Source organism: Gammaproteobacteria bacterium (assembly GCA_019748175.1).
Lineage (GTDB): Bacteria > Pseudomonadota > Gammaproteobacteria > JAIEPX01 > JAIEPX01 > JAIEPX01.
Genome location: JAIEPX010000003.1, coordinates 1 through 115343, shown reverse-complemented (window position 1 = coordinate 115343; position 115343 = coordinate 1). Strand labels below are relative to the sequence as shown.

The window sequence follows — 115343 nt, the reverse complement described above, 5'->3', positions numbered from 1 at the left end:
GAATTCCCATAAGTAATCTTCTGGACGGTATTTATCTAGGTCAACAAGACTTAAAAGAGTGGCCAATTGTGCTGCCTTTTCAAAGGGATAAAGTGAAGAAAACTGCTTGATGTGACAGGGTTTAACTTTATTTGTTAATTGAGCTTCGAAAAGATTGATTGAATCTGGATATTTAACTAAGACCTCAATCATTTGATCCCTGACTTCGTCATCGACCTTAGGATGCTCAAAGATGAATTTCGCTAAATTAAATCCCCTTCGTTTTATTGCGTCTTCAAATATAGTAGAAAAATCTTCTTTTAATAATTCTAATCCCATGTCGAAAAGTAAGAAAGCTTTGTCTTCATCTAGCTCTTCACCGCGAGTGGCATCTTCGTAAGATCTTATCATTTGCTTTTTCCAGTCCATCGAAGAATAAGACTTTTCGACAGATTGGCCAATGAATGTTTCGATAAATCCTTTTATAAAAGCTAAATTTTGGTGCGTTAACTGTGATAATAAACTTTTATATACAGAGTTTCGAGACTCGTAGAATATGTGACCGCGCTGATTATCATTGTCATTAATTATAACCCTGAGGTTATCGGTATCTTGATTCTTTAAAAAAAGACTTGTTAAAAAGGGTATCAAGAATTCAGAATGAATATTCCAATCTGATTTCGCTAGCATATTTAAGTGGCCAATAATTATTTTAAAAGCGTCGTAAATATTTCGATTTTGTAAAGATAAGAATTCATACTTGTGACATAGTCGTAATAAGCGTTTTTCAGCAAGATCTGGGTTATTATCAGAAAGCGACGAGATCACCAAAAAACAGATCGCTTTTTTAACATTCTCAGAATCTGTGACGCACGCTAAATCACTATTCTTTTCGAAAAGCGCAATAGTTTCAGGATTTCCTATTTCATGGGCTAGTTCAAGCGCTACGAGAAAGCGAACAGGTGAAAACTCATCCTGTGATTTCCTTTCAAGTTCAATGAGATCAGGAATTAATTCTACAAGACCGTTAGTCAGCGCATAAAACAGAGAGCCGGATATTCTATGCCCCGATCTCTCATCTTCAGAATGATTCCTGATATTCAATTGCAGTAAAAATTTAGGCAATCGACTGTTTTTTCTTTTAATTGCATCGAAAAACGCATTTTCTAGTAACTGTTGATCAAGAAGAGAGTATGAGCTTTTGACCAATTCAATAATTTGGTCCCAGTTTCCAGTGTTTGTAGCGGTAGAAAGGTGCCTATTTAAGATTTCAGTTGATTTTGGTAGGGTTTGAACTAAGAATGCAGATGTGCAAAAGTCCAGGCTTTGTCCAGTAATTAATGACAGTTGTTTTAATGTGCTCTGGCTAATATTGGTGTTAGTAAATTCTTTGAGACACAATTTCACCGTAACCCACAATCCCCGTCTAGCCGCTTTTAAAATCATTGTTTCAAGATCAAAAAAAGCTATTTGTCGGGGAGTTCCTTTTTCAAGAACATGATTTTCTATGGCTAATAATTCTTTCTTAGAGCCAGTTGCAGTAATCAATCTATCTGCAAGATCAAATTGTTCGGCTAAAACAAGGCGCGAAATTATAGGATCATATTGACTAAATAAATATGGACGGTAGTTGATAAGTGCCTCAAACACCGTCACTCGTAATGAGGATTTGCAGGATGCTTCTTGAGTGGCTCTGGCTTGCGCTTTTGTTCTGAATAATCGCATGAGCATTCGGGTGTAGCCTTTTTCCAACATGATATAGGCCAACGGTTTTCCCATGCATTCATCTAGTAATATTTCAGGTGTAACCTCAGGCAACCCTAATAAAAATTCAAAATCATTTCTCTTATAATGTTCAACTCGTGAGACAGGATCATTGTATATACTGATGGCTTTGGCTTCATCTTTTTTCCGCATGTCATCGCTGTAGAGTTTTATAATATGCCTGTGAAAAGAGGTAGAATTTTGATTGGCGATATAAAATATGATAGGGATTCTAAAATTAGGATTTAGAGTTAAACCATTTTGTTCAGCATAAATTTTATAATGATCAAGGATTTCTTGGGCGAAATCATAAGCTAATAATCGTGCTTCTAATGTGTCGGCACAAATGCAAACAACGCTTCGGTACGGATTAAACCGAATGCGAGCTAAAACTTCGTTAGTGTATGGATTGCTTTTCCTTGCTTCTTGATTCGCTTTTCTAAATTCTTTAATTTGGCTGGGTGAATAACAACGTTCTTTTAACCATGTTATAGAAGCTTCTGCGGATTCTTTTGAATTAAAATCAAATATTCTTACGACTGTTCCGCTGTCATTGGTCAGTAAACGATTAAACAATGCATCATCGGTGTGCGTAATGATTCCGTATAGCTTGCTATTACGTAAATTTCGACTAAAACCAAAAGCTCTACTTAGTGCATGAGGATCTATAAGAGTGGTGGATTGTATTTGTGAAAATCCTTCTTTCTCTTTTGCTGTGTACATCGGTTTTTTATTCGATCTTGAGGTGATAGTGCCATCTGGTGTAATGGTGATAGTTTTACGTTGATTAGGGCGTAAATTTTGTAAGCGCCGTGCATTTTTTTCACCAGGGATAATGCCCAAAATGAAGTGATGACTAAAATCAAATTCATCAGCGCGTAATGTTTTTAACAAGCTATCGTCCAGAAATGAAGGATTTAATACACCACTTTCGGACATGACTAAACGTAAGAAGAAAAGGCTTTCTTCTTTTGTGAGGTGTACTGTTAGATGATCAAGTTTAGGAAAATCAGTATTTAATAAGGGCAATCTTTGCTTTATTTCATTAAAAAATGAAAGTGCAGTTTGTTCATCCTTAAATTCGAAAGTAATAATATTCGGGGCATATTTTCCGTTGAATCTACGGCTACTTTTGAAGAAATAGGTAAAAGGCCCTTCTTCTTTTATCGTTGGTGCTTTCATTGAAATTGCCTATTTCATTGTATTAAGGGACATTTATACCATAATTAATGGTATAAATCAAGGGTTTCCTGACTTTCATTGAGTACTTCTCTTTTGTGCTGGGCAGTTTATATAGTCCCGCTAAAGCCTCAGGTTGATTTGTGGCTTGTTGCAGGTCACAATCCACATTTAACTCGCTTTTAAGCAGGATTACAGGTATTGAATACGGGTATTGAGAGCAGGCTTATTGAGGGTCTTAAGGACCTTGGGATGCCTGTCATTCCTTCACAAACTGAGCAGTTGCTACGTTATCTAGCCTTACTTACCAAGTGGAATAAGGCCTACAATCTCACGGCTGTAAGAGACACTTTGCAGATGGTGACCCGCCACATTCTCGATAGCTTGGCTATCCTCCCCTATCTTCAAGGCAAGCGAGTCCTAGATGTTGGGACTGGAGCTGGATTGCCTGGGATTCCTCTCGCTATAGTCGATCCCGAACGTAGTTATTGTCTACTCGATAGTAATGGCAAAAAGATTCGGTTTTTACAACAGGCCAATCTGGAACTTAGACTGCCCAATGTCATTTTTGTCGAAGATCGAGCAGAAAACTTTGTCACAGAGCAGTGTTTTGATAGTATAGTGGCGCGAGCAGTGGGTAGTATTAGCGAGATTCTGGAGCATACTAACCATTTGCTGTGTCCCAATGGACAGTGGTTACTTATGAAGGGCCATTTTCCTCAGGAAGAACTCGAACACGTCGGTTTGGAAAGTGACATTATTTCCTATCGAGTCCCGGGTTTGGATGAACAACGTCATCTTGTGCGATTGAGTAAGAGGATTAAAGATTGAGTAAAGTCATCGCTGTTGCGAATCAAAAAGGAGGCGTAGGAAAAACCACCACAAGTGTGAATTTAACCGCATCTCTTGCTGCAACTAAACGTAATGTGCTTTTAATTGATTTAGATCCGCAAGGAAATGCGACAGTGGGTTGTGGAATTCATTCTGAAGATTTTAATTTTTCCACCAATGAAGTGCTGCTAGGCGAATGTGAAATCGCCAACACCATTTTAAAAACGCCGCATAGTTTCGACTTGCTTCCAGCGAATTCATCACTGACTGTTGCTGAAGTTAGATTATTGCAGCAAAACGCTCGAGAATATGCTTTGGCAAAAGCACTCGAACCTGTTCGTTCTCTCTATGATTTTATTATTATCGATTGCCCACCAACGTTGAATATGTTGACAGTGAATGCTTTAGTTGCTGCGGATTCAATTTTGATTCCGATGCAATGCGAATATTATGCATTAGAAGGTTTAAAAGCATTATTGAGTACAATTGAACGTTTAAAACAATCGGCAAATCCAAAATTACATCTAGAAGGCCTATTACGCACTATGTATGATGGCCGCAATCGATTAACGCAAGAAATTTCAGATCAATTAAATCAAGTATTGGGTGATAAATTATTCCAGACGGTAATTCCGCGTAATGTTCGATTAGCCGAAGCACCGAGTCATGGATTGCCAGTACTTGTTTATGATAGTCGCTCACAAGGCGCAGCCGCACATTTAGCATTAGCCGGAGAATTGTTAAGACGACAGGCGAATGAAACCATGGTTACACCTGCTCGAGAAACTGAGCAGATGGAATAACTTTTTAGGAGAAGGGAAAGATGGAAGTAAAAAAACGCGGATTAGGAAGAGGTCTTAACGATTTAGGACTAAACGAATTGCTCAGCAGTGTGAATAGCACACTGAGTACGACTGAATCTAAAGTGAATGACCAAACATTACGACGACTTCCGGTAGAATTTTTACAAACAGGAAAATATCAACCACGAAAAGACTTTGATCCTGAAGCCCTCGCAGAGTTAGCGGATTCGATTCGAGCACAAGGCATTATTCAGCCCATTGTTGTGCGTGCAATCGCTCACAATCGTTATGAAATTATTGCAGGGGAACGTCGCTGGCGTGCAGCGCAACTTGCGAATTTGAGCGAAGTTCCTGTGATTGTTCGTGAAATGTCAGACGAATCTGCAATTGCCATGGCGTTGATCGAAAATATTCAACGAGAAGATCTGAATTCGATTGAAGAGGCTGAAGCAATGCAGCGTCTTGTAGATGAATTTGGGTTAACCCATCAACAGCTCTCTACAGCGGTTGGAAAATCACGAGCAGCGGTTACCAATTCATTGCGATTACTGCAATTAAGCAGTGATGTTAAAACGATGATTGAGCGCGGTGATTTAGATATGGGACATGGCCGTGCTTTATTGGCTTTGGATCGAGAAGGACAAATTAAGGCAGCAAAAATTATTGTCACCAAAGGTTTTTCTGTTAGAGAAACAGAAAATTTTGTACGAAGAATGCAGCAATCCGATAGTCCAGAAATAATCAAAAAATTGGACCCAGACACCCAACGTTTGCAAAATACCCTGAGTGATAAATTATCTGCCGATGTGCAGATTCATCATCAGGCTTCTGGCAAAGGTAAGTTAGTCATTAAATATAATTCTCTGGATGAATTGGATGGTATTGTTCAGCGATTTACAAAAGATGACTAGTTTTTTTGAAGGATACTTTATTTAACTACGAGCGTGGTTTGGCGAACTAAACTCAAAGTTCCTTCGAATTCATCATCGTCTACAATTTCCACATCAGCCCGCTGTGTCGCGGGCCTTTTTTGAGGAACTGGTTTAGGTTTTTCTTTGCGTTTAAAATGATTAATCTCATGTAGGGGCTGTAAAACACGGTAGTAATCTCGCCCCTTCTTATCAGGGTCAAATTTAGTATTATCAGTACTTTTATTCGTTCGAAACAAGCACATTTTTCCATAAAACAAATTATTGGATTGTAAGCGGGGATCTAATAAATGATGTGTTTTGTCATGATGAGATAATTCGTCTAAAAACGCGTTATACGCGTCTCGCGAGATATTCATAGAAATTTCAGAAAGGATATCAGCGGGTTGCTTTATCGTCTCTTGATCAGCCGCGTGGTTGACGCGGTTGGGTGAATTTTTCGGAAAACGATGACGAAATAGGAAATAGAATGGCCGCATTAAACATTGTTCATATGTTGGTAGATTAATCGCTGCTTGAATAAGAAGAAGACTTTCATCAGGGGTAAATATCGGTCTCTGATCGGTGAAGAGTAATGCACCTCTCAGTTTAGCTAAAACATCAGTTTTTGCCTTATGAACCTTGGAATATGCGATTTTTCCTGTATAAATTAATTTTTTGTTTAGCCGTAGCCGAAAGTTACAAAAACCTTTCGAATTAATATCAGGGCAAAAATAAATCATATTTGTTTTTAGTTGGCCATCTTTTGGGAAGTCTTTCACAAAGTCAAATTGGAGTTTTTTAGGGTTTAGACGTGACTTTAAGCAAATTTTTTCACGCGCTTCTTCTAATTCTTGTTGACAGAGCATGCTAACTGGATTAACTCCGATGTTTTCAAAGTCATTTCTGATGCCAGAATTTCGATTATCTTTTGCGGGTAGAGGTTCCTCTTTACGTTTTATAGGCCCCCCTTTTTTAGTTGCAAAATAGGAGTTTAAATTGACAGGATCACTTTTAAGGTTATCAATAAAACGGGCGTTAAGTGGAGCAGGGTCAGTTAAGGATTTCTGCTCAGTGTGTCCAGGAAGTTTTCTGATATAGCTCACTAATTGTTCAGTATCGGATGGGATATTTCGCTGCATAACAAGTGTAGCGAGAATGTCTTCACTGAGTAAACCTATCTCACAAAAGTGTTGTGTCATATTCAAGAGATTGTCTTCGTTATGTAAAAAATGACCCGTATGATTATCATAGCCAATAACTTTTCCCTTTGCATCAGTTGCAAGTCGCCCAGCAAAAAAAGGATGTCGATCTAAGCTTGAGTGAAAAACACTTTTCCCCGGCTCTTTAGAATCAACTGTGCTGTCTGCGAAAAAATCACCCGAGGTGGTCGCAACAAAAATAGCTTCACCAACATGTGTGCCATGTGCAGACATTTTTTCAGTAGAAAATGGATAAACTTTGAAACAACGATCATCATCATTGCCTTGAAGTGTCAATTGATAAAAATGTTCTGCCATTGGCAGTAATCGCTTTCCTTCAAGTTCCTTGCCTCGGTAAATTTTGACTTGGCGTATTAAATCTGTTTCTTGATAAGCTTCAGTCGCGAGTTTGGTAGTTCCTTTAACGAGAAGATGTTTCAAAAGATGGGCAACACTAAAAATGATAAACATTCGCCGTTCACGGGTTAGTTGTTCAGAAATGATTTTGGGTTTAAATATTTTGGTGGTTTTTACTGTAGATGAGCGCATGACTTTTTCAAGTTTTTCACGCTTGATCTCGGGGTCCTGCTCATTATTCCAGTCGACTAAGTCCTCGAGTAATTGACGAAGTGGCGCTTTTGTTGGCGCATCGTGTACAAAATCGGGTTTAAAGGGGAGCCTTTTGTCTCGATGTTCAATTTTTTTTTGTAATTCTTGATCGATTAATTGCCGAAGAAGTGGTTTATCTAGCGTATGCTGTTTTTGATCCGTATGTAATAATTGCAACTCTGCATCAGTGGGGCCTCTAAAAATCAAGCGCATGATATCTCGACATTGATCATGTAGTTCTTCTATCGCAGGATTCCCAGTGAATTTTTTTAATGAATTAGTCAGCGTAATCAAGGCATCAAGGCGAGTTGACAAAGTATTAGCGTCATATACAGTAGATAATGAAGACAGAATGTTATCTGTGTCAGAATAAGACAACTGATGTTGATCAGCCAATGTTTTAAATTGATTGACTGACATCAGTTCCCACAGGGAATGCTCTGAGGCTCTTTTCATTTACAGTCTCTTTTAAAATTCAGATAAAATTCTTTTTTGATTATTTTGTAATCGAAAGGATGTTTCTTCACCAACTTCATGTATAAGCTGTTTCATGAATGACTCTTTGGGAGTAAATGATTTATATTGGTCGACTTTCAATTTGTTTAAAACATCTTCTAGGTCGGCAATACCATCTACGAGCCCTAAATCAACAGCTTCAGAGCCTGTCCAAAAATCACCCGAAAAAAGCTCGTTAACATCACCTTTAAGTTTTTTACCGCGTGTCGCTTTAACATCGTCGATAAAATGCGAGTGTACAATCGATAGAACCTGATGAATTTTCGTTTCATCTTCAGGTGCTAATGGTTTAAAGGGATCGAATCGATCTTTGTGTACACCCGCTGTAAATACACGACGTTCTATACCCACTTTTTTAATGGCATTAGAAAAATCAAAGCCCGAATTGAGCACACCAATAGATCCAGTGATAGTATTTTGGTTTACGTAAATAACATCTGCAGCAACGGCGACTAAATAAGCTGCTGAAGTGAGCATTTCTCCACCAACAGCGATGACCTCTGTTTTAGGGTGTAATTTTTTTTGTCGAAGAATTTCCTTGTAAATCTCTGAAGCGTTCACGGGAGTCCCGCCCGGTGAATCAATTAACAAAATGACCGCACGTGCCTCTTTGTCTTTAAATGCCTTTTGAATTTGAGGTATTGCTCGTCTTGCCGAAAAAGCAGCTTCAGGAAGTATTTCGCCATCCAACTTTACGAGTGCAACATAAGGTTTGCTATGGTCAAATCGATCATCATCAATATTGCTGGAAATGGCAAGACCAATAAAAGACAGTATCAATATTAGTGTAAAAACTAGCCCCAAACCAAAACGTAGATTACGCCAAAAACGCTCTCTTTTGCGATCTTGCAGTAAATCTTGAATTATACTATCAGTAGGTTGTTCATTCATTGTGGGCCCTCTCTAACGGCTTGTAATCAGGTCCCTGAGTCTAGCAGATTAGGTGTGCACTATCCAGGTTGGACTTTGGTTGCCAGCATCTCCCGGTTAAGGATTTTGGGATTTTAGATCACTCAATGCCCTGTATTTAGGGCTGTTGATTTTAAAATCCCTCATCGCGAAAGGAAAATCTTCTGACATCTTGTATTCTGTAATCCAAGGGAAAAGTGCTGTATAATGTTGCCTGTTTCATTATTACAACGTATGAGACAAGGTGAAAGTATGCTAAGTATAGGTCTAATGAGCGGCACATCGATGGATGGGATCGATGCTGCATTACTGGAAACTGACGGAACTCCAGCGCTCTTGATCGAAAGAGGGCACGCTACTCTCCCCTACTCCGATGAATTTAAATTACTGTTGAAAATGGCAGAATTTGTCATTCGAAAATATCAGGGAAATTTGACTGAATCAGGAACCTATTTTCAAGAATCAATAACAGAATTTTTAACGCACGAACTCAATATCACTTCGAAAAATAGTGATGACATGCTCAAAGATTTTGCAGCATATCTACATGGCGAAAAATCAAACCACCTTCCGATTACTCTCGATGCTATTATCAATTATTCAACGCAATTAAATGGTCATCTTGTTCATCAATTAATTGCTGAATTAGGATACGATTCAACTCAAATTGATGTTGTAGGATATCACGGACAATGTATGTTCCATCAACCAAAAAGAAAAGTATCGATTATTGTAGGTAATGGTCAACAATTGGCGAATCAAGTTAATATTACGGTGGTTAATGATTTTCGTCGATGTGATATTGCTGCGGGTGGATTAGGTGCCCCATTTGCACCGCTTTATCATCATGCATTGGCTGTGAGAGATAATAAAATGCCTATTGCTTTCGTCAATTGCGGTGGAATTTCTAATATCACTTTGATCAGTGGAAAAAATGAAAATGATTTGCTGGCTTTTGATACGGGCCCTGGAAACAATTTAATTGATCGTCTGGTAAGATTACGCACAAGCGGACAAGAAAATATGGACATCAATGGACAATATGGTTTGCGTGGAACAATTAATGAAAAAATGATCGAGTTATTGTACGCAAAATCCACTCATCAACAGAATCAGAATTATTTTTTATTGCAGCCTCCTAAATCATTGGATGTAGGTGAAATGCAACTCATTCCTGAATTGGAAGCTTTATCACTTGAAGATGCTTGCGCAACATTAGAAGCGTTCACGGCGAGAATGATTGTTAAAAGTCTTGATTTAGTACGAACACCATTGCCTTTTCAATGGATATTGGCAGGTGGTGGATGGAAGAATCCCGTTATTGTTAGGGAGTTTCAGCGGTCTTTAAAAAATAAATTGGGAGAGAGTGTTAGCATACAACACGCTGACGAAATGGGTTGGAACAGTCAAGCAATGGAAGCACAAATTTTCGCGTATTTTGCAGTGCGTAGTTTACAAAATAAACCATTAAGCGTATTCGGCACTACGCAAGTTCCCATACCCATGTCAGGAGGCCATGCCCATGTTCCATTAGTCGGATCAACGCCCGCAGTGAATAACCTTTTAAAGCTAAATTCGGCTGTGTTGCAGGGGTATCAAGTGAAGAGTGATGGCGTTAAACCTTCACTCTCAAGGCAGAATCTAGATTGACAGTAAACCAAACTTTCTCATATAAATTGACAAAGTCTAACCGTTGATTTAACCTGAACTTAACTTCCTAATCTAATATAAAGTGGAGTGGTAATGAAGTATTCCGCCAAAGCTTGGGAAAAAGTGGCCCCAATTTACAAAGCAGTAATTCAACATCCGTTTAATCAAGAATTGATGAAAGGAACATTGAGTCAAGAAAAGTTCATTTATTATATAGAACAGGATATCCTTTTTCTTAATGAGCTGTCAGGCTGCCTCGCGCTAATTGCTTCAAAAATCCAACCCGAACATTCGAACACCTTTTTGGAACTTGCACATAGCGTTTCTCTAGATTCTGAAGCAATTTCAAAACAATACCGTATTGATACAGAAGAATGTAAAAAAAATCATAAGCTATCTCGTGCCACGCTCAGTTATACGAGTTATTTATGGCGCACTTCTGCAGTGGATCCAGTTGAAGTAGCGGTGGCTGCCATTCTGCCCAGCTATTGGGTGTATTACGAGAGTAATGTTAATCTTTCTCAATCAGTATCCGCAAATAATCCTTATCTATCGTGGATTGAAAGATTCACGACAAAAGAATTTGATGCAGAAGTTAAAACTGTAATCGCTATTTTTGATGCCTTAGCAGAAAATACAACAGAAGAAAACCGCAAAAAAATGTTAGAAGCTTTTTGTAAAAGCGCAATGCTTGAGTGGCATTTTTGGAACGATGTATACGAAGCCATCATCTTCGAAAAAGTCTAGCTATTTACCTCTTGATGGAAACGTCCATATTATACCTAGATTGGGCGAAAAAATGGATTTTAAAATCATCGTTTATCAAGAGTAAACTCCGGTTTTAAAATCCATTTTTTCACCCAATCTGGACAAAATCTGAACGTTTTAGCCATTCAGGCAAAGGGTTCAAAGTTTAGCTAAATAATTTTTCTAAACTTGCGCTTCTTTTTCCATAGCTGCATTGTATTCGCCATTTGTTGCAGCGGAATTTAATTTCGCTCGCATCAAAAGTGCATTTTGACTCATCTGAATATTATCTGATTTTCCTTCCCAGCTGTTTAATGCGGGTTCTTGTAGTGCTCTACCATAAGAAAAACTGAGATGCCAGGGATGTGGGCCCAATTTATTCATAGCATCTAAATTGGCAGTGGCTTGTTGGGGTGTTTGGCCGCCTGATAAAAAATTAATGCTGGGCACTGCTGAAGGAACTGTTCGTTTTAGTACTGCCATAGTTTCATGTGCCACTTGTGCTGCGGTTGATTGTTGTGCGTGTTTATTTCCGGCTATAACCATGCTGGGTTTTAAAATAATATATTCAAGTTTTACACCATAGATAAACAGCGCATTAAAAACTTCGTAGAGTGCCCACTGAGTGACTTTAGAGCAGTGCTCAATTGAATGATCACCATCCATTAATAATTCTGGTTCAACAATTGGTACTATGCCGTTTTCTTGGCAAATAGCAGCATAACGAGCTAGGCCGTCAGCATTCGAATGAATGGCAACATAAGAAGGGCAGATGTCGCTAATAGTGTAAACAGCCCGCCATTTTGCAAAACGCGCGCCTTGCTTTTTATATTCTTGTAATCGTTCATGTAAATTATCCCAGCCTTGAGTAGTTTTTTCATTTTGACTGTTTGCCAATGGCACTAAGCCTTTATCGACTTTAATTCCGGGAACGATATTTTTTGAAGCTAATAATGCGGGCAGAGAGAGCCCGTTTGTTGATTGACCTAGTGTTTCCTCATATAAAATAACGCCACTGATGTAATTATTTAAATTGTCAGTGTTGAATAACATATGTCGATACGCTAATCGAGTATCTTCAGAGCACGGAATTTTTTTTGCGTCAAAACGTTTAGTGATTGTGCTGGTGCTTTCGTCGGCTGCTAAAATGCCTTTTCCAGGAAGAACTAAATCATTAATCGTTTTTTGTAACTCAGCTTGAATGGTCGTCATGTCAAAATTCCCTGAGAAGTAAGTGATGAAAACAAGAAGATCGCGTTAACATAGTGAAAACGCGATCCGCTAAATTAATTAATTTCCAACGATTTTTCGTCGCTGCTGATAGTGCAATTATGCTTTCGACTAATATTAGTAACGATAGCATTATGAAAAACACCGTTGCTATCATCAATCATATTTGCAGAGACCCAGCATACTGCTTTGACATCAGCAGTTTGATCAAAAATATCAGTTAAGCCGAATCCATCATCTTCAACAACAGCAACAGCGAGTTCTGATGGAGAGTTGACTGTGACAGTGCTTGACCAGCTTTGGCCTTTGCTCAATGGGGACATTCCAAAAACGGTGCCTGACAGATCTATTTTGGCATCAGAAATAACGCCGGTTAGCATTGCTTTATCAGAATGATTAGAGATGCTGAAGGGTTTCGCTGTTGATGCAATAGCAGGAATGGCAAAAGTAGAGCATAGGGCTATAGTGATTAATTGTTTTTTCATAGGATATTTCTCCAGTAAGTTGATCTATAAATATGACACATGCACAAATACGCTATGATTTTATACTGAATGACCAGGTGAAATCAATGAAAATGTCATATCTAGCCTCCACAATCCCCTCAGAACATTCTTGATCGTCATTCCTTTGCTCTGATACTATGCACCCCTATTAAAGCTGAGGGACGATTAGGTGTATTCAAAACAAGTATGGGAAAAAGTAAGTCCGGTCATCGATGCCATTATGGAGCATCCGTTCAACCAAGAATTGGCATTAGGGGCACTTAGCGAAGACAAATTCGCTTTTTATATTGAGCAAGACAGTCGATTCTTGCAAGATTTTGCAATGAGTCACGCTATCATTGCCACAAAGATTTCTGCAGAATTTATTCTGCCTTTTTTGCAATTTGCGAGTAATACAATCAAGGAAGAGCAAGAAATTGTGCATGAGTATTTTAGAAAAATATACAATTTTACAAGCACAGGAAAAATCACGCCGGCCACACTGAGTTACACCAGTTACCTTCTTCGAGTTTGCTCATTGGAACCCGTTGAAGTCGGGGTGGCAGCAGTATTGCCGTGTTTTTGGGTTTATCGTGAAGTGGGTTTGGCCATTGCAAAAAATTCAGCATCGAACAATCCTTATTCCCGCTGGATAGAAACCTACGCAAGCGATGGTTTTTCAAAGACAGTGAGCGAAGTTATCAGGATTTTCGATGCTTTAGCTACAAAAACAACTCCAGAGATTCGAGAAAGGATGTACGAAGCCTTTTATAACACAACAGTGCTAGAGTGGCATTTTTGGAATGACGCTTACTATCAAAACGTCTTCGATGAAATCGCCCTAAACACCGTCACTACGAGTTGAATCTCAATACTCATATCGCTATACTGCCGGACGTTTTATGAGTGAGGTTAGTAAGTGGAGTTACGGCACATAACAGATCATTATCAGCGGCAGGCCTATTACTTTATGGTCTTCCAGGTTGGGATAGCATTAGTATTTGGGCTCATAATTTGGCTTGTATGGGGATTTCGTTCAGGCGCTTCAGTGTGGGTTGGTGGATTGACTTGTGCCATCCCTCATCTGTATTTTGCGCATCGATTTTTCACGGCAACGGGGGCATTAGCTGCGAAGCAGATCGTTCGTGGCATGTACAGGGCTGAAATAGTCAAATTATTGTTGACTGTGTTCTTAATTGTGATAGTGTTCAAGACCCTGCCGGTTGACGTGTTAGCCTTCTTCATAGGCTTCATTTTGGCCCAGATAACGGCTTTTGTGATGATACAACGGTTTTTTCGAAATACGAGATCGGTTGAGTAAATATGACTGAACAACATACATTGACAGCATCTGAGTATATTCAGCATCATTTGACAAATTTGCAGTTCAACGTCAAAACTATGACTTTTGGTGAAGGCGGTGGATTTTGGACGCTGAATGTCGATACTTTCCTTATTTCTGTTACCCTTGGTCTAATTATGATTTTGCTATTTGGCAAAGTGGCAAAGTCTATGACATCAGGCGTACCAGGCAAGCTTCAAAATTTTATCGAAGTGATTTTCGGATTCGTTGACCAGCAAGTAAAAGACACTTTTCATGGTCGTAGCATATTGATTGCTCCACTGGCGTTGACGATTTTCACCTGGGTCTTTTTAATGAATTTGATGGATCTTATTCCCGTGGATGTCCTGCCTCGTGCGGCAGGCGCTGTAGGCGTTCAGCATCTACGTGTAGTGCCCACAACAGATTTATCCACGACATTCGGGATGTCGATCACTGTTTTCTTTCTGATTTTGTTCTACAGCTTTAAAGTAAAAGGACTCAAAGGCGTTTTCTTAGAGTTTTTCACAAAGCCCTTTGGGATATGGTTTTTTCCGGTGAATTTCATCATGCGTGTGGTCGAAGAACTGGCCAGACCGATTTCACTGGCTCTCCGGTTGTTTGGTAATATGTTTGCAGGCGAACTCATTTTCATTTTGATCGCCTTGCTTCCCTGGTATCTGCAATGGCCCCTTGCCCTGCCTTGGGCGCTGTTTCATATATTGATCATTACCTTACAAGCCTTTATTTTCATGGTATTGACAATTGTGTATCTGAGCTTAGCATGCGAAGATCATTAACATTTTTAAAAAGGAGCAACAATGGATAATTTAGTAGCACATTTACAAGGTATGACAGCAATCGCTGTGGGCATCATGATTGGTATGGGTGCGTTAGGTACCGCTATCGGATTTGGTTTATTAGGTGGTAAGTTTCTTGAAGGGTCTGCTCGTCAGCCTGAGATGGTTCCTATGCTCCAAGTGAAAATGTTCATCGTTGCGGGTCTTTTGGACGCGGTGTCAATGATTGGTATCGGTTTGGCGCTTTGGTTCACAGTAAAGAGCCCATTCCTTGCTACATTAATGGAATTCGCACCTAAAGCAGCCGGCGGTTAAGTTTACGCATCAGTTTGGAGTTTAAGCGGTGGATATAAACGTTACATTAATTGGCCAAATGATCGCATTTGCGATGTTTATCTTCGTAACAATGCGATATATCTGGCCTCCGATATTAAATGCTCTGGACGAGCGGCAAAAGCGAATTGCTGAAGGGTTACAGGCTGCTGAGCGAAGTGAAAATGAGCTCAAATTGTCGCAGAAAAACATTGCTGATCAATTGCGAGAGGCAAAACATCAAGCGACTGAAATTATTGAGCACGCTAATCAACGCGCTGTCAGAATTGTAGAAGAAGGTAAAGAGATCGCAGATAAAGAAGGTAAGCGATTACTTGAAATGGCTCAGAATGATATCGAACAAGAGCGGCTATCAGTACGTGATGTGTTAATGAAAGAGTTATCTGAAATTACAATTCAAGGTGTTGAGAAAATTCTTCAAAAAAATATTGATCATGCAACTCACTCTCGTTTAGTGGATCAGCTCATCGCTGAAATTCCAGGAGCTTAGGATGTCAGAAGCGCGCACAGTAGCTCGTCCTTATGCTGAAGCAGCATTGCATTTTGCAACTCAAAATGGCACAACACTGGAATGGTCGAATCAGTTGGCGCTTTTGTCTGCAATTTCTTCTAATGAGCTAGCCAAAGAATTAATCAAAGATCCTCGGATATCATTAGAGCAGCAAGTTGAATTATTTTCTGATGTGGCAGTTTCGGTACTGGATGAGAATGGACGAAATTTTGTTCAATTATTGGCAGAATATCGCCGCTTAATTTTACTGCCCGAAATATTTCAAGAATATCAACGATTGTTAGCAGAACAAGAACGCCAAATCACCGCTGAAGTTCGTACGGCACAACCATTGACCGATGAACAAATTGCGCAAATGTCAGCGGCATTAAAAAAACGTTTTGATTCTGCTGTGATTATAAAAGCAGTCATTGATGAATCACTTTTAGGTGGTGCATTGATTCAAATTGGTGATTTAGTAATTGATGGTTCGTTGCGTGGTCGTTTAACATCAATGGCCGCAGCTTTACGTAGCTGAATGTGAAACAGATATTATAGAGGAATACAGATATGCAAATTAATCCTTCTGAAATTAGTGATCTAATACGTCAACGTATTAGTCAATTCGATGTCACTGCTCAATTGCGAACAGAAGGGACTATTGTCAGCGTCAAAGACGGAATTTTACGCATTCACGGAATTCATTCTGTGATGGCGAGCGAAATGATCGAATTACCCGGTGGTTTATTTGGTATTGCACTCAATTTGGAAGAAGATTCTGTGGGTGCGGTTGTGATGGGTGATTACGAGGGTTTATCTGAAGGCGATACTGTAAAATGTACGGGTCGTATTCTTGAAGTTCCTGTAGGTGAAGGATTGCTAGGTCGTGTGGTTGATGCATTAGGAAATCCGTATGATGGTCTCGGTGAGATTCAAGCAACTGAAATGTCTGCGATCGAAAAAGTGGCGCCAGGTGTGATTGCTCGTCAATCAGTAAGCCAGCCCTTACAAACAGGACTAAAGGCAATCGATGCGCTCGTTCCGATTGGACGAGGTCAGCGTGAGCTAATTATTGGTGACCGTCAAACAGGTAAAACTGCCATTGCAATCGATACCATTATTAATCAAAAAAACACGGGCGTTAAATGTATTTATGTTGCGATTGGTCAAAAAGCCTCTTCTATCGCTAACGTAAAACGTAAATTAGAAGAACACGGTGCAATGGATTATACGATTATTGTTGCTGCACCTGCTGCTGATCCTGCTGCATTACAGTATCTTGCGCCGTACACCGGTTGTACAATGGGTGAATATTTCCGTGACAAGGGCGAAGACGCGTTAATTATTTATGATGACTTAACGAAACACGCGTGGGCGTATCGACAAATTTCATTGTTATTGCGTCGACCACCTGGACGTGAAGCGTATCCTGGTGATGTGTTTTATCTGCACTCCCGATTACTTGAGCGCGCATCGCGAGTAAATCCAGAATTTGTTGAAAAAATGACCAATGGAAAAGTCAAAGGACAAACAGGATCGTTAACTGCATTGCCGATTATTGAAACGCAAGCAGGTGACGTATCTGCATTCGTACCTACCAATGTTATTTCTATTACAGATGGTCAGATTTATCTTGAAACCGATTTGTTTAATTCAGGTATTCGTCCCGCAATGAATGCTGGTTTGTCAGTGTCTCGTGTTGGTGGTGCTGCACAAACGAAAATCGTCAAAAAATACGGTGGTGGTATGCGTATTGCCCAAGCGCAATATCGTGAATTAGCAGCGTTTGCTCAATTTGCTTCTGATCTAGACGAGACCACTCGTAAACAATTAGAGCGCGGACAACGCAGTACGCAAGTATTAAAACAAAAACAATATACTCCGCTATCTGTAGTTGAAATGGCGATGAGTTTATTCATTCTTGATCAAGGTTATTTGGATGATGTTCCGATTAATGAAGTGTGTGCGTTTGAGCATGCGTTGCATGTTTTTATGCGAGACAAATATCCTCAAGTGATTGAGCAAGTGAACAAAAATCCTGACACGAGCGAGGAAACATTGAGTAAGCTGAAAGAAATTGTTCTCGAATTCAAAAAAACGCAGACATGGTAGAATAATATGGGTGTCGGACGCGAAATTAAAACAAAGATTGCGAGCATAAAAAATACGCAAAAGATTACGGGCGCTATGGAAAAAGTAGCGGTCAGTAAAATGCGTAAAGCGCAAAATTTTATGCGTCGTTCTCGCCCGTATGCGAAAAAAATGTTGCAGGCCATTGGGCATATTGCGAAGAGTCGCAGTGAATATCGTCACCGTTATTTGATACAAAATGATGAGCCTAAAAAAATAGGCTATTTTGTCATTACATCAGATCGGGGATTGTGCGGTGGTTTGAATATTAATATGCTCAAATTGTTACTCAAAGAAATGAATGTGTGGCGGAAAAAAGGCTGTGAAATTGAGATCTGTACCATAGGCATTAAAGGTGAAGTTTTCTTCCGACGATTTGGAGGAAATGTGATTGGGCATGTTCGTCAATTAGGTGATGCTCCTTCAATTACTGATATTATTGGAATCGTTAAAGTGATGCTGGATCGTTTTGAAGCGGGTGATCTCGATCGGGTGTATGTGGCTAGCAATGAATTTGTGAATACCATGACACAACGACCATATATTGAACAGCTTGTTCCACTGGTGATGACAGACGATCAAAGCAAAGATCATGTATGGGATTATATTTACGAACCCGATGCAAAAGAATTGTTGGATACGCTTCTCTCCCGATACATCGAAACGGAAGTTCATCAGGCAGTGGTTGAAAACGTTGCGTGTGAACAAAGTGCGCGAATGATTGCGATGAAAAATGCTACAGAAAATGCGGGCGAATTAATTGGCGAATTACAACAGATGTATAATAAAGCGCGACAAGCATCGATTACGCAGGAAATTACCGAAATCGTTTCGGGTAGTGAAGCGGTTTAATTTTTTAAATGAAATAGAGTGAGATTGAGATATGACTATGACTGGAACCATTGAGCAAATTATCGGCGCAGTAGTTGACGTAAAATTTCCGCGCGAAAGTCTTCCTAAAATTTACGATGCACTGGAAGTGCCAAGTCATAACCTGACATTAGAAGTCCAGCAACAATTAGGTGATGGAAAAGTAAGAACCATTGCTATGGGGCCTACCGATGGTGTTAGTCGTGGATTAGAAGTTAAAAATACAGGCGCTCCGATTAGTGTTCCGGTTGGTCTAAAAACACTAGGTCGTATTATGGACGTTTTGGGTTCGCCAATCGACGAACGCGGACCTATAGGTGAAGAATCTCGTTTGCCTATTCATCGACCTGCACCAAAGATTGTTGATCAAGCAGCTTCAGCAGAATTGTTAGAGACAGGAATTAAAGTAATCGACTTATTATGCCCGTTTGCAAAAGGGGGTAAAGTCGGTTTGTTCGGGGGTGCTGGTGTAGGTAAAACCGTAAACATGATGGAGCTCATTCGTAATATTGCTATTGAGCACAGTGGTTACTCTGTATTTGCGGGTGTTGGTGAAAGAACACGTGAAGGTAACGATTTCTATCATGAAATGAAAGACTCTAACGTATTGGACAAAGTGGCGTTGGTGTACGGTCAGATGAATGAACCTCCAGGAAATCGTTTACGTGTTGCATTAACTGGATTGACGATTGCCGAGAATTTCCGTGATGAAGGTCGCGACGTATTATTATTCATCGATAATATTTATCGTTATACCTTAGCGGGTACCGAAGTATCAGCGTTGTTAGGACGTATGCCATCTGCGGTAGGTTATCAGCCCACGTTGGCAGCCGAAATGGGCGCGCTACAAGAACGAATTACTTCTACAAAAACAGGTTCTATTACGTCAATTCAAGCAGTGTATGTTCCTGCGGATGACTTAACGGATCCATCACCTGCCACAACGTTTGGTCACTTGGATGCAACTGTTGTGTTGTCACGACAAATTGCAGAATTGGGTATTTATCCAGCGATCGATCCTCTTGATTCAACCAGTCGTCAGTTAGATCCGCTTGTTATTGGGCAAGATCATTACGACACTGCGCGTGCTGTTCAAAGTACATTGCAACGCTACAAAGAATTGAAAGATATTATTGCAATTTTAGGTATGGATGAATTATCAGAAGAAGATAAATTAACCGTGCAACGCGCTCGAAAAATTCAGCGCTTTTTATCACAGCCTTTCTTCGTTGCGGAAGTATTCACGGGTTCACCTGGAAAATATGTTCCATTGAGCGAAACGATTCGAGGATTTAAGGCCATTATTGCCGGTGAATACGATCATATTCCTGAGCAAGCATTTTACATGGTCGGTACTATTGATGAAGTGACAAAGAAAGCTGAAGAGCTCTAAGGTGGGGTCGTGAGTATGTCAATTCATTTAGACATTGTGAGTGCTGAAAAAGAAATTTTTTCAGGCCTCGTACAGTCTGTTGTTGCCACAGGAGCTTTGGGTGAGCTCGGTGTGATGTTAGGTCACACTCCTTTGTTGACGAGCATACGTCCAGGAGAAGTTCGACTGGTAAAACTTAACGGTGACGTTGAAGTTATTTATATCTCCGGCGGTTTTCTCGAAGTGCAACCCGCTGTAGTGACAATATTAGCCGATGCTGCAGAGCGCGCTGAAGAATTAGATGAAGCCGCAGCACGCGAAGCTCAAAAAGTTGCCCAAAGTAGAATTGCTCAAAAAACATCTGAATTAGAATATTCCAAAGCATTAGCAGAATTAGCACAGGCTGCCGCACAATTACGAGCCATTGGAAAATTGCGCTCTAAGCACCGATAGTATTTTTTTGAAATTACATTTGTTGCAGTAAGTTTTAGTTCAGGTCATTTGGGAAAAGCTTTGAGATAATCCTTTTATTGCGCTTCGACAATTTTCCATATCTTCAAAGTTAGTAGTCTATAGAAGGAAACGCAGATGAATTTACATATCATTATTCTTGCCGCGGGCAAAGGCCAGCGCATGTTCTCCAAACTTCCCAAAGTATTACACCAATTAGCAGGGAAGCCATTGTTGCAACATGTGATTGAGACAGCACAAAAACTCAATCCAAAGCGTATTCATGTTGTGTACGGAAACGGCGGGACTCTAATTCCTGAACAATTTTCTCATTATGATGTTGAATGGATACATCAAGCCGAACAATTAGGCACTGCTGATGCTGTGCGTCATGCATTACCTTCATTGCCTGACATTGCAAAAGTATTAATATTATATGGTGACGTTCCGCTCATCAGCTTGTCAACATTGGAAGAAGTAGTTGACGCGAGCCAAGAAGGATTATGTCTTTTGATGGCAGAGGTTGATGATCCTACTGGACTCGGACGAATTATTCGAGATGCAAAAGACGAAGTTGTTGGAATTGTAGAAGAAAAAGACGCCACCCAAGAACAGCTTGAGATTGACGAAGTATATTCAGGTATACTGGCAACAACAGCAAATTATCTCAAAAAATGGTTGCCTCAAATCGAAAAAACAAATCAACAAAAAGAATTTTATCTCACCGATGTTGTGCGACTCGCAGTAAAAGATAAATTGCCCATTTTGGATTTTTGTCCGTATTATGAATGGGAAATTATGGGTATTAATAATCGTTCAGAATTAGCCGTCGCAGAACGCATTTTTCAAATTACACAAGCTGAACGACTAATGAAAAAAGGTGTTACAATTTTTGATCCCGAAAGATTTGATCTGCGTGGCCAATTAGAAGTCGGTCAAGATGTAACGATTGATGTGAATGTGATTATCGAAGGAAAAGTTAAAATTGGCAATGACTGTATTATAGAATCTGGGTGCGTTATTCGTAACGCAGAAATAGGTGATCGTGTTCATATAAAAGCATACAGTCACTTAGATGATGTTAAAATAGAAAATGAATGTCAAGTGGGGCCTTTTGCACGATTAAGACCTGGCACTCAATTAGCCACCGGAGCACGAATTGGTAATTTCGTTGAAGTAAAAAATACCAAATTGGGTGCAAATTCGAAAGCCAATCATCTCACTTATTTAGGTGATGCGACTATCGGAGATCATGTTAATATTGGCGCAGGCACAATCACCTGCAATTACGATGGCGCCAATAAATTCCCTACTATCATAGAGGATTATGCGTTCATTGGCTCAAACACCGAACTCGTTGCACCACTCACCATAGGTTCTTACGCCACCATCGGCGCAGGCTCCACTATCACAAAAGACGCCCCCCCGCACCAACTCACCTTAACGCGCGGTGTTCAGAAATCGATCGAAGGCTGGAAGCGGCCAGAGAAAAACTAACTAGCTGAGCTCTGTGATGATAGGTGAGTCGAGCTGATTTTGTATAATCGAGTTTTTTTGATAATATTACTGCGCTGTAGTAGGCTTAAAATAATGACCTTAAAGATATGGAAAAATTAAGATGGCTCTATTTTAGCGAGGTGAGCATCCATGAATGAAGAGAAAACCAAGGTAAATTCGCAACCCACATCAGCTATAATTCCACTCGAAGTTAGCTGGTATAAGTTGATTGTGAAGCTTTTTTTATACAAATGTTCAATGAGAGCTTGGGGTGTTATTAATATCGAAAAAAGTAGAAAAACCGATTTTATGTCATTCATGTTTGAAGGAAAAAAAGATCGAATCAGACAGATCTGCGGAGATAAGTTTTTAACGGATTGTAAGACTATACTTGATACTAATGAATTAATAAATGATAAGAAAAAGCTCACGAATTCAGAAAAAAAGCAATTTGTGAGAGCACTTGGAATTGATAAAAGTTACTTGAATGATTATCAAGTCCAATTCAGTAATAAGGTTAAGGAGGGCGAGTCTGAGGAATTATTAATTTCAATTGCTTTGGCTATTGCAAAATTCACAATCGCTGATGATGTTAATCAAAAAGTAACATTGATTTTTAAAGGCGCTGAGTATTATATTACTCCTCATATGATCATATCTTTCTTAGATCATCCTCCCCTTCAGGAGGAATTCGATCGTGAATATTCAAAATTGAACGATAATTCAAAAGTTATACAGTGTTGCGAATTTGAAGCCGTTTTCTACTCTCTAGTTCAAAGGTTTAGGCTCTTACAAAAAAATAGCCTTAAAAAACCACTCGATTTGAACCGCTCAGAAGCAGCGTGTGGGTTAGCGTTAGCTTCTTCTTTTCGTCAATATAAAGAGGATCAAGTCTATCGTTCAGCAGAAGTAAGAAATAATTCTTTAATTGATACAATTGCTCAGCCTAATGTTGATCAACCACCTTTGGATAGTTCTAATTTCCGTGACAATTTTTGTGAGAGCCAGGCTAAAAAAAATATTCAGTTATTACCATTGGCTGAATACTTAGGTATATCGCCGCATTGTGAGCATTCTAGAGATACTTCAAATCAAAAAGAGTTGGAAATGGTGTTATCTTTTGCAAAATTTAAGGATAAATACGATACATACCACAAGTTTTTTCTGACCGATGAAAATATTTCGAAATATGGAGAATTAATGCTCAAGACAGCTTGTTTTAACGGGCATGTAAAAGTGGTTCAGTATCTTTTGAAAGCAGGAGTAGATCCAAGTAAAAATGAAAAAAGTGACATTCCTATTTTGTTATGTGCGACTATGGGGGGCTCAATACTTATTTTTAAACTATTATTCGATTTAGGAATATCCATCAAAGAATCAACCTACAATAACTATAATATATACGATGTAAGTTTAATGGCTGAACAGTATGTTTTTGCAATATTTCTAGATAGACACTATCCTTACCAGAAGTATTTTACTGATTATCCGTTAGATATACTATTGATAGCTATGGTTTGTAATAACGAGAATGCAATAAGATCGTTAGTTGTTGATTATAAGCTTCAGCCTACAACTGACCAGATTAGATGGGCTCTAAATAATAAGCAGTTATCAACTTTTACACTATTGGTTAGTTATTCTTCTGATTTAAAATATCTGCAGGATTTAATGAGTTACTGTGTAGTCAATAATCTTGTCGAAGAGACGAGAATATTACTTCGCAAGGGTATTAGTGTTAATAAACCCACATCAGATGGCCATTCACTTTTAACTTTGTCAATAAATTTTGGCTTTACAAAGATGACGAAGTTATTGTTGGAATTTCATGGTGAGCCAGACCATATTGATAGCACCGGTATTCCGCTTTTAGTAAGGGCCACCCTTAATGGATCATCTGGGATAGTTTTAGCGCTGCTCAAAGCCAATGCCAACACCCGACTATTTTTCAATGATAAAAGCCTTATAGAAATAGCAATTGATAAAATGCATTATAAGCTTGTGGCATTATATATTAGCACAGGTGTCTTTTCACCGAATGACATGCTGAAAAATAAAAGAACTCTTTTTGAAAACATACTGGCGTATTTTCCTAGTTTATCACTAGTTAAAACTTGTTTGTGCCGTGATAGTTTAAATCTTATTACGTCTGATAAACAGCTTTTGCTTGGATTAGCATTATATGAACAGTGTGATATTTCTATTATAAGCGAATTAGTTAATATCAGCGGCCCCATCGATCATGACCTCATTTCATATAGAGATGAAGCTAAAGTGTATTTTTTTAAGGAATTAATTGATATTCATCCACAGTGTGAAGATCTTAGTGAATTATTTAAGATAAAAGATTTAGATAAAAATGCTGACCCAATGTCAAATGTGAATATTGGTTCACCTCATGTTATAGATTTGCGAAGTAAGATTCCGAGAAAAGACTGGTGTCGATTATTTTCTGCTAATACTGATGATTTTGACAACGTAGCCAAGGAATATGAAATCAAACGAAGATCCTTATTGGCCGAAGTAACCCAATTAATCGATGACGTTCTTAAAAAAGATAACAGTGATATGAATGAGTTAGTCGAGCATCGTCAATTTCTTCCAACATATCCTTTGCGCAGACTTGAAACCCTAAAAATCAAATTTTTAGGTATAACAACACCAATGCCAGTACTGCAACACAATCACGATCAGGTATTATTCGAATCTTCAATGAGTAAAGATGCAGCGATTGGCGTCGGGGAATATTTTGTTGATAAAATGTCCTATGATGATCTAATAGATCATTTAGGATTGATACTTGTTGAAAATGACAGTCGTTTTGCACTAGTTACTAAACAATTAGATACCTTGATTGATGGTTATACTGAAGAGAGATTAGCACCTTATTCTAACATTCTTAATAATCCTACCATTTGTGCTAGGTATGGACTTAAAGATATTCGTTCTCGTGATGTATCCGCTGTAGTGAAAATTGATGGTAATCCTTTAATTCTATCTGTTCCATTTTATCTTAAAGACCGGAGTAAAAATCGTATTTTAGTTGCACAATTACCATCCAATAATCAAGGAACTGTTTTACTGTTGCCTGTAAAATGGTTAAAGAATGGATTTCATGACGGTCGCTACAATAATATTTCTCTATTTAACGGTGGTTCTATATCTACCAAAGATCCTAGCCCTGCGCCAAGGTAAAAGGTGTCGCCTCTTTAGTTGTGAGAGGTTCGGTAAAATCGTTGTTAAATAATACTGAAATACATCCAAATAACATTAACATGGCCGGGATGCTATAATTAAGGTGTCTAGTATTGGAGCGACAGATATATGGTGCAGTTCAAAGATAAGTGGGCTTTAATTACGGGCGCATCGTCTGGGCTTGGGAAGGTGTTTGCAGAAAAACTTGCGGCTGCAGGTGCTAAGCTGGTGCTAGTAGCGCGAAGTGAAGAGGTTTTAAAAGGCCTCGCGTCTTTGCTTAAGCAAGATCATAATACTGAATCAATTATTATCGTCAAAGATTTATCCAAACCAAATGCGGCTCAGGAAGTATTTGCCGAAGTAAAAAATGCAGGCACCACAATTGATATATTAATTAATGATGCCGGGTTTGGCATTTATGGTCATTTTCACACCACAGACTTCAATCGTAATGAACAAATGTTAATGGTTAATATGCTTGCACTAACGGAATTAACCCATTTATTTTTGCCTGATATGGTTTCTAAAAAATCAGGTATAATTATTAATATTTCAAGCATAGCAGCCTTTGTTCCCATGCCTAACTTTGCAGTCTACTCTGCTTCAAAAGCCTACGTTCGTTTGTTTACTGAGATTCTTTGGAATGAATATCAGAATGAGGGTGTTCAATTTCTCTGTGTATGCCCAGGATCTACCGATACCAATTTTTTTAAAAATGCCAAAATGAAACCCAGCCAACCTATACTCGCAAGTCCAGATAAAGTGGTTGATCAGGCACTAAAAGCATTAGATAAAAACAAAATGTATGTAGTTTGCGGGCCATTCTCTAATAAAATATTCGTTCAACTCAGGCGATTCTTTCCACGAAAATTCCTGGCTAAAATAGTAACAGCAAAAACGAAAAGAAAATAATCAAGCGCCGTTCAAGCGACCTAAATTATTTACTGATATTAAGAACCCCATTTGAAATCGACATATGCCCACCTTTTTTAATATGCTAACACTTCGTATATGGCTGTATTGATATAAGTATAGGTAGCTATTGTAATGGTGAAACATTATTCATACCCACTATAGGCAAAGAGGTGGTTGATGGCTGACCTGCAAGCAAACTAAGGGGGTTGAGGACATAGACTCTTCTCAAGCTGACGACATTGAATTATCAGCTTGGACACTGAATATTCAACGTTTTTTCTTGGCTAGCACTGATTTTTCAGTAAACCAGATAATCATGATGCGCGCCACTTAAAGAAATTTATTCAAGAGTATCAATGTGAATACGCATTTATTGTTTGTCAAACTCCAAGAAGATTTGTAGTTGATGAGAAAATCATCGCTCTTCCTTGGCAAGAAATAAAAGATACATTTACACAATTAATGTCTGATTCAAAGGGTTAGTATAGCAATTATTATGCGAAGAGTAGACGTTATTAAAATACTAAATGACATCACAAATTGATGTGAATTGATTTATCTAAAATATCAAAATTACAAAACCTATCACAACTCAAAATGCGACGCTTTTAATCGTTATTATTTACCGTAATGATTCTTGGGAGGTGTGGGGTCGTTGTTTTGGTCTTGTGCTGGTGTGTTGAGAGTGTCTGTTGTTGTCAATTTTGAAGCATGAAACCCTCTTTCTCTTGCGGCTGCGTATGAAAGGGATGAATTTTCGGTAGCTTGTACACGCTTCGATTGAGATTCATCACCCGCAACAATTATTCCTGGAGCATTAGGAACTGATTTTACGCGTTTTGAACTATATTGGTCAATTGCAGCTGATTCTGTATCCTCTAATTCTGACTCATCACCGGTATATATTATTAATGAAGGATTAGAATCAGTACGCTCAAGTTCAATCTCGGATTTTCTCTTAACAGGTTTTGTTTTAGAAATTTTCGAAGAAGAGCTATCAGTGAATGTGAACAGTGTTTTAATTGCAAGTACGAAAGTATCGAAGAGGTCTGCAATGAATTTCAGTGCAGAGATAAATAATTGTGCAAAGAATCCCTGTTCAATTTCTTCGGGAGCGATCGGTGGAGTGACTGCACGTTCAAGATTTCTTTCGGTTTCACGAACCTCTGCTTTGACTTCAGAGACTTCACGTTTTGCGATGCCAAGATGCGATTCAGCGGCAAGCTGATCTGCTTCAGCCGCCAATTCATGGGCTTCTTTAGATAATCTTTTAGCGTTTTTGACGATTGCTAAAGTTTCCACTGAAGGTTGTTCGGTATCATCTAAGCTAATTTGGGCTATTACATGTTGGGCTTCTTCTGCTTTTTCCTTTGCTTCAGCGGCTTTAATCACGGCATCTTGTGCTTTTTGTGCGTTTTCGATCAGCGTATTTTGATGGTCCTGAATCACAGCCATTCTGTAACCCTTTGTAGCATTAAAGTCGTCTATAGCTTTTTGTGCGTTAGCCAATTTCTTTTGTTGATAGATATAACGAACATTGATTTGAGCACGAAGCGTGTCATATAGTTTAACTTCTCTATTATGGCCAGCTTCTAAATTGCTGTAATTTTGAATTAAGGTTTCAACGATAGAAGAAAATTCTTCAATTGTTTTTTCGTCGCCCAGTAAGTCAATATTACGTTGAACTGATTTCAATAAATTAAGACGTGACAAAGATGTATTTGCGCCAGTTAGTACATTATACCATTTTGAAAGAATAGGTAATTGTTTTGATAGCTGTTGTTCTATTTCTTTTTGATTCTTTTCGAGCTCTGCTAATTCTGCTTTACTCTCTTCCAAGAATTGATTTCTTTCTTCATTGCGCATATCAAGGAATGCATTGTCTGTGTCAGTTGTAGTTTCTATACCAAGATTTTCGTGCTGAGCTTGATAAATATCAACGACAGATTGAAGGTGGTTGGTGAGTACGCCTTGATGCAGGCCAATAGCCTGTTCGTATCGGTCACCTTGTTTCATTAAATCTATGAGCAGTGGATTAATTTTATCATCCACATAGCGTTGAGCAGTTTTAATAAGTTGAGCTCGTAGCCCACTGAGTTGAGCGTGAGTGCTGGTTAAGTCAAGTTCATTCAATGATGTGACGAATGTACTGATACTATTTACTGCAGTGGGTAAGTCAAAGTAAGACCTTTGCAAATAATTATTGACGTCATCAGTGGAAATTGTCATATGATGAAGTGAATTGAGCATCGTTTTAGCGTCTCTAACGATAGCGCTATCCGTTTCCCCTAAATTGTAGAGACCCATTGCGTTAGGCGTAAAGCGTTCGGCAAAGCCCTCTTTAAAATAGTCTTGTATAAATTCTTCGGTAAGTTTTTTGATATAAATCATTTGTTCAACATAAGGCTTGAGATCAACGTTTGCTGAACCGGATGCTTTTGAAAAATCGATGTAACTATAGGCCCACTCAGAAAGTGAAAGGGCACTATGAAAAAAGCCAATAAAGCTTTGGGGGTTGCCATTACTATTGGTTGGCTGTGCTTTTGATGAATCAGCATGGTCTTTTAGATAGAGACCAAATTTGACATCAGATGTTAACTCATTGCCCAGTGTTGTTGCTCGAGTTGACACTTTACCAAAGAATAAGTTGGCCAATTCCATCTGTTGTTGATAATTCAAATGAAATTGAGAGGCAATTTCTTTTAATTTTGTAGCTTGCATTAATCCAGAAAAGTAAGAACCTTCAGCAGCCCGGAAGGTTTTCTCCAAAACAGTTAATGCAGATAAGAGATTTTTCATATCTTGAATATGTTTGGGATCGTCTGAATAAATCTCAAAGATGCCGTTATCATTTGCTGAGTCAAAACTTTGAACTATTGATTCTGCGAAATACGCTCTAATGTTTCCTAAAATAAATTGACGAAATTCTTTAGCAACATCCGCCATCTTGATATTTCTTGAATTGATGTCTTTATTGAGTGCGACAAGGTCAACTGAAGACGGGGTATTATCTTCCGTAGCCTGGTTGTTGTCGCCTATGGCATGATATTTATTTAAATCTTGAAGCTGTTTTTTAATCTGATCAAAGCCGTGCAGAGCATGCTTATCGGTAATTTTTGATGTGCTAACATAATAATCAATGTGTTCCAGTAAGAATTCTGTTTCTTCTTTTGTGAGTTCGTACGTTGGTTTTTCATTAAGAAGCTCATGAACACGTCCAAAGTTAAGGGCAGTGATTTGAGATTCGAGCGTGTTTTCATGGGCTTCAATATCGGCGAAATTCTTGTAAACATGATCCCATATTTGGTTTTGAACAGAAATTCTGTGGCCTGCCATGTTTCTTAGATAATCGATACCAATGCCTATGACTGATAGCCCTTCGAAAGCTTCATTAATTTCTTTTTTAAACTGTGTTTCTAAGTCTTTAGGTAATTGTAGTAATGGAATTGCGTGCGTTAACGTTGCAAGATCTACAGCATCAAAATTAGAAAGTGGTGTGGTGGTATTAAGCAATACCTCAACTTGATCAACCTTTTGTTTTAGTTGCCTTGTTTTCTCTAAAGCAGCTGCAGCGTCATCAAGAGTTTTTTTACGAAGAGCTTGTCGTTCTGAAAGAAATAATCTTTTCTCATCAATGGATAATTTCATGCCAATGGTTTTTGCAAACTCAATGTAACGAGTTGCAAAAGGCAAAATTTGATCTGCTAAATAACCTGGACGAAGACCTAATTCAATTTCCATTTTGACTGCGTTAAGCATGGCTTCGCGAATAACAGGAATTAATTTTTTGGCTTTTGCTCGAAGCTTGGTTTTAATGTCTTCCGATGTATTCAAAATGGCTGGGCTCAGTGAGCATATTGCACCGATGACTTCTTTGTATTTGAGTACGCCTTCTACTAATCCGCCAAAAAACTGACCTTTCTCTGCATTGAGTTTGAAATTCAGCGCTTCGTTCAAATAATCAAGGGAGTTAGCAATTCTTTTAACTGAAGTGACAACTTCACCATCGGCTTGTGGATTTATAACATAGCGTTCATCACTATCTTTAAGTTCAAATTTTTCAGCCAAATTGGGCGCTGAAACGGCAACAACGCCTTCGAGAACTTGTTTATTGGAAGGGTCATTCTCTTGGCTTTTCTTTAAAGCTAGATTCAAATCACTTACAACATCGCCTAATTTATCAATAGCGGTTGAACTAGCGCCCTTGATTTCCTTAGTGAGCTTGGCGAGTTCAGGGAGTGTATTCGTTAATGCATCAAATGAGATGCGATCGTGATTACGTAAGAGAGTGATGAGGTGTAGAGTTTCAGGACTTGCTTTCAAATCAAAGCGATTTAAGGTTAAAAAGGTTTCGTTTGCGATGTCATAGTATTCTGTCAGAGTAAAAATCTGGTCAAGTACATTATCGTTATCGCTGGCATAGGCAGTACTAGCGCGTTCTGCTAAGAGCATCAAGTTTAGGATAGCTTGAATATTTCTGATGTACGTAGGGGTAGAAGATTCTAGGACCATTAAGGCGCTGTTTTCTTTCATCTTAGTGAAGTGTTGGGCAAGCACGGGATTGAGATTTTCTCTCAAGAAGGATAACGCCTTGCGGTGGTAATCACGCAAGGTCTCGGAAGTCTGCTCCATGTTTCGATTCTTGTTCATAAATTTATCTCAGTTTATATTGCAATTTTAGCATCAATTGTCTGCCTTTTCCACTCTCTGCCCAATCGTCTCCAAACTATTATCTCAGGCCTATATTAAGACAATCTTATCAACTACTAAATTGACAAATTTACTTAGCTGTGATTCTACCATGTAACCCCTTTGATTTCAATGAAAATACAGCATTTATGGGGCTCTGGAGCCGCCCAAAATGACCGTCTTCCGCACTTTTGGCTTAGCCAATTCGTCCATTGTCAGGTTCATGGGAATGTTTTACTCTCGTCTTATCAATATTTTTATGGAGTTATGTATGGTAATCAAATGCGGAACACGAGGAAGTCTGCTGGCGGTAATGCAAACGCAGTTAGTCATCGATGCGCTCAAAGAAAAGCACCCTGGGCTTAAGATTGAGCTGCAAGAAATCTCAACGCGAGGTGACGCCATTCAAGATGATCCATTGGGCGGGATTACTAATAAAAAAGATTGGATTTATGAACTTGAGATTGCGATTTTAAGTGGTGATATTGATTTTGCAGTACATTCATCAAAAGATATTCCTAGATTAATTGAAGCAGGGACTGCTCTATTGCCTGTTTTACCACGTGGGAATCCTGGCGACGCGTTTATTGGGCGAATAATTTCTGAAAAAGGTGAGCGAGTGAAATTTTTAGATTTACCAAAAGGAGCTAAAGTTGGAACGTCGAGTTTAAGGCGTCGCGCTTATTTGTTGAAATTACGACCTGATTTAAATGTTGTTGAATCTCGAGGTAATGTGCCAGAACGATTACAGCAAATGGATGAAAATTTACAGGATGATTTAAGTGGAATTTTATTAGCTGCAGCAGGATTGGAAAGATTAAAATTAAAAAATTTGCACTATGAAATTATTTCAAAAGATCAAATGCTGCCTGGATTAAGTCAAGCAACATTGGCTGTTCAATTTAGAGAAAACGATGAACAAATGAAAAAAATGTTGAATTCATTAGTGCACCCTCCAACATTTGCAACATGGCAAGCAGAACGCCGCGTAATAAAAACATTACAGCCTCATTGCCGATCAGTTATGGCGGCTTACGCGGAATGTGTTGGGGATGAATTAATTTTAAAATCTGACGTCATGCTGGCTGATGGCTCTAAATCAGTTAGTGCAGAAGGTCGTGCAAATTTGAACCAAGCAGAGATGTTGGGTGAGTCTGTGGCAAAGCAATTATTGGAAAAAGGTGCGCAACAGTTGATCGATGCCTGTCGTTAAAATCTGCTCTATGCCACATTATTCATTAGTGATTTTATCCATGCATCAATCTTATTGTAATGATCAGCTATGAAATCGGCATTGGTAAGGGAGCTTGAATTGTGTGTGGTTGTGAGCGCAGCTACCTTCATCCCGGCCGATTTTGCTGCGGCGATCCCGATAGGAGTATCTTCAATAGCTAGGCAATTATTAGGAGAAATATTTAATCGATCGGCAGTTAATAAATAGCCTTCGGGCGATGGCTTCCCTTCGTTTATATCGTCTTTTGTTGTAATTAATTTGAAGTATTTTTTTAGAGAACCACCTTCCAAGAGATTTAGTGTGGCGTCAATTTCAACTCTAGTCGCACAACTACAGATGGCGAAATTATTAATTGATTTAGAGTGACTCTCTAAAAATTCTCTGGCCCCTTCTACTCCCTCTAAAGATTTTATTTCGCGAATTATTTTTTGGTATTCTTGAATTTTTCTGATTCTATAAAGCTTGGATTGTTCGGTTGAACATGATATTTTTTTATTATTAAAAATTGACTCGAACATTTCGTTATCAGCTAGACCAACATATTTTTGAAAATATTCATCGTCAGAGATAGTGAATCCTAGTGTTTCAAAAACTTTGTTGCATGCCTGCAAGTGGAGTTTTTCACTGTCGAATAAAATCCCGTCAAAATCGAATATAATTGCTTTAAATGTCATTGATGGTTACCTGGTCTAAGATTAATATGCTTTTCTAAAACACGCGATATCGCTCATTATCATATAAAATTAAGGTAATATCCAGGTTAATACTAAGGATATGAAAAGCTAACACACTGTGAGTCAAGAGCGACTCATGAGTCAAGTATGAGTCGAATGAGTCAAGATGCCTTATGGCTTGACTCACGTGACTCAATCTTGTATCAGATTAGGTTGTTTGGTGCTGAGGTCAGTTTGATGCGCCACTTTGAGAAGGAATGACATGAAAATTTACATCGATGCGGATGCATGCCCTAAAGCGATAAAAGAAATACTGATAAAAGCAGCGATTCGTACGCAACGTGAGCTGATATTGGTAGCGAACAAACCACTAAATGTGCTTCGTCATGCATTAATTAAAACCGTGTTAGTGCCGGGTGGTTTTGATGTTGCTGATGATTATATTGCTGATGTTGTTGAGCCCCATGATTTAGTAATCACCGCAGATATTCCGTTGGCTGATAAAGTGATTGATAAACATGCGGTGGCACTGAATCCGCGTGGGACGCTTTATACTAAAGAAAATATTAAGCAACGTCTGAGTGTGCGAAACTTTAATGAAGTCCTTCGTTCTACTGGCATACAAACCGGTGGACCCAAAATAATGAGTAAACAAGATATTCAAAAATTTGCCAATGCGCTAGATCGGTATTTGGCAATCAGTAAATAAACTCGAATAACCATTGAGGATTCTGTTTTTGAGTGACGACTGAAGAGTTGCTCCCTTTTACTCTGGCTTTAATCGTAATACACTGAGGCATGACTAAAATACTTTCGGTAGAGACATCGACCGCGGCTTGCAGTGTTGCTTTGGCGGTTGGGGATGAGGTGGTGCAGCGTTATGCGTTGGCAGCGCGGGAGCATGCGCAGTTTGTTTTGCCTTGGGTAGAGTCTTTGTTGGCTGAGGCGGGGTTGAAGTTGGGGCAATTAGACGCTATTGCGGTGGGACGAGGGCCCGGAGGATTTACGGGGGTCCGGATTGGGGTTGGAGTGGTGCAGGGGTTGGCGTTGGGTGCTGATTTGCCGGTAATTCCGGTGTCTTCTTTGCAAGTTCTTGCGCAAACAGCTTTGGTTAAATTGACTAGAGATAACGTTTTGGTGGGCCAGGATGCGCGGATGAAGGAAGTGTATTGGGCGGCTTATTGTGCCGATGAAAATGGTTTGATGAGAGCGGTGATTGAGGATCAGTTGAGATTGCCCGAGGATGTTGAGCTACCTGTTGAGAATTTTGGCTGGTGTGCTGTAGGCGATGCTTGGCAACAGTATGAGCAGGCATTGGATAGACGTTTGCAAGGAATTACCTTTGAAAAAACAGAGCCAGTATTTCCTGAGGCGCAGTATTTAGGATTATTGGCCGCCGAATTATTTGCAGGAGGCTACTCTGTTAGACCAGAAGAAGCATTGCCTGTTTATTTGCGTGGCAAGGAAGCTTGGGCATTAAAATGAGCCAGGCAAATATCTGACCACTGTCCCTCTATTCCTCCCCCTCTTGTCTTCTCAGGAAGACAAGAAATAGACAGTACTTGTCTTGCATCGCAGACAAGCAGAGGTGCATATTCATATCAGATCAAATAGAATGGCAGGTATGATTTTTGAAAACATAAACTTGAGAGGAAAGTGTCATGAATCAAATAGGCTTAGAGAGTATCTCGTGTGAAGCGTTGCATCAGAAAATTACGGCGGGTGAGGCTTTTGTGTTAATTGATGTTCGTTCACCCGAAGAGCATGCGAGTTTTAATATCGGGGGTAAGCTGATTCCTTTATCAGAGCTTCATGGTCGTGCAAGCGAGCTAAATCCAGATGATGATATAATAGTATATTGCCTTTCTGGAATGCGAAGTGCGTCAGCTGTAGAAATATTAAATTCGATGAATTTTAAGTCAGTAAGGTCATTGGCTGGTGGATTAAAGAATTGGAATTATTAGCTTTAATTAGAAACCTAGGCTATATTTTCAATAACAAATCCCAGTAGATTAGTCGATACAAAAGTTGGAAATAGACCTATCATGGATGATAGTAGTACTAAAAAATTTGATTTGAGCGAACTTTATCAAAGATACGCTAAACGCTTTTTGAGTCTTCCGTTTGAAGATCTTCCTGAAGCGGGCGCATTGTTGATGAAGTTCTCTGATTTTTGTATTCAGGAACTTAAAAAAGAACAATCACCCGATGAAATTTTGAATCAATTCTTTAATGAAATTGCAAACGTCCACGAAGAAAATAAGCAGATAGAATTACTATTTTGGTTTTTACAGTTTATTGAGCGTCAGGTCGTTTTATTTGATGCAATCGAAGACGCGGTTTTTGAAAAAACGCATGATCAAGATGCGCCAGGTACCTTGGAATATTGGATAAAGCACACGGCTAATATTTCTAGATCCACATTTGAAAAATATCGAATTCGCTTAGTGCTTACTGCACACCCTACACAATTTTATCCTTCACAGATTATCGGTATTTTACAAGATCTAACGGTGGCGATTAGTAATAAAGATGAAGAAACTATTGGAGATTTATTGTTGCAAATGGCTAACACGTCATTTTCAAATACGCATAAACCAACGCCGCTTGATGAAGCTTTATTTCTTTGCCAATATTTAGATCAGATTTTTTATCCGACTATTAGTTCTCTTCAGAAAATGCTCGATGCGAAATTAGGTATGCTGTCTCCCGCCATAGAATTAGGATTTTGGCCTGGGGGTGACCGTGATGGAAATCCTAATGTCACAACGCAGGTTACAGAAGAAGTCGTTAATATGCTGCATCTGCGTATTTTAAATAAATATCAATACGAATTAGAGCAGCTAAAACATCGTCTTACCTTTAAACATGTTTTGGAAATATTGGATAATGTTGATAGTCGATTGCGTGCGACGATTCAGCGCGCAAGAAAACAATCTATCGTAAAGGGTCTGCCCTACTCTGCCCCCTCGGAATTTATCAATGATCTTATTGCTCTAAAACAAATTATTGATGAGCAACATGCGGGTCTTTATTCCGGTAAATTAGAACATTTGATTTGTGCAGTCACTAGTTTTGGATTTCATTATGCTGCTTTAGATATTCGTCAAGATTCTCTTGTACACGCTCAATTGATACACGAAATTCTACAAAAAGAAGATCCTACGATTGATTATTTCAATCAAGCGGATGAGGGAAAATTGCTTATATTGCAGCAGTATTTTGATAAAGAGGCCATAAAATCATTGCCATCATTTCCAGTAGGCAGTGTGCAAGAAGAGACAATAACCTTGTTTAAAAGCATTAAGAAATTACAAGATAGTGTCGGAGATTACGGTTTAAATCGATATATTATTAGCCACACCCAGTCTGTGAATCATGTTCTTGAAGTATTATTGTTATTGTATTGGTGTGGAGTTGAGGAAGACGCTATTCCAATGAATATTGTTCCCCTATTTGAATCTATTGACGATTTGAAAAACGCACCCCGTATCATGAAAGACCTCTACGAAAATCCCTATTATTCAGCGCATTTACAGTCACGAGAAAAATTTCAAACAATTATGCTGGGTTATTCAGATGGGACAAAAGATGGTGGGTATTTAACAGCTAATTGGGCAATTTATCAGGCAAAAACACGATTGAAAAAAATTAGTGATGAATATTCTGTGAATTGTGTGTTTTTTGATGGGCGTGGTGGCCCGCCTTCTCGTGGTGGTGGAAATACGCATAAATTTTATAGGGCATTAGTCAGTACCATTCCACAGCATGAATTACAGCTGACTCTACAAGGCCAAACAATCAGTACCAATTATGGAACGATAGCCGCCGCACGCTATAATATTGGTCAATTATATACAGCTGGATTAGCGAATGTTGATCGCTCAGTAAAGTCGATGTCACCGGAAGATGAAGCGTTGTTGGGAGCATTGTCAGAATTAAGTTCAGAGAGCTATCAAGCCTTAATTCATCATCCTAAATTTATACCGTATTTAGAAAATATTACGCCACTCAATTTTTTTGGTGAATTAAATATAGCTAGTCGTCCTCCTCGGCGAGATAAAAAAGGGCCTCTGAATTTGGATAATTTGCGCGCCATAACATTTGTCAGTTCATGGAGCGAGATGAAGCAAAATGTTCCGGGATATTATGGGTTTGGAACCGCTATTCAAAAGCTGATCGATCAAGGTAAACAAGCTGAACTCGAAGAACTTTATAAACGAAATTTGTATTTTCATACGTTGGTTGAGAATACAATGCAGAGTTTGTTAAAAAATTATTTTCCTCTCACGCATTATTTGGCTGACGATCCTGAATACGGCGAATTTTGGAAACTTTTGGCTGATGAAGCGGCTCTATCAGAGTCGGCTCTTTTGAAAATCACCGGCCAATCTTATCTGCTTGCAGAAGATCCAGGTATTAGAACATCGATTCAATTACGTGAATCGATAGTATTGCCCCTTCAAGTTATTCAACAGTATATTCTCATGATGCTTCGTAAACCTGATCTTACTAAAGAAGAGCAACAACTATATAAAAAAATAATACTCAAAACACTGCCAACGAATTTAAATGCGAGTCGAAATTCTGCATAGAGTGATTAACTCATATATTGTTATCAAGTGTTTTATGAATCAGAAAATTGGTGATGGTTCTAAGTAATCGTGTGTAGTATCGCTCGCTGAATTATCTTCAATATCTTCGCAAAAAAGACCTATTCCTGCTAAAAGAAGCACAGAACCACCCACAACCATACCTGTACTAACCTTTCCACCAACTGCACTTAAGGGAGCTAAAAATACCGTAGAAATAGCGCCTGCACTTACGGCTAAAATCAATGCTCCGACAATGGCGATGACGAGTCCTAACAGTGCAAGACCCAGCGATATCCAAACAGCGGATTGCTCAGCTTCACATTTTTGAGCTGTATCGATCAGCTTATCTAAATTAGCAAGATTTGTCGGGTTTTTAGTCGCTAATTTAACTTGCTGTTGAGAGTCTTCAAGCAATTTTGCTTGTTGACTATCAAGCCCCTGCTTATCAATGGTTTCTATTGCTTTTTGAGCATGTATTAAGGTAGCGGATGCGGTTTGTTTTTCAGTATTTTCTTGAATGCGACGTAATGATTCCGCTAGTGTCGCACGTATTTCTCCTGTTTGCATATTATCTGTCTGTTTGGATTCTCGACTATCACGCCACTTCTTAGTGCTCTCATCAAAATCCTTTTTAAAATCCTCTGAGTCAAAAGCTGTATTTATTACTTGTGTTCCAGTAATAACTTCTAGCTCAGACAATATTATGCACTTCGTAGCGAATGCATCAAAATCTTTCGTTAATTTCTCGTCCAAATACAACCCTACTCTAAATGTGGGATTAGATCTTAAACGTTCCAGCAAACGATATTGGAAACTATTTTGAGTAATATTGTCACCAATACTCAATAGGTAAGTGGTGAACTGTGAAAGAAGTGAAGGATAAGCTGGATTTTTATGCCTATATCTGTACTCTTTTTCTCGGTCTTCTCGTAGTGCCTGAATAAAATTTTCTTTAGGTAGACCTGTTTTAAGAAGTAGGCCTTCATTTTTCATTTCATCAATACAAGATAAGAGCTCTTCAGCCAGTTCCTTGACGAGAACAAATTGAAATGCCGCAATAAAATATCGGCTTTGAAAGTTTTCTTTGGAGCACAAGATGTTTCGAACTTCATTCGATGCACATAATAATGGTATCAACCCAAAATTATTTTTAGCGGTTAGGATTCTATCGCCGCTATAATCAAATCCAACACTTAATAGATAGCTATCAATCATTTCCAAGAAGCCTTTTCTACATAATATATGTAAAGGGGTTTCTCCTTGTTTGTTTTTCGCCCAAGAATGGCATCTGTTGAGAAGGATAGAGAGTAGTTCTGGTTGTTGCTGCAGACAAACCAAATGAAAAACATTATTGCCTTTAAGATCTGTCGTACCGATATCTTCTATAGTTAGTAAAGGGAGTAATGTGTTTAGTCGATCTTTTTCATTGTTTGCACAGAGCGACATTAACAAAGTACGATTTGGGCTGCTATAATATCGGTGATCTAAAAAAGCCACAAAACGAAAATTTGGTTTTACATCTTCGAGTTGTTTCAATTGTGCGTCACTCAATTTGCTGGTTTCATCACTGTTAATTACTTTTTGTCGTGCTTTTAGCATGCACATTTTGACTAGCGATGGGACCTGATGATATACAATTGCTCTTGGAATCGATTCTAGTGCTGCCACCATCCATTCTCTTTCACCCAGTTGCCTAGCCAATTCCAAAGCAGACTGATCTCTTGCGTTCGTACTGTGAATGGGTATGCCATGATTGCAAAAAGATTTCAGAATTCCTGTCATGAGTTCCGGATGATTGGCTTCAACAACCCAGTGAATCAAGCCCCGACCATGATGACCTTCCTGAAGAAAATAGGTAGTTAATTCCCCCTGAAACGCAGTAAAATTAGTACCTGATAAGGATTTTGGATCTAAGAATTCCAATACAGCTGCTCGAGTAGGCTCAGTTAAGCTCCGCAAGTATTTTTTGAACTGAGCATTGAGAGCCTTTGACGTTGTTTCAGAATCTAGCCACTGTAATATATAGCCTAATTCACATGGCTTTAATTTACTGAATCTGAAGCCCTCTTTGCCCAAACGCAGTCCAGCTACAACCAGTTTATCGGCAATAATTTTATACAGTTCGAGTTGCTCGGATACTTCGGCTCTGCCTTCATGATCCTCTGCGAGCTCTGTTAATTCTCTACGGAGTGTTTGAATTTTAAACACAGCACATCCCAAAGGGGTATAACCGCCAGCCTTATTATAGACAAAGATTTTTTTTCCATATCCGTGCTCAATGAAAGAATCAACGATATCCTCGATAATCTCAACATGGCCACAGTTTGATACCCAATGAAGAAGATTTCCGTCATCCGACGCTTTGTCAATTTCAGGGACAGGGGCAGGATGCATTAATTCCTGTATTGTAAAAAACTTAGGCCGATGTTCCGCTTTATAATAAGCCAACAGACTTTGCGTATATTTAGGATGATCTGAATTGATAACCTTTGAGTTTAGCGATTTGAGCAGGTAAGAAAATAATTCTGCTCGTTTTAAGTCTTGGTTGCTAGGATCTTCATCGGCGTGCCACAAACACAAAGATCTCATGTAATTATGGGTGTTGCCATTTTCAAAGCTTCTGTAATGTGGATTGACACCCAGCTCAAACACCAATTTGATGTGCAGGTAAGAATATTTTCCAGAATGTTCTAACACGCCGCATAAAGATTCCCCTAAAGCGACGGCCTTTTTTTCAGGAGGGGCAGCAGACAATATCGTAAGCAAACTTTGAGTGTCAGCATTCTTACCCGCTTCATAATAAATTATTTGAGGAACCTCAAAAAAGGATGTCAGAAATTGTAAGCTGATGAGTCGATTGTGGCGAGTGCTCTCACGGTACATGGCAGCACTAAAAACATTATTGATATGGCGTTGATCAAACTGATATCCCATTTTCTCAGCAAAACAGCATAGCCCAATCAAATGTTCGGTACTTTGGTAAAAAGCATATATCAAAGGACTTTCATTAGACTGTTCATTAACAGCGTTTAAAGATTCTTCAGAAGTGATAGTACTGATCATAGCCTTGATAGAAGCCTTAGTATTCTTGTTTAATTTAGATCCAATTATTTCTTGGTATTGCTGCCCAACTCTGCCTTTTGGCTCTCGTGCTTCTAACATAGATATGCTCCGTATATGATATAAAATTATAATGGAAAACGCCCAATTTTTTCTGAATATATCGCGATTGCTCTCAACAATCAAATTTTTTGAAAAGCACTAGAAGCTATTATTTATTACACTTTCAGGCACGGCATGATCAAAGTTGGTTGCTTTGGTAAGGCTGAACAGCCATTCACACGGCTTTTGTCAAATAACAATATACTCAGCTTCAGCGTTTGGGTTGGCTTAACTTAACACTTTATCATTTCTTATACCGCATTATTTTTCTGATAATTTCAATGCTAATTCATAGAGTTCATTTTTCTTTCGCCCAGTGATTTTTGCGCAAAGACTTGCGGCTTGTTTTGTGTGTAGTTCTGATAAAAGAATCACCAAGATTTTTTCAACATCTTCTTCTGATGTTGTGGATTGAATTTCTGCTCCAGAGACGATGACCACAAACTCTCCCAATTGTTGTTCAGAGTTTGTTTTTACCCATTCTAATAATACGGCTAATTCATCTTGTCGAATGGTCTCAAATTGCTTCGTTAATTCTCGACCAATTGTTGCGATACGATTGGGGCCAAAAATTGTCACTAAATCTGTGAGCATATCAATAATACGGTGAGGCGATTCATAGAAAACAACGGTTCTTTGTTCTGAGCGTAATGCATCAAGACGGTTTAAACGCGCATTACTTTTTGCCGGTAAAAATCCTTCAAAAATAAATCGGTCAGTCGGTAAACCCGAAGCGCACAAAGCGGTAATTGCAGCGCAAGCACCTGGAATAGGAACGACAGGTATTTTTGCAGCATGTGCAGCATGAACCAGTGGGTATCCGGGATCGCTAATCAAGGGCGTTCCTGCGTCACTAATAACGCCTATGGATTTACCTTCTTCAAGCTGAGCGATAAATTGCTCAACGCGACTTGCTTCGTTGAAGGCGTGTAACGAAATCATCCGAGTATTAATCTGAAAATGCTGCAGTAATTTTCGACTATGGCGAGTATCTTCAGCAGCCACTACATCAACTTTCTTTAAAGTGCTGATTGCTCGGAAAGTCATGTCCTCAAGGTTCCCGATGGGGGTTGCAATGAGATATAGCGTGCCTTTGTTCATTTGTATGTCTCCAGATGTAAAGTATCCTAACCCATAAGACAATTCTATATAAAAGTGATATTGCATGTAACTAATATCGCTTGTGATGCGATATCTGTTACATGCAATATCATTAGATAGCAAAATTCCACATTTTGATGATATTATTCTGCTCAACTGAGGGTGGTTGTCAGGGAAGTTTAATTTATTGTGAGAGAGTATTATGCGACGATTAAGTTTAATGGGTTTTTGTTTGATTCTTTGCAGTCAGCTTTTGGCGTGCTCGGGTATTGATTTGCCCTTTATGAGCCAGGGGTCTAGCTCTGGGGGATCGGAAGCGACGGTGCAAGAAAGGGGCGCGCCTAAAAAAATCGTTATGTTGCTACCTTTGCAGGGTAAATATGGTGAGAGTGGTCAGGCAGTGAAGAATGGTTTTATGGCGGCATTTTACGCCAATAAAGCACAGAATGAATCTCAGCCAATCATTAAAGTCGTCGATACTACAGGTCAGAGTATCAATGTGGCCTATGAAAAAGCAATTGCCGATGGTGCAGATATGATTGTGGGGCCATTAGATAAAGATCAGGTGCAATCATTAATTAAAAGTACTCGACTAACCGTGCCGACTTTAACGTTGAATACTGTGACAGATCAAAAAATAAATAATTTGTATCAATTTGGTTTGTCTCAATTGGATGAGGCCGATCAAGTGGCTCAGCGTGCCGCGAGTGATGGTCATCGTCAAGCATTAGTGATTGCACCAGCGGGTGAGTGGGGCGCAGGAATTGTTTCAAGTTTTAAAAATCGTTGGCAATCTGCGGGCGGTACTATTGTCGATCAAGTAAGTTACAAAAATTCTCAGCAGTTGTCTGAACAAATTCGTCTGGCATTACATGCAGAGAAAAGTAAATCACGTTTGAAACAAGGAGCAAACGATTCAGCACAGCCAAAAGCTCGTCGACGTCAGGATGTTGATATGATTTTTCTAGTGGCAGAACCAGCGCGTGCTCGAGAAATTGTTCCTTTGTTGAAATTCTATTATGCGGGTAATATTCCTGTTTATGCGACGTCTTTAGTTTTTACTGGTCATCGAAATCCTGATCAAGATAATGATTTAAATAATATTCAATTTAGTGATATGCCATGGGTACTTGGCGGTTTGACAAATAATCTTGATGGCGTGCGAGATAATGTGGCTGAACTTTGGAAATCATCTTACGCCCACAATCCAAAACTTTATGCGCTTGGTGTGGATGCGTATCAGCTCACAAAAAACATCAATCAAATTCCTGCTGATGGATTTAAAGGTGCGACAGGGACGCTTTATATACAGGATAATCAACACATAGTTCGAAAATTATCTTGGGCGAAGATCCGCGACGGAAATCCGACGCTTTTTTAATTAACCATCATCTCTAGAAGTAGAGGAGTGGGCTCGCTTTTGGGCTGCTAGTGATCCTGAAGAAGATATATTTAATGCGACTAAATATGATGCTTATGGTCTTAAGCATTAACAATACCCATCTTAAAATGGTATCATTCCAAATAGAGTCAGCTAAGCAGTCGCTGTTCATAATTCGTTATGGATGGAGGAAAGTCCGGGCTCCGAAGGACAGAGTGCCAGGTAACGCCTGGGAGGTGCGAACCTACGGCTAGTGCCACAGAAAATACACCGCCTACGTATCGCAAGATGCCGGTAAGGGTGAAAAGGTGCGGTAAGAGCGCACCGCGCTGGTGGTAACATCAGTGGCAGGGTAAACCCCACTTGGAGCAAGACCAAATAGGGATCCGCGTAACTTTGTTACACTGTGTGTGTCCGCACAGGGATCCGGGTAGGTCGCTTGAGGTGTTTGGCGACAAATATCCTAGATAAATGACTGCTCTCGACAGAACCCGGCTTATCGGCTGGCTCTAACTAACATGGGGTCAGGCATGCATATTTGCATCTAACGGTGCTAGACGCATAGATGTAAATATGCATGCCTGACCCCGAGGATTAAAAGTGTTGCAAAAAAGTCAATTTGAACCCGCATGGTGGTTAAGAAATGCTCACGCACAAACCGTGTGGGCTACATTGATGCGACCCGAAATCCCCATAATTTTTCAGACTGAACGGTTAGAACTTCCTGACGGAGATTTTATCGATTTAGTGTGGGATAGTACGAATAAAAATGATCGTCACAAACCCATCGTTATTTTGCTTCATGGTTTAGCAGGAAATATCAAATCACCTTATGCTTTCGGTTTAATGAGTGCTATTTCTAAGGAAGGGTGGCGTCCGGTATTTATGCATTTTCGTGGCAGTAGTGGAGAGCCTAATCGATTGCCTCGTTATTATCATTCAGGTGATACGCAAGATATCGCTTACGTAGTTAATATTTTACAAGAAAAAAATCCGCATGTTGCTATGGCAGCGATTGGAGTTTCTTTGGGTGGTAATGTGATTTTAAAATGGATGGGAGAAACTGGAAGCAGCAATCCACTTTCATGTGCAGTAGCAGTTTCTGTTCCGTTTGAATTAAATCAAGCAACAAAAACAATGAACAACGGTTTTTCAAGAATTTATCAATGGCGATTATTGAGGCAATTAAGAAAAGATGTTGAACAAAAATTTAAAAACAACTTTAATTGCCCTTTTGATTTTGAAAATTTGTCGAGCGTGAAAAATTTTCATGACTTCGATGATTTGGTGACTGCGCCATTGCATAATTTTATAGATGCCAACGACTATTACGCAAAATCGAGTAGCCGGCAATTTTTACCTGAAATTAAAGTGCAAACATTGATTATTCATGCAGAGGATGATCCGTTTATGCCTAAGTCAGTAATTCCTAGGGAAAAAGAATTGTCTGCATCTACGATATTAGAGCTTAGTAAAGAAGGCGGGCATGTTGGATTTATTTCAGGAAATAAGTTGGGTCGACCAGATTATTGGCTCGAGCGAAGAATTCCAGAGTTTCTTACACTTTTTTTAAATCGAAACTGATCGTTTATTTTTTTATCCAATTACCTGGAAGCATTCTTCGGAGTATATTATCTTTTAGAATAAAATGATGATGGAGTGCCGCTAAAATATGCAGTGACACTAAGCTAATAATTATCCAGACTGTTGTAACGTGAATTTCTTTGGCTAAATGTTTTACTGCTGTGCTAACAGGAACAAAAGGCATGGGTAATTCAAATAATCCGTAAAAATTTGGAGTATAGCCAGAGGACGTTGATTTTGCCCAACCAGAGCCGATCATTACAAAAAGTGCGATATACAGAAGATAATGTGTCATCGTCGATGCTGCTCTCTGCCACCCTGGAATTGAATTCGGTAGAGCTGGAACGTGATTCCACCAGCGCCAGTAAACTCGAAATAGTAAAATGCCTAAGATTGTCAATCCGGCTTCTTCATGATAGCCGTATAGCTTTGATGATAGGGGCTCTGCAACAGATCCCATCGTGAACCCGATGATTAGCATGAAGATCACGCCGAGAGCAATGGTCCAGTGAAGAAATTTACTGAGCGAGCCATAGGTGGTCGCAGTATTTTTGATCATGTGTGCTCTCCTCTATTGAGTAATTAGACGTGCTATCCAGGCTGGGACAGAATTCTATCAGTCTCATAACGTGTTTCCAATATAAAAGTCGGTAGTACGGTAACCTTTTTGCGTAGAATTTGCTAGAATAGATTGATTGGTTAATGAGTGAACCCTGAAAAAATGAAATTAAGCCTACAACTTCCAACTGTAATTTTGCTGTTGATGTCAGCCCTTCCTGGGTTGGCTGAAATGACGCGCCCCCCTCGAAATCACCAAATCGAAACTCGATATTTTTCAGCTGAAAGAGAGCGATCACTCACTAAAGAAATGAGGCTGGAAGATGCCATACTATTAGCCTTACGCAATAATCCTCAAATACAGTCTGCTCGATTGCAGCGTGTGGTGGATAAGTTTAGTTTAGAGGTAGCCCGTAATGAATTTTGGCCCCATTACGGTATTTCAGGCGTTGCAACCTATTCAAAGGGATCAAAGCCAGACTATGGTGCGAGCCCGGAGGTGACCTTAAAGACAGCAATAGGTACTCAAATCGCTGTGAGTGGTGAGACAGGATTGAATGCCAATGACGAGAATCGAATGGCATTAACAGTCACTCAGCCTTTATTGCGTGGTTTCGGTCCTAAGGTGAATCTGGCCGGATATCACAATAGTTTAGATAATGAAGAAAGTAATAAACTCACTCTACGTGATCGATTTCAAACCACGATAACTGAAGTGATCACTGCATACTACCAAGTTGTACAAGATTATAATCGATTAGATGTTGACAACGCTTCTTTGAAAGAATCGGAACAAACTCTACATGCGACTAAGATGCAAATTAAGGCGGGGAAGCGTCCAGAAACAGATATTTCTCAACAAGCAGCACAGGTCGCACAACAACGATTTGCTATTACGCAAGACCTTAATACGATTGATCAAGATACTCAAAAACTATTGATTCTTTTAGGGTTGAATCCTCATGCGAAAATTACAATCAATAAAAAAATTGATTTGTCACTTCAACCATTGCCCTCAAAAGAAGAAAGTGTACGAGTTGCGATGTGTAACAATATTAATTATCGAAAAGGTCTGCTCACGTTAAAAACAAAATACCGTGATCTTGATGTGGCAAAAAATAATCAACTTTGGGATTTAAGTGTCACGGCGTCAAATGCACAAAATATACTGACAAAATTTCAAGATATTCAAGCAGATCGACGTGTTGTACTGAATCTCGATATTCCTATCGATGATAAACCAAGGCAGCAAACGTTAGTTAATGCAAAAATAGGTTTAGATCAGTTTAAAATAGATCTCCACAACGCTGAAAGACAACTTGTCAGCGATGTGATAACGGCCTTAAGAAATTTAAGCGCTCAACGTGAACAAATTAAATTGGCTGAAAAAAGTGTGGAATACTCTGAACAAAGTATGCGAATTGCTCAAAAGAAATTTCAATATGGTCGATCCAGTATGTTTGAAGTCACTTCATTGCAACGTCAGGTAACTTCTCAGCAACAAACATTGATTAATCAGAAAATTACGTATCTCAACACGATGGCACAGTTTGAGCAAACATTAGGTACCGCGCTGAAGCGCTGGGGTGTCGAAATAATTTATTAGTGGGATAGCAATGAAAACTCAGTTGAAATTCACAGGTTTATTCATCAGTTTTATTCTGCTTACATTAGCAGGGTGTAATAAAAAGAATAATTCTGCTACTGAAGGGCGTGAGCGCATTATCACTGTGCAACAAAAGCCTGATCTTGTGATGTTGCCCTATACGGGTAAAATAAGTCCCGCACAAGTTGTGACCGTCACCAACCCTGAAGAAGGGGTTGTGTCAAAAATGAATTTTAAATATGGGCAAGAAGTAAAAAAAGATCAATTTTTACTCTCATTAAATTCAGTAAAGCTAGAAGCCGATTTTCATGAGGCGGTATCTAATTTTTTGAAAGCCAAGGATCGATATCTTATTAGTCAAACAAATTTTTCGGGATCTAGCGATCTCTATAAAGAAAAGATCATATCACGACAGGAATTTACCAATGAAAAAAGTCAGCATGAAAATGATGAGCTTGCTTACATTGATGCAAAATTTAAATTGGAGAAAATATTGGATTATGTTCCAGGTTTTGATAAAAGCATTGAAAAAATAAATTTGAAAGATATTAAACATATAGAACGCATCTTCGCAACTTCGATGGAAGATTTAGTAATAAAGGCTCCAGCCGCGGGAATAATATTATTTCCCGTTCAAGTTAAATCGGATGAAGGTACTGGAGAGCTAGTCGTTGGAAGTGAAATTAAAAAAGGACAAGCTTTGGTATCCATTGGCGACTTGAATGGAATCACCGTCGATTTTCAAGTTAACGAAGCCGATATCAATAGAGTTAAACCGGAGCAAACAGTGATTGTTTCAACTTCGGGAGCACATAGTGTTACTTTGACCGGACAAGTTAAATCAATTGCTGTTCAAGCAAAAAATATCCGAGGCGGAAATGAAGCGGCTAGTTTCCCTGCAACAGCCCACGTTGAAAAAATTACTCCTGAACAACGCGAGTATATTCGCGTTGGGATGTCGGCGAAAGTTATGGTCAAAATTCCAGGTAAAACCGAAATCATGATTCCCATCTCTGCTATTAAATCAGAAAAAGGAAAACGTTGGGTGACTGTTGTTGATGCTTCAGGAAAGCGCGATAAGCGTGAAGTGAATACGGGACACACTACGTTGACTGATGTGATTGTCACTCAGGGATTAAAATCCGGAGAGAAAATCGTTGTGCATGAAAATCAATCGTCAAACGAAGAAGAGAACGATGATTGAATTACATAATATTCACAAGTCCTATTTTTTAGCAGGCCAAGAAGAACCTGTTTTGAAAGGGGTCAATTTTAAATTGGGCGATGGTGATATGGTAGCTCTTATGGGGCCATCGGGTTCCGGAAAGTCTACTCTCATGAACATCATTGGTCTTCTTGATCATCCTACTTCGGGTACTTACAAACTCAATAAATCGGAAATTGCCTCATTTGAAAGTGATCAACTCGCTGAGTTAAGAAATCGTTACATTGGATTTGTTTTCCAATCGTTTTTTTTACTTCCACGTTTAACGGCACTACAAAATGTCATGTTACCGTTGCTCTATCGTAATTTGTCTCGTGAAGAAATGAGAGTAACGGCGATGGAAAAATTAATTAAAGTAGGTATGAAAGATTTGACTCACCACAAACCGTCTCAGTTATCCGGTGGTCAACAGCAACGTGTCGCTATTGCTCGAGCTTTAGTGGGAGAGCCTAAAGTGATTTTGGCGGATGAACCTACAGGTGCTCTTGATGCAAAAACCAGTCAAGAGGTGATGGATTTGTTAATTGATCTCAACCGAAATGAAGGCGCCACCATTGTTGTTGTCACTCATGATGAAGATGTGGCGAGTCAGTGCAAAAACATATCTCGAATTCGCGATGGGAGGCTAATTTAGTATGCTCATCAAAACGCATTTTCGGGAATCGTTGCAGAATTTAATGAGTGCGAAATTGCGTTCTTTCTTAGCGATATTGGGTGTATTGGTAGGGACTGCTTCCGTTGTTGCATTAGTGTCTGGTGGTCAGCTTGCAACTGAACATGCATTGGCTCAATTTAGAGAATTAGGGACTGATTTACTTGCGGTGACGTTGCAAGACATCAGTCGAGATGGTTCTGCGGAAACGAATAAAGAAATAGAATCCGAGCATGTAAAGAATGTTGCTAATCATTTGAAGAATGTCGAATTATCAGCTCCGTACGCGGTCGATTTTTCAGCGATTAATTATAATGGTCATCAACTCCGTGGAAATATTGTCGGGGCAACGGAAACATTACAGAAAATATTAAAATTAAAAATAAAACAAGGACGATTTATCTCTGATCTGGATCAAAAAGAGTCCTATTGTGTGTTGGGTGATGGTCTCTATAAGAAATTAGTGAACGTTGGAATGTTTGATGTTTTAGGTGAACACATTCGTTTAGGCGATCGATACTTTACGATTATAGGCGTATTACAGAAAACAAACGAAAATATGTTTTTTTTGGTGGATGTCAATAACTCCGTAGTCGTTCCTGCTTTTGCCGCATTAGCGTTAAATAATTATGTAACGCTCAATAATGTTGTATTCAAGATTAAACCAGATCAAGATGTGGATCCAATAAAAGACACAATAACATCAGCTTTCGCAGAGTATTTTCCACAGAAAAAAATATTCTTTCGAAGTCCACAAGAAATTATCAATGGTATGAAAAAACAAAATGAAACGTTTACACTATTACTAGGATTTATAGGTAGTATCGCATTAATTGTGGGCGGTATTGGCGTTATGAATATTATGTTGGTTTCGGTTGTTGAGCGTCGTCGCGAAATTGGTGTTCGTATGGCGGTAGGGGCAAAGCGTCGGGATATTCAATTGATGTTTTTAACTGAGGCTGTTGTTCTCACTTTGTTTGGTGGATTGGTGGGTGTTATCACGGGTGAAATTGTCGCTTGGATGGTCGCATTAATTAGCCAATGGAAATTCCATTTATATCTTTTACCTTTAGTGGTTGGTTTTTTTGTTTCAGCCTTAGTGGGTATATTCTTTGGTTTTTATCCTGCTAGAAAGGCTTCATTACTCGATCCTATCGAGACTCTCAGATCGGAATAAGCTAGCTGCCTCCAGCCGGTTTAGTGGCATGATTGACCTCTTTGTGCTATGGTTATTGCTGTATGCCTTATCTTTGGATTGGGCACGGAAACCTTTTAGGGATAATTAATTGTAAGGAGAATTTTATGCGTAAACTCATCGTGGGTGCTTTTTCTGGTTTATTGATGTTAGGTGCGGTTAGCGCATTGGCTGGAGATTCTGTGGGCGTTGTTGATTACCAAAAACTAAGCCAATCCATATCTTTTCAAGATCTCTTTAAAACACGTATGGAATCAGCTACTGCTTCATCGCGTCAAAATATTGAAACACTAACAAAAGCTATGCAAGAAAAACAAAAACAATTGGATGACAAAACGGCAAAATTAACAGACGCTCAAAAGAAAGAATTAACAGAGACTGTTGATCAACAAAAAAAGAAATTGGCTGAAATGCAAACTGAATCTCAAAAGAAACTGATGGAAATACGTACCAATCTTGGAAATGAGCTTAAACAAAAACTTGATCAAGTAATGGGACAAGTTGCTGCCAAGCATAATCTTTCTATGGTTTTTGTGAATGCCAGTCTCGCTTATGCATCAAACAAAGTTGACGTTACTGATGAAGTAGCTTCTGAGTTATCAAAAGTGTTGGGTCTAAAACTGGTATCACCTTCAGATCAAAAACCTGGAATAGTGCAACAGCGTACGATGGAACGAAAACCTATTGTTCAATAGAGATTTCTCTACAGGGCATTGATTAGTGAAAATTGTAATTTTAGGCGCGGGTCAGGTCGGATCTACTTTAGCGGAAAATCTGGCTGGAGAGCATCACGATGTGACCCTCGTCGATATGAATGAAAATGTTTTAAAAGATATTCAAGACCGTTTAGATGTTCGAACTGTTGTAGGCAGCGCATCGTATCCTGAAGTCTTACGACAAGCGGGCACTGATAGTGCAGATATGCTCATTGCAGTGACAGATAATGATGAAGTTAATATGATTGCCTGTCAAGTTGCTTATTCGTTGTTTAATACACCTTCAAAAATCGCACGTGTTCGTTCTCCTCATTATTTTATCCGCAAAGAATTATTTGGTCAGGATAGTCTTCCGATCGATGTATTTATTAGTCCCGAAACATTGGTCACGAACTATATTAAAGAATTAATTGATCATCCTGGCGCTTTACAGGTTCTCGATTTTTCAGATCATCGGGTTAAATTGGTTGCAGTTAAACCTCATTATGGTGGGCCTATTGTCGGAAAATCTCTAAAGAAACTTAAAGATTATATTCACGGTGTTGAGATGAGAGTTGCTGCTATATTTCGAGATGGTAGATCAATACCGCTAAATGGTTCTACTGTTATAGAAGTGGGTGATGAGTTTTTTTTCATCACAGCCAGTGAAAATATTCGCGCTGTTATGGCTGCGTTGGGACGAACTTACAGACCGTATAAACATATTATGATCGGTGGTGGTGGAAATGTTGGCAGTAGCTTGGCTGCACAACTTGAAAATGATTATCAAGTTAAGATTATTGATCACAATCGCGCTAATTGTGAGCGCTTGACGAAGCGATTGCATAATACAACTATTTTATGCGGTGATGTTGCTGATAAAGAATTATTGTTCAATGAAAATATCGAACAAACGGATCTCTATTGCGCAGTAACGAGTGATGACGAAGCTAATATTATGGCCGCGCTTCAAGCAAAACGTATGGGTGCTCGGGAAGTCATGGCATTAATTATGCGTCCTGCTTATGTCGATTTAATAGAAGGTGGAGAAATTAATATTGCCATATCACCTCAACAAGCCACTATCAGTAGTATTTTGGCACATGTTCGAGGTGGCGATGTAGTGAGTGTGCACTCTCTGCGTCGAGGTGCTGCAGAAGCCATCGAGGCAATTGCGAATGGAGATGAAAAAACATCCAAGGTCGTCGGTCGTACGTTGGAAGAACTCGAAATGCCTCGTTCTACAACAATAGGTGCAATTGTCAGAGCAGGGGATGTCATTATTCCTCATCATGATACTCGGATTGAATCAGGTGATCATGTTATTTTATTTGTTTCTGAAAAGTCACATTTGCGCGAAGTCGAAAAAATGTTTTCTGTGAAAGTGACTTACATTTAGCTAGGCTAGGAAAAATACCACCGAATACCCATGCCTGCTGCAGTAGCTCCACTATTTTGCGAGCGATACAATCCGAACACCCCAGACCGATGATGAAATCGTCCTACGAATTCCAATCTTGGATATTTAGGTAATGCTACGGTGAATTCAAGATTTAAATAGTTTAAAAGATGTTGCGGGTCTCGTGAATTTCTATATTCTCGTGTTGAGATTTTACTGCTCCATGAGATTCCTTCGCCTAAGCTTAGGCTTGTTATTAGGTGGTTATTCCAAGGAAAATTTTTAATGCGGAAAGAAAGATAAGGGACAAGTTCACAAAAAACCTTTCCATGATCATCGTGGACAGTGAAATTGAAATTTGCCTCGATGCTTTGAAAGACCCTATCAAAATATCGTCTAATACTTTGATTAGGTCTGAAAACATAACTGATTTCACCTGAATACAGATGTTCATTATCGAGTGAGTAGGTCATTTTGATCACATGACCTAAGGTATTTTTAGTCATTGCGCCATAATAAAATAGGACAGCATAACGCCCCGGCGCTTCGTAAGAAGCACTTTCAGTGGCAGCAGTGGTTAAACTGAAGCTTGTTAATAAAGTAATGAGTAAACCAATACTAAAAATTCGAGCTTTCACGGTCATACTTACGTTTAATGAAGGTAGTTTCTAAAAGGGAGGATTTTAACATGAGTGATTCAATCAAAAAAGAGGGAGAATAATTTTCTCCCTCTCATGCCAAAAAATACAATGCCAGTTGTATTAGTTTGCAGGTGTTGTTGCCCAAGCTCTGAAGCCATGTTCAGCTTTGTATTTGCAAGCCCATACATTTTTGTGGAGAATAGCTTCATTGCCGCCGCCTGATACAGTTTGTAGAATGTTATTAGCTTTGATCAAGAGATTCTCTTGGTTTTTCGTTTTCAAACCACAAAGTTTGAGAGTCCATTGCTGATTCGTGCCGTAATTGCTGGTTGTGCTCGCAACCTGTTTTCCTTTTGAATGCTTGCTAGCTTCAATGTTGGTAAGCGGTTGTGATTTGATGGCCTCAGCAGTTGGGCAAGTAGGTGCATCGGCTAAAGCAGAAGCGGTAAAAGCACTAGCAGAACCTAAGATAAGAGCCGTGAATAAAGTTTTCTTTAACATGATTTTCTCCATATAGTTAGTTTAGATAAAAAATGTAAATATTATTAAAATTTACTCATCGATCTTAGGTTCTAACAAGAGACATAGTCAAGAGAGAAAAGCCCTATTTTTATTGGGAAATTGTTCATATACTTGCATTTGAATTTACAATATATTGGTTTGTGCATGCAAGAAATTGATTAGTTTAAGTTGATAACTAGGAAATTAACTAGATCCTCATGACGAAATCGAGAAAAGAATAAATAGATAGGGGTTGATAAGTAAAAGCAATTGACATTTTTGCACCCCACCCCTACTCTTGTCTGACTCAGGAATCAAGAGAGACTCACTATGCGCTTTGCGCCGGTTCTGAAGGTATTAGGGATACTGATTATGTTCTTCAGTATCTCAATGTTGCCGCCCATTGGTGTTGCACTATATTACGGAGACGGAGCTCATGAAGCTTTCGTCATTGGATTTTTTGTTACTTTAATTTGTGGATTTCTTTGCTGGTTTCCGTTTCGAGGAAACGTAAAAGATCTGAAAACTCGAGACGGATTTTTGATCGTCACATTGTTTTGGACTGTTCTTTCATTGTTTGGAGCTATACCTTTTGTTGTGTCCAAACAGCCTATGCTGAGTTTTACAAATGCTATTTTTGAATCCGTATCTGGGCTGACAACAACTGGAGCAACAGTTATCACTGGGCTCGATTATTTACCACATGGCATTTTGTATTATCGACAGCAATTACATTTTTTAGGTGGTATGGGAATTGTGGTGTTAGCATTGGCAGTGTTGCCTATGTTGGGTATTGGTGGAATGCAATTGTATCGAGCAGAAACACCTGGGCCAATTAAAGATAACAAGTTAACGCCTCGTTTGACAGGAACAGCAAAAGCATTATGGTTAATTTACGTAGGATTAATTGTGATGTGCACAGTTGCATTTGCAGTGCAAGGTATGAGTTGGTTTGATGCTCTTTGTGAAAGTTTTAGTGCGGTTTCTACGGGTGGATTTTCAAATCACGATGCAAGTTATGTTTTTTATGATAATTCCAATATCGAAATCTGTTCAATTATTTTTATGATTTTGGGTGGTACAAATTTTGCTTTGCATTATCAGTTTTTTCGATACGGGCGTGTTGGATTTTATTGGAAAGATGCCGAATTTCGAGCGTATATTGCCATTATTTTAGCTGCGAGTTTATTAACAGCAGGAACATTATTTTACTACCACATTTATCCTGATGTTAAAACAACCTTATTAAAATCTTTTTTCACGATAGTATCATTAAATACAACGACAGGGTCACTTGATGCTGATTTTAGTAATTGGCCTACATATCTTCCGTTCCTTGCGATGATGATGGCTGCAATGGGGGGGTGTGCAGGATCAACGAGTGGAGGTATTAAAGTTATTCGAATATTATTGTTGAGGCGGCAAACCGTTCGTGAAGTTCAACAATTGATTCATCCAAAAGCTGTTATTCCCGTCAGAATTGGTGATCAAGTTTTATCGCCCGAAATTATACAGGCGATTTGGAGTTTTCTAGTAGCTTTTATAGTTTTATTTATTGTTATAATTATGCTGTTGTTAGCACAAGGTAATGACATTACAACGGCTTTTGGTGCTACAGTGGCTGCTATATCGAATTCGGGAGCAGGAATTGGACAAGTGTCGGGTTCTTTTTTGAACTTATCCGATTTCAGTAAATGGGCGCTCGTGTTTGGAATGCTAGCGGGTCGTCTTGAAATATTCAGTATTCTGGTACTTTTTTCCATGGCCTATTGGCGTGAATAATAAGGAAACATGAATGAGCCATTCTACCTATAAACCCGTTATTTTAATTGACGGTTCCTCGTATTTATTTCGAGCTTTTCATGCTTTACCACCTTTAACGAACAGTAAAGGACTACCGACAGGCGCGGTGTACGGTGTTGCGAATATGGTTCGTAAATTATTGAGTGATTATCAACCAGAGCGGATTGCGGTTGTTTTTGATTCTAAAGTAAAAACATTTAGGCATAAACTTTATCCTGAATACAAAGCCAATCGTGCAATAATGCCAGATGAATTAAAAGTCCAAATTGAACCGTTGCATAATATTATTCGTGCGATGGGAATACCATTAATTTGTGTTGATGGTGTTGAAGCAGATGATGTCATTGGAACTTTAGCAATCGAAGCCAAAAAAAATGGATATGCAGTCATCATTTCAACGGGTGATAAAGATTTAACTCAGTTGGTGAATAGTCATGTTACACTCATTAATACAATGACTAATACTTTATTAGATCACGATGGCGTTGTAAAAAAATTCGGTGTTAGACCTGATCAAATAATTGATTATTTAACATTAATTGGTGATAGTTCAGATAATATTCCGGGTGTACCAAGTGTCGGTCCGAAAACAGCTGAAAAATGGTTATCGCAGTACGGAACTTTAGATAGCATTATCGCTGATGCCAATAATATTCCTGGTAAGGTGGGTGAAAAATTTCGTGATGTTTTAGGTCAACTGCCGTTGTCAAAACAATTAGTCACTATTAAATGTGATGTTCAATTGCCCATTGAAATAAATGACTTAGTGATTGATAAGCCAAATGTGGATAGTTTGCGAGATTTATATCTTGAATTAGAGTTTAAGGCGTTATTGGTAAAGCTTGATCAAGAAAAACCAACAACTCCTACGAATTATGATACTGTAATGACTCAAAATCAATTCGATTTATGGCTTGAAAAATTGAGAAAAGCGAACGTCATCGCGTTTGATACAGAAACGACAAGCTTAAATGATATAGTTGCTGAATTAGTCGGAATTTCTGTGGCGATAGGATCTGGTGAGGCCGCGTATATTCCATTAGCTCATAATTATAAACAAGCGCCCAAGCAGCTTGATCGAGAGTCGGTGCTCAATGAGCTTATCGCTATTTTAAATGAAGATAATAAAATAATTATTGGGCAAAATATTAAATATGATTTAAATGTGATAGGAAATTACAGTTATACATTTACTGGAGCCATGGTTGATACAATGCTTGAGTCGTATGTGCTTACTGGTGGCACTGGTCGTCATGATATGGACACGCTCGCATTAAATTATTTGGGAAAATCGACTATAAAATTTGAAGATGTTGCGGGTAAAGGGAAAAAACAAATCACTTTTAATCACGTCCCCATTGAGGTTGCATCACAATATGCTGCCGAAGATGCCGATATTACTTGGCAATTGCATCAGGTGCTATCGTCAAAATTGAGCGCCATTCCTGCAGTAGAAAAAGTATTTAATGAAATTGAAATGCCACTTGTTCCTGTTTTAATGCGTATGGAACGTTATGGTGTTCTTATTGATTCTGACCTTCTAAAAACGAGAAGTCATGCTTTGGCGAAAAGAATTGATCAACTTGATGAAGAAGCGAAGCAATTGGCTGGCAAAGATTTTAATCTTAGTTCTCCAAAGCAATTACAAGATATTTTATTTAATAAAATGCAATTACCCGTCATTAGCAAAACACCAAAAGGACAGCCTTCAACTTCAGAAGCTGTTTTACAAGAGCTGGCAATGTCTTTCCCATTACCCAATATTATTTTGGAACACCGTAGTCTCAGTAAATTAAAATCGACTTATACCGATAGTTTACCTGAGCAAGTTAATCCTAAGACAGGACGTGTCCATACTTCATATAATCAAGCTATAACCAGTACAGGACGTTTATCATCTACTGATCCTAATTTACAAAATATACCCATTCGCACAGAAGAAGGTCGAAAAATTCGACAAGCTTTTATTGCTCCTAATGGTTATAAAATTGTATCAGCAGACTATTCTCAAATTGAGCTTCGCATAATGGCGCATTTAACGAGTGATCCAGGCTTAGTGGCAGCATTTCATCATGGACTTGATGTTCATAAAGCTACGGCTGCAGAAGTTTTTAATGTGCCTATCGAAGAGGTTACTTCGGAGCAACGCCGTCGAGCAAAAGCCATCAATTTTGGATTGATTTATGGAATGTCTCCGTATGGATTGTCTCGTCAAATTAACGTTGATCGTGATGTGGCTCAGCATTATATGGAAACTTATTTTCATCGTTATCCGATGGTAAAGCAATATATGGACGATACGAGAGCATTGGCACGCAAACAAGGTTATGTTGAAACCCTTAAAGGTCGACGTTTATATATGAGCGACATTAATTCTTCAAATTTTAATATTAGAAACGCTGCAGAACGTGCAGCGATCAATGCACCATTGCAAGGCACTGCAGCTGAAATCATTAAAATTGCTATGATTAACATTGATGACTGGTTAATCAATAAAAAGATTAACGCCAAGATGATCATGCAAGTACACGATGAATTGGTTTTTGAAGTTGCGACACCGATTGTCGATAAATTTATTCTTGATATTAAACATCTCATGGGATCTGCAGTAAAATTAACTGTGCCACTCGAGGTAAGCTGTGGGGTTGGGGAAAATTGGGATGAGGCTCATTAAATTTAAAAAATTTCTTTATTCCCTGATTATACAAGTTTCTCACGCATTTCTAAATAAAGTTTTCTGCATAAGGAAAAGCATCTATGCAAGAGCAAAAAGAGCTGACATTGTTATCTGATATTAGTATTCTCAGCATTAAAAATTACCCAGGCGAAGTGGAGGTTACATTATTGCCACACTTAAGAGCAATGATGGATGTGGCTCATAATTTTCAGCCTTCGAGCGCTTTACCACCTCATATAATTGAAACAGCAAGAGTGATTTCATAATCTTCTTCTGTGCTTAATTTAACATACTCACGTAAGGACAATAAGCCCACTGACCCCACTATAATAATACACGAACAACCGGTAGTCATCGAAATTGAAAATGAACTAGATGAAAAAAGTTTGACCAATTTGTTACGCTTGGTTGGTGAGTATTCAACAAAAATGCTGTCACAACAAGAAGCCCAAACCATTACTGATCTCTTAATTCAACATCAGTTGGTTGAAAGATTAAAGTATAAGAAAACGGGTATAAGAATTATATTTCGTATTCCAAAAAATACTTTTGAGCCATTATATCACTTGCCCCCCGTGTTTACTCAGTTTACAGGGCGTGAGCAAGAGTTGTCTCAATTGAAAACTTGTCGTTCAAAGGTTCAAAATATTACCGCGATACAAATTTCAGGGTCAGGCGGTATTGGCAAGTCACAATTAGCCAATTATTTTGCGCGATGGCAATTCAGAGAAAAATATTATAGTTGGGTAGTATGGTTTACGGGTGGTGTAGATGAAAATAGCACGAGAGAAAGGTTACAGTCGCAACTCGCGGAACTCGGATTAGGGCTTGGGCTCGATGTGAAGAGGCTGAAAGAGCGCGAATTATATCGACTCATTTATAAACGATTAGCTGAAAAAGGCCATGGATTAGTGGTATTTGATGGTGTGCCCAATGGGGCTGTGTTCATACCCTTTTCGCCTGCAAGTGCTGAGCAACCACAGTTAGATGTGCTCATTACCACAATTAACAATTTAACATTAGGTCCCGATATCACAAAAATTACACTAGATGTATTTTTACTTGATGATGCCATTCGCTATATAAAATCTGTTTTAAGGAGTAATGTGTCAGATAATCATGCAGAATTACTAGCGGTGACATTGGGTCGTTATCCATTAGCACTATCACAAGCTTTAGCCTATATCGTTAATGCAGACTCTTCAATTCAAATATTTTGTAAAAATTATATTACAGTAAGAGAAGCAATGGCGTCGTATCTTAGGGCGCCGGTTTTTGATACCGATCCATATAAGGCGACAATTTCTGCCGTCATTACACTCTCATTAGAATGTTTGAAATCCTTATTGTTATCAGGTGAATCTTATCAAGAGACGCTGGAAATTTTAATGTCAACAATATATTTAGCGGCCGAAGTGGCAATACCTAAAGCATTATTACGCGGCTGGATTACAAATGATCAAGGGGAGATTAAACTAAATGATTCATTAAAATCATTGCGCACTTTCTGCTTGCTTGAACAAGGCGATCAAAGAGAATCATTTCGCATTCATCAAGTGATACAAGATGTACTGAAAATTGATGATACTCCTGAACTGACGGTGAAACGATTATTAAAGTGGCGAGGTGTTTTAAAAGAATTTAATTCTTCATCATCTTACCTATCTGAAATAGTGCAAAAAAGATGTGTTGCGGTAAAATCTCATGCCTTATGTCTCGCTAATCAGTTTAATTTAGTAGCTAAGACAGACGAAACACTAATAGCTCAGGGTTATATGTATCATATTGGTGGTCTTGCCAGTCAAATTTTAGGTGAGGATTCTCTGTCGAAATTGCATTATATGAATGAGTTACGTTGTTATGAAGTTATGCGGTCTGAAGATAAATTTCTAATCGGCATGTCTAAAATACATTTAGGTGGCGCATTGTTAGTCAGTGGTGATCTGCAAAACGCGAAAAATCTTCTTTTAGAAGCCTATGAAATTCTTAGAAAAATTCTTCGAGAAGACCATCCTGAAGTTGGTGGCTGTATGATGACATTGGGGAATGTATGCTTAGAGAATGGTGATATCGAAGAGGCGATATTTTGGCTCAATAATGCCACGCGGATTACTAAGATTGTTAAACAGAATGATCCTATTTTATACGCGAAATCTTTGCTGAGTTTAGGAAATGCCCATTTAGAATGTGGGAACCCTATGCTCGCTTCAACAAAATCAATCGAAGCTTTTGAAATTTTGGAGTCAGAATTTGAGGAGCCGAATTCTGACATGGGAAGATGTTTAATCGATCTCGGTAATTCGAAACTGGATTGTGGCGAAGCTCTATCTGCGCAATCACTATTTGAAAAAGCACTACCAATTATCAAAAATTGCGTAGGTGAAAATCATCTGGATTTTGGTAAATGTTTATTGGGCTTAGCTAGTACATACATCGAAAGTGGAAATTTATCTCTAGCATATGAATACTTAGAACGTGTAGAAAAAATATTCCTCACTACTCTGAGCTCTAATCACGTTCTTTATGGCGCATGCATAATGAATATGGGTACGATCGCCTTGCAAAACTGTCAATTTAGTGAGGCAATACGATTATTTGAACGCGCATTGCCGCTTTTTCAGCGATTAGTTCCACGACATCCAAGAATGGGATTCTGTTTGATGGGGTATGGATGGATATTGGCAGAAATGGGTGCGCCTGATGAAGGGGTAAGATGTCTCAATGAGGCGCTCGATATTCTAACCGCTAAACTCGGACCTGAAAACATTAAGGTTGCTCTATGCAAAGCAAACTTAGGCTGGGCAATGTTTCAAACTCGTAATTTAAAAATTGCCAACGAAATATTTGAAGAAGTAATACCTGTCATAAAAGCTAGATTGAACGAGCATACTCATTTGGGCAATGTGTTAATGAATTGTGGGTTAACTAAATTAGCAAGCAACCAAAGGCCTATGGCAGAGAAGATGATTTCAGATGCATTAAAAATATTCGAAAAGAACCTAGGGCCGAAATCTTTGAAATATGCTATTTGCTCTATGAATCTAAGTTCAACGTTGCTGCAAACTGATCCAGGTAGAGCAAGAACTATATTAGTGGATGCTTTGCCAATTATCCAAATTCATCAAGATGCTGCACCAACTTTACTGGGGAAGTGCTTAACATTGATGGTCATGGTAAATCTTCGGTGTAATGATATTCCTACAGCAAGATCTCTTCTTGCACAAGCAGAACCGGTTGTTCGTGAAGTCATGCGATCTAAATATAGCACTGCCGGGGGTATGTGCTTGAACTTGGGGGTAGCCACTTACAATTGTGGGGACGTGATAAAAGCAAAAAGATTATTTGAAGAAGCATCTGCTGTTCTTGCAAGCGAAGGCAACACTCAAGGTGTTGATCAAGGAAAGTGTTTAACTTTTCTAGGTATAACATTTTTAAAATCTGGCAGTAAACCAGCGGCAGTGAAAATATTAAAAGACGCATTCGATATATTAGACGCAGCCCCAGAAGCAAGTTATGAAGAAAAAGGCCTATGTATGGTATATCTAGGTTGGGGATTATTGGGCTGTGAAAAAATTACAGAAGCAAAAAAATGGTTTACTAACGCGGTATCAATCCTAAAGGGCTCTCAAGTAATTGTAAATGAAAGTCTCTTTTTAGGTCTAATAGGCTTAACTAATGCCAAGTTGTATCTCCGCGAAACGCAGAATATTCGTAGTTTATTGTTAGAAACAGTTAATGCCATTGAAAAATCGAAAAATCAAAATAATCCAATTATAGGAAAAATATTATTTAATTTTGGCGGATTACTTATGGAGTGTGGGGAATTTTCACTCGCAGAAACGGTATCGCGAAATGCCTATGCCAGGCTGAAAATGTACGAATCACTAGATCCTGATATTGGCAGATGCTTGGTAAATTTAGGGAATGCAATACAAGCTGGAGGTAATATTCAAGGAGCCATAGTTGAATACCAAAATGCGTTAACATTTTTCAGAAATTCGAAAATGAAGCTCCACTCAGATATTGCCACCTGTTTGATGAATTTGGCTACAGTCAATTTACTTTCGGATCCACTGTCAGAGGTAAAAGAGAATCTTGAAGAGGCGCGTAGAGAATTCGAAGCGTGTCCAATTTTACAGGGTGCTGAGGTGCTGAATTATTGTAAATGCCTATTAAAATTAGGTAATGTTTATGCGCGATCTGATGATATCACGCTTGCTTTGGAACTCTTTGAAAAAACGATATTGATCATTAAAGGTTGCCCAGGAGAAAATAATCGTTTAAAAATAGAATGCTTAATGTGTCTTGGGCAGGCAAAACTCCAGTGCGACGATCCATTAGGAGCAAAAGCAGATACCATGGAAGCCTTACGTCTTTGCAAGATTACTTCTAATGTAAAACCAGAGATAATAAAATTATGCCAAACTACTCTAGATGATGCGAATACACTTCTCACAGATAACGATTTTATTCAGAATCAGGCTTTGCTTAATTTGCCAAATAGCGATGCCGAGTTAGATGAAATTGCAGATGAGGTATTAGCCAATCTTTCAGATGATGATCCCGGATCAGCGCCATCATTTAGGTAATAATCAGCATTCAGAGGATAATCAATATAAACTAAAGCCTAATCCGACATTTTATCAGCAGAATGTAAAATTATGTGTTGATGTGTTAATTATTAAATAATGCCGCGTCAATTTTTTGTTTATTCCATAGAGCTAGAATCGTGATAAGCCGCGCTTTGAGGGCGTCATATTGGCCTGCAGGGATAAATCCTGCAGAAATGAGCTCTTGTTCAGATCCTGGATAATTGTAAGTGCTGTGCATGATAAATCCATGTGACGCACGTGAAGTAAAAACAATGGGTAATTTTTTCGCGAGTTCTTTCATGTCAGTGACATCATGTTCTGAGACGTGACCACTGCCAGCAAGTTCGAGTACTATGGCGTCGTATTCTCCCATCGCTTGAAAAGGCCAGCGTTGAGAAAAAGCAAAAGAAAATAATCCTACGTCGGGTGGTGGTGTTGAGGGTAGTGAAAATTTCGGAAGTTTGCTGATCGGTCTGTAAAGTAAATACGGTTCACCTTCGTGAATCATTCCCATTGGACCAGCAAGCCGTGAATTAAATGCATTGGTGAATGCAGTATGCTCTTTAATGACATATCGAGCTGCGTGAATCACATCATTCATCACGACCATCGCACCTAATCCTTGTGCGGAAGGGTGAGCTGCTAAGCTAACAGCCGCGAGTAAATTTGCCGGGCCATCAAAACCGGGTGTATTGGTTGCTCTCATGGCACCAGAAACAACGATGGGTTGCGGAATATCGAATATCAAATCAAAAATAAATGAAATTTCTTCGAGCGTATCAGTTCCTTGTAAAACGACTATGCCGTTTGCTCCATTTTGAATGGCTGATGTAATTTTGTCATAGCACAGTCTGATGTCATCCCACGTCAAGCTCGCACTGGGTTTTAACATGAGCGTTTCTACATCGATGTTTGCAATTTCATTTAATTGTGGAAGTGAATTGGCGAGATCAAGTCCGGTTAACGTAGGTGATGCGCCATCTTTTCCTGAGATGGTCATCGTGATGGTGCCGCCCAAAACTAAAATTTTGATGTTTGGTTTCATCGTTATCTATTATTCCACGGTTACAGATTTTGCAAGATTGCGCGGTTGATCGACATCGGTACCTTTTATCACGGCAACATGATAAGCCAAAAGTTGAAGGGGAATTGTATACAAAATTGGGGCCAGAATGCTATGCACTTCCGGTAAATAAATTACGGTTGAATCTTTTGAGTTAGAAAGATGTGTGTTTTTCTCAGCAAAAATGATGAGTTCTCCGCCGCGTGCTTGAACTTCACTTAAATTGGATTGTAATTTTTCAAGCAATTCATCTTTGGGTGCGACAGCAACTATCGGCATATTTTTATCCACTAAAGCAAGAGGCCCATGCTTTAATTCACCAGCTGGGTAGGCTTCGGCGTGAATATAGGAAATTTCTTTTAATTTTAGTGCGCCTTCCATAGCAATTGGATATTGAGCTCCACGGCCTAAAAATAGGGCGTGTTCTTTGTCCGCAAATCGACTTGCTAATTTTTTAATTTCAGGCGCTGATTCAAGAGCTTGTTCGAGTGTTTTTGGAAGCTGTTCTAATGCATGAATTATTTTATTTTCTTCAGTGTTAGTAAGCCCGTGTCGACGAGCTAAAGCAACCGATAATAATATTAAACTGGTGAGTTGAGTTGTAAATGCTTTTGTGGAAGCTACGCCTATTTCAATGCCCGCGCGAGTCATAAAAACCAGTTCTGATTCACGAACTAAAGAACTTTCTGCAACATTACATATGCCGAGTGTTGCGAGATAGTTTAGAGATTTTGCTTTTCTTAGCGCTGCAAGAGTGTCTGCTGTCTCCCCTGATTGAGATAAAGTTACGAATAATGTGTCGGGTTCAACAACGGTATGCCGATATCGATATTCACTTGCAACACTCACGGTGCAAGGGATTTTTGAAAGAGACTCTATCCAGAATTGCCCCACTAAACCAGCATGATAACTTGTGCCGCAAGCGACGATATGAACGCGTTTTATTTTGTCGAATAATTCACTGGCATTGACACCAAAAGATTGTTCTAGAAGTCTTTCGTTCGCAATTCGGCCTTCTAATGTATCGCTAATGACTTGAGGTTGTTCAAAAATTTCTTTTTCCATATAGTGACGATATTCACCGCGTTCGGCGGTATCTTGTTTTATATCGATCATGTGGATGGGCCGTTCTACTAGATGTAAATCTTTGTCATAAATTTCAACGCCATTGCGACTGATGCTTGCAATATCACCTTCTTCGAGAAAAATAAATCTTTGTGCAACAGGTAGCAAAGCCATCGTGTCAGATGCTATAAAGAATTCATTTGAACCTAATCCAATGACTAGAGGGCTCCCGCGACGAACTGCAATTAATTGATTAGGAAATTTTGGACTAATAATGCCTAATGCATATGCTCCTTGCAGTTCTTTGGTCGCTTGATACACCGCATGTAATAAATCATTTTTCGCGAGATGTTTATGAATTGTATGGGCAGCAACTTCTGTGTCTGTTTCAGATGCAAATCCATATCCTAAGGCAATCAATTGTTCGCGTAAGTTGGCATAATTTTCAATGATGCCATTATGAACGAGCGCGATGTCATCTGTAGATAAATGCGGATGTGCGTTCACTTCGGAAGGTTTTCCGTGAGTGGCCCATCGGGTATGTGCAATTCCAATAAAACCGCTTGAAGATTGAGTTGTCATGGCTTCGGCGAGTTGACTCACTTTGCCCAATGCCCGAATTCGTTGGATTGTTAGATTTTCTGGATGTAGAACGGCCATTCCTGCGGAGTCATAACCGCGATATTCTAGTCGTTTTAAGCTATCTAATAAAATAGGGGCGACGTCACGTTGAGCGATGGCGCCTACAATTCCACACATATTAAGATCCCCTTACATTCTTCATTTGGAAACTATACTGCATTCACCTGAAAATACCAGTGTTACAGATCTTAGATGACCTCCGGTCCTTTAGGTACAATTTGAGTCGGATTTAAATTAACCTGACTGATATAATAGTGACGTTTAATATGATCGAAATTTACCGTGTCTGAGATGCCAGGAACTTCGAATAAACGTAAAATATAATTATGTAAATTTTCATAATCGAGTAGTCGATTTTTGTTGCATTTGTAAAGAACAAAATATACAGCATCAAAACGAATTAATGTTGTAAATAAACGCCAATCAGCTTCAGTAATTTGATCGCCGAAAAGAAAGTTATTTTTTTCGAAGTGACCCTCAAGAAATTCGATTGCCGAAAATAAAGAATCGTAGGCATCGTCATAAGCGCTTTGAGTTGTAGCAAAACCACATTTATAAACGCCATTGTTAATGTTTTCGTAAATAAAATCATTCATTTTATCAATTTCTTTGCGCAATTTTTCTGGATAATAATCGGGTGTTTTTTCAGAGAAATCGTTGAATTCACTATTGAGCATGCGAATAATATCAGAAGATTCATTATTGACGATTGTGTACGTTTTTTTATCCCATAATACAGGAACAGTAACCCGCCCTGTGTATTCTGGATCAGCCAGGGTATATACTTCATGTAAATAATTTTTGTTATTGACAACATCAGGAATGCAATCGGAATTTTCAGAAAATGCCCAGCCTTGATCACGAACCACGGGATCTACAATGGATAGTGAAATAATATCTTCAAGTTTTTTGAGTTTACGAAAAATCAGCGTTCGGCATGCCCAGGGACAAGCGAGAGAAATATAGAGATGATAGCGGTAGGGTTCAGCTTTGAAATCTGTAGATCCATCAGCGCTGATCCATTGTCTAAATGAGCTGGTTTTACGTTTAAAATGGCCGTTTGAAGACTGTGGCTCGTTGGCCTGCCATTTGCCTTCGACTAATAAACCCATGATTTGACTCCTGATCGATATTATACTCAAACTATCATGACCAGAGGTTAAGGTAAGATCAAGTCCTAATAAGCCCTGGCAGTCTTAATCCAGCCTAATGATTAAACGGAGCGCCGTATCCGTAGCCGCCCCCTAGATAACGCCCGCCATAAGTATAATAGCTTCCGCCTGAAATGCTTGGGTATGTTTCAGCTCTGGTATATTGGTCATAATTGGGGTTGTAAAAGATTCCCTGTGTTACTTCGCCATAGCCATTGTAGCCATTATAGCTCGTACTGCTTGAATAAGAGCCGCCGCCACAGCCTGTGAGCGCAAGTGCCAACAGTCCTGAGAAACTTGCTATTAATAGAGACTTCATTAGTACATCCTCCTGGTCAATGTTCCTTCCATAGTGCAAGTATAGTTCATTAGTTGAAAATCTGCTTATTCATTGACACGAGAATTGAACTGCATTGTAGGATTTGCTGATACTACCAGATCTTGTTGCAGTATGATTTTATTACCCAGCAATCTTAAATCTAAACAGATATTTAATTGTTCTTCGGGCGTAATGGTGTCGCGTTCAAATGCTTGATAGGAGCCTATTCGTGTTACCATTCGTAAAGGTGATAGCAGGGGTAAAATACAACCTAGCTGCTTTAATCCTTCAGCCAAGTTGTTGAGGAATGGAGAAGAGGCTGGATGTTGTATACTAAGAATTCCAATCTCACAGTTCGAGCAAACATAGCGCGGCGAATGAATATCAAGGACGACACCGTAGAGTTTGCATCCAGTCGTGAATTGAGGGTGAGCAATTAGTTGTCTAATCAGATAATCTAATACTTGTTTTTGTTCTAATGCGGCGGCTAGTGATTGCTCTCCATGATGAAACAGGGCTTCGAAAGATCTTTTTTCCAATCTTGTTTCGTCTACAATTTCTTCAGATGGCTTATGTTTTCTTTCGCTGATATCTTTTTTAGATAATTCTTCACCTCTTTTTGTCCTTGCCTGCACTGATTGTCGTATTTCATCTGTATTGAAAGTTTGTTCCGCATCCCCTTTAGTAATGTGGTGTTCAGCGCTAAGACTTACATCCGGATCAAGCGTAATGGTGATGCAATCGCGCACATTGTGAGATTGAGATAAATGCTTTCGGGTTGACACGATAAAAGTAAAGCTAACAGTGACTGGATTACCCTCTTCTTCTTTCTCTAGGTTCTCTTCATCTAATTTAATTTTTTTTCTGCTTCTTAGGATGCTTGATGAAAATTTGTTCTGGAGCATAAGGCGCATTTGCTGCTCATGACTTTCAATGAAGAGTGTATTGTGGGCCGAAGAAGCCCCGAAACATATTTTCATATCTTTAAGCCAGTGTGTATTTTGCTTTCTGTCGAGAAAAGGAGAAGTTAATCTTCTCTTCAACAATTCAATCAGAACAGAAGATGATTTCCACGCTTCAGCACATTGTAGAGCAAGTTCAACGGTTCCCTTGTCCAAGTCAGGACTGAGCAAAAGGATTTGCAATATTTCAAGATTTCTTGAGAGAACGGCCCACGTCAAGGCGGTGTGGTTATTAGATTCATTTTTGGCATTAACATCACCTTTAAACCTCAATAGCAATTTAACAAGTCGAACAATTCCCGCACGTACCGCTAGGTGTAATGCGTGATCACCTTGATCCATAATAGCAGCAGCATTTTCGAGTAATAATTTAGCTATCAGGAGACAGCCTAAACTGCACTCTCGAGATTTTAGGCATTCATCAAGTAAGCAAAATAAAGCGGGTCGACCCTCTTGATTGAGTGCATTAACAATGGCGCCCTTTTCTAATAATAACTCAACAACCCTCGGTTTTTTGAAAGCTACTGCCGATTGTAATAAGGTTTGACCATGTATTAGCGCCGTCATTAAAGCTGCATTTTGATTAATACAGAAATTCAAGCCCATAATATTTTCAGAAGAAATTGCTTGAATAATCTGCCAATCATCCAGCTTCATTGTTAATTGGCCATCTGCTGCGGGATCATCGTCAACTTTAGCCTTTTTTGCGGGCGAAGGAGCGCCAATGGTTGATAGTGAAGGCAAAGATGATCCCCCGTCTTCAGCTAGTTTTGCGTTAGTGGATTCTGCTGCAATAGGTGGGTTAGGTTTGGCTTTTTTAGGTGCTGGTTGTTTTGCAGCAGACTCAGTCGGAATCCCTGAGCTCTTAGGGTCTTTTAGCTTTTCTACTACTTTTTGGTTACCATTAGCTTCAGCAATATCTAAAGGAGATTTATTTTGATCATTCAGTATACCCGTATCAAACTTAGGATTTCTTTGCAATAACATGCCTACAATTTTATCTGTTGTAGATGCGGCTAAATGCACTAAGGTAACCCCATGCTCGTTGGCAAAATAAGGGCTCACTCCAGCATTGAGATGGGTTTCCAAAGCATTGATTGAACTTGCTATTGAGCTTTCATCATTGGTCTTTAGAATTGCACATATGCAAATCGTACACTGCAATCCATAAGTCTTATTTGATTTAAGATAATCAGGAAGAGGTGACACAGCAACATTCTTCTCCCCTATACTACGAGAAAATACTTCGCTGTGAAATAATTCGCATTCTATGAGTGTAACATTAGGGGAATCAAGAGCATTTTTTTTCTTTTTAGGTGCTGATAGTATGTTATGAAAGTCAACAATGCTAGCTCTGCATTTAGCTATGTACTTCTTATATTCAGAAACTTTCGTCTTATGCTCCGCAAATGGAGCAGTTGCTTGTTGTCCCTTCCCAAAATCGGTTTTTGTTTTGTGAACGCCAGGATCTTCAGGAAATTGTCCATCTAAACACACAAATTTCGAAAGTGTTCCATTATGTCGAAGCGCTATAGCAAATTGTTTCAAAGAAGATTGAGCAGCTATGTTGTGGCTTACATCAAGTGCTAGTAAAGAAGAATTCTCTTTCAGAGCATCAGCTAGCTGAATTACACCTGAATTTGTAATATCAACGCTTCTCATAATCAAACAATGTAAAATTGTGCTTGATTTCAAATATTTGGCAAGCTCACCAGCGCTATCGTCACCAAGCCTATTTTTTGTGACATCAAGGTAACGAATGTTAGAATGTTTGGCGATCTCATTTAGAAATAAAGCCATACTTTTGTCGTCGAGGTTGTTGCCCGCCAAAGATAAATCTCTCACTGGTGGGTTGCGATTGAGTGCCTCACAAATTACCGGTACTAATTGGGGTGTGATTGCTGCTTCGCTTAAGTCAAGTTTTGTTTCAGACAGCATTTTTAATTCAAGCAATTGCCTCAGCTTAATATTACGATTTCTGACACGCACAAACTCGGGGTCTTTCTCATAATTTCGCGTGATAATTTCTGTTGTAAAAAGATCTGTCGAATCTCGGAACCACTCGAATAGACCATGAACGGATGAAACCTCCAGCTTCTCCACCTTTGATTGACTGATGCAGCGGATAATTTGGTCTTTAGTTGGATTGGTATCGTAAAGAACTAAGTGGGTAATATGCGGAAACTTGATACAGCCATCAACCAAATAATCTAACCATTCTTTTGAATCCCGAGTTCCTGAAAAATTGACTGATACTACATGAGTTGCTCTAGCTAAAGTGTCACATAAAGAGCGCACCCCAACAGGAGTTAAAAAATTATTAGTAGCACTGAGTCTTTTTAAGTCAGACCGATGTTCTATATAATTACATAAAATTGGAAGGCAGATGTCATTGAGATAGAGACCATCAAAATTAAGCTCCTTTAAGGGAGCCAAGGGCGGATCTTCATCACTTTGGCCCTCTTGAATAATTCTTAGCATTAGCTGATTGCGCATTCGTAAGCAATCGAATTTATATTGGAATGCTCGTAATTCCGTCTCTTTTTTTGCCTGTTTAGTTTCTTCTTGGCGAGAATAGTCTGGATAATGTTCCCCCCATGGTTGAGTTTGAGGTTGCTGAGCCGGGGCTTCAATAAGTGTTACTTTCGCACTTGGGAACGCATCAGATTGCATTAGTCGTTCGAATAATTTCTCACAATCAACTTGAGTACCAATAAGAAATAAATCCGATAGATCCTCTAACGAAATTAACAACTTTTCAAGATCGTCATAGTTGGGCTTTTCCTTTGAATGAGAAAGATCAATACGAGATAGCTTGGTTTCTGTAAGCAAACCTTTCGTAAGTTTTGTAAACCCGTTTACTGTCAAAATATTACGTTGGAGAAGGAGTTGTTCGACTTCCGGGTGGGCTTGAACATAGTCACATACTATGGGAATGCATATGTCACTAAATTGAAGAGAATTAAAATTTAAAATTGGTATCACTTCCTCAGATATTTTTAATTTTCGCATCAGATGGTTTCTCTTATTTATTGCATTTAATAGTTGTTGAATATCTTCTCTTCCCGATCTCTCCTGGTAACTAAGAGAAGAAGAGTTGTAATCCACGTAAAATATAAACCGAGATGTAGGGAATGATGATGAGGCGCTAATCCTCTGAAATAGATTTTCAGCTTTGAAGAGAGTATTGTTTAAGTCTATTTTTTCAATACACGGATGATCAAAAAAATGCTCAAATTCATTTAAAATATCATCAGATAAGGTGGACCGGGGAAGTTTTAACACCTTTAGCTTAGGCAGTTTTGAAACGGCTTCTATATCACCTATTGTGAATGTCATATTACCAAACTCGACTTCAGACAACGATTCAATCGCACACATTGGTTGAATAATCGTTAATATCCCCCCAGGAGGTAAGTCTATATGGCTCAATGAAAATTGAGTTAGCTTTGTACATTTACGGAGCTCTTCAGCGAAGGCTCTTGCTCTATCAACACCTAGTTTTATATGGGAAAAATTAAGAGAAGTCAGATTTTTTAGTTGATTAACCGTTTTCAATATATTTGCCCAATTTTTGAAATCAGTATCACAGTAACTAAATGACACTGAGGTAGTTTCCGCATTTCTTGAAAATACTTTACTTAAGTATCTGATGTCTGACTCGTCTAACAAATAGAAAGGTGGGCTTTTCTCGCCATAACCAACTTTCTGAGAAAATGAAAAATAGTTGTTTTCTTTATTAATTCTGCAGTAAGTATTGCGCTCGTTTAATTTTTTTAATTTCTCTTCGATTACTTTTTTATTTTGAACTGAGACATCAATTGTTGTGTTTGTGAAGATAAGTGTTAGCCAATTAAAGAACTCATTTTCTTGGGTGGAAGATAATGATGCGAACCAACAAGACACCACATTAAATGATTTATGATGTTCAATCAATAATTCTAATTCCTCTTTGTGTGTAATCCACGAGGAAAAATCTTTAAATTCTAATGTACATTTTATTCGTGATTCAGAGGAATAATCAGAAGCATTAACCTTTGAAATGGAAAGAGAAAGTCCTCCTATGGAAATAGTAACATTTATCGTATTCCCAATAGTTAATTTAGTTAATAAAGCCTTGATTAGTTTTGAATTTTGATTATTATCAGAGCTAATAATCGATTTAATTTTGTATTCCCCTGATAAAATAATATCTACTAATTGAGATTCTAGATTTTCAGATAGTTCGCAGTTTTTAAATTGTATCGTCTTTAAAGGGTGATTTTCACAATATGCCGTAAGAATATTGATTACAGAGTGCTGTTGATCTTCTTTTATATCTACAAAGATAAATTCGTCAATTTCATGCTGTCCCGCTTGATATTGTTTTCTTTTTTGTAGCTCCTCAAGAGGGAGAGAAAGTAGGGCCGTTTGATCTAGAGAGGCGCCATTTGATTTTTTTACTGATAATTTCCCTTTCATGCATAATCTCCTTTAGTGCAAACATTAGTAATCCATATTTTAGTGGATCAATTTTGTCTCTTGCTCAGCATCTTCATAGTGCTATTTAGTAGTTGTTCACTGAAAAGTATATCTGATTCATAGAGGTGGTTCAATTTATACTTAACCTGTATATTGAGAGAAGTTAATGCTTGTGCTTATTAAGCATTATTATTATCCTAATAGTAATTAAGATGAGATTTAAATGGAGTAATAGATGGAACTAAAAGAGATTGACGAGATACCAGAAGATTACCAATGTTCTATTTCGGGGCAGATCATGTTTGACCCGGTTGTAGTAGTTGAAAGCGGCCATTCCTACGAGCGCGTGTCTATCTTGACTTGGTTTGAGACGCACAACACTGATCCGCAAAGTCGCACACACTTAACGTCAAAGGCCATTATAGATAATCACACGCTCAGACGTATTATTTCTCAATATTTGGGAAAAAATCCACAGCTGTATGAAGATGAGGGTGCTGTATATCTGCCGAAACAGATGAAGTTAGATGTTATAAATGCCGTAACAAAGTCTGATATCCAATCTTTCAGAGATTGTATATTCAAACATCCAGGTTTGCTCTACGCCCCTTTGAATGATCAAAATCAAACATTACTAGACCTAGTATTGGAAATGAATCAGCAGATGTTTTTAGAAAAATTTTTACTGAAGCTTATATCTTTGCGCGGAAAACAAGGGCTTGAAAAAATATCAAAATACCAAGATCGGTATGTTTTATTTTGTCGCTCTTTGGTTATGTCAACAGACCAAGATGCTAATAAGGCACTAGAATTATTATTGTCACATCTAAAACAAGAAGACCTGGATAAGGCTGACGAAAAGGGCTTTTCCATGGTTCATTATGCTGCAATGACTGGAAATTTACCAAAGTTACAAATGCTAATCGACCGAGGTGCGGATCCATTAAGGCTGGTTATTTCTCGCGATGACAGTGAGGATGAGAATGGATTAAATCCTTTTATGATTGTATGTGCTAAAGGGTACTTAGATATAGTCACGTTTCATCTATCTTTATCTCATAAACCAAATTTATCTGCTACTACTACTTACAATGGTAAAGATATTAAAGAGGTTTCGGCACCTTATTATTTTTCTGCCAATTGCACAGCAGCTCAAATGGCTGCATTTAATGGTCATAAGGCTGTGTTACAACGATTAATTGATTGTGATTCGAAGGTTTTATCTCAAACCTCTAAGGATGAGGATGAAGCTACCTTAACACTGCTTGATTTTGCCATTATTGGTGAGCAATATGAAACAGTAGAATTTTTGTTATCATTGAAAGCCTTTACAGAGTGCGAAGCATTCGATAAACAAAAATCTTTTGTTCGAGCTCTTCAGCGTTGTCATAAGGAAATCTTATTGTTGTTATGGGAGTTTGGATTTAGGCCCCCCGAAGCAAAAAATATGCTTCATGACACTTTAAAATTTTTATCATATGATATCGATTCGGCAAGAGAAGATGAAAAAAAGCATAAAGCACAAAATTTCTCAAACGTTTTTCAATCTTTAATAAAATGCGGCGCTGATTTAGAAGCACGAATAGATGGGGATCACATTATACATATTGCGGCAAGAAATGGCCTGACGGCAATTGTTATTTTTCTTTTAAAGGCCGGTGTTAAAGCTGATATCGAAAATGAAGAAGGTGAGACAATTCTACAAATTGCGGTGGAAAATGATGATGAGGGATCGCTGTTTGATGAATTGCTCCGTTATTCTGTTAACGTGCATTGTGTAGATAGTCATGGTAATACTTTATTGCATTTGGCGAGAAGACAAGAGACTATTTCAGCTCTGCTTTCAAGGGGCCTAGACCCAAATCTATTAAACCATAAAAAACAAACCCCGTTAGTTCACCAACTTCAAAAGAGAAGATTTTCTTGTGCTCAATTTTTGGTCGAAAGTAATGCGGATCTTTCTCCGAGGGATGAGGATAGTAAATCAGCTTTGTTTTATGTTTGTGAAAGATCTTTCTTGGGGGGTGATGATAATCTTCGAGCTGGCTGTTTGCGGGCGATGTTAGCTAGGCAGCTAGATCTAAAGGTAACTGATAAAGAGGGTAATACTCCTCTACATTGTGGTCTCGATATATCGATCATTAGGCCAATCGTTGAACATCTTAGAGGAAATTTATGGCCTGAGGCTGAGATAGCTGCTTATTTGAGCGCTCAGAATAGTGCAGGAGACACGGTTCTAATGAAAGTGTGTCAACAATCCTGGTCGGGCTCTACAACAGCAACATTCTTAGTAGAGAACGGCGCGGATCCAAAATTGCTTAACAAAGCAGGTGAGCAGGCGATTCATGTTTTATTTGGCAACTTGGGCCATGGCGATAGTCTAAAGTGCAAATTAGAGTTCGCTGAGTTTTTGCTTAAACGAGGTGTCGATATTAACGCTGCTATTAGCGGAGATGGGAATCAACCGTTACATTTGGCAGTTATCAGAAATTCCGAAGATGCTGTGAGATGGCTATTGGATCATGGGGCCTCTAAAGTGGGGCTTTGTAAAGTGCAAAAGAATCTCCATAAATCAGCTGTAGAACTTACTTTGAAGCATAGCAGAAAATCATTGCTCACTGCCTTTCTTGATTCAGGCTATGATGTTAATTACAAAAATTCTAGGCATTCATATGCGCTTATTCATTGGGCTGCTCATTATAATTCCAAGGACGACATTTTCGATTTGTTACTTAATCGAAAAGCGAATATCGAATTAGTAGATGATTGGGGATTTACCCCGCTACTCCGTGCGGCTATTAATGGCTCTCTTTTAGCCTTTAACTATTTAATAAACAAGGGAGCATCTATAACGAAGGTGACCTTGCAGAAGAAGAATATTCTGCATTTGATCGCAGAGGATGGGCAGCTGGGGCTATTGGAACCTCTAAAGTCTTATAATGTCACAGATTTGCTTGAGGCTAAAGATGACGCTGGTTTAACGCCCATTTGTTGCGCGGCCAAGAAAAAACATTTGCCCATTTTGAAATCCTTAGTAACTGATTTTAAGGCCTCTCTTTGTGTTAAAAAGGCGGAAGATGACACAGTTTTAAAATATGCTATTGATTCGGGTGATGATGAAATATGCAACTATTTATTGGATCAAAAAAGTCTATCGGATGATATATCAAATAAGCTAAGCGAGCTATTATTTCAAGCAATTCAATCAGGTGTGAGTGATTCAGTGTGCGAACGTATTGCAACCCTGGGTGTGGATTTTGATGCAAAATCAGATGATGAGGAAGATTCCTTGTTAATGGCTGCGGCGAAAAATGGTAAGCTGAAATTCATGCGTTTCCTTATGGAGCGAGGTGCTAAATTAAATGAGACTATTGAAGAAAATATCTATGCAAGATCTCAAATTAATCATCGTCAAAGAGGAAGAGTGGTTCGCAAACCCATTGGCAAGATATATGTCACTGCGCTCTATGCGTTGATTAAAGATCTTGAAGATGATGTTAATCAAGACACTGAGCTTTATAAAACTATAGAGCAGTTCGTTAAGCGCGGTGCTGATCTCACAGTGAGTAATAGCGTAGAGTGTAAATGTCACCTATTAGCGATTGCAGTGGAGCGAGAAGCTCTCACATTAGTGAAATTATTGCTTAGTTGTGGTGTCGATCTAAAAGCCATTGATAAAGAATGGTCGCTGTTGCAGTATCCTGCTCAATCAGGAAATCTCGAATTAGCGAAGTTATTAGTGGAACACGGAGCAGAATTTCACTCTGATAACGAGTCAAATCCAATAGTTGTTGCTGCAGCGTGTGGGCATCGAGCTTTTGTTGAATTTTTTGTGTCAAAATGGCCAACCTGTGTTACATTTCAAGGAAAATGTCAGCCGCAGTCTACAGGAAATTATCTCAAATTAGTTGAAGAAGAAGTAGATGAGGATGATGAAATAGATGTGATTAAGCATAGTAAAATCTCTGCATTACACGCCGCCATTTTAGAAGATCATCCTGATCTTATACCATTATTGATTAAAAGTGGTGTTCCTGTTGATATTATGTGTGTAAATTTGACGCCTATACAATTGGCCGTGATTTTAAATAGACGTTCTTCTGTTTCAGCTTTACTGATTCATCAACCCAATTTATTTGTTCTCAAAGAAGCATCAAGCACGTTGCTTCACTTATTGGTGGAGTATTCGGATGTTGAAACGATTAAGCAATTTGATAATAACGTTTTACTGAAATGGTTAGAAATAGCTGATGCATCCGGGGATAAACCACTGCATTTCGCTGTAAAAGAAAATAAAGAAGAAATAATAAGATTTTTAGTCGGGGTACGTGCAAATGTAAATACCCCTGGCCACAAAAATAAAACAGCTTTGCATCATGCGGTTCTATTAGGCAGGGAAAATCTTGTTACATTACTTCTTGAAAACGGTGCAGACGTAAGACTATTAGATTCAGATGGCCGCTGTGCATTGCATTACGCAAATACCCGATCTATCGCTCATGCATTGTTGAATCATTCTGATGAAAATCAATGTGTCAATCTACAAGATACTCAAGGTAATACCCCGCTTCATCTATCACGGTCTTTGGAGGTATCGAGTCTATTGCTTGAGCACGGTGCTGATTCTTCAATTGAAAACAAAAAGGGCGAAAATTGTTTATTTACATTAATCTCCGATTCTAATAGATCAAAAGATAGGTTGAAACTTGCTGAAGAAATTAATGCTCAGACTGAAGAAAGCTTGGTTGATTCTTTTGATAATTCAGGTCGAGCGCTTATTCATGTTGTTTGTAGAAATAATGATTTAGAAGCGCTTGAGTGGTTAGGCGATAAAGATGCAGATGTGGATTTGCAAACCCGAGATGAAGAGGGTGAAACTCCTTTAACAATAGCAGCGGCCGGTGGTTTTGATAAATTAATAGAGTGTTTGATACGATTAGGCGCTGGTGTAGATATACCACGTAAAAAACACTTGCTGACTCCATTAACACAATCTATATGGTGTGGTAATTATCCCAATACAGTACGCTTATTGCTAAGTCATGGCGCAGATCCTGGTATTGATAAGGAGCAGGCCGCATTATTTTATACAATTTTCTTTTCAAAAGTGGATTTATTTAGAGTGTTTCAAGATTCAAATATAGATCTGTTTACGACAACTCCATCAGGCAAAACGATCTTGCATCACATAGCTGCGTGTGACTCTACCGGGATTTTCAATTGCCTGACTTCTGAACAGATTTCTAGGTTATATCTATCGGATAATGGAGGCAATACTCCGCTTCACGTTGCCTTAGAGGGCAATAAAGAGAAGATATGCGGGTTATTACTTTCCTTAGGTATTCGAAATGCACAAACAAATAAAAAAGGAGAAACGATACTACATGCAGCCATTAAGGGAAAAGTATCTACATCGTTGATCGATACAGTAATTAAGTCTGGTGTGGTTGTTAATGCTCAGGATATCAAGGGTAATACAGCGTTAATGCAGTGCGCTATCAATCAAGATTTTGTACGATTACGACAATTAATCGAAGCGGGTTGTTCAGTCGAGACTACGAATAGATTGGGAGAGAGTGCTTTAGTATTGCTCTGTGAGCACGTAAACGAGAACACTAAGGATGATTCTGATCTCTATTCCGCTATTGCTTTTATATTGAAAACAGGAAAAAGTTCCGTTGTGGACCATAAGAAATGTTTGCGGATGGTTGTTGCAAAAAACAGTATCGTTGTCACACAGTTGTTTGAAAAAGCAGGGTTGAAAATATCAGAAATAGATTCAGAATTGTCATTAATTGCAGCTAAGAGCTCACCAGAGCAAATAGTAAATTGTAGTATGTTAGCCTATTTAATACAGCAAGGAGCAAATGTTAAGCATGCCGATTTCCCATTAGCTGCTGCTATTGGTTCATATTTGCGAGAAAATTCCAGTTTTTATATAATTTGTATGTTGATAGAAAATGATGCTGATGTTAATCAGAGTTTAAATGAAGGCGGTAAAACAAGGTCGTTACTGAATGCCCTGTGTAATATTGGAGAAAATGATAACAAAATCGCAGAGGAACGAGTTTATATCTTGGTTAAATTTTTGCTTGATAAGGGTGCTGATGTCAATTTTCTCGACGAATCTGCGAATTCTTCGTTGCATTTAGCTGCAATGTGCAACTTTACTAAAATTGTAGAGTTGTTAGTAGATCGAGGTGCTAATCCACGACTAGAAAATAATAAAGGGTATACTCCGATGAAGGCCGCCCGAAAAGCAGGGCATGACCCTAATTATATTCATACCTATATTTATGAGCGAGAGCAAAAACAAAAAAAAGAATTTGCCGAATTGCAAGCTGAAGTTTCTAATTTAAGGAAACAAAATGAAGTACTTAAGAGTAGCTTCGCTGTTTATCGTCGTACCACTGAAAGAGAATTCGAAAAAATAGCCGAGCATACTAAACAATATAATCCACGATTTAGACATAATATCCCTTCTGTAACAGCTATGGATGAGGAAGTTACTTCGCAACAATTGGAGTATAAATAGAGCGCTGCTATAGACTTAAGATTAGGAGGTTAGATTATGCAGAAATCATGGGATGACCGACTCAAGGATGCAAGACGAGATAGAGAAGAAGTGGAAGATACCACGAAGGGGTGTTATGTAGAGTTTTTGATGCGAAAATTTTTTATTTCAGAAGAAGTTATTCCTGAGCGGTGTAAAATATATTTTAAAGGCAAAGTTAAATCCTACAATTTTAAAGATGTTGATTTAAATGATCTAGTCGTGAAAGAAGTGTTTCGAAGGCGGGTTAATTACAAGGCTGTATCTGCATCCAAAATAGATATGGGAAATATTGTCTTTCGTATCGAGGCATTGTGGTTAATTTTGGGGCATGATCATTCTGCCTATAGAGGATTGTCTCATAGTATATATAGTCATGCATTGCTTGCGGCGGTTGCTTCATTGTTTACGGCATTGAGTGAACATAAAGCTTTTTCCGACATTTTGACTGAGCATTTTCAAAAAGCTTTTAGGAAAAAGGCTTTCCATTTTCATTTTTCATTTCGTAAACGATTCAGGAATGCTGTTGATTTAGAAACATTAAAAATTTTAGCGACACATATTTACGAGCATTGTCGTTTGGAGTTAGCCGATTTTTGTGCGTGTGAACCTTTATCTTCCGCTGTTTCTGAAGATCAACTATACACAGTAGAGTTTAAAAGCTTATTAATAAGATGTCTTGATGCTCATGCTGTGTATTACGAGGCTAATCAAACTTTATTGGATAATTTGCCTAAAGATTCAGAGCAACTTAAGCAAATTATTGCGTTAGTTAATGAAGACGCACAGATTTTTTGTTCCCCAAAAGAGGGTGTTAAAACACAACAAGCCATCGTTGGGAATGCGGTAGGATTATTGGTCGCCAATATGAGTGCGAGTGTTATGTCTTTGCGTAAAGGGCGTACATATTCGGAACAAAAGTTAACCGAAAGGCAAATTGCTGAAATTCAAGAAGAGTTTGGATGTTATGTTCAGAAAGGTTGCGCTTTTCGGCATAACGAACTGTCATTTATGAGTATTATTGTGTATTTTAATATATCTATGGGGCGATCTTCGATTCCAAAGAATGTTCCAAAAGCAATTGAACCATCAAAAAATAAATCTTCACAATCAAGAGTTAAGAAGCGGCCAATAAAATATGATCGTAAAACAGTGCAATATCGCCAAAATTTATGGGGAATAATGGATGACGGTTTGTTGGCGGGTTTAAGTCAAAATTTATCTTGCCATATTTTAGATCCCTCTGGTGGTAAAATAAAAACAGATGTTATGTTGAATTCTGCAACGCCACAATTTTCGTATTTCCAGCACGCGACTGGAAATATTCCCACACTAGTTTTAAAAACTCGTTACATGGTGATTGTGGTTTTTCAATATTTGCATTTAATTGACTTGGATCCTTCTCGATGTGAGCCAGAAAAAATTATGCGTTTACCTGAAGGCGGTGGTATGGCGATTGTAGAGCTTGATGAAAATTGCTTTGCAGTGGGTTCAGGCAGTGGTCAAGTCACCATTCATGATAGTGAATCAGCTCAAATTCTGAAAGTATTTCCGGTTGATAATAAATTGCATCAAGGTGCTAGGGCGATTAGTCAGATGGTTAAGCTATCAAACAATCGATTAGCCTGTGGTTATAATGGCGGTCAAGTATATATTTGGGATATAAAAACCAGTCAACTCGAGGCGGTTTTACATCCTTCAGATGAAATGGCAGTCCTTATTTACGATAGAAAAAGCGGTCGGCGCGAAGAAATTACATATCCTTCACTTGAAAAGGCTGTCTTTCCTGCTTATGCAGCCGATACTGTAGTCATGTTACGTCCTCCTAAACAAACACCAGGTGTGTGGAGAGGCGGTAGGCCACAAGGCACCGCTTCATCATTACTGGTGAGCAAGGATGGAAATCTTTTTGTTGGATATGGTGATAAATCCATTGCACTTTGGGATATTAAAACCTTTCAAGTAATTAAAACGTATGTTGGTCATGACGAATGGCCTCATGCTCTGATGACATTACCTAACGGACAGTTAGTGAGTACTGGATCCGATAAAACAGTGCGAGTATGGAATAGGGACGGCTGTACAAAAAAGCTAACACTTACCCACTCAGGATTTTTTGCAAAAATAGTGGGTAACAAAGTTATTGTGGCTGATCATCACACATCAACAGAGTTAGATCTTCAGGAGTTAACAGACTCTTCACAAGAGCTTAGATGATTTACAATTCATGTGAGGATTTACTATGACAACGAGTCAACAAACTGTGGATTATATTCTTGAGCAAATTGCCGATGCTGGAAAAGTCGCAGCTAAAAAAATGTTTGGAGGATATTGTGTTTATTGCGATGGAAAAGTTGTAGCTTTAGTTTGTGATGACGAGCTCTACGTAAAAATAACGTCAGCGGGTAATAAATATCTCGGAAAATGTCCTGAGAAACCTCCTTACCTAGGAGCAAAACCATATTTTTTTATTTCAGGTGATCAATGGGAAGATGGGGAGTGGTTGTCTCAGCTAATTAAGATTACCGCCGGCGAACTTCCGTTGCCTAAGAAAAAATAGATTCCGTCTATTACAAATTATGACTCAGAACAAATCTGGCTAAATCCCAGGCCTTTTTTGCGAATTCCTTCGATGATGCGCGGAAGGGCGGCGACAGTTTGTTCACGTTTGTTAAAGCCATCGTGTAGTAAAATAACCTGTTTTGAGTAACTGTTTTTGAGAACCCAGTCGACAATTTTGTCTACACCGGGACGGTCGTAGTCGAAGGAATTGAATCCCATTGAAGTCGGTGTCATGTCGTGTTCGCGAATAACATCACGTACATGGCTGTTGGAAGCTCCGTAAGGATAGCGTAGGCATAATGGATATTTGCCAATAATGTTATGGATAATAATTTTCGGTGTTTCAACTTCATTGGCGAGTTGCGCGTTATTTATTTTAGTAAGATTGGGATGAGTCAGAGAGTGAGAGTTAATGGCATGTCCGGCCGCTAGTATTTCTTTAACAACGTCAGGGTGAGCTTTGGCATTCATTCCGACCATAAAAAAAGTGGCTTTGACGTCGTATTTTTTAAGAATCTCCAAAATTTGTCGAGTGTAAACTGGGTGTGGGCCATCATCAAAAGTGAGGGCTACTGTGCCTTTGAGAGCAGTATTGCGAACATTTCTGTGGTCAGCTTGCGCCTGAAAGGTAAATAAGCAAAGAACTAATAAGCATAAAACTCGATTAAACATTTTAAATCCTTTAAAAAGTTACATACTGAACGGCAATCAACACAAGCTGAGTCTATAGAAAACATAGCTCTTTAGCCCAGTTTGTCAAGTTGGTGATTCTCAAATTAGGAGTGCACTCCTGATATTTAGCTCTTGAATACAATATTCAGGCTAAGACTTGCTACAAGGGCCTATTCAGGTGAGAATAGCTGCTTTAGAACAGCCCCAGGAGCCCAGTAATGACGAGCCGTCACGTGTTAGCCAATGCCATCCGCGCCTTAAGTATGGACGCGGTACAAAAAGCCAATTCAGGGCATCCGGGCATGCCGATGGGAATGGCGGAGATTGCTGAAGTGCTTTGGAATGATTTTTTGCAGCATAATCCCAATAATCCGCAGTGGTTTAATCGTGATCGTTTTGTGCTTTCAAACGGGCATGGCGCGATGCTGCAATATTCATTGCTTCATTTAACAGGTTATCCGCTTTCTATCGATGATATTAAGAATTTTCGCCAATGGCATTCAAAAACACCGGGGCATCCTGAATTTGGTGACACACCGGGTGTTGAAACAACAACCGGTCCTTTAGGGCAGGGTTTGGCTAATGGTGTAGGTATGGCGATAGCAGAAAAAACATTAGTGGCACAATTTAATCGACCTGGTCATACTATTGTTGACCACATGACCTATGTTTTTGCTGGTGATGGTTGTTTGATGGAAGGTGTTTCTCACGAAGCGTGTTCGTTAGCGGGAACCTTCGGTCTTGGAAAATTAATTGTCTTTTATGATGACAACGGAATTTCGATTGATGGAAAAGTAGGTGGTTGGTTCACAGATAATACACCTCAACGTTTTGAAGCGTATAATTGGCATGTGATTCCAAAAGTCGACGGACATGATAGTGATGCTATCAAAGCTGCTATTTTACAAGCCAAAGCAGTGACGGATAAACCGACATTAATTTGTTGTCAAACCGTGATTGGGCATGGTGCGCCCAATTTAGCAGGAAGCCACAAGGTTCATGGTTCTCCACTGGGTGAAGATGAAATCACCGCAGTGCGAGAAAATATTGGTTGGCATTATCCGCCCTTTGAGATTCCTGACGAAATATATGCGGCGTGGGATTCGCGAAAAAAAGGACAAGCGCTCGAGCAAACATGGAATGAAAAATTCAAATCGTATCAAAAAGAATTTCCTGAATTAGCCGATGAATTTCTGCGACGCATCAATAAGAAATTGCCAAAAAATTGGCCAGAAATAGCAATTCAATTTCGAGATGAATGTCAAAAATCCTCAGGCAATATTGCAACTCGCACGGCATCTAAAAATTGTTTAGATGCATTTGCGCCGCATTTTCCCGAATTATTAGGGGGTTCTGCAGATTTAACCGGATCAAATTTAACGTGGTGGTCAGGATCAGAGGATCTTCGAAAAACGGAAAGTCGCGGAAATTATTTACATTACGGTGTGCGCGAATTTGGAATGGCTGCCATTATGAATGGTTTGGCGCAACATGGTGGATTTATTCCTTACGGCGGAACATTTTTAGTGTTTATTGATTACGCAAGAAATGCCGCACGATTATCGGCCTTGATGAAATCGCACGTAATTTATGTGTTAAGTCATGATTCGATTGGGTTGGGAGAAGATGGCCCAACACATCAACCTATCGAACATGCGAGTATGTTGAGAATGACACCGGGAATGTCTGTGTGGCGTCCGTGTGACGCAGTTGAAACTGCAGTAGCTTGGCAAGATGCACTTGAGCATCAAGGCCCTACCAGTTTATTACTGAGTCGACAAAATCTTCCATTACAACCACGAAATGCAGAAACGCTCGATAATATTCGCCGTGGTGGTTACATTTTGAGAGATTGCGATGGAGCGCCTGATGCCATTATTATTGCGACAGGATCTGAAGTCAGCATTGCTATGAGTGCAGCAGAAGAATTAAAAAATACGTACAAAGTGCGCGTTGTATCGATGCCTTCAATAAATGTTTTTCAAGCGCAGGATTCTGCGTACCGTGAAATGATTTTACCGCGCGCAGTTACTGCTCGAGTAGCAATTGAGGCAGGTTCAACAGCATTATGGTATGAATTTGTTGGCAGTTACGGAAAAGTCATTGGCATCGATCGATTTGGTGCATCTGCGCCGTATCAAGAAGTGTATGAAAAATTAGGTTTAACGAAATCTGCTGTTACCAATGCAGTGAAAGAATGTTTATCAGAAAGTAGTTCCCGTTTAAATGGGAAACCACTTCCCGTTTATTTATGAGCAAAAAAGGAGAGTGATATGGCAATTAAGGTAGCGATTAATGGCTTTGGCCGAATTGGACGAAATATTTTACGTGCGGTTTACGAATATAATCGTGATGATATTCAGATCGTGGCTATCAATGATTTGTCTGATATCAAAATATTAGCGCATCTTCTAAAATATGATAGCACGCACGGTAAGTTTTCAGGTGATGTCGGCTACAATGGAAATTTCTTGGAAATCAACGGACATAAAATTGCAGTATCGGCCGAACGGGATCCGAGCAAATTACCTTGGGGAAAATTAGGTGTTGATGTAGTGCACGAATGTACGGGAATTTATACAAGCAAAGAAAAAGCACAGGGTCATATTGTAGCTGGTGCCAAGACAGTCATTATTTCTGCACCAGCGGGTGCCGATGTTGATGCAACCATTGTATATGGTGTGAATCACAACACGCTTACAGCAAAAGATACGATTATTTCAAACGCTTCGTGCACAACAAACTGTTTGGTGCCTTTAGTGAAACCATTGCATGAAAAAATTGGTGTTGTTAACGGTTTGATGACGACCATTCATGCTTATACAAATGATCAAAATATTCTTGATGCACCACACAGTGATTTGCATCGTGCGCGTGCTGCTGCGCTATCGATGATCCCAACAAAAACAGGTGCAGCTGCAGCAATAGGCTTAGTGATGCCAGAATTATCAGGACGTCTTGATGGTTTTGCAATTAGAGTGCCGATTGCCAACGTGTCTATTGTCGATTTAACATTTACCTCTGCTCGTGATACATCCGTTGAAGAAGTAAATGCTATTCTAAAACACGCGTCTGAAAATGAATTGAAAAATATTCTCTCTTACAGTGAATTACCTCTTGTATCTATTGATTTTAATCACAATCCTGCATCGTCAATTTTTGATGCCGGATTAACGAGAGTGAATAACAACATCGTGAAAGTGTGCGCTTGGTATGATAACGAATGGGGTTTTGCGAATCGAATGTTAGATACCACAGTTGCTTTTATGTCTGCAAAAAATGTTGCTGAGGTTGCGCATGCTTGAAATGAATGATTTAGATCTCGCGGGTAAGCGAGTGCTTATTCGCGAAGATTTAAATGTGCCCATGCAGGATGGGAAAATCACCAGTGATGCACGTATTGTTGCTGCTTTGCCTACGATTCGTGATGCACTAAAACAAAAAGCAAAAATTCTACTCATGTCACATTTGGGAAGACCTGCTGAGGGTAAAATAGATACGAAATTTTCTTTGGCGCCTGTAGCGCAAAGATTAAGTGAATTATTGAATCAACCCGTTCGACTTATTACAGATTGGGGTGAGGCCAATAAACTTCAGGATGGGGATATAGCATTGCTAGAAAATGTGCGTTTCAATGTTGGAGAAGAAAAAAACGATAATGATTTATCAAAACGTTTAGCGGCTTTATGCGATATTTTTGTGATGGATGCTTTTGCAACTGCGCATCGCGCACAAGCTTCGACAGTCGGCGTGGCGAAATTTGCGCCTATTGCATGTGCAGGACCCTTATTAAAAGAAGAATTAACCGCTCTAAAAAAAGCTATCGCACAACCAAAGCACCCGTTGTTAGCGATTGTGGGCGGGGCAAAAGTTTCTTCAAAATTGACGGTGCTTAACGCATTAGTCGAAAAAGTAGATCAACTGATTCTGGGCGGAGGTATTGCAAACACATTTTTAGCGGCGGCTGGGTTTCCCATTGGACAATCATTACATGAACCAGAGTTAATTGCGGAAGCTGCTGCGCTGATGAAAAAAACAAATATTCCATTACCCACTGATGTTATAGTTGCAAAAGAATTTTCATCGACTGCAGAGCCAACGTTAAAAAAAATAGCAGAAGTTTCTTCAGATGACATGATATTGGATATAGGGCCAGAAACAGCTGCGGCTTATTCTGTATTAATTAATAAAGCAGCAACTATAGTGTGGAATGGGCCCGTAGGTGTGTTTGAATGGCCTGCATTTGCAAACGGAACACAACAAATTGCGACGGCGATTGCACAAAGCCAAGCTTTTTCTCTTGCTGGTGGTGGCGACACTATTTCAGCGATTGAACATTTTGGTCTGGTGAATCAAATTTCTTATATTTCCACCGGAGGTGGAGCATTTTTAGAATTTTTAGAAGGTAAAACTTTACCTGGAGTATTAGCTTTGGAGGAGCGATGTTAAGAAGGACAAAAATTGTTGCAACATTAGGGCCCGCAACCGATAACATAGAGAATCTTAAAAAAATTATCATAGCAGGGGTGGATATCGTCCGTGTTAATTTTTCTCATGGTTCTAGAGAAGAACATGAAGCGCGCATTAACATGGTACGACAGTGTGCCAAAGAACATGAACGAGTTGTTGGAATTCTAGCAGATTTGCAAGGCCCAAAAATTCGGGTGGCGCGTTTTGTTGAAGGGTCAGTGGATTTAGAAGTGGGAGAATCTTTTTGTTTAGATGCAGATTTGCCTAAAGAAGCAGGTAATAATCACGCAGTGGGCATTGACTATAAAGATTTGCCAAAAGATGTGCGTTCTGGTGATACGTTGTTACTTGATGACGGTCGTATTGTGATGCTGGTTGAATCCGTTGAGGGAAATAAAATTCATTGTGAAGTTCTCAGCGGTGGGAAATTATCTAATAATAAAGGTATTAATCGACTGGGTGGAGGATTGTCTGCCGGTGCGCTCACCGATAAAGATCGCAAAGATTTGCAGTTGGCAGCTGATTTAGATGTGGATTATGTAGCGATTTCCTTTCCTCGCAGTGCAAAAGATATGCTCGAGGCAAAAGAATTACTTGAAAAAGCGGGTGCTAACAATATTGGGACAGTCGCAAAAATAGAACGTACGGAAGCGGTGACTAATATCGATGAAATTATTTTAGCCTCTGATGCTGTGATGGTGGCTCGAGGTGATCTAGCGGTTGAAATCGGAGACGCAGAAGTTCCTGCGGTACAAAAACATATTATTCGCAGAGCGCGATTTCATAATCGTCCTGTCATTACTGCGACGCAAATGATGGAATCTATGATAGAAAGTTCTGTGCCTACACGTGCGGAAGTTTCAGATGTGGCTAATGCTGTGCTCGACGGTACAGATGCTGTGATGCTTTCTGCAGAAACTGCTGTGGGTAAACATCCGGAATTAGTCGTTGCTGCAGTAGCGCGCGCTTGTTTGGGCGTGGAAAAACATCCTATTGCTACCAAAGGTAGCTCAGCACCTGAGAACAATTTTACTCGCGTCGATGAAGCTATTGCTGTCGCATCAATGTATACAGCCAATCATTTGAATATTGTGGCTATCATTGCATTGACTGAATCAGGCGCTACTCCGTTGTGGATGTCGCGTATTCGAACAAATATTCCCGTTTTTGGTTTGAGTCGATTGCAAAAAACACGTGCAAAAATGAGTTTGTTTAGAGGTGTTTATCCTTTAGAGTTTGATGTGACAGTGCTGAATCGTGATGAAGTCAATCGAAGTGCGGTTGCTGAATTAGAAAAACGAGGTTTTGTTAAAAAAGGTGATTTGGTGATTATCACAAAAGGCGATCATATGGGCATTTTAGGTGGCACTAATGCGCTAAAAATTGTTCAAGTTGGAGAGGTGATTTAAATGTCGATGTGGGAACAAATTTTATTGCTTTTGGGTTCCTTTGGGCTCATTTGGTTAACGTATTATCAAGTCAAACGTATGCCTCGTGAAATATTTAGTTCAGCAGCCATTCATAAGAGTATTTATGTGCTGGGAATTATCACTTTAAGTCTGATTATTTTTATTTGGCTTTTAGTTAAATTGCTAAAAATGTAATAACGTAAGTATTTAGAGAAAGAAATTATGAGTGAATCAAAAATAATTCGTTTAGAGAAAAAATTATTACATTATACCGGTAAAGCCATTGCGGATTATAATATGATACAGCGTGGTGATAAGGTAATGGTGTGTCTGTCGGGCGGAAAAGACTCGTATACTTTATTGAAAATCTTAAATCAACTTCGTATCAATTCTCAAAATAAATTCAGTATTTTTGCTTTTACTTTGGATCAGTCGCAGCCGGGTTGGGATGATAGTGGATTGCGAGCATGGCTAAAAGAGACTGGAGTTCAATATGAGATCATGAGTCAAGATACCTATTCTATTGTGAAAGAAAAAGTAGAAGAGGGTAAAACATACTGCGGATTATGTTCTCGATTACGTCGTGGCATTATTTATCGTTATGCCAGTGAACATGGGTTTACAAAAATAGCTTTAGGGCATCATCGAGATGATATGATTGAAACTTTATTAATGTCGATATTGTATAACGGTGAAGTGCGTTCAATGCCACCGAAATTACTTTCTGATGATAAGCGGCATATTCTTATTCGACCCATGGCATATTGTCAGGAACGAGATATAGCCGCATACGCGAAACTTCTTCAATTTCCGATTATTCCGTGTAATTTGTGTGGTAGCCAAGATAATTTAAAGCGGGTTCTTGTAAAAAAATTAATTGCTGAATTAGGGCAGGAAAATCGTAACGTGCCCAGTAATATTTTACATGCATTACAAGCCATTCGCCCAAGTCAGTTGATGGATAAAAAAATGTGGAATTTTATCGATTTAGAAAAAGAGCGAGATGAAGCTGCCGCTGGCGCAACAGAGGTAAACCAGGAATCAAGCGAAGAAGTAGACATATTTTAGATAGCTAGTTAGGTTGAAGTTCTGTAAAATGCCTCCCCTAATCAGAGATATTATTATGAACAAACCGCATTATAACCAAGCGACGTTTTTGCTGAGTGCACCTTCAATGGCTGAATTGCCTTCAGATACGGGCATTGAAGTCGCATTCATAGGCCGTTCGAACGCAGGCAAATCAAGTGCCATGAATACCATTACGGGTATTAAGGGTCTGGCACGCACCAGTAAAACGCCCGGTCGAACCCAAACAATGAATCTCTTCGGTCTTGATGAGAAGCGGCGACTAGTGGACTTGCCCGGCTATGGCTATGCCAAAGTACCATTGGCTGTTAAGCAACGTTGGCAAAAAGTGTTGCATGAATATTTAGAGCGGCGAGTTTCGTTGGCAGGTTTGGTTTTAGTCATGGATATCCGACATCCTCTTAAAGAGACCGATCAGCAATATATCGAGTGGGCAACAATTGCAGAAGTGCCGGTTCATATTTTACTCACCAAATCGGATAAATTAAGTCGTGGTGCTGCGCTAGATACTTTGCAGCAAGTAAGAAATGCACTACAGCGTTATGGTGAATTAGTAAGCACTCAATTATTTTCTGCTCATGATCGAACTGGTCTTGATGAAGCAATTTTGCAGTTAGATAATTGGTTCATGCAAGAATCTCCCCTAGGATAATAATCATGTTTAATTCTGGTCGACGTACATTTGCAAAAAATGAAGTGACCAGTTGGTCGCTGCCAAACTATTGGGATTTTATTGCTTTAGTACTAATTTTGAGCGTTATTCTGCTCATTGGTTGGGCAGCAGCGGGAATGACGACCACTCATTATACTGTTGGTGAAACAATACCCATATCTTTAGATCCCAGTGCACTTCCTTATTATTCATTGCGTACAGTATTACGCATGTTAATTGGTCTGACGTGTTCTTTATTTTTTACGCTTACTATTGGCACTCTCGCAGCGAAAAGTAAACGTGCTGAGCAAATAATTATTCCTTTAATTGATATTTTACAATCAGTACCTGTTTTGGGTTTTCAAGTTATTGCTGTTGTGCCATTTTTAGCATTATTTCCGAACAGTGTATTAGGGCCTGAATGTGCAGCAATTTTCGCAATTTTTACAGCTCAAGTTTGGAATATGACTTTAAGTTTTTATCAAAGCTGTAGAACGATTTCTCCTGAATTAATTGAAGCCGTCCAAATGTTTCGTTTGTCCGCTTGGCAACGATTTTGGCGAATGGATGTTCCTCATGCCATGCCGGGATTAATCTGGAACTCGATGATGTCAATGTCGGCGAGTTGGTTTTTTGTGGTTGCCTCTGAGGCAATTACTGTCGCGAACAAAAATATCACACTACCTGGAATTGGATCTTACATTGCAGCGGCCTTACCTAAAGCAGATTTACACGCTGTCGGATATGCCATCGTTGCGATGCTGATTGTGATTCTTGCTTACGATCAATTACTCTTTAGGCCGCTGAATCAATGGATGGAAAGATTTCGTGCTGAAGAATCCGATGATGCTGGACGAACTCAAGCATGGATTGTTAGTTTATTTGAGCACACGCGCTTAATGCAAAAAGTGGGTATCGGTATTGGTCGCTTTTGGGATGCCTTTGTAAACTTATCTTGGTTTAGACTAAAAAAGACAAAACCTCAACAAGAACATAGCGAATTGATGAGTAAATTTCTTGTGGGTTTGTGGTATGCGTTAGTTTCTGTAATTATGATCAGTGCGATTATTTTTTTGGTGTGGTATATCTCGTCAGCAATTACATTACACGAAGTGTTCTGGGTTATATGCTTAGGCTTATTTACCGGATTACGAGTTATGGTGCTCATATTTATTAGTAGTTTAATTTGGGTTCCGGTTGGTGTATGGATAGGTTTAAGACCGCGTGTGACAAAATCGGTTCAACCTCTTATTCAGTTTTTAGCTTCATTTCCAGCGTATTTATTTTTCCCTGTTGTAGTGATGCTCATTGTGCGTTTTCACTTAAATCCAGAAATTTGGACATCACCATTAATGGTATTGGGAACGCAGTGGTATATATTGTTTAACGTTATTGCCGGAACTTTAGCATTACCTAAAGATTTACGACAGGTTGCAAGTAATTTACAAGTGCGCGGGGTGTTGTGGTGGAAACGACTCATTTTGCCTGCGATTTTCCCCTATTATATTACGGGTGCGATTACTGCTGCTGGAGGTGCATGGAATGCAAGTATTGTGGCAGAAGTGGTGACATGGGGAGATACTACAATAAGAGCGACTGGACTAGGTGCTTATATTGCAGCATATGCCACCAACTTAAATTATCCTCATCTTGCTTTAGGTATTGCCGTAATGTGTCTATTAGTGGTAATTATCAATCGCATTCTTTGGCGACCTCTGTATAATCTGGCTGAGAAGTACTATTTTATCGATTAAGTGGGGACTAGTGATGACAGATAATTTACATAATGGCGTAAAGCAAGCCCTTATCGAAGTTGTCGATATTAAAAAGTCCTTTAAAAAAAGTGATAATCAAGACTTGCTGGTGTTAGATAAATTGCATTTTACGTTGCGAGAAGGTGAGCTCATCGCGTTACTCGGAAAATCGGGTTCCGGAAAATCTACTTTATTACGTATCATGGCGGGACTAGTGAAGCCTAATTCAGGAGAGGTTCGTTTCTGTCATCAACCTGTTTATTCACCTGTTCCAGGAATGAGTATGGTTTTTCAGAGTTTTGCATTGATGCCTTGGCTAACAGTTTTGCAAAACGTTGAGCTTGGACTTGAGGCGCAGGGCATCCCAGCTCCGGAACGACGTGCCAGAGCGATCGAAGCGATCGATATTATTGGATTAGATGGTTTTGAGTCCGCTTTTCCAAAAGAGTTGTCAGGAGGTATGCGGCAGCGCGTCGGGTTTGCTCGAGCCTTAGTAGTGGATCCTACTGTTTTGCTCATGGATGAACCTTTTTCTGCGCTTGATGTTTTAACAGCGGATAACTTACGAAGTGACTTACTGAATTTGTGGAATGAGGGTAAGACAAAATTAAAAGGCATAGTTCTAGTTACCCACAATATCGAAGAAGCAGCCGCACTCGCTGATCGAATTTTAATTTTTGGCAGTAATCCAGGTTGTATCCGTTCTGAGCTAACAGTTGATTTAGATCACCCACGAAATGAAAGTGAACCAGCATTCAGAAAATTAGTGGACGATATTTATACGCTCATGACTCAACCCGAGGAAGGTGTTGTGGCTGTTCGTGGTCAGAGATTTAAAACAATTGATTTGGGATACCGATTACCCAAAGTGGAAATTTCAGAAATTACTGGATTTTTAGAAGCGGTACATACACCTGAATATAAAACAAAAGCAGACTTACCAGAAATTGCTGAAGAGTTGCACTTAAATGTTGATGATCTATTTCCCATCACAGAAATTTTGGAAATTATGCGTTTTGCAACAGTAGAAAAAGGCGATATTGCTCTAACAGAATCTGGAAAACAATTCGCAGATGCCGATATTTTACTGCGTAAAAAAATATTCGCAGAAAATTTGATGAATTATGTTCCGCTGGCCCGACATATTCGCCATGAAGTGGACAAAGATCCTGATCATCGAGTCAGCGAAGAAAGATTTTTGGCAGAGCTTGAAGATTATTTGTCGCCTGAAGCTGCAGAAGAAGTCTTAAAGATCGTAATCGATTGGGGAAGATATGCCGAAATTTTCGCTTACGATTATAATACAGGCTTGTTAAGTTTAGAAAACCCTCAATAACTTTTTAAAGAGATTGATGAGATTTGTTATGTATCCTTTATTTAAACGCATCATAGACATTGTTATTTCTCTTCTCGCAATAGTGTTCCTCGCGCCTGTTTTTGTAATATTGTACATACTTATCTCTTTCTATTTAGGCCAACCCGTCATTTTTAAACAATTAAGACCAGGTTATAAAGGGAAACCATTTGCATTGTACAAATTCAGATCGATGATAAACATGAGCAATGAGGAAGGTGGTTTAAAGTCAGATGAGCAACGAATAACTCCACTAGGAAAATGGTTGCGTAGTTGGAGTTTAGACGAATGGCCACAGCTTGTTAATGTCCTGAAGGGTGATCTTAGTTTAGTTGGTCCGCGACCGTTGTTGATGGAATATTTAGGTTTATACAACTCTGAGCAAGCACGCCGACATAATGTACGACCCGGCATCACGGGTTTGGCCCAAGTGAAGGGAAGAAATAGTTTGAGCTGGAACGAAAAATTTCATTGGGATATAGAATATGTTGATCATTGTTCATTTATTTTGGATTTGAAAATTCTATTTTGGACTATTCAATCTGTATTTAATCGACGAGGTATTCATCAAGACGGTCATGTGACAATGCCTCCTTTCAGAGGAAATAAAAATCATGAGTAAACGTCTATTTATTATTGGTGCTGGCGGACACGGAAAAGTGGTTGCAGATGCTGCGCTGTGCCAAGGAAATTGGGGAGAAATATTTTATATTGATGATCGTCATCCAAGTTTGTCTTCAGTCATGAATATAGAAGTGGTGGCTCAAACCAGTAATATCAATCAATTTTCAGATGAAGACTCAGAGGTGATAGTGGCAATCGGTGATAATCAAATTCGACAACGACTGCAAGAATATACTGTAAAGCAAGGTTTTTCTATTGCAACGGTGATACATCCGCGTGCAGTAATAGCTCATTCAGCGAAAATCGAAGCTGGGTCAGTTGTTTTTGCTGGAGCTGTCATCAATGCAGAAGCTACCGTAGGAAAAGGTGTGATTATTAATACTGGGGCGATTATCGAACATGATTGTGTTGTAGGTGATTGGACCCATATTTGTCCAAAAGTGGGCTGCGCTGGTGGGGTTCAGGTTGGTGCTCATGTGTGGATCGGTATTGGTGCTGATGTGATTCAAAATGTTAAGATTGGTGATTATGCAAAAATCGGTGCGGGTTCGGTGGTATTGAAGGCTGTTGATAATCATCAGCAGGTCGTTGGTGTTCCTGCGAAAGAAAGGGTTTAAAAATGACAGAAAAAAAATCTTATCCTACCTGGCCACATTTTGAAGAAGACGAATGTCGTGCAGTGCAAAATGTTCTAAAATCTGGAAAAGTAAATTACTGGACAGGTGATGAGTGTCGTCAGTTTGAAAATGAATTTGCACAATATCATGGCGTGAAACATGCCATCGCGCTTGCAAATGGAACGCTCGCTTTAGAACTAGCATTAAAAGTACTTAATATTGGACGTGGTGATGAAGTGATTGTGCCCGCCCGCACTTTCTTAGCAACAGCTAGCGCAGTTATTGTACAAGGTGCAACACCTATTTGTGCTGATGTAGATATAAATTCACAAGCAATTTCTGTAGAAAGTATTGGGTCATTAATTAACTCTAAGACGAAGGCGATTATAGTAGTTCATTTTGCGGGTTGGTCGTGTGATATGGATTCTATAGTGAAGCTGGCCAAAGAACATGATTTAAAATTAATTGAGGATTGTGCGCAAGCGCACGGCGCTCGTTATAAAGATAAATTAGTGGGAACATTTTCAGATATTGCTGCTTTTTCTTTTTGCCAGGACAAAATTATCACAACGGGTGGTGAGGGCGGAATGTTGATCATGAATGATTCTCAACTTTGGGAACGGGCATGGTCTTATAAAGATCACGGAAAAAATTTCCAAAAAATGAATGGGAATAAAAAATCGGTAGGATTTCAGTATGTACATGATCAATTTGGATCTAATTACCGCATGACTGAGATGCAAGCTGCGATAGGCCGTTGTCAATTAAAGAAGCTGAAACAGTGGGTAGAAAAACGAAGAGAGAATGCTTACGTATTTGCCGAAATTCTTTCAAAATCACCTCTTTTGCGCATTCCAATGCCCTCAAGTGATTATTACCATTCTTACTATAAATTCTACGTTTTTCTCCGACAGGATTTATTGCCAGCCGATTATACCCGTGATCGCATTTTGAATGAATTATCAGTGAGTGGTCTTCCTATTTATAGTGGGGGATGTCCTGAAATTTATTGTGAAAAGGCATTCATCGATAAAAAATTGGGCCCTAAAGAACGGTTAAAAAATGCAAAAATCTTAGGTGAAACCAGTCTTATGTTTGTTGTACATCCCACATTGTCATCAAATGATATTTCTACTATGGCAAATCAAGTGTTACACTTTCTTAATCAGTTTGACGTGGTAACTTTCGAAACGTAGACAGTATTACTAATTAATGAGATACTGCAAAAGTGAGATTATCACTGAAATATTAGTTAAAGAAATGGCCTGAAGGAGGAAATATGGAAGAAGCCACTGAATCAGAGCTTTCTGAAAGCAATGGAGATGATAAAGATCAATTATCGATTACAGAATACACTAAAGAATCAGAATCGCAGGATCTCATTCGACTAGATAAGATTATTTTTTTAATTCAGGAAGTTAAAAGTCTTGATTCTACCGATAAAACCCAACTCCTTCAGATTATCACATCTTTGTTTCAAATATCATGGTTATGCGCAGAGCTTCCCAGAAAATTTAAATTTAATAGTCAGAGTGAGTTTAAAAAAATAGAAGATAGAAACTGGATCATGTTAGATTTTTTGTCTATTTCATTGAAAGAGGTTTTAATTGATAGATCAATGGAGTGTCAGTGGAATTCAACAGATTATTCAGAAATACTTCAAGATTTATTATTGCTTCAAAGTAATTTAGAAAAAATAAAATCAGACAAAAACTGCGAGAATATTCATAAGGACTTACGGGGGTTAAATAGAGTTATTGGATCGCGATTAGATCGATATTGCTTTAAGTTATCAGTTAATGCTATTGACGCGATGAAGGTGATTTTAGATAAGCCAAGTGATGAAATCTATGCAGTGCTAAGGGTCTTTGCTATCATTGGGGAGTCATGCAAACTGTTTTCACCTAGTATGCGTCAATCAATAAAATCCTTAGGATTTCCTGGTGATGTGGGCATATTAAAAATCCTTGGTGATCTTCGTGATTTGATTATTCATGATAAAAATCATACCTTTCAGTTACTGCAATCGAACGTCGATTTAAGAGAAAAGCTATGTGCCATCGTACTACCATTTTTACAACTGATGTTTAATGAACTAAATAATCAGACAGTAAAAATACTTGATCAAGCTCAGGCCCAGGCGTTTATAGATGTGCTCACATCTTTCTCAGGCTATTTGCAGCCATTTTCTACAGGATCAAAAGCTTGTATTTCTGCATCTATCGACCTAGTAAGAATACCGTTACAGCTACAATTGTTAAAGTGGGCAATTCCCCAGATTGATAGATTTAATAAAAAGGAAGATTTTGTCGATTGGGTCATCGCTAATAAAATCAGTAGCCAAATTCCAGGAATAAATCTGATTGGTGATTCAGAAATACGAGATTTCTATCAGCTATCGAAGGAAAGATTAGTATCTTTTCATGTGGTTAAAAAAGTGACCCATTTTATACAGAATGCTAAACCTGATAAAAGTACACAGAAAGATAGAAAAAAACAACTGGAAGTGTTTTTTTTCAAACAACAAGTTACTAAAGAAGAAAAGGATTTGGCGCTAAAAGTCATAGATAAGTTGACTCTAGTACCTGATAGGCTGAGGGTTATTCTCAAAAATTTTGTTAAAGGCAAATACATCGTTCAAAAACTCGAGGATAAATACGATGAACGTAAGCAGATTATTCTAGAGAAATTAAAGTTATCAGGTTGTGGAGCTCGTGAAAATTATCGACAATATCTGGATTTTCTTAAAGGTTCAAACGAAATAAAGAGTGCTTATAAAAGAAACAATGATAGCACTTCAATCGATCATAAATTATTTTTAGATTGCTTCCCAAAGTTCGCAGAATCGTTAATTATGGATATTATAACTGATTCTTCGGATTTATCATCGAATGATTTACTGCTCCTGATGGTATTAACCGAAAATAAAGAAATTCTTGAACAAGGCCTTAATGAAGAAGAGTATCATGCGGAAGCCTTTCATTTTATGTCTAAAAACGGAGTTCTTCTTGACAAGATGGCTGATACGTATGGTGAGCTTAAAAAACTTTCTCTTCTACATGGAATTGCAATTACAGAGACAAAATCAGATCTGGCGAGACGAATGAGTGATTATGTCAATTTAGTTCCACCAATACAATTTGTTAAATCAGAGGTGAAATTTGTTATTTCGCAACTAGATAAATTGAGTTTTACAGAGCCCCAGATTTCTGCTGAAAATATCTCGACACTAGTTAGCATGCTTTCAAAAAAACACATAAAAGATAACATTATTCTTGATGAACTATCAAAAAATCTTGTTTTATGTAGCAAACAAAGTTGTCTAGAACAAATAGGTAAAGCATTTATTAAAGAAAAGGTATGCAATATCCTCGTAGATTCGATACCTTTAGAAGAGAAAGACAAAAAAGCAGGGCATTTATTTTGTGATCTCATGAATCAAGTATTTTCCCAACAAGGAATTCCTGCTCAAGATCGATTTGGAAAGGAACTTTCTGTATTAATTCAATCAGAAAATGAACGGTCCTATGATAGAATAATTGAGTCTCTGTCAAAAAAATGCAATGATTTAGCAGTAGCTTTTTCGAGCTATCTTAAAGAAGAAAATAGTTTAAAGAAGGCCAAATTGAAACTCGTTGCAGAGTATTTGGTCGTAGATATTGGAGATGAATCTGAAATTCTGGCGGGTCATACAAATTTTTTTGATACTAAATATTATGAGATTTCAAAACGAAACCTTTTTATCATAGCGCTTATACGAAAATGCATTGCTCATTATCCCTTGAGTGTTAACACAAGCTGGTTTGAATATCTCATTGAGCTATTTTCGATTGAAGTACCCGAGCGATTAAATAAGTATTTAAAGCTCACAGATTCTGACTTATGGAAGAGAATTTACCATCAATCACGAAAAGTGGATATTTCAGAATTTCGTGAAACTCCATCTATGCAACTTGAATTTCAAATGATTGTTGAACAATGCGGATATAATCCCAATGTTAAAATCGTGAATACGCCTGTCGGGGTTATGGGTGATTTAACTGTCTTAGTTGAATCGAACATCACGAACACAGCAACCCTATGGGATCTGTTTGAACTTGAATTAAAATTATGCCATTTGTTAAATGCAGAAGTGAAAGTTGAAACTGCTAAATCGTTTCGAGAAAGAGCGGAACATCGTGTGATGCTAGAAGATTTTCAAGTGTTAGAAAAAGTAAATAGCTTGGTAGAGTTAATAATGATGGATACGGTGAATTCTCTAATTCAAACTAATGATTTTTCCAGTTTGGGTAGTATCGGTAAGAGTGATATTGCATGGGTAAGTACGGTATTTCAATTACTAAGTATGTTGAGATCAGATAGAAATATCACTTTAAACGATATGCTTGTAATTATGAGCGATAAACAGTTACTCAGGGATTCAATTTATCATTTTTTTAGAGCCTCAAAAGAATCGAAAAAATGGAGCATCATAAGTCGTTGGGCTAATAATTTTGTAGACTATATGCTCGACCCATTACAATTAGGTCATAAACCTGTAGCAGTAATAATGCGCTCCGATGTTTTTCGACCAATTCGATTTGATTGTGATGATCGTAATGCTAATTATGTTGGGCAGTCACGCGAGTCATTAGAAAATGCACATGATAAATCAAGGAGATTTCCGCGTCTCAATAGCTATGATATTGTGCATAAATTAAAATCTAGTAAAATTGATGATAATATTGTTTTAGAGATAATAGAGGAAATATCCTGTTGCATATATTTATTAGCTCCAAAAATTCATTCTCTAGTGTTGAGCATTCAAAGTGTAGAATTTGTACAGACTGTAGATCGTGTACGAGATCAGTCATATCTAAATGAGTACCATGAAGCAATCAGAAATTATCGGGCTGAACGATTAAGGTCTAGAAATGATATTTGTACTATACTAAGAGAGCGAGCAACTCATATGGCTGTAGAAATAAAACGTATAATAATGATTACTGAAGAAGAAATTGGAGGAGACTATGAGTGGGAGCTAATCAAGAACACACTTTTGCTATATTTACGAAATAATGAATATCTTGACGCTTATTTTAAGCAACATGAATATAAGCTGACAGAGCGGTATCAATCTATGGACGAAGATCAACGAAGAGTTTATGGGGTTGTAATTAGTAAACCTGAACTTTTTAATGTGAATGACTTAGAAAAGCAGTTGCATGTGACATCAAAATTTTCTTTTCGAATGATCGCCAGATGCTTCCCTAGAGATTTTGATTTTGCTTCTGAAGTAGTGCATGGATTAGAAAGTGAAATGAGTGAAATTCGTACAAAAATTCGCAAATATAGAGAGCTTTATGCGCATTTTTGTAGACTTAGAGCGATATTTATCAATTGTTGCTCGGTGACATCTTTAGAAGAACTATTTTCCGTAGAAGATAAAGGTGATCTGATAATTGATGCTTTAGAGAAATATCTTCGTGAAAAATACTGTGATGCATCAGAATTGCCATTGAGAATGATTGATGAAAAAGAAATATTTTTTGGAGAACTTTATGATGTCATAGAAGAGGAAGCCTCAAATAGAGCCAAGGAATTAATTGATAACACTCTGCGATTACTAAGAACATCTAACATAGATTTTGTGATAAAAATATTTCAAGAAGATTTTAGTGTATTTCCTCTTCTTCGAATCATGCCAAAATCAGTAAATTATTGTACAATTTTAGAAGCACCTAAATTAAATTGTAAAATATTGGCATTATCAGCTGATTTTGATGAAGAAATCAGTCAATTACATGTCATGATAGCTAGACAACGAATCCCTATAAGAGATCTTCAGGCACAACAAAAAGTTGAACTACTCGAATTTCTAGAAGAGAATTATAATTGCAGTCATGAATATATAGTTAGAGGACATTCCACAATGACTCATTTAGAAAGAAAAACTTCATCTATAATAGATTTACTGAAACGATTTGATTGGCCTGATGAGAGGATCAAAGAGTACCAAAGACATCCTGTATATCAAGAACATGAACAACTAATTAGAGAATATTATGAATATCGAAGAATTTATTATATTGTTCAGTCATTTCAGGAGCGAGCAGTATTTTATTCAAATAAAATAAGGCTTTTATCTGAATGGATTAACAACCAGAAGCAGTTATTAAGTAATGCTTCTATTAATACAAAATTATTCCGCTTAAATGAACGACTTGAAGGATATTTTGATGGGTATCGAATAAATAGGGGCCAAACAAATCTTTATATATTACAATTATTAGAAACCGATTACATTAAAAGGAGAATACTCAAGTTTGTTCAAACACCTGCTATTATCCAGCCAATCGTTGCTGTGTTGTTGAGCTGTATCAGCGATCGAAATTCATTAATGGAGAGCAAGCTTAGAGAGTTATTATTATCAGTACACATTCAAGTCTGTCGCGAATTACGGCAAGAAACAAATTTTTCTGCCGAAGAAGAGCAAAAATTTGAATCATGGCTGGAAAGCTGGCAAAATTCGGTCGAATCACTCCATAGCCCAAGTACCGAAGGATATAATCGACATGGACTACTTGGCTACATTCAAAGATCTTCATCAAGCGATGACGATACAAAATCCGATCAATTGGTATATCATTAGAGAAAGCGCGTGGCCGCAGGCCCGGCGGGAAAGATGAAGATTCGAATACTCAGTAACAATTCAATTTCAAAATTTTCTGACAACAAAAATGTCCAACCAATTTCCGCTTCTTTAGTAATTATATTTATAAATCTCGTCCAGTGTAAATCTAGTTCCGTGATGGTTGTCAGCTTTATAAGATCAGGTAGTAGTGTTTTAATGTCATCATCAGTGAGATTTAAGAATGTCATATCAAATTTATTCAGTTCATATTAGGGGGGACAGACACGAAAGTAGGCGAACGATTGCCATGGGTGACTTAGTTCAGCTTGGATCTGAAATTCTACTGGTTTGCAATAGATAACTACATATTGCCACCATTCTATACGAAATCCATATACGTCTTTCGGGACGATAAATATGGTGGTGCATCATAATAGGTTGTAGAATAGAATCATAATCGATCAACCAAAACTTGCAATGGTAGGTGACATGCCTGCTTTTGCATCTTTTCCTGAACAGAGGAGATTCTTCGTGAAATACACGTGTTTATCCATCGCGGGATTTGACGGATCGGGTGGAGCAGGTTTGCAAGCCGATCTTAAAACGTTTTCAGCATTTGGCTGTTATGGTATGACAGTATTAACGGCTTTGCCCATTCAAAATACTCAGGGCGTTAGAAAGTGTTACGATATCCCTTTGCAAAGTATTCAAGATCAATTAGAAGCAATATTTGATGATATTATTCCCGATAGTATTAAAATCGGCATGTTGTTTTCAAAAGATATAATTGAATTAGTTGCAAATTTTCTTGCAATAAATGCCAAAAATATTCCCATCGTTCTCGATCCTGTAATGGTTGCTAAAGATGGTTCGGCGCTGTTATTGCCTGATGCTGTTGATGCGCTGAAATCACAATTGATTCCCTTGGTGACTTTGATTACGCCTAATTTACCAGAGGCTTATGCTCTTACTGAACGAACTGAAGATTTTGAAGAATTGGCTGAAAAAATATTAGCATTGGGATCTACAGCCGTTTTGTTAAAGGGTGGGCATTTGAAGGGTGAGCAGTCTAACGATATCCTTGTTGATACGTCGGGATTAACAATGAGTTTTGAGTCTGCGCGAATCGAATCCAAAAATACGCACGGGACTGGATGTACAATATCGGCGGCGATTAGCGCATGTCTTGCTCAAGGTCTTTCGCTTCCAGAATCTTGCAGAGTAGCAAAGAACTACGTATTTGAGGCGATTGCATCGGCTAAAGAGGATTCTGTGGGTTTTGGGCATGGTCCAGTCAATCATTTTTATCATGTTTGGCCGACCCTTAGTAGACTCTCACAAGAACAAATATTAGTGAAAAATATTAGGGTCAATGCATTAAATTATGAGATTAAGGCGTAAATTCTGCTGGTTTTGTTTTTGATTGATTTTAAACTTCCTGAATACTATACTGTTCGCACTGAATTAAGTTCCAAAATCTAGACCAGGAGGCTTTCATGAAGAGACTTTTATCAATAGTTTGTGTATTTGCATTGCTTTGTTCATCTGTGATGGCTGCTAATCACAAGACAGGGCGCGATTGTTGTAAAAAAAATCGAGATTATTGGAATCCTATTACAGTTCACAACTATGCTCCCTACTCGGTTACGTATTCGTTTAACAGTGGTGTAGATTATAACCTGGATAGAAGTGAGACAGATATTTATCATTCAGGTGCTGGTGACGCACGAGCCTATTTGGTAATTCGCGGATGTACTGAGCGAAACGCAGATGGATATTGTTTGACTGCGACTAGTCATATGTTTCCTGAATATTACAATGCGGAAAAAATAGCTACGATAAATATCAAATCTGTATTTGATGCAGAAATTATTTGCATAGATGGCACTACAACTTCTTGCATAATCAAGTAATCGAAAATTATATTATCGTGGAGCAGTTAAAAGACTATTTAAACTGTTCCACGCTTTTTTTCCTTGAAAATGAAATACTCCTCAATATAACAGCTAATCATCCATTTCAATCTTTTCTTTCAACTCAAAAATTATTGGAAGTTGAAATCATTAGTGCGCACGTTGATGACTCTATTCTTATCATCGAAGGTAAAAGCAATTTATCTGGCGAAGAATGTTTGCAGAAAGGCTATAAAACTATGCCGGTCAAGTCATTTTTAGCAGAAGTGGACGCTACAATTCAATCAAAAATTTTACGCGCATATCATTGGATTAATTGGCATAAACAATCGAAATATTGTGGTCAATGTGCTTCTCCACTTGAAGACCAAATTAATTTGTCAGAGAAAAAATGTTTAAGCTGCAAAGTTTCTGTATTTCCACGCTTTTCTCCAGCCGTCATGGTATTAATTCAGCATGGCAATAAAATTTTGTTGGCTCGTTCCCCACATTTTAAATCTGGATTTTACAGTGCGATTGCAGGATTTATTGAGATGGGAGAAACTGCTGAGGAAGCGGCTCACCGAGAAGTTAAGGAAGAATTGGGAGTGGAAATTACAGATTTGGAATATTTTGGCTCTCAAACTTGGCCTTTTCCCGATAGCTTTATGATTGCTTTCAAAGCGAAGTATTTGCGTGGTGAGCTCAAGATTGATGAGAAAGAAATCGAAGATGCACAGTGGTTTGACGCGCAGAATATGCCCGGGCTACCACCCAGCGCAAGTATTTCCAGGCAACTGATTGAACATACCATTAAGGATTGCCTACAGGGGAATTGAGGGTTACAATTCATCATTTGATGGAATCCTGGTTTATGTTGAGGGAATGATATGAAAGGATTTGTTCTGATAAGTTTGCTAGCATTAGCAGTATCTTCTACGGGTGCTATTGCAAGTGTTAATGATCGTAATTCAAGTGCCAGTTTTTCATACTGGAATCCTGTTACAGTTTATAATGATGCGCCTTACGATATTCAATATTCTTTCTCTAGTCGCAGTGGTGGAAATTATTATTTCATTCCAAAAGGCAAAAGCGATATCTATCATACGGGACTAGCTGATAGTTATGCTGAGATTGTTGTCGTTGCCTGTACTGAAAAATCAAAAGAAGGCACTTGTTTGAATGTTGTGACGCACGTTTCTCCCGTATTCTACAATGTTAATGTGATTAAAGATGTTCATGTTTTATCGGTAGCGAGTTTAAAAGTCACTTGCTTAGATGGTGGGTTGGTGTCTTGTATAATTAAGTAGACGCGACTCAATATCATTTTAATTTTCGTTGACAATTCGCTCAATTCTTCGATCGGGTACTAACCACATCAATGCGAGAAGTATATAAATACTGATCGATATCCAAGGTTTATAAAATGCTGCTGGAATAGCAATTGCGTAGAGTGTAGGAGATATTTTTCCTTTTAAATCTGAACCGATGGCTTTTGCAAGTAGCGAATCACGACCTTGGCTAGAGATGATGCAGTATTGTAAAATGAAATAGGCAATCGCTGCCATCAAGAGTACGAAACCATAAAGCGCCAAGGGCGCAGGTTCAAAATGATTTTCACCCATCCAGCCAGTTACGAAGGGAAATAATGATAACCAAAAAAGCAAATGGAGATTTGCCCACAATATTGTGCCATTGACATGTGTTGTGACGTGCAACATGTGGTGGTGATTATTCCAATAGATTCCCAAATAAACGAAGCTCAATACGTAGGTTAAAAATATCGGTAAAACGGGGTGAAGAGCAGACATATCAGCACTGTGGGGGACTTTCATTTCTAACACCATAATAGTTATTATGATAGCTAGAACGCCATCACTGAAAGCTTCTAATCGATTTCTGCCCATATCGTTTTCTCGTGCTGTAAGTAATGGTGAATATAGTATAATCCAGTGATTTTTGCGAATGATTTTAATGGAATAATAGATTGCGAAGAAATAGCCTTGTTTAAACTTTATCTTATTTTATTCCGCAATTACGTAGTAGTACGAGTCTTTATGCTCAAAATTGTCTGGTATTCTTTTTTCTTGTTTAACAACTTTTAAGGAGACAATAATGCCTTTATCATGGCTATTTTGGGTTCTTGCTGCTTTCAGTGCTACTCAGGCGGCTGTAGCACAGCCTGCTTCAGTATCTAAAGAGAATACAGCAAAATCAACACAATCGAGTAGTGAATATCCCATCGATATTAATCATTCCGATGTAAAACATTTGATGAACATCAAAGGAATTGGTGAAAAGCGTGCAAAAGCGATAATTCAGTATCGCAAAGCGCATGGTGATTTCAAATCAGTCGGTGATTTGGCACAGGTCAAGGGGATCACAAAAAAACGTCTCCAGACATTGATATCTAAAAACCAGGGTAAAATAACTGTTCATTGATTTGGCGTGAATGTGGTAAGATGCGGCTCACTCGTAAAGTGGAGATCTAAGATGTTTGAACGATTGGTTGAAATTGATATCACTGATTGGAATGGCCAATTTTCTGACGAAATCGTTACGCAAGCAATAGAAGCATTAGAAAATGGTCAGGTTGTCTACTGCCCCAATTTATCTTTTGTTTTAGAGGAAAAAGAAAAGCAATATTTATCAACTGATATTGCTGACGCAAAAACTAAAAATATTCGATATGATATTCACAATGACGAGTTAGGGGGAACGACACTTTCACGGGCTGAACGTGCGGACTTGCAACAGCTCGTACGTCGATTTGCAAACAAAAGCCGAGACCTTGTTGAGCATCTTTTTCCGCATTATCAGGGAAAATTAACTCAAGCTCGAACTAGTTTTAGACCTATAGAAGCACAAGGTCGTCCTTCATCTTACCGCAAAGATGATACCCGTTTGCACGTTGATGCGTTTCCTGCAACTCCTACGGGAGGTAAAAGAATTTTACGAGTATTCACAAACGTTAATCCAAACGGTATGCCAAGACACTGGCGAGTGGGTGAATCTTTTTCACAAGTGGTAGAAAAATTTGCGCCAAAACTTCCCAGGCCAAATAAATTAGTGGTGAAATTAATGCAAATTACAAAAATTACACGAGGTGAGCGTACGCCATACGATCATTATATGCACAAGCTTCATAACGCAATGAAAGCGGATTTAGAGTACCAAAAATATGCCAGTCAAGAAGATGTGTACTTTCCACCGGGGTCTACTTGGTTGGTTTTTTCTGATCAAGTATCTCATGCGGCAATGTCAGGACAATTTATGTTTGAACAAACATTTTATCTGCCCGTGAATTATATGGCGGATGAAAATAAATCGCCATTAAGAATTTTAGAGCGAGCTGTTCGTAGGTCTCTTTTGTGATGAAGTAGAGTATTTTCCAGATGCTATATAAGCGCTGCAATAAATATAATGAATATACCAAGCGGTGCAATATAGCGAATTAAAACACGCCAAACTGCGAACCATTTTTTCGGGAGTTGTAATTCTTCATGAGTAATTTTTTTGCTCATCACCCAGCCAGCAAATAAAGCAAATAAAATTCCGCCGGTAGGTTGTAAAATATTGGTGGATAAGTCTGTGATTGCGCCAAAAAAATTCCAGTGTAAAATTTTAATTTCAGACCAGTAATTGAAAGAAAGCACAGACCCAATACCAAGCAGCCAAGCAGTTCCGCCAACTATAAACGATGCTATCACCCTGCTTCCGGTATAACGTTCTGCCAGTAAAACAACGACGGGTTCTGCCATAGAAATCGATGAAGTCCACGCAGCAAAAATGAATAGTGCAAAAAACAGACCCCCTAATATTTGCCCGCCCGCCATATTTGCAAAAGCAATTGGAAGTGCTTCAAAAATTAGACCGGGCCCGCCGATCGCAGTCAAGCCGTGTGAAAAAACAATAGAGAAAATCGCAAGCCCTGCCAAAATGGCGACTAAAACATCTAAAAAAACGACTGTAATCACAGGGCCGTAAAAGCGAGTGTGTTTGGGTAAATAAGATCCGTATGCCAACATACAACCAGCGCCAACGGCCAAAGTGAAAAACGCATGTCCTAATGCAGAGATAATTACGCCTGGAGTGATTTTTTGAAAATCAACTGCGAATAAAAATGAACAAGCCTGTTTAAAACCGGGTGTTGTGGCGCTATAAATATCCAGCACGATTAAAATTAAGAATAAAAGTGGCATCATAATGCGTGATGCGAGTTCAATTCCTCGATGAACCCCTCGCTCAACAATCCACATAGTTAAAACCATGAAAATAGTATGCCAGAGTAATAGTTGAGATGGGGAACCTAAAAATTGTTGCCAATACTCGCCGACTTGTTGAGCATTAAATCCTTTAAAATGCCCGAGGCTGGTTTCCCAGAAATAATTAATCGCCCATCCGGCAACAACGCTATAAAAAGAAAGTACGAAAATAAGGATTGTTGCGCATAACCACCCGGTTCCTTGCCATTTAGTTGATGCCCCCGCTTCAAGGGCTAAAATTTTCATCGTATCAACGGGGTTATGTCGACCTCGTCGGCCTATCATGATTTCAGCCAGCATGATGGGAATGCCGACCAGCAGTATGGCAATTACGTAGACCAGTACAAAGGCGCTACCGCCATTGGCCCCTACCATATAGGGGAATTTCCAGATGTTGCCAACGCCGACGGCAGCACCCGTAGTAGCTAAAATAAAGCCTAATCGTGATGACCACACTCCACGAATTGGGGTTTCATCGATATGCATACGTGACACAGCCTTTATATCAAAGTCAGCGGCTTCCGCTGAACAATAAGCGATGGGGGCATATTAAGGGGGAGAAGCGCAGCTCTCCCCCTTAATTGGTGAATGTTAACTTTGTTTACATTCACCATCAATATAATGGGAAGGAGTTACCCGCTTTAGCGGGAACTCCTGTCTCAAAGATTAGATTCTTGCATATAAACTGCTAAGATTGAAGTCTTCTAAGTCTTCGTTAAGCGGAATTGAAGTATTTGTGCTATAGTAATCAACATCTGGATGAAGCACAGCAGGAATATTAGAGCATGGAATTGAGCTTATTTGATACGCTGATTATTGTATTAACGATTGCTGTTGTGGTCGTTGTGCTCTGTAAGTACCTTAAATTACCCCCTATTATCGGATACATCGGTGTGGGTATTATTTCTGGTCCTCACATTATGGCTTGGTTACCTGATACACAGCCTGTCCATTCTATTGCTGGATTTGGTATCGTCTTTTTGATGTTCACCGTTGGTTTGGAATTTTCATTGAGTCGCATGGTTTCAATGAAGCACTTGGTATTCGGTTTGGGTAGTGCACAAGTACTATTGACGGTAATGATTGTGACAATCTGTGGGTACTGGTTGACGCTTACTTGGGATCAGGCGATTACATTAGGTTGTATTGTTTCACTCTCGTCAACTGCGATGGTATCTAAACAATTAGATGATATTGAACAACTCAATTCCAGACAGGGACATCGTGCTATTTCAATTTTGTTATTTCAAGATTTAGCCGTTATCCCATTCTTTATTTTAATTTCAAGTTTTGGAAAATCTTCTGCATCATTGAGTATTCCATTATTAATGGCGCTAGGAAAAACGACATTAACGATAATCGTTATATTGAGTTTAGGACGTTGGGTTTTTCGGCCTTTATTCAAAGAGATTGTAGCGATACATTCTGAAGAATTATTCACACTCAGTGTTTTGCTGGTCACTCTGATTTCTGCCTGGATTACTCATCGGTTAGGTTTATCATTAGCGATGGGTGCTTTTATGGCGGGTATGATGTTGGGTGAAACTGAATATCGTCATCAAATTGAAGCAACAATTAGACCATTTCGTGACTTATTATTAGGTTTATTTTTTATCACAATTGGTATGTTGTTCAATATCTTTTCATTGAAAGAAATATGGCCGTGGGTATTGATGCTATTTTTGGCATTTACTGGCTTAAAAATTATTATTATTACAGTTTTGTGTCGCTTGACAAAAAGCTATTGGCGCGTTGCTGTGCGCACAGGTATTATTTTGGCTCAAGGTAGTGAGTTTGGTTTTGCCCTACTCGCATTAGGCATGAGTGAAAACTTGTTCCCACCCGCTTATGAACAAGTGATATTAGGTGCGTTGCTTTTAAGCTTAATTACCGCGCCTTTTTTGATTTCGCATAATAAAACTTTTGCAAAATGGATTATTCCTAAAAGTTGGTTTGATATCGAAGATATTAAAAAACCTTCGCCCGGAAAATTATTTACTCAAGATCTTGCAAAACATGTCATTATTTGTGGGTTTGGTCGAAACGGACAAAATATTGCAAAATTATTAGAGGATGAAGAAATCCCTTACATTGGAGTCGATCATGATCCTGAATTAGTTCATCATTGTCAGAAGGCGGGGCTTCCTGTGATTTATGGCGATTCCAGTCACTATTCAATATTAGTGGCATGCAAAATCGCAAAATCTAAAGCTATCGTAGTAACTTTTGAAGATATTCACAATATTGAAAGAATACTTCCACAAGTTCGCACGCATTTTGAAAAGTTACCCATTTTTGTCCGTACTCATGATGATGCTTCGCTCGAATATTTACAAAGTCTAGGTGCTACGGAAGTTATTCCAGCAACTTTAGAGACAAGTTTAACATTAGCATCGCACGTGCTTTTAGAGATGGGGGTTTCAGCAAAACGAGTAGTCGAATTAATGGGCAAGATTCGTAAAACGCGCTATCGTTTGTTACGAGAAATGATTTCAGAATAATATTTATTTTTTACAAGACGGGTTGTGATAGTGAGCCTGAGCAGAACTTGTCTCCCAAATTTCGACATTAGATAATGTTACGGTGTGAGGCTCTAATTTCAAAATGTTTGTCAGCTGACTAGAGATTTGTTCGAAAAGATGCTGGGATAAAACTTCCACAGTCGTATTTTGTCCGTTGGGTATAATATAATGTTTTTGCTTCTCTTTAATTGCAAACTCCAGTAAGGGTTTGTCATCACTGCTAATCAAAATAGCGTGATCCCAATGAGTCTCTAACCAAGCATTGCAGTGCTGTTTCACCAACGAAAAATCTAGCACGAAATCATTCTCATCCAGCTTATTGCAGCTGAAGGTTAGAAAAATCACATAATTGTGTCCGTGCAGAGTACGGCACTTTCCCTGATAGCTTTTGATCAGTCTATGGGCAGCAGAGATTTCCATGAGTTTAGTTTTGATTTCGTACATATTGTGGGTGCTTAATCGTAAAAGAGGCCCATAGTACCATAGAAGGTCCGAGGTTCAAAGCTGTCCAAATAGCGGTCGGAGAGCTACAATATTCAGACTAAAATTTAAGAAATGAGGTTCAGCATGCGATTGCCGAGATTTTATGTGAATGCCGAGTTGAAACAGGGGGCTGTGGTTGAGTTACCTAAAGAGACTTCGCATTATGTGCGGCAGGTGCTACGCCTGCGTGAAAGATCTCCCGTCATTTTGTTTAATGGGTCAGGCGGCGAATTTAAGGGCAAGATCAGTATTAATAATAAGCAAACAACCGTAATCCTAGAGGAATTGAATGATCTTTCAGTGGAATCCCCGTTATATATTCATCTGGGGCAAGGAATATCTCGTGGAGAGAAAATGGATTATGTCGTGCAAAAAGCAGTGGAATTAGGGGTCGCAGAAATTACACCTTTGTTTACCGAGCGTTGCGGTGTGAGGTTGGATGATGAACGTGCTGAAAAACGACTTGATCATTGGCAAAAAATTATTATTAGTGCGTGTGAGCAATCAGGTCGAAATAAAATTCCTTTAATTAATGCTCCCTGTGAAATTTCTGCTTGGATTGCCCAGTGTATGGCTCCTCACCGACTCATTTGTCATCCTGGCTTATCGTCCGATGAATCTTCACTTGAAGTGAAAAATTCTGTGGCTGTCTTGATCGGTTCTGAAGGTGGTTTCACAGAAGTTGAAATCACAGATGCAATGACTCATGGTTTTAAATCGTTAGCACTAGGTCCTCGAGTATTACGTACAGAAACGGCTACTGTAGCTGCCCTAACCAAACTTCAAATTTCTTGGGGAGATATGCGTTAATGGATGAAAATTTTTAGTTTTTTGCATTTACAATAGCAGTCTAAAATTAAGAAAAGCTTAAGAAGAAAAAAATAATCTCCTCATGGAAGTCTTTTCTATGGTGGTATTACGTGGGCGCAGTGTGAGATATCTCTCAAGGTGTTGTCAGATTATTGACTGAATCAACGGGCAGATCTCGATGGCATGATAACCAACGTATTGATTTCTAACCAGTTAATTTTCGAAAAGTCGATTTTAAGTAGTGAAGAAGAAAATTAATGCGTGATGAAGACTTGCATCTTTCGATTTAATCAGTAAATTTTGTATTGTGTTAAAGGATGAACTATCGCGGAATCATCGGATGATAAAAAACACGGAGGTCCCGCAATAAGGTAGCAAGGCTTGTTTAAGGTGATGAAGTCACCCGCTATCGACAAGGGTAAAAACGAGCAGGCAATTTTAGACAATGGATCGTTAGGTGGACTAGTTTTTTCGGGCAAGGATTGCTTGGATTGGGGGATAGAGTAATGTCTATCCCCCTTTTTTTTAGGGTTGTTGTAATTCAGCTAAAATATTATCTAATAAAGCAGAAGCACCGAGTCTAAAATGATCAGCGTTTACCCAATCTGATCCCATAATGTCAGAAGCAATTTGAACGTATGATGATGCATCACTTACTGATCGAACACCACCTGATGCTTTAAATCCCACATTGCGACCAGAGTCATGGATTGCTTGAAGCATAGATTCTGCAGCGCTCGGGGTCGCACCAATATTAATTTTTCCAGTCGATGTTTTGATAAAATTGGCACCTGCATTGATTGCTATAATACTTGCCCTGTAGATATTATCGTTAGTTAAAAGTGCGCCAGTCTCTAAAATCACTTTTAAAAGCGCTTTTTCCCCGCAGGCTTTTTTGCAAGCGCTAATAAATTCAAAAGTAAATTCATCGTCACCTTCTAAAAAACGATGGTAAGGCATTACAATATCAATTTCGTTGGCACCCGATGAAATTGATTGTGTGATATCAGTAGTTGTAGCAACGATATCGTCACCACCGGCAGGAAAGTTACTGACCGTTGCGATTTTTATAGAGTGATCAGTGAGTGATTTTTTGACAACAGGAACAAATTGTTGATAAATGCACAGGCATGCCACGGAGCCAAAAGGCGTTATCGCTTTTTGGCATAATGCGCGAACGATTTCATCAGTATCATTTTCATTAAGCGTTGTTAGGTCAATTAATCCAATGATTGAAACGAGTGTATCGTTATCAATGTTAAGCAGTGACATGTTGATTCTCCATAAACAGTTTCATTAATCGTAGTAAATTCGCAGACGCTTTGCCTGCAACCTCGAGTACGTCGTCGTGGTTTAATTTTTCTTCGCTTAATCCACAAGCTAAATTGGTAACAGTCGATATTACCGCAACCTTTAATCCAGCATGACGTGCAACAATCACCTCAGGTATTGTTGACATGCCTACAAGGGTTGCCCCCAATAGTGTAAATGCTCGAATTTCGGCAGGTGTTTCATATGAAGGTCCTATCACACCTAAATAAACACCTTCAGATAATTGAATATTCAGTTGATTTGCTGCTGCAAGAAATTGCCGTCGTAGCTCTGGATCATACGCGTTGTCCATAGCGGGGAAACGTGGGCCAAATTGATCGTCATTCGGTCCAACTAAAGGATTTTTAAATGAAAAATTAATGTGGTCTTTAATCAACACTAAATTCCCTGGTGTAATATCAATATTTGTTGATGCAGCAGCGTTGGTTAAAATTACCGTTTCGCATCCCAGTGCTTTCATTGTTCTGATTGGTGTTCGCATCACTTCATCGTCATTTCCTTCATAATAATGAGGCCGACCTTGCAAACATATCACTGGAACTCCGAATAAATACCCAGATATCAAAGTGCCTTTATGGCCTTTGACACTGCTATGGCCAAAACCAAAAAGATCGAAAAAACTAAAATGTTCAGCATCTTGAATTTGATCAGCGAGTGATCCTAATCCAGAGCCTAATACAAGACCCACTTTTGGAGTGAAAGATTCTGGCACTTTACTTTTGATTTTATTGACGTTGTCATTAACATGGGTATTGGTATATGTAGAATGAATCATGATTCTTCTCCTAAATGTTGTTGAGAAAAAGGTTGAGGCAATAAATCGCCCAGCAACACAGTTTGGTGTGCTCCATCTGCGTTGGCCATATGAACAAGTGTGTCAGGACTCGCGAATTCGGAAAGTCTTTGTCGACAAGCGCCGCAGGGTGAACAGAAATTATTGGAGGAACAAGCGACAGCAATTTCGACAATTTGTTTATTTCCAGCGCTAATTAAGCTTGCAATCGCTGAGGCCTCTGCGCATAGGGTTAAGCTGTACGAAACATTTTCGATATTGCAGCCTGTGAAATATTCATCGTTGCTTGTGCGTAAACAGGCGCCTACTTTGAAATTCGAATACGGTGAATATGCATTAAGCATGACGGCTTTGGCCATATGAATCATATGTTCACGAGTGTTCATATTAATCTCTATGTTAAAAATTCGAGTATAACCTAGGGCATTGAAGTTAACAAATCAACGTCAGCAGTTCCCATCTAAGGAAAATCATTTGCCTTCAAGGTGCTAGAAGAGCTTCATTTCGCGATGAGGGGTTTTAGGGGAGAGAATCGTGATTCTCTCCCCTAAATAGATTAAAGGAAGCATCTCCCGGTTTTAGAATCAACTGCCCTGCAAGACATTGAGTGAGCTAAACATCCATAATCCTTAACCGGGAGATGCTAAATTAACGTCTTCTGACTGGCCCAGTCAACAGAGAACGGATATAATGATCCTTTTAACTTCAAGGAGGAGATCAAAATGAAAACGTCAAAATTAATAGCATCTGCAATAGCGGCTGCTGTTGGGTTAAGCGTATCAACAAGTCCCGCTGTGGCGGCTGATAAACCAGAAAAATGCTACGGTATTGTAAAAGCGGGTAAAAATGACTGTGGTACATCTAAGCATAGCTGCGCTGGGGTATCTAAGGCCGATAACGCGCCTGATGAATGGGTATTCACGCCTAAAGGGCTATGCGGCAAGATTGTTGGCGGCAGTACAGAACCGAAAGGATCGGCAGAAGGCAGTAAGTAAAAGCGGGAAGGGCCATTATCCTAGATTCAGTGCATTAGGGCCTCTCCTACGATCCCAACTGCCGAGTCTAGGATTATGAGCTAGAATAGAACTGTGGGAGAAATGGGAAGTTATCAGTCGTTTTTATCTTGGTAAGAACGGCTGAAACGGCCTGGTTTTAAATTAGGTGCATCACAATGTACAAAAAGATTACACAAAAATTTCTCACAAGGAATTGCAAGATCATTTGTCAGAATTGGACGAATTAAGATAGAGCGTCATTTGTTTGAGTTGCTACCAAGAGATGTATTTTATCAAATTATTTTTGATTTTAGCGCTCGTGAACTACATAAGCTTCGGAGAGTCAGTCGCCATTTTAATGAAATGATCAATTGTGAAAAATTTTGGGAAAGAAAATTAACACTATTGGCTAAAGGGTTTCGAAGTAGATATCCAGATTTAAACCCTAGAGACGCGTTATTAGTTGCAGCAGCATCGTATGGTTTGAGTCAGTTTGTAATTAAGTTTGTTCGAAAAGGCGCTAAAGTCAATGTTAAGCTGTACTATGATAGTCGCAAGACAGCTTATATTTATCCTGTACACTACGCAGCTCATTGTGGTAATCCTGCGACGGTAAAAGAATTAATTCGGCATCATGCACTATTCAAAGCTCCAAAAAAAGTTGAGGTCTTTACATCACCTTTACATTTCGCAATAGCAGAAGGCAATATAGAATGCGCCGAGGTTTTGCTTATGAAAGGAGTGAATGTCAATCAAGAAGCTGATGGACAATACAATTTCAGAATTTACACGCCCTTACAAATTGCCTCGTTGACTAATAGTGTTCGATGTTATCAATTATTGCGATCATATGGTGCAGACGTTAATTTTCGATTAAGTCGAGAATGTGACCAAGCTCTTCATACGGCGATACGACATGGCTCGCTTGCAGTGCTAAAATTATTGCTGCGCGATGGCGCAGATCCTAATGCATATACCGAAGAAGATCCGGTGTCGCCCCTAGCTTTAGCTTGTGATGCCGGAAATCCAGAAGTCCTATTGGAGTTATTACGACATGGTGCAGATCCGCGAGCTCATATGACTCTTTTCATGGATCATCCTGTACTCCATTATACCTTATGTCGTAAAAAGTTTGCTTTGGCAAAATTGTTATTAGAATTTGACAGCACGCTGGTTGATTGCGGACATTTTTATCCAAATGCAGATGATAAAGATAAGTGGGATAAATCCGCTCTACATTGTGTCGCCGATCTCGGCTGCATTGAATCTATCCGCCTATTAATACAATATCAGGCTGATCCGCATTTATTATATCAAGGTAGTACTGCGTATGATCTTGCCGTAATGAGGGGCCATATGGAGTGCGCGGATTTGCTTGCGGAATACTCAAATGAGTATGATTATAATAAAATTTGTTGTTGTATATGATAGCATCGTGAAAACTCCCAAATGTATTCCTGATAATTGAATACGATACATCTCTTGGAAGTGATTCTATCACTAAAACATTCTATTATTGACAGTCATAATTTAGTAATGGTATCAATCTCAGATCGATTTATTTATTTTTTTGAAATTATTCTCTAGATACTCATATATGAGTACGTTCATAAATTTTATTTACGTTGGTAAGCGCGCTGTCGTGCCTGAGCCTGGGCCAGGTATTGAGCACGTTGGTTAGCTTGATTACGTGCATGTTGGGCTGCTTGAGCCCGTGATAGTTGTTGAGCACGTTGCTGAGCTTGTTGATGTGCTCGTGTTCGCGCTTGTTCTTGTGCGCGTTGGTGGGCTTGCTGCTGTATGCGCTGTTGATTTTGCTGCTGAGCTCGCTGTTGATTTTGCTGCTGAGCGCGCTGTTGATTTTGCTGCTGAGCCCGTTGTTGGTTTTGCTGCTGAGCGCGTTGAGCTTGTTGCTGCGCACGTTGTAGATTTTGCTGCTGAGCGCGTTGAGCTTGTTGCTGCGCACGTTGTAGATTTTGCTGCTGAGCGCGCTGTAGATTTTGCTGCTGAGCCCGTTGTTGGTTTTGCTGCTGAGCGCGTTGAGCTTGTTGCTGCGCACGTTGTAGATTTTGC

The 115343-nt window shown here is 38.9% G+C and carries 86 protein-coding genes and 1 other RNA gene (1 of these 87 running past the window's edge); 62 read left to right on the top strand and 25 right to left on the bottom strand.

Translation table 11 applies throughout. The features are described 5' to 3' along the window. On the bottom strand, window positions 1-2925 hold the 5' portion of the coding sequence (locus K2X50_01630; GenBank protein ID MBX9585935.1) for a hypothetical protein. It extends 561 nt beyond the left edge of the window; only the first 2925 of its 3486 coding nucleotides appear in the window; the start codon lies at window positions 2923-2925; its stop codon lies off the left edge, out of view. Between the two features lie 249 nt (window positions 2926-3174). Here K2X50_01630 and rsmG point away from each other — a divergent pair, with 249 nt between their 5' ends. Genes rsmG through K2X50_01615 form a run of 3 tightly spaced genes read left to right on the top strand, consistent with a single transcriptional unit; the run spans window position 3175 to window position 5467 of the window. Next, entirely contained in the window at window positions 3175-3753 is a 579-nt protein-coding gene (rsmG, locus tag K2X50_01625) for a 16S rRNA (guanine(527)-N(7))-methyltransferase RsmG (protein ID MBX9585934.1), read from the top strand. Beyond that, window positions 3750-4556, top strand: a complete 807-nt coding sequence (locus K2X50_01620; GenBank protein MBX9585933.1) for an AAA family ATPase — start codon at window positions 3750-3752, stop codon at window positions 4554-4556. The genes rsmG and K2X50_01620 overlap by 4 nt, the downstream gene beginning before the upstream one ends. A 20-nt stretch (window positions 4557-4576) precedes the next feature. After that, window positions 4577-5467 carry a ParB/RepB/Spo0J family partition protein gene (locus K2X50_01615; protein ID MBX9585932.1) on the top strand — a complete coding sequence of 297 codons (891 nt, stop codon included), beginning with the start codon at window positions 4577-4579 and terminating at the stop codon, window positions 5465-5467. Between the two features lie 17 nt (window positions 5468-5484). Here the strand turns inward: K2X50_01615 and K2X50_01610 are convergent, their stop codons facing one another. Beyond that, on the bottom strand, window positions 5485-7731 hold the full coding sequence (locus K2X50_01610; GenBank protein ID MBX9585931.1) for a hypothetical protein: 2247 nt from the start codon (window positions 7729-7731) through the stop codon (window positions 5485-5487). A 12-nt stretch (window positions 7732-7743) separates the two neighbouring features. After that, a complete protein-coding gene (locus K2X50_01605) occupies window positions 7744-8682 on the bottom strand; it encodes a S49 family peptidase (protein MBX9585930.1) in 939 nt (312 codons plus the stop codon). 270 nt (window positions 8683-8952) lie between these two features. Here K2X50_01605 and K2X50_01600 point away from each other — a divergent pair, with 270 nt between their 5' ends. Then, window positions 8953-10350, top strand: a complete 1398-nt coding sequence (locus tag K2X50_01600; protein ID MBX9585929.1) for an anhydro-N-acetylmuramic acid kinase — start codon at window positions 8953-8955, stop codon at window positions 10348-10350. 93 nt (window positions 10351-10443) lie between these two features. Further along, a complete protein-coding gene (locus K2X50_01595; GenBank protein ID MBX9585928.1) occupies window positions 10444-11097 on the top strand; it encodes a TenA family protein in 654 nt (217 codons plus the stop codon). Window positions 11098-11280: 183 nt separating this feature from the next. Here the strand turns inward: K2X50_01595 and K2X50_01590 are convergent, their stop codons facing one another. Both K2X50_01590 and K2X50_01585 read right to left on the bottom strand, forming a co-directional pair. Further along, complete coding sequence (locus K2X50_01590; GenBank protein MBX9585927.1) at window positions 11281-12309, bottom strand: fructose-bisphosphate aldolase class I; 1029 nt, start codon at window positions 12307-12309, stop codon at window positions 11281-11283. A gap of 74 nt (window positions 12310-12383) precedes the next feature. After that, window positions 12384-12812, bottom strand: a complete 429-nt coding sequence (locus K2X50_01585; GenBank protein ID MBX9585926.1) for a hypothetical protein — start codon at window positions 12810-12812, stop codon at window positions 12384-12386. A 190-nt stretch (window positions 12813-13002) separates the two neighbouring features. Here K2X50_01585 and tenA point away from each other — a divergent pair, with 190 nt between their 5' ends. The 13 genes from tenA to K2X50_01520 all read left to right on the top strand — a co-directional run bounded on the left by tenA (window position 13003) and on the right by K2X50_01520 (window position 26182). After that, window positions 13003-13677, top strand: a complete 675-nt coding sequence (gene tenA / locus K2X50_01580) for a thiaminase II (protein ID MBX9585925.1) — start codon at window positions 13003-13005, stop codon at window positions 13675-13677. A 54-nt stretch (window positions 13678-13731) separates the two neighbouring features. After that, window positions 13732-14133 carry an ATP synthase subunit I gene (locus tag K2X50_01575; protein ID MBX9585924.1) on the top strand — a complete coding sequence of 134 codons (402 nt, stop codon included), beginning with the start codon at window positions 13732-13734 and terminating at the stop codon, window positions 14131-14133. Window positions 14134-14135: 2 nt separating this feature from the next. Then, window positions 14136-14933: a F0F1 ATP synthase subunit A gene (gene atpB, locus K2X50_01570; GenBank protein MBX9585923.1), complete on the top strand. Its 798-nt coding sequence runs from the start codon at window positions 14136-14138 to the stop codon at window positions 14931-14933. A 21-nt stretch (window positions 14934-14954) separates the two neighbouring features. Further along, the gene (gene atpE, locus K2X50_01565; protein MBX9585922.1) at window positions 14955-15248 is read left to right on the top strand and encodes a F0F1 ATP synthase subunit C; all 294 of its coding nucleotides are present in this window, start codon (window positions 14955-14957) and stop codon (window positions 15246-15248) included. Window positions 15249-15276: 28 nt separating this feature from the next. After that, a complete protein-coding gene (locus K2X50_01560) occupies window positions 15277-15756 on the top strand; it encodes a F0F1 ATP synthase subunit B (protein ID MBX9585921.1) in 480 nt (159 codons plus the stop codon). 1 nt (window position 15757) lies between these two features. Further along, window positions 15758-16294: a F0F1 ATP synthase subunit delta gene (locus K2X50_01555; protein MBX9585920.1), complete on the top strand. Its 537-nt coding sequence runs from the start codon at window positions 15758-15760 to the stop codon at window positions 16292-16294. A gap of 32 nt (window positions 16295-16326) precedes the next feature. After that, window positions 16327-17868, top strand: a complete 1542-nt coding sequence (atpA, locus tag K2X50_01550; protein MBX9585919.1) for a F0F1 ATP synthase subunit alpha — start codon at window positions 16327-16329, stop codon at window positions 17866-17868. Window positions 17869-17874: 6 nt separating this feature from the next. Beyond that, window positions 17875-18738 carry a F0F1 ATP synthase subunit gamma gene (gene atpG, locus K2X50_01545; GenBank protein MBX9585918.1) on the top strand — a complete coding sequence of 288 codons (864 nt, stop codon included), beginning with the start codon at window positions 17875-17877 and terminating at the stop codon, window positions 18736-18738. 37 nt (window positions 18739-18775) lie between these two features. Continuing rightward, window positions 18776-20149: a F0F1 ATP synthase subunit beta gene (gene atpD, locus K2X50_01540; protein MBX9585917.1), complete on the top strand. Its 1374-nt coding sequence runs from the start codon at window positions 18776-18778 to the stop codon at window positions 20147-20149. 9 nt (window positions 20150-20158) lie between these two features. Next, window positions 20159-20581: a F0F1 ATP synthase subunit epsilon gene (locus tag K2X50_01535; protein MBX9585916.1), complete on the top strand. Its 423-nt coding sequence runs from the start codon at window positions 20159-20161 to the stop codon at window positions 20579-20581. Window positions 20582-20716: 135 nt separating this feature from the next. Further along, window positions 20717-22075 (top strand): bifunctional UDP-N-acetylglucosamine diphosphorylase/glucosamine-1-phosphate N-acetyltransferase GlmU, encoded by a 1359-nt coding sequence (gene glmU, locus K2X50_01530; GenBank protein MBX9585915.1) that lies wholly within the window; start codon window positions 20717-20719, stop codon window positions 22073-22075. A gap of 150 nt (window positions 22076-22225) precedes the next feature. Beyond that, entirely contained in the window at window positions 22226-25270 is a 3045-nt protein-coding gene (locus tag K2X50_01525) for an ankyrin repeat domain-containing protein (GenBank protein ID MBX9585914.1), read from the top strand. A 129-nt stretch (window positions 25271-25399) separates the two neighbouring features. Then, window positions 25400-26182, top strand: coding sequence for an SDR family oxidoreductase (locus K2X50_01520; GenBank protein MBX9585913.1), 783 nt, complete (start codon window positions 25400-25402; stop codon window positions 26180-26182). Window positions 26183-26803: 621 nt separating this feature from the next. Here K2X50_01520 and K2X50_01515 read toward each other — a convergent pair. Continuing rightward, window positions 26804-30835: a hypothetical protein gene (locus K2X50_01515; protein MBX9585912.1), complete on the bottom strand. Its 4032-nt coding sequence runs from the start codon at window positions 30833-30835 to the stop codon at window positions 26804-26806. A 310-nt stretch (window positions 30836-31145) separates the two neighbouring features. On the opposite strand from K2X50_01515, the gene hemC reads away from it, so the two are divergent. Further along, entirely contained in the window at window positions 31146-32087 is a 942-nt protein-coding gene (gene hemC / locus K2X50_01510) for a hydroxymethylbilane synthase (GenBank protein ID MBX9585911.1), read from the top strand. A gap of 8 nt (window positions 32088-32095) precedes the next feature. Here the strand turns inward: hemC and K2X50_01505 are convergent, their stop codons facing one another. Continuing rightward, window positions 32096-32782: an HAD family phosphatase gene (locus tag K2X50_01505; protein ID MBX9585910.1), complete on the bottom strand. Its 687-nt coding sequence runs from the start codon at window positions 32780-32782 to the stop codon at window positions 32096-32098. A gap of 262 nt (window positions 32783-33044) precedes the next feature. Here K2X50_01505 and K2X50_01500 point away from each other — a divergent pair, with 262 nt between their 5' ends. The 4 genes from K2X50_01500 (at window position 33045) to K2X50_01485 (ending at window position 37377) form a co-directional block, all read left to right on the top strand. Beyond that, entirely contained in the window at window positions 33045-33491 is a 447-nt protein-coding gene (locus K2X50_01500; GenBank protein MBX9585909.1) for a YaiI/YqxD family protein, read from the top strand. 89 nt (window positions 33492-33580) lie between these two features. Further along, window positions 33581-34267 carry a tRNA (adenosine(37)-N6)-threonylcarbamoyltransferase complex dimerization subunit type 1 TsaB gene (tsaB, locus tag K2X50_01495; protein MBX9585908.1) on the top strand — a complete coding sequence of 229 codons (687 nt, stop codon included), beginning with the start codon at window positions 33581-33583 and terminating at the stop codon, window positions 34265-34267. 176 nt (window positions 34268-34443) lie between these two features. Further along, a complete protein-coding gene (locus K2X50_01490) occupies window positions 34444-34746 on the top strand; it encodes a rhodanese-like domain-containing protein (protein MBX9585907.1) in 303 nt (100 codons plus the stop codon). 81 nt (window positions 34747-34827) lie between these two features. After that, window positions 34828-37377 carry a phosphoenolpyruvate carboxylase gene (locus K2X50_01485; GenBank protein MBX9585906.1) on the top strand — a complete coding sequence of 850 codons (2550 nt, stop codon included), beginning with the start codon at window positions 34828-34830 and terminating at the stop codon, window positions 37375-37377. 39 nt (window positions 37378-37416) lie between these two features. Here the strand turns inward: K2X50_01485 and K2X50_01480 are convergent, their stop codons facing one another. Then, window positions 37417-40539 (bottom strand): ankyrin repeat domain-containing protein, encoded by a 3123-nt coding sequence (locus K2X50_01480; protein ID MBX9585905.1) that lies wholly within the window; start codon window positions 40537-40539, stop codon window positions 37417-37419. Window positions 40540-40800: 261 nt separating this feature from the next. Continuing rightward, a complete protein-coding gene (rsmI, locus tag K2X50_01475) occupies window positions 40801-41640 on the bottom strand; it encodes a 16S rRNA (cytidine(1402)-2'-O)-methyltransferase (GenBank protein MBX9585904.1) in 840 nt (279 codons plus the stop codon). A 202-nt stretch (window positions 41641-41842) separates the two neighbouring features. Here rsmI and K2X50_01470 point away from each other — a divergent pair, with 202 nt between their 5' ends. The 3 genes from K2X50_01470 to K2X50_01460 all read left to right on the top strand — a co-directional run bounded on the left by K2X50_01470 (window position 41843) and on the right by K2X50_01460 (window position 44605). After that, the gene (locus K2X50_01470; GenBank protein MBX9585903.1) at window positions 41843-43021 is read left to right on the top strand and encodes a penicillin-binding protein activator; all 1179 of its coding nucleotides are present in this window, start codon (window positions 41843-41845) and stop codon (window positions 43019-43021) included. A 145-nt stretch (window positions 43022-43166) separates the two neighbouring features. Next, an RNA gene (rnpB, locus tag K2X50_01465) (RNase P RNA component class A) lies at window positions 43167-43536 on the top strand. A gap of 85 nt (window positions 43537-43621) precedes the next feature. Continuing rightward, window positions 43622-44605, top strand: coding sequence for a hydrolase (locus K2X50_01460; protein ID MBX9585902.1), 984 nt, complete (start codon window positions 43622-43624; stop codon window positions 44603-44605). A 4-nt stretch (window positions 44606-44609) separates the two neighbouring features. Here K2X50_01460 and K2X50_01455 read toward each other — a convergent pair whose 3' ends face one another. After that, window positions 44610-45164 carry a cytochrome b gene (locus tag K2X50_01455; protein MBX9585901.1) on the bottom strand — a complete coding sequence of 185 codons (555 nt, stop codon included), beginning with the start codon at window positions 45162-45164 and terminating at the stop codon, window positions 44610-44612. A 162-nt stretch (window positions 45165-45326) separates the two neighbouring features. On the opposite strand from K2X50_01455, the gene K2X50_01450 reads away from it, so the two are divergent. From K2X50_01450 to trkA, 6 genes are all read left to right on the top strand, one after another. Then, window positions 45327-46769 (top strand): TolC family protein, encoded by a 1443-nt coding sequence (locus K2X50_01450; GenBank protein ID MBX9585900.1) that lies wholly within the window; start codon window positions 45327-45329, stop codon window positions 46767-46769. A gap of 10 nt (window positions 46770-46779) precedes the next feature. After that, entirely contained in the window at window positions 46780-47973 is a 1194-nt protein-coding gene (locus tag K2X50_01445) for an efflux RND transporter periplasmic adaptor subunit (GenBank protein ID MBX9585899.1), read from the top strand. After that, complete coding sequence (locus K2X50_01440) at window positions 47966-48628, top strand: ABC transporter ATP-binding protein (GenBank protein ID MBX9585898.1); 663 nt, start codon at window positions 47966-47968, stop codon at window positions 48626-48628. The genes K2X50_01445 and K2X50_01440 overlap by 8 nt, the downstream gene beginning before the upstream one ends. 1 nt (window position 48629) lies before the next feature. Further along, window positions 48630-49823, top strand: a complete 1194-nt coding sequence (locus K2X50_01435) for an ABC transporter permease (GenBank protein ID MBX9585897.1) — start codon at window positions 48630-48632, stop codon at window positions 49821-49823. A gap of 125 nt (window positions 49824-49948) precedes the next feature. Then, window positions 49949-50536 carry an OmpH family outer membrane protein gene (locus K2X50_01430; protein MBX9585896.1) on the top strand — a complete coding sequence of 196 codons (588 nt, stop codon included), beginning with the start codon at window positions 49949-49951 and terminating at the stop codon, window positions 50534-50536. A 25-nt stretch (window positions 50537-50561) separates the two neighbouring features. Beyond that, window positions 50562-51935 carry a Trk system potassium transporter TrkA gene (gene trkA, locus K2X50_01425; GenBank protein ID MBX9585895.1) on the top strand — a complete coding sequence of 458 codons (1374 nt, stop codon included), beginning with the start codon at window positions 50562-50564 and terminating at the stop codon, window positions 51933-51935. 5 nt (window positions 51936-51940) lie between these two features. Here trkA and K2X50_01420 read toward each other — a convergent pair whose 3' ends face one another. Beyond that, window positions 51941-52573: a hypothetical protein gene (locus K2X50_01420; GenBank protein ID MBX9585894.1), complete on the bottom strand. Its 633-nt coding sequence runs from the start codon at window positions 52571-52573 to the stop codon at window positions 51941-51943. Between the two features lie 123 nt (window positions 52574-52696). Continuing rightward, window positions 52697-53077, bottom strand: a complete 381-nt coding sequence (locus tag K2X50_01415; protein MBX9585893.1) for a hypothetical protein — start codon at window positions 53075-53077, stop codon at window positions 52697-52699. 330 nt (window positions 53078-53407) lie between these two features. Here K2X50_01415 and K2X50_01410 point away from each other — a divergent pair, with 330 nt between their 5' ends. From K2X50_01410 to K2X50_01395, 4 genes are all read left to right on the top strand, one after another. Next, window positions 53408-54859: a TrkH family potassium uptake protein gene (locus K2X50_01410; protein MBX9585892.1), complete on the top strand. Its 1452-nt coding sequence runs from the start codon at window positions 53408-53410 to the stop codon at window positions 54857-54859. 13 nt (window positions 54860-54872) lie between these two features. Continuing rightward, window positions 54873-57554 carry a DNA polymerase I gene (gene polA, locus K2X50_01405; GenBank protein MBX9585891.1) on the top strand — a complete coding sequence of 894 codons (2682 nt, stop codon included), beginning with the start codon at window positions 54873-54875 and terminating at the stop codon, window positions 57552-57554. An 83-nt stretch (window positions 57555-57637) separates the two neighbouring features. Then, window positions 57638-57823 carry a hypothetical protein gene (locus tag K2X50_01400; GenBank protein ID MBX9585890.1) on the top strand — a complete coding sequence of 62 codons (186 nt, stop codon included), beginning with the start codon at window positions 57638-57640 and terminating at the stop codon, window positions 57821-57823. 9 nt (window positions 57824-57832) lie between these two features. Beyond that, on the top strand, window positions 57833-62146 hold the full coding sequence (locus tag K2X50_01395; protein ID MBX9585889.1) for a tetratricopeptide repeat protein: 4314 nt from the start codon (window positions 57833-57835) through the stop codon (window positions 62144-62146). Between the two features lie 85 nt (window positions 62147-62231). Here K2X50_01395 and K2X50_01390 read toward each other — a convergent pair whose 3' ends face one another. The 5 genes from K2X50_01390 to K2X50_01370 form a co-directional block, all read right to left on the bottom strand. Beyond that, a complete protein-coding gene (locus tag K2X50_01390; GenBank protein ID MBX9585888.1) occupies window positions 62232-63194 on the bottom strand; it encodes an asparaginase in 963 nt (320 codons plus the stop codon). Between the two features lie 9 nt (window positions 63195-63203). Beyond that, a complete protein-coding gene (glmS, locus tag K2X50_01385) occupies window positions 63204-65036 on the bottom strand; it encodes a glutamine--fructose-6-phosphate transaminase (isomerizing) (protein ID MBX9585887.1) in 1833 nt (610 codons plus the stop codon). Window positions 65037-65107: 71 nt separating this feature from the next. Further along, complete coding sequence (locus K2X50_01380; protein MBX9585886.1) at window positions 65108-66031, bottom strand: glutathione S-transferase family protein; 924 nt, start codon at window positions 66029-66031, stop codon at window positions 65108-65110. Window positions 66032-66125: 94 nt separating this feature from the next. After that, complete coding sequence (locus K2X50_01375) at window positions 66126-66389, bottom strand: hypothetical protein (protein ID MBX9585885.1); 264 nt, start codon at window positions 66387-66389, stop codon at window positions 66126-66128. A 65-nt stretch (window positions 66390-66454) separates the two neighbouring features. After that, window positions 66455-71812: an ankyrin repeat domain-containing protein gene (locus K2X50_01370; protein MBX9585884.1), complete on the bottom strand. Its 5358-nt coding sequence runs from the start codon at window positions 71810-71812 to the stop codon at window positions 66455-66457. A gap of 235 nt (window positions 71813-72047) precedes the next feature. On the opposite strand from K2X50_01370, the gene K2X50_01365 reads away from it, so the two are divergent. The 3 genes from K2X50_01365 to K2X50_01355 are packed head-to-tail and all read left to right on the top strand — an operon-like array spanning window position 72048 to window position 80925. Beyond that, window positions 72048-78347, top strand: coding sequence for an ankyrin repeat domain-containing protein (locus tag K2X50_01365; protein ID MBX9585883.1), 6300 nt, complete (start codon window positions 72048-72050; stop codon window positions 78345-78347). 36 nt (window positions 78348-78383) lie between these two features. Continuing rightward, window positions 78384-80582, top strand: coding sequence for a hypothetical protein (locus tag K2X50_01360; GenBank protein ID MBX9585882.1), 2199 nt, complete (start codon window positions 78384-78386; stop codon window positions 80580-80582). A 25-nt stretch (window positions 80583-80607) separates the two neighbouring features. Continuing rightward, complete coding sequence (locus K2X50_01355) at window positions 80608-80925, top strand: TfoX/Sxy family protein (GenBank protein ID MBX9585881.1); 318 nt, start codon at window positions 80608-80610, stop codon at window positions 80923-80925. A 17-nt stretch (window positions 80926-80942) separates the two neighbouring features. Here the strand turns inward: K2X50_01355 and K2X50_01350 are convergent, their stop codons facing one another. After that, window positions 80943-81599, bottom strand: coding sequence for a polysaccharide deacetylase family protein (locus K2X50_01350; protein ID MBX9585880.1), 657 nt, complete (start codon window positions 81597-81599; stop codon window positions 80943-80945). A gap of 218 nt (window positions 81600-81817) precedes the next feature. On the opposite strand from K2X50_01350, the gene tkt reads away from it, so the two are divergent. The 17 genes from tkt (at window position 81818) to K2X50_01265 (ending at window position 103380) form a co-directional block, all read left to right on the top strand. Next, on the top strand, window positions 81818-83854 hold the full coding sequence (gene tkt, locus K2X50_01345) for a transketolase (GenBank protein MBX9585879.1): 2037 nt from the start codon (window positions 81818-81820) through the stop codon (window positions 83852-83854). Between the two features lie 18 nt (window positions 83855-83872). Then, window positions 83873-84904 (top strand): type I glyceraldehyde-3-phosphate dehydrogenase, encoded by a 1032-nt coding sequence (gene gap, locus K2X50_01340; GenBank protein MBX9585878.1) that lies wholly within the window; start codon window positions 83873-83875, stop codon window positions 84902-84904. After that, on the top strand, window positions 84891-86048 hold the full coding sequence (locus tag K2X50_01335; GenBank protein ID MBX9585877.1) for a phosphoglycerate kinase: 1158 nt from the start codon (window positions 84891-84893) through the stop codon (window positions 86046-86048). Before gap ends, K2X50_01335 begins: the two co-directional genes overlap by 14 nt. Beyond that, a complete protein-coding gene (gene pyk / locus K2X50_01330) occupies window positions 86042-87478 on the top strand; it encodes a pyruvate kinase (protein MBX9585876.1) in 1437 nt (478 codons plus the stop codon). The genes K2X50_01335 and pyk overlap by 7 nt, the downstream gene beginning before the upstream one ends. Next, complete coding sequence (locus tag K2X50_01325; GenBank protein MBX9585875.1) at window positions 87479-87673, top strand: hypothetical protein; 195 nt, start codon at window positions 87479-87481, stop codon at window positions 87671-87673. It begins immediately after the preceding gene. A gap of 27 nt (window positions 87674-87700) precedes the next feature. Beyond that, window positions 87701-88546, top strand: coding sequence for a tRNA 2-thiocytidine(32) synthetase TtcA (gene ttcA, locus K2X50_01320; GenBank protein ID MBX9585874.1), 846 nt, complete (start codon window positions 87701-87703; stop codon window positions 88544-88546). A 55-nt stretch (window positions 88547-88601) separates the two neighbouring features. Then, window positions 88602-89216, top strand: a complete 615-nt coding sequence (yihA, locus tag K2X50_01315; protein ID MBX9585873.1) for a ribosome biogenesis GTP-binding protein YihA/YsxC — start codon at window positions 88602-88604, stop codon at window positions 89214-89216. 5 nt (window positions 89217-89221) lie between these two features. Further along, a complete protein-coding gene (locus K2X50_01310) occupies window positions 89222-90970 on the top strand; it encodes an ABC transporter permease subunit (GenBank protein MBX9585872.1) in 1749 nt (582 codons plus the stop codon). 13 nt (window positions 90971-90983) lie between these two features. Further along, window positions 90984-92306, top strand: coding sequence for a nitrate/sulfonate/bicarbonate ABC transporter ATP-binding protein (locus K2X50_01305; GenBank protein ID MBX9585871.1), 1323 nt, complete (start codon window positions 90984-90986; stop codon window positions 92304-92306). A 28-nt stretch (window positions 92307-92334) separates the two neighbouring features. Then, entirely contained in the window at window positions 92335-92946 is a 612-nt protein-coding gene (locus tag K2X50_01300; protein ID MBX9585870.1) for a sugar transferase, read from the top strand. Beyond that, window positions 92936-93565, top strand: coding sequence for an acetyltransferase (locus K2X50_01295; protein ID MBX9585869.1), 630 nt, complete (start codon window positions 92936-92938; stop codon window positions 93563-93565). Before K2X50_01300 ends, K2X50_01295 begins: the two co-directional genes overlap by 11 nt. A 2-nt stretch (window positions 93566-93567) precedes the next feature. Continuing rightward, the gene (locus K2X50_01290) at window positions 93568-94761 is read left to right on the top strand and encodes a DegT/DnrJ/EryC1/StrS aminotransferase family protein (protein MBX9585868.1); all 1194 of its coding nucleotides are present in this window, start codon (window positions 93568-93570) and stop codon (window positions 94759-94761) included. A gap of 83 nt (window positions 94762-94844) precedes the next feature. Next, complete coding sequence (locus K2X50_01285; GenBank protein MBX9585867.1) at window positions 94845-100196, top strand: hypothetical protein; 5352 nt, start codon at window positions 94845-94847, stop codon at window positions 100194-100196. Between the two features lie 471 nt (window positions 100197-100667). Next, window positions 100668-101579, top strand: a complete 912-nt coding sequence (thiD, locus tag K2X50_01280) for a bifunctional hydroxymethylpyrimidine kinase/phosphomethylpyrimidine kinase (protein MBX9585866.1) — start codon at window positions 100668-100670, stop codon at window positions 101577-101579. Window positions 101580-101674: 95 nt separating this feature from the next. Beyond that, window positions 101675-102091, top strand: coding sequence for a hypothetical protein (locus K2X50_01275; protein MBX9585865.1), 417 nt, complete (start codon window positions 101675-101677; stop codon window positions 102089-102091). Continuing rightward, complete coding sequence (gene nudC, locus K2X50_01270; protein ID MBX9585864.1) at window positions 102076-102909, top strand: NAD(+) diphosphatase; 834 nt, start codon at window positions 102076-102078, stop codon at window positions 102907-102909. The genes K2X50_01275 and nudC overlap by 16 nt, the downstream gene beginning before the upstream one ends. 51 nt (window positions 102910-102960) lie before the next feature. Continuing rightward, window positions 102961-103380 (top strand): hypothetical protein, encoded by a 420-nt coding sequence (locus K2X50_01265; protein ID MBX9585863.1) that lies wholly within the window; start codon window positions 102961-102963, stop codon window positions 103378-103380. Window positions 103381-103398: 18 nt separating this feature from the next. Here the strand turns inward: K2X50_01265 and K2X50_01260 are convergent, their stop codons facing one another. After that, a complete protein-coding gene (locus K2X50_01260) occupies window positions 103399-103977 on the bottom strand; it encodes a TMEM175 family protein (GenBank protein MBX9585862.1) in 579 nt (192 codons plus the stop codon). 208 nt (window positions 103978-104185) lie between these two features. Between K2X50_01260 and K2X50_01255 the strand changes: the two genes are divergently transcribed. Beyond that, the gene (locus tag K2X50_01255) at window positions 104186-104512 is read left to right on the top strand and encodes a helix-hairpin-helix domain-containing protein (GenBank protein ID MBX9585861.1); all 327 of its coding nucleotides are present in this window, start codon (window positions 104186-104188) and stop codon (window positions 104510-104512) included. Between the two features lie 51 nt (window positions 104513-104563). Next, the gene (locus K2X50_01250) at window positions 104564-105445 is read left to right on the top strand and encodes a Kdo hydroxylase family protein (GenBank protein MBX9585860.1); all 882 of its coding nucleotides are present in this window, start codon (window positions 104564-104566) and stop codon (window positions 105443-105445) included. Between the two features lie 23 nt (window positions 105446-105468). On the opposite strand, the gene K2X50_01245 is transcribed toward K2X50_01250, so the two are convergent. Further along, window positions 105469-106821 carry a sodium-dependent transporter gene (locus K2X50_01245; protein MBX9585859.1) on the bottom strand — a complete coding sequence of 451 codons (1353 nt, stop codon included), beginning with the start codon at window positions 106819-106821 and terminating at the stop codon, window positions 105469-105471. 299 nt (window positions 106822-107120) lie between these two features. Here K2X50_01245 and K2X50_01240 point away from each other — a divergent pair, with 299 nt between their 5' ends. Then, window positions 107121-108836, top strand: a complete 1716-nt coding sequence (locus K2X50_01240; GenBank protein ID MBX9585858.1) for a cation:proton antiporter — start codon at window positions 107121-107123, stop codon at window positions 108834-108836. 3 nt (window positions 108837-108839) lie between these two features. Here the strand turns inward: K2X50_01240 and K2X50_01235 are convergent, their stop codons facing one another. Continuing rightward, window positions 108840-109301 (bottom strand): 6-carboxytetrahydropterin synthase, encoded by a 462-nt coding sequence (locus K2X50_01235; GenBank protein ID MBX9585857.1) that lies wholly within the window; start codon window positions 109299-109301, stop codon window positions 108840-108842. Window positions 109302-109424: 123 nt separating this feature from the next. Here K2X50_01235 and K2X50_01230 point away from each other — a divergent pair, with 123 nt between their 5' ends. Beyond that, window positions 109425-110150, top strand: a complete 726-nt coding sequence (locus K2X50_01230) for a 16S rRNA (uracil(1498)-N(3))-methyltransferase (protein ID MBX9585856.1) — start codon at window positions 109425-109427, stop codon at window positions 110148-110150. Window positions 110151-110675: 525 nt separating this feature from the next. Here K2X50_01230 and deoC read toward each other — a convergent pair. The 3 genes from deoC to cdd are packed head-to-tail and all read right to left on the bottom strand — an operon-like array spanning window position 110676 to window position 112661. Continuing rightward, the gene (gene deoC, locus K2X50_01225; protein MBX9585855.1) at window positions 110676-111422 is read right to left on the bottom strand and encodes a deoxyribose-phosphate aldolase; all 747 of its coding nucleotides are present in this window, start codon (window positions 111420-111422) and stop codon (window positions 110676-110678) included. After that, entirely contained in the window at window positions 111409-112257 is an 849-nt protein-coding gene (locus tag K2X50_01220; protein ID MBX9585854.1) for a purine-nucleoside phosphorylase, read from the bottom strand. The genes deoC and K2X50_01220 overlap by 14 nt, the downstream gene beginning before the upstream one ends. Then, a complete protein-coding gene (gene cdd, locus K2X50_01215) occupies window positions 112254-112661 on the bottom strand; it encodes a cytidine deaminase (protein MBX9585853.1) in 408 nt (135 codons plus the stop codon). Before cdd ends, K2X50_01220 begins: the two co-directional genes overlap by 4 nt. A 336-nt stretch (window positions 112662-112997) precedes the next feature. On the opposite strand from cdd, the gene K2X50_01210 reads away from it, so the two are divergent. Then, the gene (locus K2X50_01210) at window positions 112998-113270 is read left to right on the top strand and encodes a DUF2282 domain-containing protein (protein ID MBX9585852.1); all 273 of its coding nucleotides are present in this window, start codon (window positions 112998-113000) and stop codon (window positions 113268-113270) included. A gap of 261 nt (window positions 113271-113531) precedes the next feature. Continuing rightward, a complete protein-coding gene (locus K2X50_01205) occupies window positions 113532-114698 on the top strand; it encodes an ankyrin repeat domain-containing protein (protein ID MBX9585851.1) in 1167 nt (388 codons plus the stop codon). A gap of 188 nt (window positions 114699-114886) precedes the next feature. Here K2X50_01205 and K2X50_01200 read toward each other — a convergent pair. After that, window positions 114887-115343: hypothetical protein (locus K2X50_01200; protein ID MBX9585850.1), on the bottom strand; the 457-nt coding region annotated here is incomplete at its 5' end.

What these genes read in the sequence shown, in the direction of transcription:
- gap (MBX9585878.1), top strand. Translation starts at nt 83,873, where the DNA reads ATGGCAATTAAGGTAGCGATTAATGGCTTTGGCCGAATTGGACGAAAT.
- K2X50_01590 (MBX9585927.1), bottom strand. Translation starts at nt 12,309, where the DNA reads ATGACGACCATTCAAGCTGAGTTACAAAAAACGATTAATGATTTAGTT.
- K2X50_01300 (MBX9585870.1), top strand. Translation starts at nt 92,335, where the DNA reads ATGTATCCTTTATTTAAACGCATCATAGACATTGTTATTTCTCTTCTC.
- hemC (MBX9585911.1), top strand. Translation starts at nt 31,146, where the DNA reads ATGGTAATCAAATGCGGAACACGAGGAAGTCTGCTGGCGGTAATGCAA.
- K2X50_01585 (MBX9585926.1), bottom strand. Translation starts at nt 12,812, where the DNA reads ATGAAAAAACAATTAATCACTATAGCCCTATGCTCTACTTTTGCCATT.
- K2X50_01230 (MBX9585856.1), top strand. Translation starts at nt 109,425, where the DNA reads ATGCGATTGCCGAGATTTTATGTGAATGCCGAGTTGAAACAGGGGGCT.
- K2X50_01485 (MBX9585906.1), top strand. Translation starts at nt 34,828, where the DNA reads ATGGATGATAGTAGTACTAAAAAATTTGATTTGAGCGAACTTTATCAA.
- K2X50_01520 (MBX9585913.1), top strand. Translation starts at nt 25,400, where the DNA reads ATGGTGCAGTTCAAAGATAAGTGGGCTTTAATTACGGGCGCATCGTCT.
- tkt (MBX9585879.1), top strand. Translation starts at nt 81,818, where the DNA reads ATGACGAGCCGTCACGTGTTAGCCAATGCCATCCGCGCCTTAAGTATG.
- atpE (MBX9585922.1), top strand. Translation starts at nt 14,955, where the DNA reads ATGGATAATTTAGTAGCACATTTACAAGGTATGACAGCAATCGCTGTG.
- deoC (MBX9585855.1), bottom strand. Translation starts at nt 111,422, where the DNA reads ATGTCACTGCTTAACATTGATAACGATACACTCGTTTCAATCATTGGA.
- K2X50_01490 (MBX9585907.1), top strand. Translation starts at nt 34,444, where the DNA reads ATGAATCAAATAGGCTTAGAGAGTATCTCGTGTGAAGCGTTGCATCAG.
- K2X50_01380 (MBX9585886.1), bottom strand. Translation starts at nt 66,031, where the DNA reads ATGGGTTTATTAGTCGAAGGCAAATGGCAGGCCAACGAGCCACAGTCT.
- cdd (MBX9585853.1), bottom strand. Translation starts at nt 112,661, where the DNA reads ATGAACACTCGTGAACATATGATTCATATGGCCAAAGCCGTCATGCTT.
- K2X50_01455 (MBX9585901.1), bottom strand. Translation starts at nt 45,164, where the DNA reads ATGATCAAAAATACTGCGACCACCTATGGCTCGCTCAGTAAATTTCTT.
- K2X50_01400 (MBX9585890.1), top strand. Translation starts at nt 57,638, where the DNA reads ATGCAAGAGCAAAAAGAGCTGACATTGTTATCTGATATTAGTATTCTC.
- K2X50_01245 (MBX9585859.1), bottom strand. Translation starts at nt 106,821, where the DNA reads ATGCATATCGATGAAACCCCAATTCGTGGAGTGTGGTCATCACGATTA.
- K2X50_01600 (MBX9585929.1), top strand. Translation starts at nt 8,953, where the DNA reads ATGCTAAGTATAGGTCTAATGAGCGGCACATCGATGGATGGGATCGAT.
- K2X50_01375 (MBX9585885.1), bottom strand. Translation starts at nt 66,389, where the DNA reads ATGAAGTCTCTATTAATAGCAAGTTTCTCAGGACTGTTGGCACTTGCG.
- atpD (MBX9585917.1), top strand. Translation starts at nt 18,776, where the DNA reads ATGACTGGAACCATTGAGCAAATTATCGGCGCAGTAGTTGACGTAAAA.
- K2X50_01450 (MBX9585900.1), top strand. Translation starts at nt 45,327, where the DNA reads ATGAAATTAAGCCTACAACTTCCAACTGTAATTTTGCTGTTGATGTCA.
- atpB (MBX9585923.1), top strand. Translation starts at nt 14,136, where the DNA reads ATGACTGAACAACATACATTGACAGCATCTGAGTATATTCAGCATCAT.
- K2X50_01350 (MBX9585880.1), bottom strand. Translation starts at nt 81,599, where the DNA reads ATGTTTAATCGAGTTTTATGCTTATTAGTTCTTTGCTTATTTACCTTT.
- atpG (MBX9585918.1), top strand. Translation starts at nt 17,875, where the DNA reads ATGGGTGTCGGACGCGAAATTAAAACAAAGATTGCGAGCATAAAAAAT.
- K2X50_01605 (MBX9585930.1), bottom strand. Translation starts at nt 8,682, where the DNA reads ATGAATGAACAACCTACTGATAGTATAATTCAAGATTTACTGCAAGAT.
- K2X50_01505 (MBX9585910.1), bottom strand. Translation starts at nt 32,782, where the DNA reads ATGACATTTAAAGCAATTATATTCGATTTTGACGGGATTTTATTCGAC.
- K2X50_01250 (MBX9585860.1), top strand. Translation starts at nt 104,564, where the DNA reads ATGTTTGAACGATTGGTTGAAATTGATATCACTGATTGGAATGGCCAA.
- glmU (MBX9585915.1), top strand. Translation starts at nt 20,717, where the DNA reads ATGAATTTACATATCATTATTCTTGCCGCGGGCAAAGGCCAGCGCATG.
- K2X50_01290 (MBX9585868.1), top strand. Translation starts at nt 93,568, where the DNA reads ATGACAGAAAAAAAATCTTATCCTACCTGGCCACATTTTGAAGAAGAC.
- K2X50_01265 (MBX9585863.1), top strand. Translation starts at nt 102,961, where the DNA reads ATGAAAGGATTTGTTCTGATAAGTTTGCTAGCATTAGCAGTATCTTCT.
- K2X50_01470 (MBX9585903.1), top strand. Translation starts at nt 41,843, where the DNA reads ATGCGACGATTAAGTTTAATGGGTTTTTGTTTGATTCTTTGCAGTCAG.
- K2X50_01235 (MBX9585857.1), bottom strand. Translation starts at nt 109,301, where the DNA reads ATGTACGAAATCAAAACTAAACTCATGGAAATCTCTGCTGCCCATAGA.
- K2X50_01305 (MBX9585871.1), top strand. Translation starts at nt 90,984, where the DNA reads ATGACAGATAATTTACATAATGGCGTAAAGCAAGCCCTTATCGAAGTT.
- K2X50_01515 (MBX9585912.1), bottom strand. Translation starts at nt 30,835, where the DNA reads ATGAACAAGAATCGAAACATGGAGCAGACTTCCGAGACCTTGCGTGAT.
- K2X50_01415 (MBX9585893.1), bottom strand. Translation starts at nt 53,077, where the DNA reads ATGTTAAAGAAAACTTTATTCACGGCTCTTATCTTAGGTTCTGCTAGT.
- polA (MBX9585891.1), top strand. Translation starts at nt 54,873, where the DNA reads ATGAGCCATTCTACCTATAAACCCGTTATTTTAATTGACGGTTCCTCG.
- yihA (MBX9585873.1), top strand. Translation starts at nt 88,602, where the DNA reads ATGAACAAACCGCATTATAACCAAGCGACGTTTTTGCTGAGTGCACCT.
- K2X50_01255 (MBX9585861.1), top strand. Translation starts at nt 104,186, where the DNA reads ATGCCTTTATCATGGCTATTTTGGGTTCTTGCTGCTTTCAGTGCTACT.
- K2X50_01360 (MBX9585882.1), top strand. Translation starts at nt 78,384, where the DNA reads ATGCAGAAATCATGGGATGACCGACTCAAGGATGCAAGACGAGATAGA.
- glmS (MBX9585887.1), bottom strand. Translation starts at nt 65,036, where the DNA reads ATGTGTGGAATTGTAGGCGCCATCGCTCAACGTGACGTCGCCCCTATT.
- K2X50_01260 (MBX9585862.1), bottom strand. Translation starts at nt 103,977, where the DNA reads ATGGGCAGAAATCGATTAGAAGCTTTCAGTGATGGCGTTCTAGCTATC.
- K2X50_01445 (MBX9585899.1), top strand. Translation starts at nt 46,780, where the DNA reads ATGAAAACTCAGTTGAAATTCACAGGTTTATTCATCAGTTTTATTCTG.
- ttcA (MBX9585874.1), top strand. Translation starts at nt 87,701, where the DNA reads ATGAGTGAATCAAAAATAATTCGTTTAGAGAAAAAATTATTACATTAT.
- K2X50_01500 (MBX9585909.1), top strand. Translation starts at nt 33,045, where the DNA reads ATGAAAATTTACATCGATGCGGATGCATGCCCTAAAGCGATAAAAGAA.
- K2X50_01355 (MBX9585881.1), top strand. Translation starts at nt 80,608, where the DNA reads ATGACAACGAGTCAACAAACTGTGGATTATATTCTTGAGCAAATTGCC.
- thiD (MBX9585866.1), top strand. Translation starts at nt 100,668, where the DNA reads ATGCCTGCTTTTGCATCTTTTCCTGAACAGAGGAGATTCTTCGTGAAA.
- tsaB (MBX9585908.1), top strand. Translation starts at nt 33,581, where the DNA reads ATGACTAAAATACTTTCGGTAGAGACATCGACCGCGGCTTGCAGTGTT.
- K2X50_01220 (MBX9585854.1), bottom strand. Translation starts at nt 112,257, where the DNA reads ATGATTCATTCTACATATACCAATACCCATGTTAATGACAACGTCAAT.
- K2X50_01285 (MBX9585867.1), top strand. Translation starts at nt 94,845, where the DNA reads ATGGAAGAAGCCACTGAATCAGAGCTTTCTGAAAGCAATGGAGATGAT.
- atpA (MBX9585919.1), top strand. Translation starts at nt 16,327, where the DNA reads ATGCAAATTAATCCTTCTGAAATTAGTGATCTAATACGTCAACGTATT.
- K2X50_01555 (MBX9585920.1), top strand. Translation starts at nt 15,758, where the DNA reads ATGTCAGAAGCGCGCACAGTAGCTCGTCCTTATGCTGAAGCAGCATTG.
- K2X50_01370 (MBX9585884.1), bottom strand. Translation starts at nt 71,812, where the DNA reads ATGAAAGGGAAATTATCAGTAAAAAAATCAAATGGCGCCTCTCTAGAT.
- K2X50_01610 (MBX9585931.1), bottom strand. Translation starts at nt 7,731, where the DNA reads ATGAAAAGAGCCTCAGAGCATTCCCTGTGGGAACTGATGTCAGTCAAT.
- rsmG (MBX9585934.1), top strand. Translation starts at nt 3,175, where the DNA reads ATGCCTGTCATTCCTTCACAAACTGAGCAGTTGCTACGTTATCTAGCC.
- K2X50_01525 (MBX9585914.1), top strand. Translation starts at nt 22,226, where the DNA reads ATGAATGAAGAGAAAACCAAGGTAAATTCGCAACCCACATCAGCTATA.
- K2X50_01435 (MBX9585897.1), top strand. Translation starts at nt 48,630, where the DNA reads ATGCTCATCAAAACGCATTTTCGGGAATCGTTGCAGAATTTAATGAGT.
- K2X50_01390 (MBX9585888.1), bottom strand. Translation starts at nt 63,194, where the DNA reads ATGAAACCAAACATCAAAATTTTAGTTTTGGGCGGCACCATCACGATG.
- K2X50_01325 (MBX9585875.1), top strand. Translation starts at nt 87,479, where the DNA reads ATGTCGATGTGGGAACAAATTTTATTGCTTTTGGGTTCCTTTGGGCTC.
- K2X50_01595 (MBX9585928.1), top strand. Translation starts at nt 10,444, where the DNA reads ATGAAGTATTCCGCCAAAGCTTGGGAAAAAGTGGCCCCAATTTACAAA.
- K2X50_01430 (MBX9585896.1), top strand. Translation starts at nt 49,949, where the DNA reads ATGCGTAAACTCATCGTGGGTGCTTTTTCTGGTTTATTGATGTTAGGT.
- K2X50_01480 (MBX9585905.1), bottom strand. Translation starts at nt 40,539, where the DNA reads ATGTTAGAAGCACGAGAGCCAAAAGGCAGAGTTGGGCAGCAATACCAA.
- K2X50_01615 (MBX9585932.1), top strand. Translation starts at nt 4,577, where the DNA reads ATGGAAGTAAAAAAACGCGGATTAGGAAGAGGTCTTAACGATTTAGGA.
- K2X50_01310 (MBX9585872.1), top strand. Translation starts at nt 89,222, where the DNA reads ATGTTTAATTCTGGTCGACGTACATTTGCAAAAAATGAAGTGACCAGT.
- K2X50_01240 (MBX9585858.1), top strand. Translation starts at nt 107,121, where the DNA reads ATGGAATTGAGCTTATTTGATACGCTGATTATTGTATTAACGATTGCT.
- K2X50_01365 (MBX9585883.1), top strand. Translation starts at nt 72,048, where the DNA reads ATGGAACTAAAAGAGATTGACGAGATACCAGAAGATTACCAATGTTCT.
- pyk (MBX9585876.1), top strand. Translation starts at nt 86,042, where the DNA reads ATGTTAAGAAGGACAAAAATTGTTGCAACATTAGGGCCCGCAACCGAT.
- K2X50_01275 (MBX9585865.1), top strand. Translation starts at nt 101,675, where the DNA reads ATGAAGAGACTTTTATCAATAGTTTGTGTATTTGCATTGCTTTGTTCA.
- K2X50_01210 (MBX9585852.1), top strand. Translation starts at nt 112,998, where the DNA reads ATGAAAACGTCAAAATTAATAGCATCTGCAATAGCGGCTGCTGTTGGG.
- rsmI (MBX9585904.1), bottom strand. Translation starts at nt 41,640, where the DNA reads ATGAACAAAGGCACGCTATATCTCATTGCAACCCCCATCGGGAACCTT.
- K2X50_01410 (MBX9585892.1), top strand. Translation starts at nt 53,408, where the DNA reads ATGCGCTTTGCGCCGGTTCTGAAGGTATTAGGGATACTGATTATGTTC.
- K2X50_01440 (MBX9585898.1), top strand. Translation starts at nt 47,966, where the DNA reads ATGATTGAATTACATAATATTCACAAGTCCTATTTTTTAGCAGGCCAA.